Below are 82638 nucleotides of genomic sequence, written 5' to 3'. Positions count from 1 at the left end.
CTGTGTAACGTTTAAAACCAGCATCACTTTGTTTAAGTAGCTTGTCTATGTTTGGCATGGTCCTAACCAATTGTGATTGTATGAGTTATTATAAAATTCTCTGCTACTTTTGCAAGAGGTCTATTGTAAGTGGTGGAATTGATGAAGCTACTAAATTTATAGCTGCAATAAATGATAGTCATTATTATTCAAACAGTCTGTTTATAGTTTTTTTAGATTCAGATTTTAAATTAAACCTAAATAAAGAGGCAGAAGATGATGACAGAGTATTTTATTTAAAAAAATATAGTATTGAAAACTTTTTTATAACGGATGGATTTTTTTGTAATATATTAGAAAGTTTGACTAAATTAGAGAAAAAAAGAAAGCCTGCAAATGGAGAAATAGATAGAGATTCAGATTTCATCAAAGTTAGAGACTACATTTTAACTGAAAGAGATAAATTAGTAATGCTTATAAGAGATTATATGGTTTGTTTGAAGGCAATAGTAACTGGTGATTCAGAGGTGGAGTTTAATCAATTCAAAGATGTGCTACCCAAGTTGATTGCAAATAGTAATTTGGTTCATGATAATAATATGCTAAATATATCCAATTTCAAAAACGTATTTGAATTAGACGTGTTTAGTGAAGCTGAACTAAACCTTGTGGAAAATCAGATCTTAGACTCTAAGACATATTTTAGCAGAACCGATCCTTTAGATTCGTATAGAGGTAAGGAATTAATTTTTATAGCTTATAAAGTGTTAGCTTTGACTAAAAGTGAGTTTCATAAAAATAGTGGTAAAATAACTACAAGGCTAAAATTTAGTAAGCAGATTAAAGAGGAAGATTTCATTAGTGACTTTTCGGCTTACACCGAAGAGCCTGAAGGTTTAAGACTATTTATTGATGAGTTAAAAACTAATTATACATGCTCTTAAGATAGATTATTTTAGAAAATATGTGCTGTTCGTTAGCGATGGTGGCGTACGTGACACTCGTGGTATAAGTAGAATTATGACTGACGCTGCAAAGTTACCGATATTCTGGCAGTTTGTTGGTTTGGGTGGTAGTAGCTACGGCATTCTAAAAAAATTAGATGATATGACCGGACGACTTGTTGATAATTGCAGCTTTTTTGAGCTAGATGACTTGGATGATATCAGCGAAGAAGCTTTATACGAGAACATGCTAGAGGAGTTTCCAAGCTGGCTAAAAGCAGCCACTGAGCTAGGATTAATAGCGAAATAATATAACATTTACAACCCTAATATCAATATTTAAAACCGCTCTAGCCTAGACTGTGAGCGGTTTTTTTACGGTAAAAAATAAATCTCAGTTATAGACCACTCACTAAAGCAACTAGCAGCATAGGTAGCCATGCCTGAGGTGCTTAGTAGGGCACACTTTTTTACAAATCAAAGTAATGGTACTGATAGTATGAGTAGGTAAACAGTAACTTTTACAAGGGCTGAGGCTCTACTATCACTAAGCATTATATTGAATTTTATTGATACAGAAAATATTTTTAAATCGAGTTTCCACGGATTTAGGGGTAATGACTATCATAAATATACATGTATTCTTCTGGGTCGGTCTGACATTCTTCGTCTTCCTCATTACCGCTAGTAATGTCAAAGGTCATAAATTAATCATGACTGGAGACTCTGTCCCCAAAGCCCTTAGTAGTGACAAACTTAATATTGAACACAGTTTTTATAAAGCTGATGCCACCCTCCACGACGTTATATTTTTTCATGCTTCGGCGTCAGGTGTAGCAGTTGTTCTATTAGTCTTGATCATCAAAGGTGAAGTTCTATTTCCTGGCACAGTGATATTTTTTGGTGCAGCGTCTTCTTTGGCCATATTTGCTATTAGGACCGTGCTGCTGTTATTAGCATTTTACTTTTATACTATCTCTATTTTAAAGCTTGGCGATACTTTAGCTAGACTGAAGATCGATGGTAAAGACGTCAACACCTTGTATGCACTGTTAGCAGTCTTTGGTTATTTTCTAATATTTCCGATAATGGCATTGATACTAGTTTAGAACCTCTCTATTAACACTGCTTTATATAGTAAGCAAAAACCGCTCCTAGCTTAGACTGTGAGCGGTTTTTTATCGGCTATAACTGGTTAAATAGTCAATATCTGCTTAGCTAACAGAGACTATAGTAAGCATATAAAAGTTTAATAGTTTTCTATAGGGCATAGTGCTTATTGACAGCTCCGCTGAAGCTATAGTCATCAGCCAGCAACTGTTATAGCCACTGAATTTCAATGACAGGTATTAATCACAGGTTTTAATGACAAATTTTAATAATGGCTCGGCCGCTATAGTGCAGTATTCTGCGCGCTATAACAATATACTAAAGGGGGTTCTTAGCTGGCTTAAGTTGCTACCGAGCTAAGGGATTAGTAGCGAAATAACTGGAGAGTAACTATTATGAAAATAATGCCGATGCTATCAACTGCCAAATTAACCGCCCTAAGCGCCTTAATAATAAGCCTAGCAGCTTGCGTTACTGCGCCTACTAACGAAGACACTATGACTGATGCTGATCTCATTCAAGCGGCAGAGCAAAAAGAGTCTGCACCAACACAAGGGGCGCAGCAATGGGTTATAGGTTACCATCATGGCACTGAAGTTATGAAATCCTTCCAGTGCTCAGATCTGTGTCCTCAGAACACTTTGCGAGTTATCTACTATAACGTTGCTGATAAAGCAGCGTGCGACAGCATTGGTGGAGTGACTAAATCAATATTAGTACCAATCGCTATAACAGTAATGCCAAAAGACTATTGCTTCCCAAAAGCCATTGCCAAATATTGGGGGGAGTGAGGCTTAGTGACAAAATCACTCAGTAATAAGCCCTACCTATTATCTTTGTGATAACAGGCAGGGCTTATATTTGACCTGACTTAGTCGAACTTAACTGTGAGCCAATAGAGTATCTAAAGGTTTCGGCCTACTCATAATTATCGATATATTCTTTTACTTCATAATAGCGCTCGCCTATTAGTTCAGTAATGCATTCTGTACGCACATATTCTTGCCAAGCAGGATCTGCCTCTCGAGCACGATTAACACAAATCTCATCACGCTCTGCAACCCACTCTCTTTGTCCTTCTGCTAATGACTCTTTTACTTCATCTGATGCTGAATTCCACAGCTTATTGAGCTCACTACGTTTGTAATCCATAGTGGCTTTGGATTTGGCTTGTTCAGCAGACACTTCAGCCAGTTCACCTGCCGCTTCACGACGTGCTAAAACCGTTGCTTCTACCACCAATGCCCTCTCATCTTCCTGCGCCTTGCTTTGCGCCAGCTTAGTGGCTACCTTAGCTTTTTGTTGCTGAGACTTTAAGGATTGCACAGAATTTTTTTGCATAGAATTAACGATAGCAGTCCCTATGAAATCAAACAGCTCAGTGCCATTTTGTAGTTGACCGTAGATGTTGGTTCCATCATCAGTAGGTTGTATTGCATACTCTAAGGAATAACTTATAGTGTTGTTGTCCATCTCAATATCTTGTTCAAATGCCAGCTCACTAAGGTTAACTTGCTCATAGTAATCAGTGACAAAGTTAGCCCGATTCACTAGCTCTGAATTCAGAGTAGTAGATAGCGCTGCAACACAAAACACTTTAGTACTATTAGGATCAGTCTTTGAAGTACGAACATCTGCCAAAGTAAAATCAATTTGGCTAGCACTAGCTCTCAACGCCGCACTGTCAGTCGTTACACCCTCATTGGATGCGATGTTTTTTACATAAGATTGAGTATTGTCTTTTAATAGGGTTTTAATGAGCTGTAGCGAGTTCTCGTCACCGCACTTCACGGCATTACCGGAGATAGTGCTAATGCCTTTATCACAGCCAACTAGCCCTATTAAAATAGGAAAGGACAGGACCAGCGCAAATTGTAGTTTCATAGCCTACCTCGTACATACCGTGGCTTATATATTTACGGTTTTGATGATTTATATTAGGGAGCTGTTTTATTAATACAAAAAATAAACTGGCTATAAATAATATAGCAACATAAGCAGTATGGCTCATTAGCGTCCAAGTTTCTATCACTTTAAATGTAATCAATTCACTATTTATATAGTTATCTAGAAACTATCTTGCCGTCAAAAAACCACATAAAGCTGCAAAACTAATCTTGTGTGAATTTGGGGCTTATTGCATGCTAAGTTGAGTTTTGTAGAGTAGCTTTTTAAAGTAGCTTTCTTTTTTAAAGTAGCTTTCTTTTATAACAAGCTGTCACCTCTTATCGTTATCTTTGCTTACTTAATAGGGTTGTAGTTAATAAACTTATGATTGAGAAGAAAAAAGCTTTTTATTATCGTCCCAAGACCAACCAGTCCGCTAACCCTACGGTTCGTTGGACTTTTCTTATTACCGGTTGGATATTTTTTGTACTGGGTATTATTGGGGTAGTGCTGCCAGTGATGCCGACTGCACCTTTTATATTACTAGCTGCTGGATGCTGGGCACGTAGCTCACGACGCTTTCATTTTTGGCTAATTAATCATCGATTCTTTGGTAAGTTCGTGCGTGACTGGGAAAATAATCATGCCGTACCACGCTATGCCAAATTTTTGGCAACCCTGATGATGGCCATATCAACCACTATGCTTTTTTATAAATTGCCAGCCGATATGTTATGGATGGCTTGGGTCGTAGCCACCGTCTGTACTGGGGTCGCCATCTACCTGTTTCGGTTACCTGATGCTTAACTTGACTGTCAACGCTCATTGCATTGATGGGGCTACACAACGAATAAAAGGGGACAAGGCTAATTATTTTTTAGGCTGTTACACAAAAGGTTTAGATAATACTTGCCATAATTCTGGAAGCCCCCTATAATACGCTCAAGCTTAAGAGCAGTTCTGCACCAAATCATTACCACGTAGTATTAGTTATAATCCTTCGTTTTAATATTTACCGTCAGTAGCTATTTGCAAGCATTATCGGTCATTTGACCATCAATAGATTAAAATTAGGATTAGAATTATGTCAGATACTATGAAAGGTACAGTTAAATGGTTCAACGAAGCTAAAGGCTTTGGTTTTATCGCTCCAGAAAGCGGCGCAGACGTTTTTGCTCATTACAGCGAAATCACTGGTTCAGGCTTCAAAACTTTAGCTGAAGGCCAAGAAGTTGAGTTCACTGTAACTCAAGGTCAAAAAGGTCCACAAGCTCATAACATCGTTGCTATCTAATTTTTAATTAGAGAATAATGTGTTAAAAAAGCGAACCTCCGGGTTCGTTTTTTTTGCTGCGTGATTTGCCGGTTTAGGATAAGGGTAACTTAGCTAATGCTTTAAGGGTAACTTAGTTAACGCTTATTGAAACCGCCTGAGCGCAAAAAGCCTAAGTTATGGTAACCATAACTTAGGCTTTTATACTTTTAACAGCTAGATTGGCAGTAGCAAGGGTTAGCAATAATAAAGGTTAGTAGTAATAAAGGTTAGCAGCAATAAAGGCTAATGCTTACAGACTGTTTAGATAAAGCTAATACCAATGTTGATCAGGCCACCGCCAATGATCAGCCAAGCAAACATTATCGCTCCTAAGATTAGCGGTTTAGCGCCAGCTTGTTTGATAGCGCTTAGATGGGTAGTTAAGCCTAAGGCGAACATAGCCATAGCTAACAATATATCATCGAATTTGACCATAATAGCTTCAAAGCCTGCGCTCATAGTCAGCCAAGTATGCAGCACTACGATTAAGATAAAGATAAAAGCGAACCAAGGCACTTTTACTTGTTTGACCCGGCTCATGACAGATAGTTTTTCACCATTAGCGCCACCGCTTTTGGTTAAGGCAAATGACAATATCAATAAAAAAGGCGCAAGCATCATCACTCGAATCATCTTAGTGACTACCGCTGTATCACCGACTTCAGGACTAACGGTATTACCAGCGACGACTACTTGTGCCACTTCGTGAATAGTTGAGCCAGTGTAGATACCGTAGCCTTGCGCAGTTAACCAAGGCTGTAGCCAACCCAAATGATATAAAAACGGATAGAGCAGCATAGCGATAGTACCGAAGACTACCACCGTTGCAACGGCGATAGTGACTTTATGCGCTTCGGCTTTGACTACTGGCTCGGCTGCAATCACTGCTGCCGCTCCGCAAATACTAGCCCCAGCACCAATTAGCAAGGTGGTCTGCTTATCCACTTTTAGCCACTTAGTGCCCAACCAATAAGTTATTAAAAACGTTGAAGTCAGCACTAAAGCATCACTCATCACGGCTGGCATACCGACGCTAGCGACTTCTGTTAAAGTCAGTTTAAAGCCATAAAACATAATGGCTAAGCGTAAAACTTGCCCTTTAGCAAAGCCAACCCCTTCAGATAAGCTTGGCGCAAACTTAGGATAAATGGTATTACCTAAGATCATACCGAGCAAAATAGCTAGAGTTAAGGATGATAGACCAATGATGCGTCCATTGCTCCATACATCCAAGCTAGTATTGAGCCATAAACAAAATAAGCTGCCGATTAATACTAGGATAAGTCCTAATAAATGGCGGGTCCGGGGAATATAACTGCTAACGGCTTGGGTAAAAGCGTTCATGAGTTTCCTATTGACGCGTTTGTTATTTTAATAATGCTAGTTATAGCGTTAAGCTGATAAGTAGACATTATAAACAAAGCTTATCTATAATAAAAACAGATTAATAAGATACGGACTATCGATTTTTTGGGTAGGTTGATATACCTTAGACCCATACAAGTAAACTTGATAAAGTCGCGTAGGCTGTGGCTTTAGCCCAGCAAACAGTAATGTAATATCGCAATAGGGAAAAATAACACCACGATTAACGGAATATAAAATAGTAAATGAGCTGTTTATTGCTAGAAGATATAAATAAAAATGCTGGGCTAAAAGCAGCAGCCTACGGAATAGCTAGCTTAGCTAAGAAAGTCGTGTAGGTTTACGAAACGCACCTCATTATTTGTTAACGTTAATTTTTTTATTTGTGAGAGAATAATTCAGCACTTTTTTATGATAAACAAACGAAAAATAAAAACGAGACACTGATGCAAACTATAGCGCAAACCTTACCGAAAATTACGCTAAAACAGCTAGCAGTATTTGTCAGTATTTATCAAACCGGTAGCACTAGTCGTGCCAGTGAGCAGCTGCATTTATCGCAGTCGGCGGTTAGTAGCGCTTTGAGCGAACTTGAATCTCGCATGCAAATGCCCTTGTTTGAGCGAGTAGGGCGCCGCTTGAATCAACACCCTAATGCGCATGCCGTTTATGTGCAAGCTCAAGCTATATTGGGTCAAGCCGTGACCCTTGAGCACTATCATAAACACCAAGCTGGGCAGATTCATATTGGAGCAAGTACCACTATCGGTAATTATGTATTGCCACCGCTACTAGCTAAGCTGTATCAAGTATTACCTAATGCCAATGTCAACATGTACATAGCCAATACTCAAGAGGTGGTCAGCGAAATTGAGCAACTCAATATAGATATTGCCTTAGTCGAAGGCATGCCGCGCCCTATAGACAGTAAAGTCATTGAGAAGCGTGCTTGGCGAACCGATACGCTCATATTATTTGCTAAGCGTGATAGCAAATGGTTGGCTGATCTGACAGCTTATGATCAGGGCGAGAACTGCTATCGGCTGACTATTGAGCAATTAGCCCGGCTGCCATTGTTAGTTCGAGAGCCGGGTTCAGGGACTCGGCAAATTATAGATGAGCAGCTATTACAACACCTGCCCAACGCTGAAGTAATCATGGCGATTCAGCAGTCAGAAGCCATCAAGCATATGGTCAGCGCTGATATTGGTTTGGGCTGTCTATCGCAACACGTCATCGAGACCGAGTTAGCTTGCGGTAAGTTAGTACCAGTCAAAGTAGCTGGCATAGATTTGGCGCGCAGTTGGTGGTTAGTCTGGCATAAAGCTCGTCACCAAAGCGCTATTTGGCAGACCTTTATTGATATCATTCAGGCTAATTAAACTTAGAAATAGCTCAAACACAGCCATCAAAAAAGCGCCGCATAGATAAGATTCTATAGGGCGCTTTTTTAGGGCTTTGATACTGGGCTTAGCTATTTTTTCGTTACTTGTTTATTAAGTCTGACTACTAAGCTGTCACAAGGTACGTTGGGTAAGATATTATCCGCTGTAGCGCCACTGATCCAAGCGGCTATACCATGACGCTCATGGCGACCGATGACTAATAAGTCTACGTCGTTTTTTTCGCAATAAGTGACGATGCCTTCACTGTTGGAGATGGCAGTAGTGACTTCTGAGTTTACCGCATTTAGTTCATTACGCTCTAAGAACTGTGCCAGCTTTGCTCGCGCTTCTTGACAGCGTTCATCATCAATCTCATCGTATAGACTAGAGGCGGGCACTAGCTCATAGCCAAAGCCGACCATAGTATCTTTGACAATATGCAATACTGACAGCTTAGAACCTGGACGATTAACCACGATATGCTTAGCTTTTTGAGCTACGATATCAGCATCAGGTAATAAGTCGGTGACTAGTAATATATGTTGATAACTCATGAGTGTACTCCTCTTAGCAAGTAACCTTAACTATAACACTAGTAATGGCTGCTGTTAAGTAGCTACAGCAGCTTTGCTAGTGCTGGGATCAATTGTATCTATTGATAAAGTTATTAATAATCTATAAGTAGTTAAATAGGTTTTGTGTATCCTATAGCGTCGTACCTTGTAGCTTAGTGCCTTGACTTCTAACTAAGCTAACCCCATCTAACAGTGTTAGGCAATTTCTATTTTTACTTTAGCCAATCGATATAAGCCTTAGAATATAGGCTTGCCAGCATAAGCCGAAAATATCTCCACTGACAGTTATCCATAATATTTTTATAAAATTATTTTCATTTATTTGCCGCTATTGAACGGCACGCCAAAAGGACTATTATGACTGATACCGCATTTAGCGCTGACTTAACCTTGCACCCTGCATTTGAGCTGCTTGAGCACCGCCATATTGAGGCACTATCGATGGATGTGCTGATCAGTCAGCATGTGCAGACTGGGGCAATGCACTATCATCTGGCCCATCCTAGTGATGAGAATGCGTTTTTAGTTGGCTTTCGTACTCAGCCAATGGACTCCAAAGGCGAAGCTCATGTATTGGAGCACGTGGCTTTATGTGGCTCTGAAAAATTCCCAGTACGTGATCCGTTCTTTTCGATGATCAAGCGCTCGCTCAATACTTTTATGAATGCGATGACGGCTGCTGATTGGACCGCATATCCGTATGCCACTCAGAATAAAAACGACTACTTTAACTTATTAGCTGTCTATCTTGATGCTTCGTTTTTCCCTAATATTCATCCGTTAGATTTTGCCCAAGAAGGCATTCGCGTGGAGTTAGATAGCGATGACAAGCCACAGTTCAAAGGTATTGTCTTCAATGAGATGAAAGGCGCAATGAGTGATGAGGTTGATCAGCTTTATCATGCGGTTGCCCATCATTTATTCCCGACTACCACTTATCATTATAATTCAGGCGGTGATCCTGCTGATATTCCAGACTTAACTCATAACGAGTTGGTTGAGTTTCATCAGAGCCATTATCATCCTTCTAACAGTGTGATAATGAGCTTTGGTAATATTCCAGTAGCGCAAACGCAAGCAAAAATGCATGAAGATGCGTTGATTGAGTTTGAGACTGGCAAGAAGCATGTGTCACGTCCAGAGCAGCGCTTCACTACGCCTGTCATTGCTACTGATACTTATACCGCTGATGAAGCTGGTCCTGATCAGACGCATCATGTTATCGCTTGGCTATTACCTTCGATTACAGATCCCAAACAGCGTTTAGCACTGCGCTTATTAGAAGGGGTATTGATTGAGCATGCTGGTTCGCCATTACGTGCGTACCTCGACAGCCATCCATTAGGTAAAGCACCAAGTCCATTATTAGGTCTTGATGATAGCCATTTCGAGATGGTGTTTTATACCGGTCTGCGTGGCTCTGAAGCTGAACATGCTGAAGCGGTCGAGCAAGGTATTATTGACTTACTAACTGAAGTGGCCAGTAAGCCTGTCGATGATGAAACAATCGAAACTATATTGCATCAAATCGAGATTGACCAGCGCCATATCGGCGGCGATAGTATGCCTTATGGACTGAACTTATTGCTTGAGGGCTTTAGTACTGCCATTCATGATGGTAATCCTCTCGATGTTTGGGAAGTGGATGAACACTTATTGTGGCTGCGTGAGCAAGTCAAAGATGAGCAGTGGTTGCCTAACTTAATCAAGACTCATCTACTCGATAATAAGCATCGGGTACGAGTAACCATGACTCCTGATAGTGAAAAAACGGCTCGTCTTGCTGCTGCTGAACAAGTGCGACTAGATACTATCGCTATGGATATGACGGCTAATGATATCGAAATTCTACGCCAACAAGCGCTAGATTTAGCTCAGCGTCAAGCGGCACCAGATGATCTAAGCTTATTACCTAAAGTCGGTCTAGAAGACGTACCTACGGATATTAGCTTTAAGCAAGGCCGTCAAAAACAAATCATGTTAAGCGGTCAACAAAGCACCCTATTTGAATATGAAGCGGGTACTAACGGTCTTTACTATTATCAAGTCATCGTACCTTTAACTGACCCTATTAATGCTGAAAATGCGGACGAGCTCCCAGCTAATGACGTGATTAATCATCCGCTGCTGCCTATTTATTTGAGCTTGTTATCAGAATTAGGCACTGACTCACTGGATGCTTATCAGTTGCAAGCTAAGCAAGCCGCACACTCCTCAGGGGTGACTGCACGAGTGAGCCAACGTACTACTATTGATGATAGCCGTGCTATTAGCAGCTACTTTGTCATGGCTACCCGAGCATTGAATCGTAAGCCTGAAGCAATCGATTTGCTCAAAGAAGTGATGGAGCATAGTGTCTTTACTGAGCATGACCGTATCAAAGAGATATTACAGTCACGTCAGGCCTCTTGGCAGTCGCGTTTATCTAGTGCCGGACACGCTTATGCGTTACAAACAGCTAGCCGTGGTATGAGTCGCCAAGCCCAGTTAGAATATGTGCGTAGCGGTCTACCTGCTCTCAATGCGCTAAAAGACTTTTTGACGCATGCTAGTAGCGATGATCAGCTTTGGGATCAATTAGCGACTAGTTTGATGGCCTTACATCAACGCTTAATCAGCTTACCTAAGCACGCCGTTATTATCTGTGAATGTGATCAAACTGAGCGCTTAAGCAACTTAGTAGTGGAGAGCTGGAAGGAAAGTAAAGCCAGTAATCAACAAGATACAACAGCTACAAATATTGAGGCTAATATTCCAGCTGAGTTCGCCGATTTGGTTTTAGATACCGCTTTAGATGGTGAGCAAGACCCAGTCAGAGCTATTGAAAGTGGGGCAATAGTTGATGTCGAAGATCTCGCTTGGTTAGTGGCTACTAACGTTTATCATAATGCTAGTGCTTATACGGTACCTGCTGCCAACCATCCTGATACCGCAGCGTTAATGGTGCTAGCGCCTTATCTACGTAATGGCTACTTGCACAGTGCTATCCGTGAACGTGGTGGCGCTTATGGTGGGGGTGCAGGCTACGATGCCAATGCTTGCGCCTTTAAGTTCTTTAGCTATCGTGACCCGCATTGTGCGGAGACTTTTGATCATTTTGATGCCAGTATTGAATGGTTACTAAATGAGCCACAAAGCGATGAGCAGTTAGAAGAGGCTATCTTAGGTATCATCTCAGGTATGGATAAGCCTGGCTCTCCAGCTGGCGAAGCAATTAAAGCCTGTTTTGCTAATCTGCATAATCGTGGTGAGGCTTGGCAACGTAAGATGCGTGCTGCGATACTAGCAGTAACTATCGCTGACTTACAGCGTGTGGCTAAGCAGTACTTGCAAGGTCAGAAGCATGTGCGCTCGGTCCTAGCACCATACGACAAAGAGCAGCAAGTAAGCGCTTTAGGCTTTAAAGTGTGTAAAATTAAAAGCTAATATCAGCCGTTAAAGCATAGCCTTTAAGCATAGCCTTTAAGAATAAAAAGCAGATAATAGTTAACTATTATCTGCTTTTGTTTGTGCTATCGATAACTTAAGCTATAGTTGTCAATGCTTTCATTAAACCAGTAAGCTATTAATAGCGATAACCCAGATTGCAGTTAACAAAGCAGACAGACTAATAGTGATACGCTGTACAAGGCAGGCAAGTTGACTACACAGGAGTAGCAAGCAACGTGGCAAACCATCATCCTATGCTGATCTCTGAGCATACTCAGTCTTTTAAAAGCTTATCGGCTTATGCTATACCTTATGGCATTGGTTATATGGTGCTGCCTTGTTTTTTAAGCTACTCAGGCTTTATGCTAGGTGGTTTTGTATTAACTATTTTTATAGTCATTGTACTCAATATTGCTGTCATTATCCTATTTCGCCAGCGCCAGCATAGGGGGCTTGAGAAGATAGAGTGTAGCCGTATTGCCTTAATATCGATGCTGTTGACCCTTATAATATCTATGGCTGCATTTTATTTTAATATTATGGAGGTTCCTTGGCTACAACTAGGCGATAAAGGTATCTATCGACTCATTAGCATAGTTGGGCTAATGGCCTTTGTTATCAATTATGCAGTGATTTTTTATAGCTTATGGCTGATGCAGAGGTTTTGGCGACGCTCATAAATAATGGCGTTGTTAGACCAGTACTTTTATAATCAGCAGCTAGTAATAAACCATAAAAGCCAGCGCTGTTAGATAAGACGCTGGCTTTTATAGTTACTTCAGTTAGTTTAGTGCTAGAAACAGTTGGCAGTGCAGCTTAGTAGCGCTTAATGCTCTGATCCTTGGCGATTTGATCTTGATGAATCGGGAACTGTTCACGACTATCATACTTTTTACGATCAGCAAAATAGCTAGTCAAAGTTCGACGTACGGCTTCAAAAGCGATAGTGTCCCAAGGAATATCTTCTTCACTAAACAAGGCACAGTCTAGGCTTTCAGAGCCAATACCATAAGCGCCATCTTTTAGATCCGTCAAGTAGATAATATAAATTTGGCCGATATCTGGAATGTCATAGATACTGTATAGTTGCGGATTAGTGACTACCGCATCTGCCTCTTCAAAGCTCTCGCGTGCCGCACCTTCAGCGATAGTCTCACCGTTTTCCATAAACCCTGCTGGGATAGTCCACAAACCATACTGTGGTTCAATCGCCCGACGACATAACAATACTCTATGCTTATGCACTACCAAAGAGCCACAAATAACTTTAGGATTTTCGTAGTGAATATAGTTGCAATTGGGACATACCAAACGCGGTATATTATCAGTTGCGGGGATTTTGCGTTCAGCTTCGTGGCCGCATTCGAGACAATAGCGCATATTAACTGCCTTGTTTTGATAGAGGTAAGGGATAAGATTTTATTATTGAATGTTAACAGGCGTGCAGGTTGTTTTTAGTTAATACTATTTAGCTTAAGATAGCACAGATTTGCTAAGCATTGAGCGCTGATAAAGCTATAAACCAATTTTTGCTGCTATTATTATGCCTTATTTAGGCAAAAATAAGCGTTTATTGCTAGGCTTAGTTTTAGGGTATAGATCCTAAATAAGTAGAAGGTTTATATTTCTATCATAAGCGTATTATAGGCAAAATGTAGCTACTCTATGCAGCACTACTGAGTTTGTAACTGATGACTGTGCAGGTTAACCGCTAGTCTAAGCATAAGGTTTAGACTATCATATAAATAGTCATAAAAACCTAGGGCAGCTCTATACAGGCCGCTTCACTCTAAGATGAGTGCTCTCTAGCAAAGACTTATCCGCTAAAATCCAGTACCGAAAAACAGAAGGTGATTCTAATGACAATCTCGCAGTATTCTGCAGATTATAATGAATTGGCAGTGGCTCTGCCAGCCTATATTCAGCAGCCAAGGCTAAGACAGCTGGCTGAGAGAATGCAGCTTGAGCTATTGGCAGCAACCGCAACAACCGCAGCATCGATGTCGCCGCAAGCTACTGACATAGCGCAAAGCGCACGTATTTTGAATACCTTATATCAGACTCCGATTGCCGATGCCTCTATCCTAGTGGCTATCACTCATGAGCTGCGCCCAAAAATACTTTTGACTCGCCGCGCTGTACATATGAATAGCCATGCTGGTGAGGTCTCCTGCGCTGGTGGTAGATACGAGATTGGGGATGGTAACAATGTGGTTACTGCTCTACGTGAAGCTTGTGAGGAGACAGCGCTACCGCCTAGTAAAGTACAGATAATCGGTCAATTACCGATACAAACTTCCAAAAGTGGGATGAGTGTGCGTCCTATCGTCGCCTTGATTGAGCCGGATTTAGTGTTGGTTCCGGAGCTTGGTGAGATATCGCGTATTTTTTGGGCAGACTTTGAGCGGCTTATTACTCAGCCGACAGTAGAATATACGGTGCAATATCGTACTCAAGATCAGCTATCAGAACAGATGGCTACGCTATTGACACCCAGCTGGCAAGTTGATGGGGAAACGGTTTGGGGGTTGACTGGGCGCGTGCTGGCCAGCTTGTTAGAGACTGGGTTTGATCGTCAGCTTGAATGGTATTATCGTATAAAAAACTAACAGTCAGTGCAGGCTACTAACTGCTGTCAAAGCTTATGGCTGTGATCGCTGTATTTATCTAGTAAGTACTTTGTATCTCTATACTTTATTTATCTTTGTTAGCTTGAATAGGTTTTTACCAGCTAAAATGAGCTATAACAACAGCGTCTCAAGATCATTTATAATACTCATCATTTTTCTTTAGCCACCAATTCATATTATCCTGACGCTTAGCGCGAAATTGTTCTAACTTTTGTGCAACAGTACTATTATATTGTCTGGCGGTGTCAAGAGTGAATAGAATAGGCACTGAGGACAATACCCCGTAGCGTATTTTTGATTTAGGTAAATCAAGACCGTCACCGATATCATCACCGACTAAAGTGCGCGTAACGCTAGCATTAACCATCTCTACAAAACGACCACGACGGTTGTCCTCACCCATCAGCTGGCGTGGCAAGTCATGCAAGGCTTTAGCTAGTGGCTGACCCATCTTAAAATCAAGCTGCTGAATCGACAGGTAAGTATATAACCACTCCCAACAGGCCGCCTCATTTTGTGGCAAGCGCTGCAGATCAACGCCCATCCAATAGCTGGCTAGATTCCATAAGTGCAGGATACCTTGCGCTTCCTCAGGGCTAATACGTGCCCCCAAGATACGCAGACCACGCATAATCAGTAGTGAAAACTGTAGGTGAGTGGCAATCATATCACTCTGATTAATAGGGAGACCCCAATACTCAGTGTTCCAACTGCCATCAGCGTTATGATGTTGATAGCTATCAGAGATAACGCCATCAGCCCCAGTCAGCCTACCTTTAAGCAAGTTCTGGCGTACTAAAGTATGGATTTGACGAACTTTAATAGACTGACGCCAGCCCTCAGAACCTATAGCTAATACTTGGCCAATAGAATCTTGCTCAGCGCTGGTTGTTGCCTGTGGATGTTCAGATACTGCCAAGATATAAGCATAAGTACGCATCAATCGTGGCAGGGCATCATGCATCAGCGCACCGGTTTGGATAAGCGGTAAGGAGAGGGCAGGAATACTATAGCCGGCCATCAACGCTACGTTGCGCAATAACCAAATTAGCATCAGTGGATAGCGGCGATAAGCAATAGCGCCAATCTCAGCAAGCTTAGGATCGTACCAGTCGGGGTGTCGACTGAACTGTTCGGCTAGTGCCATAAACGAGGGGTTAGCATTGAGATCATCAGTAAAGCTACTAACAAAACGGCCATTACTCGCCGCTTGCTGTAAGGGCTTGGCAAAGCGCACGTCATCGCTAGCCAGTTGATCAGCAATAGGGTCACCGATATCATAACCCGCTACTATCTCTGCCAATAAATCAGCTGAAATAGTAAAATCCTTAGGAAGTAGATGACGTTTTATGCGCCGCAATACTTGCAGATCACTATGATCATCAATAGCAGTAGTGCGCCCATGACGCTGGTAACAAGAAGCGGGCTGATGATAGGTTTGGTCGTTGCAGACCTTGGCTGTGCGTTTGTTATTTATACTCATCAAGTATTCTTATCATCAAGTTTAAGTCGTTAAGCCCTAGCTGTAGTTTTTATTGATTAGCCCTAATAATTTGCGCTAATGATTGGCAATAATAATGACAACTGTCTTTCATTAATGTGAGGCTACTAAGCAGGCATAACTTCAATAAAAGCATGCTCATAGCCATCTATTACTGTAATGCAAATTCTGCAAAAACAATGTAAATATTAATGACGAGTTAAATCTACTGAGGTGTTACTGATGTCATCTTTTAGGGTCACTTTGAGCATGATATAACCTGCAATACCAGAAACGATTGAACCCATGATAATGCCTAAACGCTCATCGAACACATAGTCGCCACCTTCGAATGCTAAGCCACCAATGAATAAGCTCATAGTGAAGCCAACACCGCATAATAAAGCGGCACCGTAGATTTGCTTAAAGTTCATACCGTTAGGCATTTTGGACACGCCCAGTTTGAATATAATCCAACAGGCGATCATAACTCCCATCTGCTTACCAATGAATAAGCCTGCGGCAATACCTAAGGGTACTGAATGGAATAAATCAGCAAAGCCGGCACCTTGTAATGAGATACCGGAGTTAGCAAAAGCGAATAAGGGCAAAATTCCATAAGAAACTGTGTTCTGTAGGTCATGCTCTAGCTCTTCTAAGGGTGAGTGCTCAGGATCAGTACGATCAAACATCGGGATAAATAGCGCTAATACCACCCCAGCTAAAGTGGCATGGATACCGGATTTGAGTACCGCAATCCACATGATAATACCGATAAGTATATAAGGAGTAATGCTAGTGACGTTACGGCGATTGAGTATGTACAAGAATGGTAGACATAAGCCAGCTACCGCTAATGAGCCTAAAGATAAGTCACTAGTATAAAATAAGGCAATGATTAAAATAGCGCCAATATCATCAAAAATAGCAATGGATACTAAGAACACTTTTAAAGAGTTAGGCACACGATTGCCTAACAAGCTTAGAATGCCGATAGCAAAGGCGATATCAGTAGCTGCTGGAATGGCCCAACCTTTCCAATATTCAGGATGATTATAGTTAAAGAGGATATAAACAATAGCTGGAAAGATCATCCCCCCTAAGGCGGCGCCTGCAGGTAAGATAATTTGCTTAACATTAGATAGCTCGCCTATGAGCACTTCACGTTTTAGCTCAAGACCCACTAAAAAAAAGAAAATCGCCATCAGACCATCATTAATCCAATGGTGAGCGTCTTTTGCGATCTCAAAAGCACCTATTTTTATAGCAACTGGGGCGTGAATAAAAGCCTCGTACCAAACATTGAGAGGGGTATTGGCAATAATCATGGCAGCAACGGCAGCCATAGCTAGAACAATGCCGCCCGCTGCTTCATATTCAAAAAATGCCTTGAACCTTCGTAGTGCCATATTATCCTCAGTTGCTAAGTATTCAATGAACCTAAGCCAACGTTTCAGCATAGGCTGATGCTTAGATCTATTGGTTTAAGTTGTGCGTAACTCTATCAATTTAAGCTGGAAAATAAGCCAAACCATAGCTATCAAGCGACCCTGTAGTAAAGACAGTAATAATGCGGCACTGATATTAGAGTATCGCTAATGATGACTCCTGGTAGGCTATCCTTATTATGAACTGGTATAAAATATTTTTCTTAAAATTTTATAGTAGCCAGCTAGCACTTTATCATGCTTTTGCTGCTATTAACGCAGCAATCTATTGCCGCTCAAATAGCGTAACATACAAAATTGCTAACCCCTAACCTCATAGAATATAAAGCGGTGCTACGATTATGTCTAGTGATAGCGCAAATATAATTAAGATAAATCTAGGCGACTTTGTCAGCTTTTTGGATTTTTTTGCCTTTTTAACTCTATAATAGAACGTTTTTATTACCTATCCTTTTTTGCCTATTTTTTATCGGCTGTTTTGTCGCGCAGATACCTAGGCCATTCATAACCAATATGCTATTGCTAGCATATGTTTCCTCACAAGGCCATTTCTATGGACTTATCGCTTTCTTTAGAAGTTATTTTAATGCTAACGGCAGTAGCTGCCCTAGCTGGTTTTATTGATGCGATTGCTGGTGGCGGCGGGCTGCTGACTATTCCGGCGATGCTGTTGGCTAATATTCCGCCAGTATTAACTTTAGGCACTAATAAGCTACAAGCCGCCTCTGGGGCATTAGCGGCCTCTATTACTATGATTAAAAAAGGCGTGGTTAAGCCGCAGCGTATCAAAGTAGCCATTATTGCCGCTTTTATCGGCTCAATTATTGGTTCAATCGCAGTTCAGCTATCGCCTCCTGATTTGCTCGAAAAGCTAATACCTTTTTTGATTGCTGCTATTGGTATATATACCTTATTTGCGCCAAAGTTAGGTGAGGCAGAAACTACCCCGCGTATCTCAGAGGGCAAATGGCAAAAAGTTGTTGCGCCACTGATTGGTTTTTATGATGGTTATATGGGACCTGGAACCGGAATGTTCTTTGCGCTAGGTAATGTAGCTTTGCGTGGTCGCCAAATTATTGAGGCCACTGGGGCCGCGAAAGTATTGAACTTATCTACTAACATCGGCTCGCTAATATTCTTCATCTTAGGCGGTAATGTACTGTGGAAAGTGGGGCTAGCGATGATGGTTGGACAAACTATCGGTGCCTATTTTGGCTCGCATATGGTGGTGAAAGGCGGTAGCAAGCTGATTCGACCCATGATTGTAGTCGTGTGTTTAGCCATGATCACTAAATATGTGTTTGGTTAACTCTTTAAAATATCTCAATAACTAAACCCATTATTTATCTACAAAATAAAACCCCCAAGCCATCATAGTTTGGGGGTTTTAAAATTACTGAAATCGTTTTAGCCAATGATTAGAACGGTATTTTAGTAAATATCTGTAATACCGTAGCATTGATAATATCAACGAAGAAAGCGCCAACCATAGGTACAATTAAGAACGCCTTTGGCGAAGGTAAGTAGCGATCGGTGACAGCCTGCATGTTCGCAATAGCGGTCGGTGTTGCACCCATACCAAAGCCACAATGACCCGCTGCCAATACAGCAGCATCGTAATCCTTGCCCATTATTCTAGAAGTTACAAAGTAAGCATATAAGATCATAACAATGGTTTGTACTAGTAATATAATTAATACCGGACCTGCTAAATCAGTTAATTGCCATAGTTTTAGAGATAATAATGCCATCGCAAGGAATAGACTTAAAGACGCATTACCAATAACGTCAATCGCTCGGTCAAACATATCGAAGTTAAACACGATAGTAAGTGAGTTACGAATAATCACCCCAGCAGCTAGTGCCCAAACGAACGTTGGTAGCTGAAACCAAGTGCCTTCTGCAACGATGGTCATGATGTCGGCAATAGCCAAAGCGGCAGCGAATAGCGCTAAAGTCTCAATAGTAGAGGAGGCAGTGATAAGACGAATGTTATCGGGCTTTTCAAACATCTCTTCTTCGCGATGATCTCCATCTTCATCATGCTTAGTGCTGTATATGGACTGCGCGCCAGCGACTTTTTCAGCTTTAGTCGGATTTGGATTAGCTGGTGTTGGTTGTAAACCAAGGTTTTTGATTAATCGGCGGGCAACAGGACCACCAACAATACCGCCAGCTACCAAACCATAGGTAGCAACTGCGATACCTAGTGTGGTTGCGCCAACAACTCCGTACTCTTCTTCTAATACTACGCCCCATGCACCTGCAGTACCATGGCCACCAGTTAGGGAAATAGAACCCGTCACTAAGCCGAGTAAAGGATCAAGTCCAAGTGCGCTTGCCATACCGACACCGACCACATCCTGTAAAACAATAAATACGGATACTACAGCGAGAAAAATTAATAATGGGGTGCCACCGGCTTTAAGCCTACCAAAATCAGCACTAAGTCCGATAGAGGCGAAGAACATCAGCATCGTCGCAGTCTGTAGACCTTGGTGAAAGTTGAAGGTATACCCCCAAAAAATATTGAGGGAATAAACAATAATTGCTGCAACTAGACCACCTACTACAGGCTCTGGTATATTAAAGTCTTCGAGTACCTTAATATTTTTAATCATAAAGCGGCCGAGTAACAGCACTAGCGTTGCAAATATCAGGGTGTAATAGCCGTTTAAGGTGATTTCCATAACTTTTTCCTCTCTATATACACCTATCAAGCTAAATTTAGAATAATCCTAGTCTTGTCCTAAATTTAGCTTGATTGTAAGTGGTTTAATAAGCTTCTCAGAAGCTAATCAATAGTTGTGTGTGAATTACGCAATAGTTATTAGCTGGCATGACGTTCAGTACTAAAAGCAAAGATTTGCACTTGGCGCATTTTAGCAGACAATATGAAATAATGGTTAGGAGCACTGCAAGATTTTTTTATCAATGTCATTTATTGATTAAAAACAGCAGAGTATGTGCTGATATATAAAAAAAGCAAGATTGTCGATAGCCGACAATCTTGCTTTTTACTGCTCTTTAATGGTTTTGCCATTTTTAACCGTTATCTAGCCATGGCTGTTAACTGTACCTAAGCTTGGTGATCTTCCTCGCGGCGCAAACCATCATGCCATTTTTCATTGGTTGCAGCGTCGGTGTTGCTATTATTGCTCGGTATTTGAGCAGAGGTAGGGTGTTCACTGTGGTTATAACTCATGCGCTCGCTCAGTATTGATTCTGCATCACGAGTACGATGATGAAACGCTTCATTTTTAGGCTGATTAGTGCTGAAATCAGCTTGCTGAGTCACTTCTTTAACCGTACTTTGCTCGCCGACCATTTTTACATCGCCATCAGTCTCATAGCCATGATCTGGATTGGCGTCACCTGTCTGCTGTTGTATAGGCGCAGCCGCATTATTAGTAGAGCTGCCTGCGGTAGTCGTTGGCTGCGCTTGACCAGCTAGCGTAGTATTTTGCACAGCGGCATTAGTTTTTGGATGAACATTGTTTTTAAGTTGAGTTCTGTTCTTAAGTTCAGCGTAGTCAGTAAGCCTATCTACAGCGTTCTCTAAGCTATGTGGATTAAAGCGTTCTAATACTTGATCTAAATGTTCATCGAACACGTCAGTTAATAGCGAATCAAAGCGTAAAGCGTTATAACTAATGAGCTGCTCAGCCTCAGTTTCAGTGATCTCGCCACTTTGGCTGGCATGTACTACATGATCTTCAAAAGTTAAGCCCTCAAAGCTGCCTTTATGTTCAGATTTTTTGAACTTCTGCCATAAAGGTTCCATTGCCAACAGAGTCTGATAAGCGTGCTCCATGCGTCCGGTAACATCATCAGGCTCAGTATTGTAATAGACCATAGTTTTTAGGTAATCACGGAATGGATTTTCTGCAAAGTCATCCATAAAAGTATCGCCAAGCTGACATTTTAGCTCATCACTGGCTGGGGTAAAGATACGACCACTAGGAAAAGTGACAAAGCTGACTAGGGTAGCTGCTATGCGATTAGGGAAGTTAGCAAACAAAGCCATAAAAGCTTCTTGAATAGTATATAAGCTGTGCTGTAGGGCGACCTCAGCATGTAAACGTTCGGCTTTAGACTTACTGCCATGCTGATAGAACTGCAAAATAGCGGTGGCAATAAATAAATGTCCATGAATATCCGCTAAACGACCAGAGAGCATCTCTTTACGCTTAAGATCCCCTGCCAATAAACCTAAGGCCATATCAGCAGTTAGTGCAAAGCTAGCACTTAAGCGGTTGATATGCTTATAGTAGGGGCGAGTAAAGCCGTCGGCAAAGCTAGGATAATCATTGCTGCCTCCGACATAACCAGCAATAAAGGCTCTAGCGCCACGATTAAAAGTGTAGCCTAAATGTTTAAAGAATAAAGTATCGAATTCTTTTACCGCGCTGCTCTTATCTTCGCTTTGCAGCAGTTGCAGCTCGTCAAATAGATAAGGATGACAGCGCATAGCACCTTGACCAAATATCATCAATGAGCGCGTAAGAATATTGGCGCCTTCAACGGTAATAGATACGGGAATTGCTTGATAAGGAACTGCTAAGAAATTGCGTGGCCCCATCTGAATAGCGCGACCACCGACTACATCCATACCATCATTGACCAAATCACGCATAGTCTCAGTAGCATAGTATTTGGCCATAGCAGTCATCACTGAAGGGGTGCCGCCTTGGTTCAATCCACAAGTAACTAAGTGGCGAAAAGCTTCTAGCATATAAGTCTGACTGGCAATGCGACTAGTAGCATCTTGCACCCCTTCAAACTTACCTACTGAAATCTTAAACTGCTCACGAACTTTGGCAAAGGCCCCGACTGATAGATAAGTCATTTCGCTCGCTGAAGTGGATAGAGCGGGTAGAGAGATACCACGACCGACACCAAGACACTCCATCAGCATCCGCCAACCGCGACCGGCGTTCTCAACACCACCGATGATATAATCTAGTGGTATAAATACATCTGTACCATCGACTATACCATTCATAAAAGGTGAGCCACTAGGGCTATGGCGTGGTCCAGTGATTACCCCTTCGTGGTTAGCTGGGACTAGAGCACAAGTAATACCATAATCAGTTTTATTGATATCTCCTAACAGCGCTTCAGGGTCATACATCTTAAAGGCAAGACCGACTACAGTAGCGATAGGCGCTAAGGTGATCCAGCGTTTCGAAAAATTCATCCGTAGTCCGAGTACTTCCTCACCTTCGTGCATCCCATAACAGACCACACCAGTATCAGGAATGGCACCAGCGTCAGATCCGGCTTCTGGTCCTGTAAGACCAAAACAAGGGACTTCATCACCTATCGCTAATCCCGGTAACCAGCGCTGCTTTTGCGCCTCAGTACCATAGTGCATCAACAGCTCGCCAGGCCCTAAAGAGTTGGGAACCATACAAGTGACGGCAGCAGTTGGCGAGCGTGAGGCAATCTTACTCATCACTCGGCTCTGGGCATAAGAAGTAAAGGCTAGACCACCATATTCTTTAGGAATAATCAAACCTAAGAAGCCGTTGGCTTTTATAAACTGCCAAGCTTCTTGCGATAGCTCTTTATCTTGGTGTTGGATTTGCCACTCATCGAGCATAGTGCATAAAGTTTCCACTTCATTATCGAGGAAGCTTTGCTCTTCTTCTGAGAGTTGCGGGTAAGGATACGCAGCAAAAGTATTCCAGTCGGGCGCACCCATAAATAGCTCTTTTTCCCACCAGCTAGTACCCGCATCGAGGGCTTCGCGTTCAGTATCACTCATACTCGGCATCGCATTGCCTAAGGCCTTGTATACTGGCTTAGTGAGCAAAGATTGGCGCAGAGGTGTGATCAATAGAACTATACACAATAGCGCAATAGGGATCCCTAATATTAGCGACCATGGACTAATAATGGCGGCGATTACTACTGTGACTAGCGCTACGATACTGCCAGTGACTCTGGATAGTGACAGCAAAAAGATGGCCAAAACGACGGCTAACTGGATGATTACTGCCAAAATAAATAAGCCAATCGCCATGACGATCTCCTTAGCAAAACTTAGTTAGTTATGAATGTTAAATGAGTTATTTATAGTGGTTTATTTATAATGATTTATTAGCTTATAAAGCCCGCTAATAGCTATTGGCTGATCAATAGCTGACTATAGACTAATGGCTATCAAAATAATACTTTACTAAGACAAAATACTGATAAATATGTCTACTACTATGAAACTAGTTGAGCTAACTAGCAATAGTGAAAATGCTACCCTGTGTCGAAAATGTGTATCAACTCTACTAGCTATATTATAACTACAATACCTATCTGACTTTATTATTTGTCTTCATCAGCAGTTGCTCATTATTAGTAGTCAATACAGCTGGGTCAATGCATATTAATCAAAAGGTGGCAAGCTGCTCTCGGCATAAGATAAAGTATTATTACGTCCAACAATAATATGGTCAATCAATGATAAATCGATTAGATCACAAGCTTTTTTCAATTCGTGAGTTAATAAGTTGTCAGCAATGGAGGGCTGAGCATTAGTATGAGGGTGATTATGAGCGATAATCAGCTGACTGGCAGCATGATTCAGAGCATGGCGCAATACATGTTTGATACAGACTGAGCAGGAGGATAGGCCGCCAGTAAATAGAATCTCAAAGTTCAGTAAATTCAAGGTATTATCTAAACATAATACTGCAAATACTTCACGAGACTCACTACGCAATTGAGTGCTAATATAGTCTTTGACTGCTGATGAACGTCCAAGGGCTTGACCGGTCTTGAGCTGACTATCGAGATAACGAGTACCCATCTCAAGCGAAGCTAACATTTGCGCATATTTAGCAGGACCAATGCCATGACAGGCGAGCACACTTTCTTTGGGCGCTGCTAATAGCTCAGCTAAAGTGCCAAACTGTTGGATCAAATGGCGGGCTAATTCGATAGCGGATTGCGCTTGAGTGCCAGTACGCAAAAATATAGCTAGTATTTCCGCATCAGTAAGATGAGGCGCCCCAAATTTTAATAGCTTTTCACGTGGTCGATCATCCTCATGCCAGTCTTTGATGGCCATTATCATCCCTTAGTTATAGAAAAAATGCACCGTCTTAGTAGATAAATGCGTAAAACCTTACCTAACTTATCTCATAATTGTTACTATAAGCGCAATTTTATCTTTCCCTCTTTTTTCTATTACTCTTCTATTAATTATAGTTATGTCACGCTTATGAAAAACATTGTGCTCGCTATCACAGGCGGTATTGCCGCTTATAAATCTGCTATCTTTGCTCGCCTTTTGATTAAGGCCGGGTTTGAGGTGCGCGTCATTATGACTACTGGTGCGCAGGCTTTTATCACCCCGCTAACTTTGCAAGCTTTGACTGGCAACGAAGTCCACACTTCTTTGTTGGACGAGCAAGCGGAAGCAGGTATGGGACATATCGAACTGGCTAAGTGGGCAGACTTAATTATCATAGCGCCAGCTTCGGCCAACACTTTAGCGCGTTTAGCGATGGGCATGGCAGATGATTTGCTAACCACCGTCTGTCTAGCGACCACCGCCCCAGTGATTATTGCTCCAGCGATGAACCAGCAGATGTGGGCGCATCCAGCGGTTAATCTAAACGTGCAGACGCTACGTGATATGAACTATTACCTTATCGATCCGGCTAGTGGTGAGCAGGCGTGTGGTGACGTAGGAGCAGGGCGCTTACCTGAGCCTGAACAGCTACTGGACGCAGTACGTTTGTTTTGCGCGCAGCAAACCACCGCCCAGTTACTGGCAGACAAAACAGTAGTGATTACCGCAGGGCCTACTGTCGAAGCTATCGATCCAGTGCGCTATTTATCTAATCATTCTTCTGGAAAGATGGGCTTTGCATTAGCCCGTGCTTGTGTTGAGGCAGGAGCACAAGTGATCTTAATTGTTGGTGGTAAAGTGGCTCTACCGACCCCGCTGGGCGTTACGCGTATCGATGTATTGTCCGCCGAAGATATGCTTATTGCTGCGCAGCAATGTGTCGATGGCAGCCATGTGTCTATGCAGGCTATGGATACTATCAGCTCTCATAATAGTGATAGCCATGAGCATTCTCACCAACATGACCATTTTCACCAAGACGGTAGCTGCGATTGCCATCATGAGCATGAGTACGAGCAGTCAGATACCCATACTCCAGTAGCCACTGAACTGCAAAGCTTAGCTGCTGATATTTTTATCTCCACAGCAGCTGTTGCTGATTACCGTACTGAAGAAGCCGCCCCGCAAAAAATCAAAAAGACCCAACAGTCTATGAGTCTAAATTTGGTCAAAAACCCTGATATTTTAGCGACTATCTCTTTGGCACATCCACAACTATTTGTAGTGGGCTTTGCCGCTGAAACGCAAGATGTTGAGCGTTATGCTCGTGGTAAGTTGGTGGCTAAAGATTTGGATCTAATCGCTTGTAATGATGTGTCGCGCAAAGATATTGGTTTTGCTAGTGATGACAATGCTATGCAAGTATTTTTTGCTAAGCGCTATGAGCATGAGGCAGTAACCCTTGAAAAAGCTAGCAAAGATAAAATAGCGCAGCAATTGGCTACTATTATTGGCGAGACCCTACATCAACGTTAAATCAATTAAGCGGCTAATAATAGGGCTGACAGTGCTAACACTGAAAAGGCATTATTGATGTTTATATTTGCATTTTCCTGTTTATCACGGGGTATTAGCGAGCTGGCAGGGAATAACAGCGTTGTTATAGTAAGAGGATACTTATGATGCCATGCAAGCGTTGTTTAGCTTGCATGGCATTGTTGAAATCTTAGCCAGTAGTGGCATGGCAATTAGTAATCACCGTATAGAGTGGACTCTACGGCTAGTAATTTACCGTTTAAACAAATTTAACAGTATGCTGGCAACTATACTTATCACTATCATAGTGACGATTGGGAAATAAACCCTAGTATTGCCTGATTTGTATTTAATATCTCCTGGCATATTGCCTAACCACGAAAATGCGCTGGGAAATACTAGCCAAATGCAGCCTATAACTAACAATAAAACACCTAGGGCAATCAATATTTTTGCCATATAGAAACCCTCTCATTAAGTTATAAAACTATTAATATTTCGAGACGCCCTAATCGGCAGCCTCACCAAAATAAAGGCGCTGGGCAATACGAAAAGTATTGCAATGCGCTTCAACCACATCTTCAATATTCTCTGAATAGCCGCCACCCATGACGATAGCTACTGGAATATTAGCGGCTTTTGCTTGGCGTAACACATACTCATCACGTGCCATACAGCCTTGTTGGGTTAATCCTAGCTTACCCAATTTATCAGTAGCTAACACATCGACCGCAGACTGATAAAAAATAATATCCGGTGCGACGTCTTTTATCAAGCGTGGCAAAGTCTCTGCTAAAATTTCCAAATATTCTTCATCACCAGTATCATTTTCCAGCTCAATATCTAGATCAGATATCTGCTTACGAAATGGATAATTTTTGGCACCATGAATACTAAAGATGAACACCCGCGGCTCGTTGGCCATAATACTGGCATTGCCGTTACCTTGATGGACATCCAAATCTACTACTAGTATTTTTTGTGCCTGCCCGCGATTCAATAATAAATTGCTGGCGATACAGACATCGTTGAACACACAAAATCCTTCACCATGATCAGCAAAAGCATGATGAGTACCGCCTGCGACATTCATGGCTACCCCATATTGTTGGGCATATAAGGCACATTCATAAGTTGCATGAGCAATATATCGTCCACGATCTACTAAGCTGGGGGTCATCTCAAAGCCAATCGGTCGCGCTTCTTTTGTACTCAAGGTTTGGGTTTTTAGTTTGTACCAATATTCAGCAGTATGAGTCGTTAAAATCTCCTCTTCGGACAAGCGTTTGGGGGCGAAGAAGTTAGCGCTAGTGATGGTTCCTTCCGCTAGCAGCCGCTCTGGAATCATAGTGTACTTTTGCATCGGAAAACGATGCTTTTCAGGTACTGCATAACGAAAAACGTCAGAGTAGGCAATTTTTAACATAATTTTGGTCTGTCATTTTAAGAGCGCTGGCTAATAATGGGCTCTAGGAAGAAATTTATTTTAATACCAGTTCACTAGCCAGATAAAGTAACTAGCAAGCTAAAGCGCCCTTATCCGGCGCTTATTGTTTTTTAGTATAACTAAAAAAATATTTGCGCCTAAGCTTGTTTACTACCGCTCAAATGCTCTGGGGCGATACTGAGTATAATGGCATGGCTTACGGCGAAAATAGCTTTTTAGCTAATCGATAAAGCTTTAACCGTAGTGTCAGCTGTAAAAACTAAAACTGTCTTTAATGGTCGGTTGATTATAAAAGGCTTGTAGCATTTCTCTAATATGGGCACTGACCCAAGGACTATTGATAGCGTCTTGTGCTAACGGAAGCAGGGCAGTGCTCAATTGTGTCACTGCTAGCTCATCGACATTTAAACTATTCGCTAAGCTGGCAAAAGTATCAGCTTGATGGTTGCCATACCAAGTCGCGACTCCAGCACTGATTAGACTACGCAAATAAGGTGAGACTCTTAAGCGCTCATAGCTCTGCTGGACACTAGCTTCAATATGATGAATGCTTCCAGTGTCAGGATCGGCGTTCAAATATGTCTGAATATGGCTGACTGGTTGATCCTTGATACGCGCCCATCCGCTAGTCAACAGACGAGCTACCTCTTGATTGGACAGATGTTGTTGAGCGTTGACTTCTGCACGGCGAGCTAAATCTTTGATATTACGATTGAGATAAGTTTGCAGCTTTTCATCCAAACTACGATTGGTGGCTTTTTCAAAAGAGCTGCGGCCCATTTTCATCAATTTACCAACGCCACCCGCTTTTTCCAAAGTACTTTCCATAAAGTCATTGATAGCATGATAGAGCGTTTGGGTCAGTAAATCAGCAAAGGTATCGTTCCCTATCAAGGTATGGATGAGCATAGTGCGCTGCTGTTCATGACTACCAATATAATTAGCCAAGGTATCGATTTGGCTATCTTCAATCAGCTCAGACAACGGCACAGTATCATTAGCTGGATGATAAATAACTTGCTGCAAAATATCACGAATATCAGCACGCATAACTACACTCATTGATTGGCCCAATAGCCAGTCGTTGATTAAGTGTTGTATATCCTCGCAATGCAGATAATGACTGATTGGTTGCTCACCAAGCCACTGCCAAGCTTGTAGTGCTAAAGGCTGAGCTTGTTGATGTAACCAGTGCTGCATAAAGGCTACTTGCGCTTCAATGAGCTGATCGGTATTTAAGGGCTTTACAGAAGCAGCCGTCATAGAGTCTTGGCTGTCTTTTAGGGTCAGGTCTTGAGTATCTTTTAAGGTCATAGTCATCGACAATTTGTTATACTGTATGTGATAGTGAGCATAGCCTATTATGCCATCAAGATAGTATCTTTTTATGGTGAATATTTATTGCTCGCTCAAGTAAAATATAAGAGGTTTAGATAACTGTAATGTCTCTATCTGCAATGGTCATTAGTGCGCCATCCATACTACAGTTTGAGCAGTTGACCGTTCAGCGTGGGGAAATCCCTTTGTGTGAGCAAGTCAAATTATGCTTAACGACTGGTAATATCTGTCATTTAATCGGTGCAAATGGTACGGGTAAAACGACCTTGCTGATGCAGCTGGCAGGCCTATTGCCAGTATTAATAGGCAAGGTCAGTTATCTAGGATTAGCAGGACTACCAGTGCAGCCTTTATACGTTTCGCACCAGTTGGGTATCAACTCAAGCTTGACCGTGGCACAAAACTTGACGTTCTTGCTGAATTTATATGGTATCAGCCCTAGCAATGCTGATATTGACGAGGCTCTAGCTTGGGTCGGGCTACAAGGCTTTGAAACTATTAGTTCAAGCCATTTGTCAGCCGGTCAAACCCGGCGCATTACTCTAGCTCGATTGTATCTATTGACTCCAGCAATCACCCCCTTATGGTTGCTCGATGAACCTTTTACGGCGCTTGATGTCGATATGGTGATCCGAATGGAGTCTCGGCTACGTGAGTTTGCCGATGCAGGCGGAGCGATACTGATGACTAGCCATCAACCTGTAGGCGTGGCAAACCAAGTACTTGATTTGACAGAGTACATGGCATGATTAGGGTGAACAGTAGCAGTCCCAAGGATAAACTATGATAGATAGCCGACTAGCAGAGAGCTCAACTGCTGATAATAGAATAACTGTGCTCAATATCGATAATATGACTGAGCTAAAAGCGGTGCAGGGTATTGAGCCGCGTAGCATTAGCTTTATGCAGCTTTGGCGTCGCGAATGGCAAGTCAAGCAGCAAGGTGCAGTGCAGTGGCTTTATCCTTTAGTACTGTTTTTGGTCATTGTTACTTTGTTTCCATTAGCAGTAGGTAGTGAGCCTGAACTACTGAAACGTCTAGCAGTGTCAGCGGTGTGGATTGCCGCCCTACTATCATTGGTGATGGGCGTTGATGGTTTGTTTAAGCCGGCGCTCGATAACGGTACTTTGGCGCAGTTAGTAGTAGCTAAAGCATCGCTGCCATTGTGGGTACTCATTCGTCTAACTATTCATTGGCTATTTAGTAGCGGTATTGTGGCGTTACTGAGCTTGCTGGCAGTGCCATTGTTTCAGCTGAGTTGGTTTGAAGCGGGTATTTTGATGCTGTCTATTATAGCGGGTAGCCCTATGCTGTTGATGCTCTCAGCAGTAGCCAGTAGCTTGACCTTATCGCTAAAAAATGGGGCAGTACTAGTGCCCTTGATCGCCTTACCCATGCAGCTACCAGTACTGATTTTCGCTACTGGGGCAGTAGATTTATTTGCCACTGGTCTTAATGGATTGCCTATTTTAGCTTTGCTATTAGCCGGTAGTATTATCTCAGTATTAGTAATGCCTTGGGTTATAGCGCTGACCCTAAAAATGTCATGGCTTAATTAAGGCCTGTGTATTTGTTTAACACCCTGTCACTTAGCGGAAGCATTAACATCATGGTGCAAAGCGCCAAGTTTGTTATAATGAGTGGTTAGATCATTAGGTATATATTCTGTCAGTATTTAACGCCGGCAGGTTAAGTCGATATTAGTATTAGCCGCTTAGATGGCAACTTACGATATCCTTTTTAATCACACGCTGTGCAATAGGTCCATCCTCATGCCCAACCTGAATAATAGCTCAACCCCCAGCCTATGGCAGCGCATTTGGCAAGGTTTCTTGACCACTGTAGGTACTAAGCAATTTTTCCATATGTTCGCTCCTTGGGTCAAATGGCTCGCTATTTTAGCGGCTATCTGCCTAACTATTGGTAGCATTTGGGGTTTGGCTTTTGCGCCACCTGATTATTTGCAGGGTAATAGCTATCGGATTATTTTTATCCATGTGCCAGCGGCTAGCATCGCCATCTCTATCTATTTTGCCCTAGCAGTACTAGGAGTCATCTATTTAGTTTGGAAGATAAAGACTGCTAACTTAGTAGCGCAAGCATTAGCGCCTATTGGCTTTTTACTATGCGTCATTAGTCTGTTTACGGGTTCTATTTGGGCTAAGCCAACTTGGGGTACCTATTGGGTTTGGGATGCTCGTCTGACTTCTATGCTGATTTTGGCATTTTTATATGCTGGAGTGATGGCGCTGTTTGCCGCCTTTGAGCATACCGCTAACCGTGGTAAAGCGGCGGCTATACTGTCCATCGTCGGAGCGGTGAATCTACCTATTATCAAATACTCGGTTGAGTGGTGGAACACTCTACACCAAGGCGCGACTTTTACTTTGACCGAAGCGCCAAAGATGTCTGCAGATATGTGGATGCCGTTATTGTTGATGATTATTGGTAGCTATTTGCTAGTAGCGACTTTAGTAATTTATCGGACTAATACTTTGATTCTCTATCGCGATCAAGGTAAAGCTTGGGTAAAAGAGTATATCCGTAAGCAGAATAAATAAGCTTCTATAGCATCATTGCCAGGGTTATTATCGCCTAGCGTCTAAAAGAATAAAGTTTTAGGAGTATAATATGCAACCCTATTTTTATAGCTTATCTGAGTTTTTTGCTATGGGTAAGCATGGTGTTTTTGTTTGGTCATGTTGGGCGATCACCTTTGGCATGATGTTTATTTTCATCATCTATAGTCGTCGACAAAGACAAGCACTTATCAAGCAGCTTACGATTCAGCAAGCAAGGCAAGCGCAGCGTAGCACTACTACTACTACTAAGCCCTCAAATTATTGATTTTATTGTTGATTAAGAGTTTTTTAGTAGAGTAGTAGTATTTGTAAGAGGTTGTTGATTTATAGCAAAAAAGTTACCATATAGCTATCATAAAGGCGTGCTTAGCACTATAACGACTAGTAACGCCTAAGATATTTTCTGTGCAGTAGTCACGCATTAATGAGGTAGTAGTATGAACGCAGTTCGACGCAAAAAACTCATGTGGGTTTTCTTTACACTGGCTGGTGCAGCCGTGGTAGTAGTACTCGTATTGTATGCTATTGGACAGCAAACTGATTACTATTTTGATCCTACAGCTATTGCCCAAGGTGACGCACCACAAGATAAGCGTATTCGTGCTGGTGGTATGGTAGTAGCAGGTAGTGTGCAGCGTGCCGCAGATAATCCACTTAATGTAGAGTTTGCTATTACCGACTTTAAATCAACAGTGCCCGTTACTTATCAAGGTATTTTACCGGATTTATTTGCTGAAAATTCTGGAGTAGTGGCTACAGGTAAAATGCAAGGTGATACTTTTGTGGCAGGTGAAGTGTTGGCTAAGCATGATGAGAACTATATGCCACCAGAAGTCGCCAAATCATTAAAAGAGAATAATCGCCAAACCACTATTGCTGCCTCTGAGCAGTACAATCCTGCCGAGCCAGTTCATGAGAGTAAGACGCTAGTACAATAATGCTTAGTGGCTCAATAGTTAAGCTATTTAAACCACTTAAGCTAAGTTAGCTGTTAGTCTAAGCCGCAAAAAAGCCACTAATAATATTATCAGTGGCTTTTTTATCAGCTAAATTTTATCAAAATATTTACAGTACTAAACTTTGACAGCAGCAGGCTGTTACGATCAATCATCCCATTCAGGAGTATAGTCTGGGTGCTCAATCTTGCGCCCATCACTACGCGCAAGGCTATCGATTTGCTGCAATTCATCTGCACTAAGCTGTACCTTGATGGCGTCTAAATTGCCTTGTAGATGCTCAGGATTAGCGGTCTTTGGAATAGCTACTCGGTGTTTATCTGACAAGATCCAAGCCAAAGATATCTGTGCTGGAGTAACATTATGAGTATCAGCAATACTTTTTATCACTTCATTATCAAAAACATCACCACGTGCCAACGGCGAATAGGCTTCTAACAAAATGTGATGATTGGCTAAAAAGGTCTGCAGAGTATGTTGTTTAATAAACGGATGAAATTCGACTTGGTTGACCACAATTGGCACATCAGCGTATTTTTGAGCTTCGAGTAAATGAGCAATGTTAAAGTTGGAAACCCCAATATTACGAGTTAATCCTTGTTTTTGTAACTCGCACAACATTGGAATAGTTTCAGACAAAGGCACTCGATCATCAGGCCAATGCAACAGTAATAAATCCAGATAATCAGTATCGAGATTCTCTAATGAGCGTTTAGCTGCTGCTAATAACTTCTCTGGCTGAAACTTTAAATCATCAGGAAATATTTTAGTAGTCAAAAAGAATTTATCACGGCCAACGCCTGATTGCTTGATACCTTGACCAACTTCTTTCTCATTACCATAAGCTTGAGCTGTATCGATATGCTCATAGCCCATTTGCAAGGCTTTACTCACCACTTCAATGCAGTCAGCTCCTGTTGATTGCCAAGTGCCTAGGCCTAATACTGGAATTTTTGCTTGACCTGCGGTGCGCATGTTATAGGTTTTAGAGCTCATTTTATTATCCTTATGATTTTGTAAAGCTAACCTTGTTATAAAGCCGGCGCTGGATCGAAATAGTTGCAGCTGCGAATTCACGACTAGCTTTAATTTAGGCTATGGTTAGGCGGAGCATTCTTTATAATAAAAATGCGACTGACCTACTATAAGAAAAATTGCTATAAAACTAAAGAGCTAGTGATACTTCCCTACAAAGGTCAAACAAGGCGTTAACGTCATTTGCCAATAATAGATAGGGTTTAGCAAAGGATTGCACTAGTATTAAGCACAGCACAAAAAAACGCCCACTAGCAATAGGTAGTGGGCGTTTTAGTAACGGTTAGCTGTAAGGATACTGTTATAAAGATACTTTTTATAAAAGCAATTGTTATAAAAGCATTTACTATAAAAATATTGACTTCATTACTCAAATTACAGCTGCTAAAAGCTCAGGCATTATAATGTAAGGTTGTTTTACTTAGCTGCTGCAGCGGCAACTTCACCAGTAGCAGGGGCCTTGGCAGCAGTAGGCGCAACTGCAGTCTCGTTACCCATCCAGATTTTAGGGTATTTGTAGCCTGGGAAAGTATCATGAGCATACTTTTTAAAGCTATCAGAGTTATAAGCTTCTGTGACATCTTTAACCCATTTTTTCGAAACATCTGCTGTTTTGATTGCTGACCAGTTCACATAGGCGAAGCTTGGCTCTTGATATAAAGCTTCAGTCAATTTGATGCCAGAGTCAGTAGCATAGTTACCATTAATAATAGCAAAATCAACTTCATCACGAGCACGTGGTAGCTGAGCGGCTTCTAACTCAACGATTTTGATTTCGTACTTGCTGTTATCAGCAATGTCAGACTTTGCCGCTTTTAAAGGATCGATATTATCCTTTAGAGTGATCCAGCCTAGCTCATTCATCATCACTAAGGCACGTGCAAAGTTACTTGGGTCATTAGGTGCAGAGACACTCATGCCTTTGTAGACTTCTTCGATTTTGGTTTTTTTACCAGAATAGACGCCAAGAGGAGCAGTAGGGACTTGGAATAACTCTATCAAATCAAGCTTGTTCTCAGCTTTAAAAGTATCTAAATAAGGCTTGTGTTGGAAAATGTTGATATCTAAATCGCCATCAGCCAAAGCTAAGTTAGGACGCACATAATCAGTAAAAGTAATCAGTTCGACTTCATAGCCTTTTGCTTCGAGTGAGCCTTTGACTTGGTTACGAACCATATCAGCAAAATCACCTTCAGTAGTACCGATAATTATTTTTTTGTGGTCAGGATCTACGTCGCTAGTAGCGGCTACTGTAGTTTCACTTTCAGTAACGGGTGCTTTAGTAGTTTCTGGTGCTGATGAGTTATTACAACCAACAAGTACTAAACCTGATACGCCAACAGTTGCTAGAGCAGTGGCCACCTGACGGCTAATATCTATTAATTTCATGGGTGTTCCTTAATAAGAAAATAGAGTAAATATAACAAAGTTTTGATCAAGACTAATAATGCATAAACAGGCCTTACTTAAAATACATATAAGTTAGCCATTAAAAAAGCAACATTATGACCATAATCATGAGCCATAATGCCGCTATATAACAAAATATTTGAAGAATAACAAAGTTATGCCTAGTCTGCCATAAATTAAGGCTTTTTGCTTAGTATTAATCGGCAATAGCTGTTAAGGATTATGCATTAGTAGCGAAACACTAGCGCAAGTTAACGTTTATCCAAACGAGTGGCTAGCCAATTACCGAAGGCTTGAATAGAGATGACCATCACCGACAACATGATGACGATAAATACCATCACCTCAGTCTGATAACGGTAATAGCCATAGCGAATAGCTAAGTCACCAAGACCGCCACCACCGATCATGCCTGCCGCTGCTGAGTAAGACAGCAGACTAATACACAGAATAGTGACCGACAGCACTAGTCCTGAGCGTGCCTCATTGAGGAGTACTTTGATAATAGTGAAGGGGCGTGCACCCATCGACTCTGTGGCTTCGATAATACCACGCGGGACTTCACGTAAATTCTGCTCAACCAAACGTGCAAAGTAGAATGAGCCCGCAATAGCTAGTACTAAGGAGGCGGCAAAAGGACCAATACCTGTACCGACGATGACCTTAGTAAAAGGACTCATAGCAATCATCAAAATCACGAACGGAAAAGCACGCATAAAGTTGGTAATGCCGCCCAGTATTCCGTATAGCGCTTTATTCTGTAAAAACTGCTTATCGCTAGATAAGAATAAGAATATGCCAAATAAACCACCGATAATGATCGCAGCAGTAGTGGAGATACCCAGCATAATAAAAGTATCAAGGGTTGCTTGCCAAATCTCTTTGCGCAAGGTCAACAGTTTCTCTATCGAGGCGGATAGTTCAGCGCCAGTTAACATCGTTATTTCTCCTGGCTCATTAGTCCTCAACGACTAGGGCTTTTCCGATTGGGGTAGTGGCTTGAATTAGGCCATCGTGAATAGGGGCAACTTCCAGTAACTGTCCTTGATGAAGCAAAGCTGCACGATGACACAAGCGCCGAATAACGCTCATCTCATGAGTGACGATAACTATAGTGACGCCCAACTGCTCATTGATATCACGCAAGCAAGTGAGCAAACTACGAGTAGTCGCTGGATCAAGAGCACTAGTAGGCTCATCAGCTAGCAATACTTTGGGACTCGGAGCGATAGCGCGAGCAATACCAACACGCTGCATTTGACCACCCGACAATTGAGCTGGGAAGTGACCGGCCCGATCGATTAGATCAACAATCTCTAAGCACTGCATCACTCGTTTATTGATATCTCGACTAGGATAGCCTGAGACCGTGAGATTAAAAGCCACGTTATCATATACCGTACGATTGGACATCAAGTTGAACTGCTGAAAGATCATGCCTATATTATGCCGAGCAATACGCAAATCACTAGCAGACAATTGAGTCAAGTCGACACCGTCGATAATCACTTCACCACTGTCAGGACGCTCAAGCATATTTATTAAACGCAATAAGGTTGACTTACCAGCACCTGAATAACCCATCAAGCCAAAAATTTCACCTTGCTTTATAGCTAGCGACGTAGGTTCAACAGCAGTAAACCAATGCGCTTTGCCATCGGCACCCTTTATGGAGCGATCACTCATAAAGCTTTTAGTCACATCATTTAGGACGATCATGTCACTCATTTCAGGCTCAAAATTCAGTAGATTTTTGGACAGTTATTGATCGTGCAGTGAACCTAAGCTAAGTTTCAGCTAACCGCTCACCAGCCACGCTCAATAACGAGATAATAGGGGGCAATAATATAGCATATTATGTAGGGTTTTGGATATGATGATTGTTGACTGGCAGTAGGGATAGATTAGCCTGTTAGGTTATGGCTATCATGGTCGTTATAATTGTAATCAGGATCATGGTGCACCGGTAATACTACCAAAAACCGTGTGTAGCCATTGATAGTGTCAGTCGTAATGCGGCCTTGATGGGCGGTGACGATTTGTGAGACTAATGACAATCCCAGTCCCGACCCTTTTTTCTTTTGTTGTAATCGTACAAAAGGGCTAAAGATTTCTTCGCGTTTAGCTTCAGGAATTCCTTGACCTTCGTCAATTACTGCCAGCACTACATATTTAGGCAATGGGCGCATAGGCTCAGCTTTGGATTTTTTTAAGTGCTTTTTAAACAAGCTTTCTTTACGAGGAGCGTTAGCAGTGTCTTCTGATGCTTTGCTAGTTTCAGCTTTATCTGCTTTCACTAGCGCCTTATCATTATTTTGATTAGGCTTATTACTGTCATTTGAGCTGGTATTTTTGATGATAGGTTCATCGTCATAGATCACAGTGTCTGTCAATGTTGACGGCGACCCTGTTGATCGAGATGTTAAAGCTGCTTGCGTACTAGCATCAGTACTATAGTCAAGAGCATCAGAGTGATCGCTGTTGTCAATAATATCAATACCGTCTATCAAGGTCTCGCCATTGCAATAAATAATAGGTGCCGGTAGTGTATCTATGCCTGTAGTAGACTCGAGGGATTCAGCTTTAAGCTTATCACGGTTATCTTTAGCTTTTTGATTATTGCTACGAGACCCATCAGTAGCAACATTATTAGCTTGTTCATATTGACTAGGTTTTGACGACTCAGCCTCAGTGAATGAGTCATCATAATGGCTATAAGCTGAATTATTATAATCAAGCAAACTGTTAGACAATAAAGACTGCATCAAGTAATCAGGGACAGTATCGGCTTTATCGATACTTTGTACCCCATATAATAAGACAGTGACTGGTGGCTCGCCATGCAGCATAGCATTAGTCAATAAGTTACGAATGAGGTGAGTCAGCATAGCCGGTTGACCATCAATGACGATATGCTCACCAATCAAAGTACTCTCAGAGAAATGTTGGCGCTCTTGATTGACTAAGTCATATAAGTCTAAGGTCTCTATTTGTTGCATCACATGACCCGCATCTAAACGGCTGACCAGCAAGATACTCTCGACCAAATCGTTTAGACCCGACAAGTCACGATTGATGGCTTGAGCGCGTTTATCAAACTTTGCTTTATTATCGCTGGGTAGCGGCTCAGTAAGCATATCCATCATTTCGATTTGCAAGCGGATACGAGTAATAGGGGTACGCAGCTCGTGTGAGGCATGGGCTAATAATAAGTTATTAGCATTGATTAGATGCTCAATCTTTTGCGCTGCTTGGTTAAAGCCACGTGCTAGTAGGGCAATCTCATCATTACCACGAGCATTCACTCTGACGCTAAAGTCGCCATCACCCAACTGTCCCATTTGCTGACTCATCTGGTTGATACGCCAAGTCATCGAGCGGGCAATCCACCACAGCGCACCCGACATGATCAATAGCAGTAATAAGGTGCCAGTGAATAAATTTAGTGCAGCAGACAACACAGGCTTTTTGGGCGGCAAGCGCGATTCGTATAGCAAAGTGTAGCCAGTACTACTATAAACCTGAGCTTGTTGGGTCGGCGGAGTATCTACAATAGAAGGGAATACGCGAGATAATAAAGAGGGCGTTGCTGGCAGCTCTAATGGCAAATCGCTATTATCAGTCTGCATCAACAACTTACCTTGATTGTCATACAAGCCCATTTTGGCTTGTAGCGACTCATCAAAGATATCGAAGCTTTTTTTTACTACTGCCAACATAAAGCGTGCTTGCAGTCTATTTTCTTTACTAACTGAGACATTGAGCTCTTGTAAAAAAGGGTCTATTTGTCCCAAAATTTGAGTCGCTAATACTTCAGAGCGAATACTAGCATCTTTGTCATGTACCAATTGAGTTAGCAATACCATTGCTACGGCAAATAAGATAAGTGCCAGCATGACGCTGGCAAATAGTCTGGCAAAAACAGAGTAAAACCCTAATTGCTGCATTAAATAGTCTCTATTATCATAAGCTCAGATCAATTTTTAGTACTTAATAACCCTCATTATAGCGGTTATTAAGCGCCAGTTTAATATTTATTAAACTTGATCAGTAGCGAATTGATAACCAACACCACGTACAGTAATAATGCGTTTTGGCTGGCGTGGATTATCTTCAATCAGCGCACGCAGGCGTGAGATGTGTACATCAATAGCGCGATCTATATTGTCTGAGCTATCATCATTAGGCATCGCTTGCCATAACTGTTCACGATTAAGTACTTTGCCAGAATGCGTGGCAAAATAATGTAACAACTGAAACTGATGGGTAGTTAGGCGTACTGGCTGCTCATCGATAGTGACTTCATGACTATCAGGATAGACACTCAAACGACCAAAAGTTAAGCTGTCTGACTGGCTTTCTGCTTGATTAGGCTGCTCGTGACGGCGGATAACAGCACGAATACGGGCTAGCAGTTCACGTGGCTCAAAAGGCTTAGAAATATAGTCATCAGCACCCATCTCTAGCCCTAGGACGCGATCGGTAGTATCGCCTTTGGCCGTTAGCATGATGATAGGTACTTTATTAGTCATATTGTTCTTATTGCCACGAACCTTCTGACAAACTTGCATACCATCCATATCTGGTAACATCAAATCTAAAACCACTAGATCTATATCACGCTCTTTGGTATCCAAGATATCTAAACCTTCTTGACCAAGACCAGCATGATGAACGTCATAGTAATTCATAGTTAAGTAATCGCTGATCAATTCAGCTAAATCTGGATCATCTTCGATCAATAATATCTGCTTGCTCATAAGGGGTCCTCTAATGTAGTGAGTAATAGTATAAGTATTAACGGTATCGTCTATAAAAATAATTAATGAGTCAACTGGCTATGGTTATATTTTTTGCTTTTTTAACGTAGCTTTTTTGTCTATCTGGCTGTTGATACAGCCGTAGGCTTTGATCCCACAGTCAGAGTTACTGCTATCTTGCCGAATTAACACCTCAGCAAACAAGACTTGGTTTGTTACTAATTCTACGCCATGTTACAGCTGCTGCTATTAAGCACTATAGCTTGAGGATTAATAGTGCTACTTTTATTGGTAATAATAGACTGAGCGTTAAGAAATAATGACTTTTTTACCAGCAGATTTCAGCGGTAGTTCTGCTAAGCAGATCAGGCTATCGTTATTAATACCAGCGATCAGATAGCGATCAGCAATAGGGTCATATTCGATAACTTCTACTGGTTGACGAGTGAGGCGTTGGTCTTGTTGAATAATCCAAACGTTGGCTGTCAAAGGCATAATAGGTCGATAAGGGGCGACTTTTAGCACTGACAAATCGACATCATGAATAGCGCTTTCAGGAACGATAGTCCCAACCTCTATCTGTCCATAGTCTACCCGACCATTCACTGCCACATTAGGTTTGAGCTTGCCACGGCTGGCTTCATTATCGATGATATGCACATAAACTTTCAGTTTATCAGGGCTATCACTGGCTAGCAGTTCACTGACTTGTCCAGTGAATTTATCATTCATACCTTTTCTGGTGAAATTGACGTTTTGACCTACAGAGAGTTGCGACTGCGCTTGCATAGGCACGGTTGCGATGAACTGTAGATTATTGTCATCCCCTAAACGCAGCAACGGGGTATTAGCCGCTATTTGCTGCGCTGCTGCTATATTGAGTCGATCTACCCGACCAGTAATAGGCGCTTTGACAGTTATCAGCTCTATGGTAGTCGCTTTAGAGGAAGGGGGCTGACCGACTTTTATTCTATCAGTCCCTTCATTAGTACTTGCATCAGTACTTGCATAAGTACCTTCATCGGTAACCTCATCATTTTGAGCCGATTGTTTAAGTGCTTGGCGCTGTACTACGAATAGGGGCGTTCCCGCTTCCACCCATTGACCTTCAGTCACTAATACTTGTTGCACTATTAGCGCTTGGGCTGACTTAAGACGAGCTTGTCTTATAGGTTCGATATCGCCTTGCAAGCCTAAACTTGGTTGATAGCGTGAAGGTTTGATACTTAAAATATGATTTTGACTCATAGTCACCGTCTCAGCATCAGCGACGATAGGCGAGTTTTCACTGTTAGGAGCAGGAGCAGAAACTTCATCAGTAGCTGGCTGACAGCCGACAATAAATAGCGTGCTTAATAGCAGCAGGCTATTTTTGCGATACGGTGATGTTTTTTTACTAGCTAGCATACTAACTCTCATCTTCACTACTACTGTTGTCATAAAGGTTATTTAATTATATAGACAAAGCGCAAGGGGGGAAACCAAACTGTCTACTTCAACTTGCAATTAAATATTATTAGTTGATGTCAGCACTGCCCAAAGTAGCAATAATCTGTCACTAGCAATCGCCACTTCCAGTAAGCCGACTGGTCAAATATTAAGGGGCTAATTTTATAAACAATTTGAATATTAAGATAATGTGAATGATCAGTTTAGAATTTCTCTTAAAATTATAGATCAATTAAGTGTTATAGTTGTTTTTTAATTAGCAGACTATAGTCTATTAATAATATAGTAATCGATAATGATGTTAGTAATAATAACGGCTCTAAATAGGCTTCGATAGTAGAAAAATAGTATTATTAACCAAATGAAGCCATTTTTATAGCCAATAAAGATACTATTAAAAACCAGCTATTGTTCATAGGATAAAGATAATGGAAAATAATTTTGAAGGTTTAAAGGTGATGGTTATTGACGATTCAAAAACCATCCGCCGTACTGCTGAAACCTTGCTACAAAAAGCGGGCTGTGAAGTGGTGACGGCTGTTGATGGTTTTGATGCCTTAGCAAAGATTGTAGATAATAATCCAGACATTATTTTTATCGACATCATGATGCCACGTCTTGATGGCTACCAAACTTGCGCCGTTATTAAGAACAACCCTGATTACGCCAGCAAGCCAGTCATTATGCTGTCTTCTAAAGATGGCTTATTCGATAAAGCTCGTGGACGTATTGTTGGTTCTGATGAGTATTTAACTAAACCTTTTAGTAGAGATGAGCTGTTTGAGGCGATCAATCATTACTGTTAATAGTTAACGGTTCGCTTCTTCTAGCATCAAGGTTACCAGCTTCAATACCCCGTTAATATTGACAGCTACTAAATACCTTGGGCGGTTCAATTATATATCTTCAAGGATATTATCGACAATTAAGGAATTCCCATGACAACAGTTCTAGTCATCGACGACTCGCCATCTGAAATAGCAAAATTTCGTGACATGCTTGGCAAAAACAGCTATCAAGTCTTGGAGGCAGTTAATGGTGAGCAAGGTTACCAAATGGCTACTGAGCATTTGCCCGACGTTATCTTGATGGATGTGGTGATGCCAGAGATGAATGGCTTCCAAGCTACTCGTAAAATCACCCATGACAAAACCACAGCCCATATTCCGGTGGTGATGATCAGTACCAAAAATCAAGAGACTGACCAAGTTTGGGGTAAACGTCAAGGCGCAAAAGAGTATTTGACTAAGCCTATCGATGAATCTGAATTGATGCGGATTATGCGTATGGTAATGGAGTAAAGGGTGGCTTCTAGAGGGTTCATTGAACTACTGCGTCTAGCAGATTTAGCTCAAGCACGTCTTAGTGGCCGTCAAAGCGGACAAGATTATGACTGGCGAGGGGTGGTATTTGAGCTTGGTGGTCAGCGCTTAGTTGCCCCTATAGGAGAGGTGTCGGAGGTGCTTACAATGCCTGAGTACACTCGTATGCCGCTCGCGCAACCTTGGTTATTAGGTGTTGCTAATGTTCGTGGACGCTTGTTGCCACTGACTGACTTATGCAAATTATTATCAGTGCCCAGTCAGTTGCCAAAAATGAACCAACGTAAAGTGATCGTCATCGATCATCATAGCTTATTCTCCGGATTGATCGTCGATCGAGTGTTGGGTATTGAGCAGTTTACTCGTCAACAGTACTGTGCTGAGCCTATAGATATTCATTCGCCATTTGCTCTTTATAATCATGGCAAGTTTCTAAAAGACCAACAGGATTGGTTTATTTTTATGCCAAGTTTATTAGCACAAGACCCACGCTATAGTGATGCGGCAATATAAAGGAATAACCACAATGAATGATATGACGAAAAGCGCTGTACTTAGGGTTAATAAACCTGTGCTTGCTACTGAAGAAAACGATAATAAATGGAAATTTTTATTAGGGTTTTTTGCCTTAGTGAGTGGGGCTTGCTTACTATGGATGATCCATTCTCTAAATTCAGTAAGCCAGTATTTAAGTAATTTTAATCAAGCAGTCTTACTACCGTCAGTAGTGTTTTTATTAGGCTTGCTGTGCGCGGTATATGCTTTAGCTCAACTATTCAAACAGCGGGGTAGTAGTGAGCGGGATTTGATTGAAAAAGAAACCTTACGTCGTCGTCAAGAGGCCGAAATAGAGTCGGAACGCGCCCGCCAAATCCAACAGGAAAATGAGCGTAACCAGATGGCTATTTTGCGCCTACTAGATGAATTGGGGGATTTAGCAGAAGGGGATTTGACGGTTAACGCTACTGTATCAGAAGATTTTACTGGTGCTATTGCTGACTCAGTTAACTTCGCTATCGATCAGTTGCGTCAGCTGGTATTAGTTATTAATAGTACCGCTGACCAAGTTTCTCAATCCTCGGAGCAAACCCAGCTCAAAGCGGGTGAACTGGTAGCAGCTTCCGCGCTACAAGCGCAAGAGATTACTGGGGTGTCAGCAGCCATTAGCGATATGGTGATATCGATTGACCAAGTATCGACTAACGCTACTGAATCGGCGACTGTCGCTGAGCGCTCTGTTGCTATTGCCTATAACGGAGCAGAAGTAGTCCAGCGTTCAATCGAAGGTATGAACGTTATTCGTAACCAGATTCAAGAGACCTCAAAGCGTATTAAACGCTTAGGTGAGTCCTCACAAGAGATTGGTGATATCGTCAACTTAATCAACGACATTGCCGATCAGACTAACGTTTTGGCACTCAATGCCGCTATTCAAGCATCGATGGCAGGGGAGGCTGGACGAGGATTTGCGGTAGTGGCTGACGAAGTACAGCGTCTGGCTGAGTGCTCAGCCAAAGCAACAAAGCAGATCGAGACTCTGGTTAAAACCATTCAAGCTGATACTAGTGAAGCAGTGATATCAATGGAGTCGACCACCTCAGAGGTTGTGCGTGGCGCACGTTTGGCAAAAGATGCAGGTGAAGCCCTAGAACAAGTACAAAACGTCTCTAACACTCTGTCCGATCTGATTCAAAACATCTCCAATGCTGCACAGCAGCAAGCGCAATCAGCTGGTCAAATCTCCAGCACCATGACCGTTATTCAAAACATCACTTCACAGACCTCTGCAGGCACTATGGCGACCGCCCGTTCGGTAGGTGAGCTAAGTGCAATGGCAGGAGCATTGCAACAGTCGGTTACAGGCTTTAAGTTATCGAATAATAGCTAGCGCTTTGATATAGAAAATAGAGCTTTGATAATAGAAAGTAGCTTCTCTATAACAGCGTATATATAGGCATTGAGCAGCCAAATATACCGAACGCTTACAGCTATTTGCTGAGTCATAACTAGTATTAAATTAACAGTATTGTTGGGTCATAAATATAGTCGCTAAAAGAAAAAACTGGCAACAATTGGTGTTTTAATAAGTTAGGATAGTCCTATGAAAATCCAGTCAAATGAAATTCTGAGGCTTGAATGGCTTTTGCCGCTACTCGATCAGCAACTAGCGCAAGTACTCGATGGCTGGCAACATAGTAGCGTTGCTGTTGACACTATGTCAGCGAACTATCAGCAAGTTGCTAGCACTTTAGTTATGGCCAATCTGCCAAGGTTGAGTCATTTAGCCAGTAAACTTAGCCAGCTGGCAGCAGTAGCTGAGCACACTTCGTTGATAGCACGCTTAAAAAGTCTAGGTTATTTTGCCCATCAGCTGCTCAGGAATGAATTAAATTATTATGTAAAGAATGGGTATTATCATCGGACGGTGATCGATAGTACTGTTGATGAGATCAGCCAAACGCTGTTGTCCATAGGACAGTTAGAAGCAGCAAGGTTGGCTGTGCCAGATAGTGCTGAAGTTAATTATGCCAGTAATACTCACTATATTAATAAGTCATTAATAAATCAAAGTGCTACTGATGTCTTGCGTTATGACGATAGTGGTGAGGTAGTAGCCAGCGGTCAGTTGCAGACAACTGCTACTGAGTCCGATACTGAGTCCGATACTGAGCAAGCAACAGTCCATAAAGCACCAGTAGAGGACACTAGTCGTCATAGCTTTATGGCTCAAGCTACAGAAATCACTAGTAACTTGCAGAGTTTTTTCCTAATTTGGGCAGAAGAGCCAGAAGATACAACTGCATTGACTGAAGTTAGAAGAAACTTCTATACGCTACAACAGTCTGCGCAGAGTGTCGATGCTGATAATATCAGCCATTTGGCAGGCCAGCTTGCTGAGCGGTTAGCGCAAGTATTGGCGGGTACTGTAATTATCAGTGATGACTTAATGATGAGTGCGCGACAATTAATACAGCAGCTGCCAAGCTTAATCACTGATTTTTTAGCGTCACAAACGTCACCTGTAGATGGGACTAACCTAATACAACAAAGTGATAACTTAATATTGGAATTGCCAATAGCTACTAGTATCAATAATGATCAGGTAGATGGCTTCGACGATATAAAGGCAACTCTTGAAGTGTGCAGTCACTATAAGCATCAGTCTTTAGAGTCAGACAGTAGTGATAAGCAAGCACTAACAGCTACGACGCCCCACAGCGTTAATATTCCAGATTCGCAAGCGCAAATGCCCACTGAGCTTTTATATTTTATAGAGCAAGTAGCGCCCATGCCTGCAGATACTAACGTTATAGATCCTGATATCAAAGAGATATTTATTGAGGAAGCCAAAGAAGTATTGGCTGAGATCCAGCCGTTATTCACGCTATGGCGCCAAGACCCTAATGAACTTAAAGAACTAGTAGATATTCGTCGTGGCTTTCACACCTTAAAAGGGTCAGGACGCCTAGTTGGTGCTAATTTTAGTGCCGAGCTGGCAGGGTCAATTGAACATCTGCTTAATCAGTTATTAGCACAGAGTATTAGCGTTTCTAGAGATGTTGAGCAGTTAATTATGGATGTGTTGAGCTGTTATCCACAGCTGCTTACTACTTTTGCTGAAAATAGAGAAGACTATCCAGCTGACGCATTGCTATGGGTGGCTTGTGCTAATGCTTATAGCCAAAGTAAAGCGCAAGAATTTAGCTACTATGCTTGGGGTAAGCAGAGGCTAATAGCTAGGGCGCAATTGGTCAGTGATATGGATATTATCACCGTCAATGAGCAGACTGATAGCCATGCTAATGCTAGTCTACAAACGATTTATTCTGTTAATGAGATTATGGCGGAAGCGGTTGTAGTAGTCACCCCGCAAAGTAAGGCAGAGCAGGCCTTTTACCAAGTATTTAGCGAAGAGGCTCATAGTTTATTACAACAGATCACTGATTTTGTGCAGGCTAATGAGCAGCAGAGCCAGGTTGAAGTCAGTGATAAAATTGTCCGCGCCTTTCATACTTTGCGTGCGGCCTCTGGCTCTAGCGCTTTGCTGGCTATTAGTGAAGTCAGCGCTACTATTGAGCAAAGTTTAGAGCAGCTACAACAGTGTGATATACCTATGACTTCGCAGCATTTGCAGGCCCTTACCCAATCGGTGGCATTGATAACCAGCTATTTGAGTCGCTACGATAAAAACATACAACAGCAAGCCAATACTGTTAGTGATGATCCACAAGGCTATCAAGATTTGGCCTCTCTACAAGCTATGCTCGATGACTATGAGGAGGAGGCGCTAGTCAATGACCGTCTATTAAACATTACTCACTTATTAGACGGTGATATTGATGCTTTATTAGATGCTGAGTGGCAGTTAGATGCTGCACTAACTACGCAATCAGAGCCAACAGCAAATGCGCTAAGTACTACCGACGATTTACAGCGAATCCATAGTTACATTAGCCAGATGCGCCAGCAGATTGTGCAACTAACCGCAAAGACCGGACAGTCACCGAAGTTCACCATTTTGCTCGCAGCTTTAGATAATGCGTACGCTTATCTTGATAACCAGCCAATGAGAGCGACTGATGCGCAAGTGCGTAACGCCCTGTTAAATGGTCATGCGCAGCTGGTCGGTTTATTCGATGCCTTAGCAGGCAGTATGTCGCTAAAGATTGATACGCAAGTAGTTGAGAGCTTATATGATATTAGTAGGCAAGTCGGGCAAGCTACTAGGGAACAGCCAGCAGAAGTAAACCTTATAGTGCCAAAAAGCCAGCGCTCTATTGAGCCACTAGTGGTAAATAATAAGGATAGGCAAGGGCTAGACACGCTAAAACATGCTACCAGTATCAAGCAGCTGATTGCTGACTCATGGCCGAATGGACAGCCCGACCCCGATATCCTAGAGGTTTATTTAGAAGAAGCTGATGAGTTAGTCAGTAGTAGTAATAACTATCTACAGCAGTTTTTGCTACAGCAGTTTTTGACTGATGATCAAGACACTGAGGCTCTACAATCACTACAGCGTAATTTGCATACTGTTAAAGGCGGCGCTCGTATGGTAGCGGCCAATGGTATTGCGGATTTGGCGCACGAGATGGAGACAGTGTACGAAAAGCTGGCCAAGCAGCGCCGGCCAATTACCAAGATGCTGTCCGAGCTCCTTACTGCTTGCTATGACTGGATAATTGACGCTATTTTTATTCTTAGGCAACGAGTTAATCCGTATAGGCCAACAGCATTGATTGAAGCATTAAAACAATTTAGTGCCGATCCTGAGGGATTAAAGCAAATCCCTAATCACTCATTGCAGGCGCAGCGTGACGCTATTATAGCTGCTAAAGCTGAGCGCAAGCCCCAACAGTCAGCTACTAATATTGATCAGATGCCAGCAATGACGGGTAGCTTTGCTGAGCAAGGTGACAAGAATAGTAGTACAGAGATGATTAGTATCTCAAGTAGTTTGGTCGAGCAGATGATTAATCTATCTGGTGAATCAGCGATCAACCGTGCTCGTATTGAGATGGGTATGAGCAGCTTGACTACTAGTATCGAGGAGATGGGTACTACCGTTCAGCGTTTGGCCGATCAGCTGCGCCGTATGGAAGGTGAGCTTGAAGTGCAGATACTGGCACAGATCGATGAAGAGCTGCTTGATAATAAAGACTTTGACCCTTTAGAATTGGATCAATATTCATCGTTGAATCAATTGTCTAAATCTTTAAGCGAATCGGCTTCGGATTTAGTCGATATTAATAGTACTTTATTAGAAAAGACTCGTGATAGTGAAAGCTTATTATTACAGTTATCGCGCACCCAGACTGAGCTGCAAGATGGCTTGATGAAGTCGCAAATAGTACCTTTTACTCGTCTTACCCCTCGTCTTGAACGTATAGTGCGTCAAACTGCCAACGAACTCAATAAATCTGTCGAACTAACTATCATCAATGCTGATGATGAAATGGATAGAAATATTCTTGAGCGTATAACTTCACCGCTTGAGCACATGCTCAGAAATGCAGTTGATCACGGTATCGAAGACACGCAAACGCGCTTGCAAGCGGGCAAAGAGCGTAACGGTCATATTACTTTAGAGGTACTGCGCGAAGGTAGTGAAGTGATCATTCATCTCACTGATGATGGTTGCGGTATCGACGTTGAGGCAGTACGTAAAAAAGCCATCGCCAAAGGCTTGATTGATAGTAATGACGATACGCTTAGTGACTTAGATGTGATGCAGTATATTTTTAATGCTGGGCTTAGCACTACTGACAAACTGACCCAAATATCTGGTCGTGGTATGGGTATGGATGTAGTCATTAGTGAGATTCGTCAATTAGGCGGTATAGTATCTGTATCGTCTGAGCCTGGACAGGGCTCGCAGTTCACTATGCGAATACCTCTGTCGGTGGCCATCTGCGATGCTTTAGTAGTGCGAGTAGCTGATCATTATTATGCTATTCCACTAGTACAGATCGAGCGGATAGTAAGAGTCAAGCCAGAGCAGCTTTATGACTACTATCAGTCAGGAGCCGCGAAGCTAGCTATCGAAGACCGTGACTATCGTATTCGTTATTTGAACGAGATACTCTCTGGTAATAAGTTTAATGAGCTGCTGGTTACTACTAATACTAGCTTACCTTTGATTATAATTAAAAGTCGCACTGGACAGAATCTTGCCCTACAAGTGGATCAGATTGCAGGCTCGCGTATCGAAATAGTAGTTAAGCCGTTAGGCCGTCAGCTATCACCCATAGCTGGTATATCTGCGGCTACTATTATGGGTGATGGCTCAGTGATGTTCATCTTAGACTTGATAGCGCTAATGAGAAACGCACCGTCGCAACCAGTGATAAATCCAGTGCTTACTACTGATCAGCTTAGCATGACAGTACAACCTACCATATTAGTAGTTGATGACTCAGTGACGGTACGCAAAGTTACTTCACGCTTCCTTGAGCGTCAAGGTATCAAAGTACTTATCGCTAAAGACGGAATCGAGGCTATAGAGACTTTACAACAGACTACTCCAGACTTGATATTGCTAGATATTGAGATGCCACGGATGGACGGTTTTGAAGTGGCCACCCAAATAAAACATAGCAAGCACTTGCAGCATATTCCTATTATTATGATCACTTCACGCACGGGCGAAAAGCATCGTCAGCGTGCGTTTAAGATTGGCGTCGATGACTATATAGGCAAACCTTTCCAAGAAAAACAACTGCTAAAAAAGATAAAGTCATTGCTAGCTCATAAAGTAAGCTTAGATTAGCAAGCATAGCTTTATTACTGTTGGTTACCTTCTTAGCCATTGAAACCTTTGAATTCATCGTGAGTAGCTTATGGACCAGATCATAAAACATTCATTTGAAGCCGTCAGCCTATTGACCACTGCTAGAGGCAGGCTAGACGTTACCATGATTCCTGCTTACAATCAGCCCGACTGGCTTATACCCAGTAGTCTTATTCTTGCTATTGATAGTTGTCAGCAATGGACTGATCATTATTTATGGCAACAGCAACAACTGCCAGTCTTTCACCTGCAAGCGCCTGAGCAAGCGGTAGATAAAATAATTATTATAGAAGGTAACACTGCCAAGCAGCGCATGGCTTTACAGACTGCAGGAGAGTTGCGCCAAATACAGTTGTGTATCTCTGAAGTTCGAGATATAGTCTTACCAAAACATTATCAGCAAACGTCTACTGCCGATAGTATTGCGGATAGTACTATTGAGACTAGCTATCAAAGCTACACAAGCTCAGGGCCTACTATTGAGCGCAATGCGCTAGATAATAACGCTGGTGACTATCAACAATTGACAGAAGAGAATATAATCAGTTATTTATTGCAAACGGTAATGATTGATGAACAGCCTTATCTAATAGCTGATTTGGATAAAATTGCTCATCAATTGCTTGCAGCAGTTGATTAATTACCATGCCTAAGCCAAATAGTCGCAAGGCTGTTGGCTAATTCCTCTAAGTAAAAACCTGCTCAATATTCCTTTATCCAATACAAGCCCAGTTAATAAAAAGGTATTTTATGAACAATGCCAGTATACAGCCGAGTAAGTGGCCGGTTAGCAGTCGAATATTTCATTGGATAAGCGCTCTATTATTGCTAGTGACTTGGTTGCTAATGGTAGTATACCAGTACACTGAAACTAAGCTATATATAGGGCTGCACAAGGCTTTTGGTATTAGCGTATTGTGTTGGATGATAGCGCGAGTTCTCAATCGGATATTGACCAAAGCACCAGCCCCTGTACCTATGCCTAAATGGCAAATGCTAGTATCGCAGTTAAATCACTTTGTTCTCTATGCGTTATTGATTGCCATGCCCATAGCTGGCTTATTGATGTCGGTTTATGGTGGTCGCCCAGTGGATATTTTTGGACTGTTTCAAATCCCCGTCTTCGTCACTCCCGATCGCAGTGCCGCACGATTATTTGATGATATTCATACTAATATTATTTGGCCGATGATTATAGCTTTTACCGTATTGCATATAGGCGCTGCGCTATATCATCAGTTCTTTATGAAAGACAAGCTTATCAACCGCATGAAATAATGAGCTTTGCGTACCTAGCACTAGATTGTAGTTAGGGCTGAAAACTACAGCTAAAAAATCTCTACAAAAAAAGCCCTACACATAACGAGTAGGGCTTTTGTTATAAAGACGGTCTGCTAGCCTGTTACTTTTTGTGTTCAGGCAAGCTGATATTCATCTCTAATACATCTAAGCTGTCTTCAGAGCGGTGATTAATATTAACATCATCAATCTGTACGCCATTGACATACTTATTAACCACTTCTAATATCTCACGTTTCATCTTTTCGATACGATCAGCCGTTAAGCGATTGTTTAGACGATTTTCGCTAGCGACAATAACCTTTAGACGTTCAGTGGCCATATTAGCGCTACCGGAGCTAGTGTCATCTGCACCGAATAGATTACTCCAAAATCCCTTTTTCTTACTCATTACTAACCTCCAAACCAGCGCTGAAATAGACTCTTTTTCTTAACATCAATATGACGCAATGGTCTCTCTTCTCCTAGGAAACGAGCGACAATATCGTCATAACATTGTCCAGCTACTGAGTCAGTATAATGAATGACTGGTTCACCATGGTTTGAGGCCTCAAGTACAGCGTGACTCTCAGGAACGACACCTAATAAAGGTACTTTTAGAATGTCATTAGAGATAGTATCGATGTCCATCATCTCATTAGCCGCCGCACGTTCAGCATTATATCGAGTAATGATAAGATGCTCACGGATAGTTCCTTGACCTTCTTCGACCTTTTTAGTACGGCTTTGTAAGATACCTATTATGCGATCAGAGTCACGTACTGATGAGATCTCAGGGTTAGTAACAATGATAGCTTCATCAGCATGGTACATAGCTAATTGTGCACCGCGTTCGATACCAGCTGGTGAGTCACAAATGATATAGTCAAATTGTTTTGACAGCTCAGCCATGACTTCTGACACCCCTTCGTCAGTTAGGGCATCTTTATCACGGGTTTGGCTAGCAGGTAGAATAAATAAGTTTTCTAATTGCTTGTCTTTGACTAACGCTTGCGATAAACGGGCATTACCGTTAATGACGTCAACGAAGTCATAAACGATACGATTTTCACAACCCATAATCAAGTCTAGATTACGGAGGCCAACATCAAAATCGATAACCACTGTTTTATAGCCACGTAGTGCTAAACCAGCGGCAAAAGAAGCGCTAGTGGTGGTTTTGCCCACACCGCCCTTACCTGAAGTGATTACAACAATCTTCGCCACGATGGCACACTCCTATTAATCAATGGGATGTCTATTAAATAAGACAATATAATAATCGGTAAAACAGTTAAATATAAACATCAGCTTTCTATAAGAATAGCCCTCTAAAAGACAGCCATTCACTATAGCTAAGTGCTAGATAATCTAAAGACAGTATAGATGTTTTCTAAAAGCGTAAGCCTAGCATAAATAAACAAAAATTTATAGCTAGTCACTACCCAACATAAGTAATTTTAATCGATAACGGCATAAAATAATTAGCATAAAGTAATATTTTTATTGTACTACCTTTTTGCAAGTATCAGCTATCTGTATAACTAAGGTTTGCATTAAAAGTTTAGGGTAGCGCCTAGTAGCACCTGGTGCTCAAATAAACTTGATTCATCATCAAGTAAAAGCTTGTGCTACCTTGACTAAGCAACTAAGCAACTAAGCAACTAAGCAAGGGTAGCACTAATAACTATAAGCTATATATCTTCCATAACTTTAAAGACTAAACCTTCTCCTTCAACGAAGCGTACTTGTACTGACTTATCGATAACATGTGCTGGTAAATTGTCTCGTAAGCAATAAGTGCCTGCCACAGAGACTAACGAAGGGTTGAATGCTTGACAGAATATACGAGCATCCTTATCACCAGTAGCGCCTGCTACTAAGCGTCCTTGAGCACGGCCATAGACATGCAGGCTATTATCAGTGATAGCTTCAGCACCGCTATTGATACTATTAGTTAGGATCAAATCACCACCGACATGGTTCAGGCTTTGGCCTGAGCGCAACATTTGATCATAGATAAGACTAGTGATCTGCTCTGCGCTTATCAGAGTTTCTGGGGTCATAACCGCCGCATTTAGCGTATTTGTATTAGTCTCTGCAAACCTCTCAGCGCCTTCAGTAGCTGTACTGCTATCGGCAGGCTGAGCCACTGGCGTCTGTAGAGCCGTTTTTTTACTAGGTAAAATACGTTCGATGCGTTTGCCATCAGCAGGGAATATAGCCAAACGTTGGCTACGGGCCTGTTGCTCTAATAGTCCTTTTACTACACCAATAGGTTGTAGCCCCCAAGACCACAAGAGGTCTACTAAAGCAGGCAAGTCCTGTTCGACATCGCTATCAATGAGGACAGGGATATTACTGGTTTTGTTGCTAAGCATAGCGCCCAATTGGGCATCAATAATGCTCAAATCGCTAGTAGTTATTTGCAGACGAGAAAAAGTAAGCATTTTGCCATAAAAAGTCACAGCAGGAGTAGCTTGCTCGGCGTTATCCAAAATCGTCATAAAGTCAGTCCTTAAAAATACTGGTAGCGCTTTAATAACGAACCAGCTTGGCCAATTTAGCCAGTTCAGTTAGGTTATTAACGCTATATCAGGCCGATCATTTGTTAAAGTTGTTTTCGCTAGTATGTTAAATCAATTGACGGCTAAAACAATAGCCGATAACTAAAATTTCAGCACATCTTGGTATTTCCATTGCTGTACTTTTATTTGTGCCTCAAACTCGGTCAAACTATCAGTGACAATACTGGCTATCAAAGTATCGAGTGCCGTATTATTGATATCAATATGAGCAATGCTGTGTGCAATGCTAACTATCAGGCTATCAACAAGCTCAGGATCCAGCAAGCGTTCATTTAGCGAGTAGACCACGTTTTCACCAACACTATGACCGATACTCTGTAGTTGTGATTCAATCAAGCTACCAGCAATAGGGATCAGGCGTAATAACCGATGTAACTCAGGAGTATTAGCGATACCATCTTCAATCGCATTACCGACCTCACTGGCAAGTTTATTACCAGCTGGTGATTTACCTGAGAGCTTCTGTAGCTCTGGGACTAGTTGCGTGCGTAACAATGATAACAAAACGGCTTCCATGTCATCGCGATTACTATCAACTAAATTTCCTATCAGCGACTTTTGCATAGCGGAGTCAGTAAGCTGCTGTCGATAGTTATGAATAGTAGTCAAGATGACGCGGTCAGACAGCTCTTCTAATAATAAGTTGATATAGAATTTTATACGATCGATCCAAGGCTGTGGCAACACTTGATAGCCTAATTGGTATAGACGTCGACCAATAATGACCACCCGAAATAAACGCAATGCACGCAGCTGTGGAAAACAACCAAGCAGTTCATACCAATGGATAAAGGGAAAGAAAAACCAACGATAATAGACTTGTTGCTTAATAGCAATAGCCCAACGTATTAGCAGCTCAAAAATCAAAAATATAGTAAAAAATCCACCGGCAGTACGTAAAGGTATGTGCAACGCATTCTGATACCAATTGAGTCCATCACTAAGCATTAGCCAACTGGCAACCTTGATACTGAAGTTACTCATCAAAATCGCATCCAAGCTGATCAATAACAGATCAATACTGATAGCGATAATCATCGTAATATCATAGCTCAGTTTAAGGTAATTCGGTTTAGGATCTAGAGGAGGCTTAGCATTGTCGCTGGATTTGACGGGATTATTAGTTAGCGGATCGCTTGCTGGCTTGGGTAGCGTCTTAGAGTCAATAATCGAGTGGGCAGAAGAGGCGGGCACAGTCAGACCTTAAGTTGAGTGAATGTTACTATTGCAGTGCTATGACTACATGAAGGGCTATGGCTACAATAGTAACGCTACAAAACTAGATATGCCAGTGCTTATAAACCAATAGGGCAGTATTGATAAGTTTGCATATTAAAAACAATACTCTGTAGAGAGTCGCTAGTACAGTCTCCGGCTTGAAGCGACTGGATTGTGCCTACTAGCCACTGTTAGTATTATTCCTAGTAGCATGGATTGTTAAGCGGCTTACGGAGAAGTAATAACCCTGTGAGCATTCAGCATTGCTAGCACTAATCCTGCGCACAAAACAGCAGGGTGAATAGCGCTAATCGTAGGCCTATTTAGCTGTAGAGTCCTCTGCGAACTCAGCAAGCATCTTGCTAATCAACTTATCTTTTTGTTGCCAAGCATCGTCCAACCAGTCAAACAGCTGAGCTTTGATAGCTTCGTCTTCCTCATAGCTGCCTGATTCAACTTTATCAAACAGGTCTTTTGGCATTTTAATGTGGCGAACATCAACCCCCAAACGCTTGATATTACCTTTCCACAAGTCGCTATAAGTGGGCACTCCATCAGGATAAACGATGGTCATGTCTAAGATACCATCTATATTTTCCCCTAAGGCGTTAATAGCTAGCGCTAGGCCGCCAGCGCGAGGTTTTAATAGGTGCTGATAAGGAGACTGCTGCTTGTCATGCTTAGCTGCGGTAAAGCGCGTACCTTCTAAATAATTAAGTAAAGTAAAAGGCTTATTTTTCAGTAAGGCACAAGCGCGTTTGGCCTCGATGATATCTTTACCTTTTAGAGCGGGGTTCTTAGCTACCGCTTCTTTAGAGTGCCGGCGCATCATCGGAAAGTCTAAAAAGTAAAAGGCTTGTCCAACTACAGGGATATAAATTAGTTCAAATTTGGTGAAAAACCGCGTCAAAGGTAAGCGTTTCGCACTAATATACTGCACAATGCTAGTATCAACCCAAGACTGATGATTGCTAATTAGCAGATACTTACCTTCAGGATGGACGTCGTCAGGTAAACTAATGCGCCAATCTCTATCCGGCAACATAGTATCTATCATGTCGTTATTGCTACCGATCCAGCGATTAGTGATTTTGATAACTTGATCATCGGCAGTTTGCGAACCGGTGATGACCTTAGTTGCACCCATAACCCATAAAGGCACACTTGCTCGAAAGCTGCTTCTAGTGATGACTCCTGCAGCAGTGACTAATGACACGGCTTGGCCAAGCTTCGGTGAGCGTTTATGCAAGTTTCGAACAGAAGAGGCGATGCTCATATAAAATCCTTTTTTTTACAATAGCGGTCTAAATAGCTGTTTAATAGTTATTTGTTATCAAAATAGATTAGCTGATTTTAGCAGAAACGAACCATAGAATATCTGCTTAAAGATGACTTGTAGTAGCAAATATGAACGATGATTTAATCTGCTTTAAGGCTAAAGGCAACTGGCACTGTTATTAGCTACTCCGATCTCGCTATAATTGTCTACAACCGCCTTAATAACACGTTAGCTGTAAGATTTCATGCACTTTATATACATAGATGTGACAAAATATTACACACAGATAGATTGAGATTGCGATAATAATGACGGATATGAAAGAACCTTCATAAATAAAGAACAAGCATCAAGCAAAACTTATTATAAAGCTAACTTTGCACTTAAGAGGAAAAATTATGCGTAACCAAATTATGATTTTAGCAGTAGCATCAGGTCTAGCTCTTAGTGGTTGTACTACTGATCCTAGTACTGGACAACAGCGTCTAAACAAAACTGCTATCGGTACTTTAGCAGGCGCAGCAGGCGGCGCAGTTATTTCTAAAGCAACAGGTGGTAACAAAACTGGTCGTGATGCCGCTATTGGTGCAGCATTAGGAACGGGCGTTGGCTATTACATGGAACGTCAAGCTAAGCAGCTTGCACAGCAAATGGCCGGTACTGGTGTAACTGTTACGCCAAACGCTAACGGTAACATCGATTTAGTTATGCCTGGTAGCATCACTTTCTCATTCGATGACGCTACTCTAAACTCATCGTTCAAGCCAACGCTTAATAAGCTTGCTTCTACTATGAAAGAGTATAACCAAAATACTATCACTATCGCAGGCCACACTGATAGTAAAGGTGCTGCTGCTTATAACCAAGGTCTATCACGTGACCGTGCTTATGCCGTTGCTAACTACTTAACTGCTAATGGTGTACCAAGCAGCCGTATTAATGTAGTAGCTTATGGTGAGTCACGTCCAGTTGCTGATAACAACACTGAAAATGGTCGTCAACAAAACCGTCGTGTTGAGTTAACTATTAACTCTCCACAGAGCGTTAATTAATCTAGCTTTATATATAGTAATGTCATAAATAGACAACTATAGAATAACAGCAATTAAAAAAAGGTCAGCATAGCGCTGGCCTTTTTTTTGTCTTTTTTTTTACTTTTTCTAAACAATCCTTTGGTTTTACTAGGGTTTAGTACGGTTTGATCCTGCATAAATATCCCTAGCTACAGTCGACTAATTAACGCCATCCAAAGCCAAGTTACAGATTTTTAATATATAGTTGATAATCGTTATCAATATCATTATAATTTGGATGATTAACATCAATGATCATGAGCTGAATGTTAAATTATTCTCTATAATTCTTCAAGGATATGTATGACTATCACTACCACGACTAACCGTAAGATTTTGCCGACAACTTTAGCTGCGGCGCTTGCCGGTATCTTGCTGTTGTCAGGCTGTACTAAGCAGGCTGATGATACGGTCGCGACTGATAATCAAACGCAGACTCAAAAGGTAGCAGATAGTGCAACTACACCTAATGCTCAGCAAGCTAATATTGATAGATTACTGATCAGCTATGCTGATATGGCCCACGCCGCCTATAAAGACTCTCTTGATACGGCAAAGCTCTTACAGACCGCAATAAATACATATGTGGATACGCCTACTGAGGCTAATCTTGAAGCAGCAAAAGTCGCCTATAAAGCAGCACGTCTACCTTATTCACAAACAGAGGTTTTTCGTTTTGATGAGGGGTTTGTGACTGCTAATGATAAGCGTAAGATAGCCAATATCGATGGCTGGGAAGGGCAAGTAAATGCGTGGCCACTTGATGAAGCGTTAATTGATTATGTGAGCGACAGCTATGAGGGTGAATATAATAGCCCAGATAATATTATCAATAGTGACAGTATTAGTGTCGGCAGCCTAAAGCAAGACACTAGCACTATTACTCCTGAACTATTAGTCGAGATGAATGAGATTGGTGGCAGCGAAGCTAACGTGACTACTGGTTATCATGCGATTGAGTTCCTGTTATGGGGCCAAGATACTAATGGTGTTGGTGAAGGGGCAGGTACGCGTCCATTCACTGATTATATTACCACTGATGGTCAGTGCACTAGCGGTGAGACTACTAATACAGACGCCAGTGTTTGTACCCGCCGTGGTCAGTACTTGAAGGCGGCAACTCAACTATTAGTCGATGATTTAAGCGCCATGGAAGCTCAGTGGCAGGCTGAAAGCGAAAATACTTTACGTAGCGATATGATAGAGCGTAAAAATGGTAATGCGGTACGTCAGGTTATGTATCAAATGGGTAGTTTAGCTCTTGGTGAATTGGCTTCTCAGCGTATGCAAGTTGCCTTTGTCACTGGTTCGACTGAAGATGAACATGACTGCTTTAGTGATTTGACTCATCTGAGCTACGCTAATAATGCCCGTGGTATTCAAAATATCTTTAATGGTAACTATAAGACAGTTGCTGGCAAGTCGATTGGTGGCTATGGTATCAAGCAGTATCTTATAGATACTGAGCACAAAGATGCGGCTGATAAACTGACGGCAGACTTCAAAAACGTAGAAGATGCCTTTAATGTAATCGTTGAAAAAGCTGAAAAAGACGGTATCAAAGTTGATCAAATGATCGCTACAGTTGGTCAGGCCAGCAAACACAATATCTCAAGCGAGGAGCAAAATAAGCGTCGTGGCTGGATTGAGAATGGTATTAGTAGTTTGCAGCAGCTGACTGCAGGCATTGAAAATGCGGCTAGTGCTATCGGTATCGATAACTTAGATGCTGATGCAGGCTCACCATTATAAACTCACCATTATAAACTCAGTATTATTGGCCTAGATTTGCTCATTCGTGATCTTAATTTTCTATCTTATTTATGGTTAATAAATGCCTGATAAGTCGCTATTAGTTAATGAGAATTATTTTGATGACCATCTGATTTAGGTATAATAAGCACGTTGCTAATATTAGTTGGTAGCGTGCTTTTACCCTTTTGACAGTTCTACAGTAAAGCTAAAGTAATCTTTATGAGCTCTATAAAGGCGCTACATCCAGCTTTTAGTTTTTTATCTACTCAGGCTGATAAGCACTCCTTTAGCTCTTATCCTAAGCTAGTATTTATAGCGCCCAGTTACATGATGAAGACCACCCTAATGTCAAAAAAACTATCAACTCATAACTATACTAAGCTGTCGTTAGCGCTAGGGTGTGTGCTAGCTATTAGTGCTTGTCAGCCAACTGATAGCGCGTCCAAGCAAGAGTCTGTAGCGAGCGCTGATAAAAGCTCGTCTGCAGCCTTATCTGTTGAGCGTAGCCAAACTATTGAAGGGCTGGCTGGTGTACCCTTACAGCAACTAGCTACTTTTGATCCGCAAGAAATTAAACAAGGTGGTGATACTGGTATTACTATCACTAGCTCTGAGAGTTATTCAAAACCTTCGTCGAACCTATCGGCTTCACGTAAAGGCAACTTTTTTATTGGTAATGCGTTCTTTAAGCAGCCTTGGGTGATCGCGCCTGCTAGTACTGACAGTCGTGATGGCATTGGAGCATTATTCAACGTTGCTGCTTGCCAATCCTGCCATGTAAAAGATGGTCGCGGCCATGCGCCAATGACTAGCGAGGATGATGCTGATAGCTTATTGATTCGTTTGGCTATGCCGGCTACTACTGACGAGCAACGTCAGCAGTTACAGCAGTCGATGATCGAAAAAGTAGCGCATCCTATGTATGGCGGTCAGTTGCAAGACCGTGCTATCCAAGGTGTTCCTGCTGAAGCTCGTATTGCTGTGCAATGGACAGACAAACCAGTTACTTTTGCTGACGGCCATATTGAAACTCTGCGACAGCCTACCTTTAAGCTAACCAATCCTGGCTACGGGGCTTTTGATGACGAGCTGATGGTTTCGCCACGTATTGCTTTACCAATGATAGGTCTTGGGCTATTAGATCAGATTCCTGAGGCTGCTATCAAACAACAAGCTGTCAGTGCTGATAAGAGTAGCAATAACATTAGTGGCAAATTCAACTGGGTAATGGATCCACAAACCGGCCAAAAAGCCTTGGGACGTTTTGGTTGGAAAGCTGGACAAACCAAACTTATTACCCAAAATCAAAGCGCCTTTAATGAAGATATGGGCTTGACCTCTAATATTCGACCGATAGAATCTTGTACGCCTTTGCAGACCGCTTGTCTAAAAGCCACTACTGGCGCTGATGAACAAGGTAACGGCAAGCCCGCCGTTGAAGTCAGTGATGAAGTGGTGAAGTTCGTTGAGTTTTATACTCGTAATCTTGCGGTTCCACACCGCCGCGATGCCGACAATCAATTAGTATTAGCTGGCAAAAAGCGTTTTTATGATATGGGTTGTCAGAGCTGCCATACTCCTAGATATCAGTTGCCAAAAACTGACGATGATCACCTTGAGCAACACGGACAAGTAATCTACCCTTATACCGATTTATTGCTGCATGACATGGGTGACGGCTTAGCGGATCGGACTATCGCTGGTAAATTACCGGCGAAAGACTTACAGGTTGAGTTCTTAGCCAACTCTTATGAGTGGCGCACGCCAGCATTATGGGGCATCGGTCTGGCGCAAACGGTGGATCCGCAAGCGACATTCTTACATGATGGTCGCGCGCGCACGCTAATGGAGGCAGTGCTTTGGCATAGCGGTGAAGCAGCAAGCCAACAACAAAAAGTTTTGCAGTTAGATAAGCAAGGTCGTGATGAGTTACAGGCCTTTTTGAAATCGTTATAAAGCGCTTAAGTGCTAAGTAATAAGTAACCAAGTAACAAGTAACCAAGTAATAAATGACCAGCAATTCTATAAATGATTATGCTCATGGAGCTAGAGTTATCCGCTTTAGCTATCAATCAATAGAACCACTAGGCCACTACCGAGAACACTATGAAAAAGAACCACGCCTTAATGATGGCTCTATCCGCGCTCAGCGCTGGATTATTAATCAGCTGTGTTAAGCCGACTGATGACAATCAAAAAGCTGATGTTAATAGTCAAGAAGTAGCCAAGCAAAGTGCCGCTGCTACAGCTGCAAATGACCCAGCAAGCAGTGAGCAGAGCGTCAATATCAAGGCAGTCGCTATTAGTGCTGAAAGCCAAAAAGCTTACCTGACTCACGTCGCTAATAATATCGTTATCCCAGCATATGCTGATGCCGCTAAACAAAGCACAGTGCTGCATGATTTGGCTCAGCAGCACTGTAAACAGTCTCCTGTCAGCGGTGATAAGCTACAAGCTCTGCGTGATCAGTGGTTAGTGTTAGCTCAAGCTTGGGCTAGTGCTGAGATGGTTAACTTTGGTCCCGCAACTGATAGTATGAGCAATCTATATATCAATTATTATCCTGATGAGCGTGGGCTAGTACATAGTGGCGTTGCTGATCTTATTAGCGCCAATCCAACTTTGACGGCTAAGCAGTTGATGAATGAAAGTGCTATCGTACAAGGTGTACCAGGTTTAGAAGAAGTGCTGTATGCTAACGACAGCTTAGATGCTGGCCAATGCGCTTATGTGATAAGTGCCAGCCAAGCGTTAAGTACCCGTTTACAAAGTATTGAAAAAGACTGGCAGAACAGTGCCACACAGTTATTAGCTATTGATAAAACGGCTACTAGTAACCAAGGTCTTAATCAATGGTTTAACTCCTTACTCTCATTGCTAGAAGTTATGAAAACTAACGCTATCGATCAGCCTTTAGGTTTAACCGGAAAGGCTAAAGGTCATCTGCCAGCAGCTACTGCTGGCCAAAGTCGAGCCATTATCAATGCCAAACTAGCAACGCTTAATAAGGTGCTAACCGATCCGGTATTGACTGCCATCTTGAACAGTAATAATGACAGTAAAGTCGGTAATGAGCTGGCAACAGCATTGGCTGACACTACAACTTTATTGGCCCAAATGCCAGAGGATTTAGCGACTGCGGATAAAAAAACACAGCAGCAATTATTCGACAGTTTGACTAAAGTGACTCGTTTGATTAAACGTCAGTTGATTCCGACTCTTGGTATTCGGGTTGGTTTTAATAGTAATGATGGTGATTAGATACTAGCCATCACCTAACAATTAAATGATAGTTTTAGCGATGATAACTAGATGATAACTGAAGGCGTTAAAACGATGGATAAGCATGGACGTTCTAAGAGCAGATCAGCATTAGAAGCTAACGTTGTAAAGACTTCTTTAAGTACAGCATTCGGCACAGTGCTGGGTACTGTAGCTCTAGTTGGCATTCATCATCGTTATCGTAAACAACGTTCGCCAGACGCGCGCTTGCAGGATTATTTGACGGGGCTTAATGTTCAGCGCTTAACTTTAGCACCGTCTTTGTCACTAATATCGCCAGCCGCCTATCTGGCGCAGCTTAAGCGTTTGCAATATACCTATCAACAGGCGACGTCTGCTTATCACCATTATGATGGCCTTAGCCTAAGTCGCCCAAGTAAAGACAGTATGGATCTAACCACAATCCATACTACTATGCTCGCGCGGCCAGTTAGCTGGGTGAGTGGCGTATCGTCTATGCCAAAAACTAACTCGCTTACTAGTGAAAGATGCTGCGGGGTAGTAGGTATTGATGCTGATCGGCAAATCGTCTGGCAGACGACTATGCCTGAACGCGTACATGATATCGTAGTACAACCTGCTGTTAATAGTATTAACAAAGCTAACGCTACTAACTTAAGTCGAGATGTAGTAGTAATGGGGCGGCGTCCAAGCGAAAGTTTTTGGGTGTTGGACACTGCTACTGGACAAGTGCTACAGGCCATAAAAGCAGGAGCTGATCGGCATTTTTATGGTCATGCTTGTTATAGTCTAGATGGTGGGCAGCTGTATGTGACTGAGAACGACACACTCACTTTAAACGGTAAGATTGGGGTGTATGACGCTAACAATCATTATCAAAAAATAGCCGAGTTTGACTCTTATGGTATCGGTCCCCATGAGCTGATTATCCATCCTGATAGCCAAACTCTTATTATCGCTAACGGTGGTATAAAAACTGAGCAAGCCTCGCGTGAAGAACTCAATTTAGACACTATGCATCCCTCATTGGTTTATTTGAATCGCCATAATGGAGTGCTTTTAGAGCAAATCGTTCCTGAGCACAAGCAGATGAGCATTCGTCATTTAGCTATACATGCTGATGGTACAGTAATGATAGGTATCCAGTTCCAAGGCGAAAAGCACATAAATGTACCACTAGTGCTCACTCATCAGCGTGGTGATAGGGAGTTTAAGCCGTTAATTATGCCTAACAATCAATGGCAACGCTTTCACCAATATATCGCTAGCGTCGCTGTTGATAGCAAAAACAATCTATTGTGCGTCACCACTCCGATAGGGGGCTGTGCTGCTATCTACGACTTAACCACTCGTGAGCTGATTGATGATGTGCGCTTGTTGGATTGTGCAGGAGCGTCATTGCTATCAGATTCAGAGTTATCTGGCAGTACTATGATTAGCGATACTGAACTAGCCTGTCAAATCAGTGCCAATGATGACACTTATGCCAGTGCGGGGCGTCCAGGTTTTATCGTTAGTGATGGGCAAGGGCAGCTAACCACTCTGTCAGTCAATATTAGGTGCGCAAATGGTGCGGTAAATGCTCAGCCAGTAGGAGCAATTATAATAGACAGCCAATTACATAAAATGGCTTTCGATAATCATTTACAAGCGCTGTAAATAGGCGCGCTTTATGCTGATTATTTGACAGTAATTGCTTTTTACTAATTGCTTCTTATTAATTACTTACTACTAGCTATTTTTTAGTCATCGTTGGTTTCTAATTATTCTTTATTAAGGGCTCGAGGTAGACATCATGACAACAGCGTTGAGCGAGTCCTTATTAACGGCTCTCATTGAGCGTTTAGCAGCAGCAGATATTGAGTTAAAAGTAAGTCAAAAACCAGTTAGGAATATTAATTTTTCTCTAAAACCTTATCAGTTAGCGGTTTCCGTACCAGTAGCAATTAGCGCTAAGCAAGTTGCGCAAGCTATAGACAGGCGGGTGGATTGGGCGTTAGATCATCATAAACAACTGCTTATACGCCAACAGCAACTCTTCTCCATGACTCCAACAGTTGCCCACCCTATTTTACTATGGGGCAAAGCACAGTCGATAAATCTTAATGAGCAGGAAAAATTAGTTTACTATCGACAGCAACTGGCTGAAGTTATGCCAGAATTATTTGATAAATGGCAACCTATCGTTGGGGCTCAAGCTAAAGAGACTCGCATCAAAAAAATGCATACTCGTTGGGGCAGCTGCAATACTCGTGCGCAGCGTATTTGGCTGTCGGTCTATCTACCAGCTTTTCCTATCGAATGCACTGAGTATGTAATCGTTCATGAGTTATGCCATCTACATCATGCTAATCATAGCCGTGCGTTTTGGCAAACCGTTGAGACTGCGATGCCAGAGTATAAGCAGTGGCATAAGATGCTGGCCGGTAAGGCTGGCAAGCTAGATTAACCCTACTTTGATTGGACAATACGCTTTACTGCTATTAGTAATTATTTTAGCTGCTGATAATAGCTTAGGTTGCGCAATTCTGAAGATGTCATCACTCCACACTAGATGTCATCATTGTCAACTATTTGGTAGGGAGCTATTTTTAATTACTCTGTCGTAAATCATTCATTAAACGGCAGCAAAAAACGCAAGTTCACGGCTAATGTTTTGCCGAGCTTGCTGCTCTAAGCGCTGATAGTAATCAGTCAAATATAATCTGGGATGGGTTAATAATCCTGCTAATACTGAAGTACGACCGCTACGATAATCAGCGTTTGTAACGTGAGCGTATTCTCGTCGTATCGCTTGCGCATACTGCTCGTACTGTAGCCAATCGGACGCCAAAATACTTAGATCCATATCCAATAAATAAGCGGCATCAGTATCTGTCTGATCGGTAAGCTCATGGCTGGCAGTCATTATAATCAGTTGATATATACGCGCTATCAAGCCACTAGGCAACAGCTTTGCATAGGCCTGCTCTAAGAAAACCGCGCTTTTTAGCTCATTGTCTTGTCGGCTTGGATCATAAATAATATCGTGATAAAACAGTGCCAAAGCCACAATACTTGGCTGTCTTAGCTTATTTTTTACTTGTGCAAATTGCTCGAATAACTGTTGAAGATGAGTCAGATTATGATAAGCACGAATCGGTTCACTATAATAGCCAACGATGCTCTGCCATAGGGTTTCAGTAATGGCAGGGGTAATACAGGGATCGATAATCGCTAAGTGCTGAACAAAGTGCTTATATAAATCGCTAACCATTTGTCTGTCTATGTGTCTATTTCTTTGACTCTCTATGTGACTCTCTAAGCCAACAGTATTCAGCGATGTTAGCGATGGATGGTTATCAGTCATTCTGACGGCTCTATTGAGGATGAGCGCTGTCGTATAGCGCTTGCTTAAAGACTTCGCCTAATAGATTGACATCATCAACACGGGCATAGTTTAGGCGAGTAACAAAGGCAATATGGCGATGAGGACCTTTCTCGGCAAGCGGAATAGCTACAGCATTTTGATTCTGCAAGTGTAATTGTTCGAGAGCCATTTGCGGTGCCAAAGTAGTACCCATATTCGCCAAAGCCATTTGAATAAGCGTGTTTAAGCTAGCATCAGAAAAACTAGACTTCATTTGTTCGCGATCAAAATGACAAACGGATAAGGTCTGATCAGTCAAACAATGCCCTTCACCGAGTAACATTAAGTTAGCAGCAGCCAGTTGGTCAGAATCGATAGTTTCAAGTTTGGCATGGTCATCGTCTTTTGGAAATACCGCAAAGAAATCCTCGCTCCAAAACTCAAAGCTATGTAGCCCATCAATAGCATAAGGTAACGCAATGATAGCAGTATCGATATGACCGTAGCGTACTTGCTCAAGCAAGCGTTCAGTCTGCTGTTCAATAATAGACATACGAAATTCTGGATAATGTTGGCGTAAGGCAGGCAACACTTTAGGCAGTAAGTAAGGCGCGATCGTTGGAATAATACCTACAGTCATAGGATAAGCCAGTGGCGTCTGATGACTGTGAGCACGAGTGGTCAAATCGTTGACCTCAGAAAATACCCGCTGCGCTCGAGTCAAGATGTCTTGTCCGATAGGGGTGATCAGTACTTGCTTATTATTGCGCTCAAAAATTTGGGTATCTAGCTGTTTTTCAAGCTCTGCTATGCCTAAACTAAGTGCCGATTGAGAGATATTACAATCTTCAGCAGCGCGTTTGAAGTGACGGTGTTTGGCGACTGCTAAAGCAAATTCAAGCTGACGTAAGGTGATCATATAAATCCTTTAATAAAGGGCTTTTGATAAAGATAATAAGTGTAAGACTTAACAAAAGTTAAAATGTGACACACAGGGCTAATAATACTATGATTTTTACTTACTTTTTTTAGCGGTTATATATTCTCTCTATTCTATAGTGAACAAAGCGGTAGGCATAGGTGGTTTACGTATAATTAGATAATGAGCAATAGGCTTTAACAACATTAATAAAACCAAACATCAAAATAGAAACTTTTAAATAGAGTAATCATAGAATTAGCGTATAGTCTGTTTGGTAAGCCTAGTTAGGCCAACCGCTAACTGAGATAAATATTAGCCAGTCTACTAGACAAGTGGTAATCAATTAACTTAATAATAAAGGATCTACTCATGGCAGCTATTATCAATCAAGAAATCCCAGAATTTTCAACCCAAGCATTTGTAAATGGTGAATTCAAAACTATCACTTCAGAAGACGTAAAAGGTAGCTGGGCAATCTTTATGTTCTACCCACATGACTTTACTTTTGTATGTCCTACTGAATTAGAAGACATGGCTAATCATTACGAAGAGCTAAAAAGCTTAGGCGTAGAAGTCTATGCAGTATCTACAGATACTCATTTTGTTCATAAAGCATGGCATGATTCTTCAGACGCTATCGGTAAAGTAACTTACCCAATGCTTGGTGACGGCACTGGTAAAATCACTCGCGGTTTCAACATCATGATCGAAGAAGACAACGCAGCATTGCGCGGTACTTTCTTAGTGGATCCAGATGGTCTTATCAAAGTTGCAGAGATTCATGACTTAGGTATCGGCCGTAGTGCAAAAGATATGCTACGTAAAGTTAAAGCGGCACAATATGTGCGTGATAATGATGGTGAAGTATGTCCAGCAGCATGGGAAGCGGGTCAAGCAACCCTAAAACCAAGCCTAGACTTAGTTGGTAAAATCTAAGCCAGTTATAGCGTGTTTAAGTACATTTTACGCTGTAAAGTTTAGCTATTAAAAAATGCCCCATTAGCTTAAGTTGATGGGGCATTTTTATGCTCTAAATGAATTGAGATTATAGTTTGTTTTTATCTATTATTTTATAAATCTCATCTTTGAGCTTTAATTTGCGGCGTTTCATTTGTTCAATTTCATCATCACGGCTGGCATTTTTAACCCTATCTTTCTCAAGCTGATTAATTTGCTGATCAAGTAGAGTATGCTCATCAAACAGCACCGCGAAGTGGCTGTCTTTTTGCTTGAGTTCGGCAATGATATCTTTGTTGTCTTGAAAAGTATCAGTTTTTCTCATGAGGTCATCCTTGTTTTATGTGGCGCTAGTATGAGAACTAGCACTTTATGATGAAGCTGGAGTTTTCTTAGCTACTTCAACAATAAACCGGTGGAGCTAGCTTATCTTTTTAATAAGTAGCTACCCTTGATTGTAGCGAAATAATCACCTTGATACTATCTCTAACCGTCTACAGCAAGCTATTACAACACTGTCATAACAGCTCTGTATCTATTTAAAATACAAAATACTTATCATTATACGATTGGTTTTACTAAAGTTAATATTCGGATTTCTCAGCTTGCCCAAAATAATGAAACCCCTGATAATAGAGTTATCAAAAGTTAGTAGATAGCTGGTAACAGCTTGCCTATATTGAGCAACGGCTAATACTTAGTAACTACTGACTTGCTACTTTTTAAAATTTTAACGACATTTACTCTATAATAAAATAGGAATCACCATGATAGACCAAAGCTTATTAGATGCAGTCAAGAGCTATAGTGAAAAGATGTCCCGTCCTATTACCTTTGTATTGGGTAGAGGCGAACACGCTAAACGTGCCGAATTGATAGAATTTTTGACTAGTATCGCTAGTACTACTGACAAGATTAATTTTAATCCTGAAGCCAATGACAGCAGTTTGCCAAGCCCTATTAGTTTTGCGGTGCGTAGCCATATTGATGATACTTTAGTTGATAATGGTATTGTGTTTAGTGGTATCCCTGGTGGCCATGAGTTCACGTCATTGATCTTAGCTATTTTGCAAGCGGGTGGTCATACCTTAAAGCTGGATGAAGGTATCCAAAAGTTAGTGAAGCGTTTTAACAAGCCGCTCCAGTTTCAGACTTACGTATCTCTGTCATGCCACAGTTGCCCAGAAGTAGTACAAGCACTCAATCAGTTTGCCTTATTGAATGAAGGTATTAGCAATGAGATGATTGATGGGGCCTTGTTTCAAGAGCAAGTAGACGCTAATAAGATCCAAGGCGTGCCTGCGGTATTCTTAAACGGTAAGCCCTTTGCTAACGGTTTGATTGACACTGCCAAACTAATCGCAAAACTACAAGAGCAGTATCCAGACTTGTTAAATGAAGCGAGCGCAGAAGATACTGAGCAACTTGAGCAGCAAGATGTCACTATCATTGGTGCCGGACCAGCTGGCGTTGCAGCGGCAATCTATACGGCTCGTAAAGGCCTAAAAGTCACTATGGTCGCTGACCGTATTGGCGGACAAGTTAAAGATACTCAAGATATCGAAAACTTGATTTCAGTCCCTTTGACTAATGGTACCGATTTATCGAATAATTTGATCAAGCATTTGGGTGAATACAACATCACCATAAAGCAACACGTCAATGTTAAGTCGCTTGATCAAACTGAAGACGAAAACTACAGCATTCATCTGAATACTGGTGAGACTTTTGAGAGTCGTAGTATTATTCTAGCGACTGGTGCTCAATGGCGTAAGCTTAACATTCCAGGCGAAGAAGAAAACACGGGTAAAGGCGTAGCTTATTGCGCTCATTGCGATGGCCCTTTCTTTAAAGGTAAAGATGTTTCAGTGATTGGCGGTGGTAACTCCGGTATCGAAGCAGCACTAGATTTAGCTGGTATCGTCAACCATGTTACAGTCTTTGAATATGCTGATGAGCTAAAAGCTGATCAGGTGTTAATCAATAAAGCCCGTGAAAAAAACAACATCGAAATCATCACTAGTGCGGCGACCAAAGAAATCAAAGCCACAGATGGTAAAGTTAGCTCTATCGTCTATGAAGACCGCAAAACTAGCGAGATTAAAGAAGTTGATTTAGCTGGGGTATTTGTGCAGATTGGACTGATACCTAATACTGACTTTATCAAAGGTTTCGTCGATATGAATCGCTTTGGTGAGATTGAGATTGATGAGCGCTGCCGTACCGATCGCAAAGGTATCTTTGCTTGTGGCGATGTCACTACTGTACCGTTTAAGCAGATTAATATTGCTATGGGTGAGGGTAGTAAAGCTGCATTAAGTGCTTTTGAATATCTAGTAATGCAGTAAGATTAATACTTCTCAATAGAGTGAACTTATTTTAAAAAACCATCTCGATATCGAGGTGGTTTTTTTTGTAGCTAATCTTGCTTTGCGCTCCTATCTTGCTCACCCACTGGAGCGGTGACTAGAGTCTGATGGCGTCTCGATAACTCCCCCAGCCAAGTCCCCGCAATCGAGTGTTTAAGCAAGGATAACCACTGCAATCAAGACTAAACCGCTTTTTGCGGCAACGCTCATAAAAAACACCCATCATTATTTATGATAGGCGTAGTTAGAGACAGTAGGCACAGACTATTTAGTTTAGTCTTTAGGTAGATCAGTCGTCTAACAAATCCATCTGCTTGGCCGCTTCATAGATACCTGTTGAGCGCGCACCCGTACGACAAAATATCAAGATTGGCTGTTCGGCTTGATTAAAAAAATCGGCGAACTCTTCAACATGAGGCTGAGTAAGTCCAGTTCCTGCAAAAGAAATCTCTTTGTAAGCAATACCGGCCTTTTCGGCAGCAGCAGCAATATCAGCGCTAGTAGGCTGATTACTCTCTTCGCCGTCAGGACGATTATTAATAATGGTTTTGAAGCCATTTTCAGCCAGCATAGCAACTTGTTCAGGAGTGACTTGTCCTTGGATACTAATATTATGCGCCATAAAAATTCCTCGGTTTGGATTATTGAGTTAAAACGGTGATAGGTTTAGCTATCTAGAGCAGACCTTGCATTAATGCACTTTGATAAAGCAATTTAGCGCGAGCGCCAGTACCACAAAACATCAAGATAGGCTTAGGAAAAGCATGATAATAAGTGGCAAACTGCTCGACCGTGAGTAAGCTTAAGCGTTCATCGTCAAAAGGTAGATGATGGTAGGCTAAGTTTGCTTGCTTAGTAGCAGTGGCTAGCTCTTGGCTACTTGGCTGAGTGATATGCTCATCATCAGGACGAATATTAATCACTGAACGATAGCCTAGCTCAGCAATCTTAGCGCATTGCGTAGGATAGATTTGTTTATAAATAGTGAGATTATCAGTCATAAGTAATGTCAGTTGCTTGTGTTGAGTAGCGGTTACTTGAGTAGCGATTACTTGAGTATTAGCCTCTAAACAGAATTTTAAATGGTAGCCTTACAGTATAACTGAGCTTAAGCGTGGTGAATATAGTTCAATTAATAACTTGGTTATAGGCTAGGCTGCTTTTATAGGGAATATTTGATGCCGACTATCTTCTAATTAGTGCCTTCTGCTCAGTTATTTAGGTTAAATGTCTTACACCCATTACGTTGTGCTAAGTCGTTTACCTTGCTGAGCAATGAGCAATGAGCAATGAGCAATGAGCAATTTAGGGTTCGCTCGTTATCGCTCAACAAAATGCTATTTTATAGCATACAAGCAATACTCATCAGCGGTGCAAAATAGCTTAAGTATCTTTTAGAGCAGTAACAGCATCCATATTGCTCAAATAGACTTGCCCAGATAGTTCAGAGATCAATGGCGTATGTTCAATAATATCCATGACTGGCCCCTTAATAAAGCTAAAATGTAGACGCTTGTTCTGCGCAGCAAGCTCTTGATTAAGGGTGATTAGCATCTCTTGAGCGGTGAGGTCAATATGATTGACAGCAGCCATAATTAAGATGATTTCCTTGGCCTCAGGATACTTTTTTGTCGCTTGTATAACGTGGCGATGTACCGATTCGCTATTACCAAAAAACAAACTCTCATCAACGCGTAGCATCACTAAGTTATGATAAGTGATGACGTCATGACGATTAATATTGCGAAAGTGTCCAGTACCTGCCAGCTGCCCGACGACAGCTACATGCGGCTGGCTGGACTGCAAAATCAAGCTAGCAAAAGACACCATCAAGCCGATAACTAAGCCAGTATTTAAGCCAAATATCAGCACCCCAATAAAAGCAGCTATAAAGCTTGCAGCATCTAAACGATCACGCTGCCAAGCCGATTTAAAAGTAGCAATATCAATCAGGCCAATAATCGAGGCCATAATAGTTGCGCCTAGTATCGCATAAGGCAGGGGAGCCAGGGCTGTGCCAAAGGCGATCAAAGCAGCAATCATCACGATTACAGTCACTAAACTGGCCAGTGGGGTTTTAGCCCCTGAGTCAGCGTTAATAGCGGTACGCGAAAATCCACCAGCAACCGCAAAGCTCTGAAAAAATCCACCAGCTAGGTTAGCCAGCCCTAAGCCGGTCAGTTCACGATTAGCGTCAAAGGTTTCCCCGCGTAAGCGCGCATAGTTACTAGCAACTGAACTACTGGAGACAAAGACAATCAATGCCATTAGACCTGCTGTTGGCAATAGGTTCAGCGCCTCACGTAAGTCTGGAATATAAGGCAAAGTAAAACTAGGTAATCCCTGCGGAATAGCGCCAATAGTGGCTACTCCAGCAGAAGACCAGTGCAGTATTGAGCTCAGTAACAGCGCGCTGATGAGTAGGATAAGAGGAAACAAGCGCTCAGCCCATTTGGCGTAGCTGACCGAGAGCCACGAGCGCCAGACCCACTGGCTGGCATAGCGATTAGCGACTAACAAGCTAAAGGCCGCCACCCCAATCAATAGCGTTAATGGGTGCAGTTGCTGAGCATACTTCACCATACTCGACACATAGCCAACTAAGCTGTTGCCAGCGACTGGAATATCCGTTAAATATTTGAGCTGGCTGACGAAGATCAGTACGGCAGCACCGCTAATAAAGCCAGCTGATACCCCGCGACTAATGAACTGCATAATCCAGCCAAGTTTCAGCCAACCTGCTATCCATAACAGTGCTCCGACCATTAACGCTAATAGACTGGCCATTAATACGTACTGCTCAGCCCCTTGATCCGCGTAAGCGTGTAGAGCACTAGCGGTCATAATGGCGGTGATGGCAACAGGGCCCACTGCCTGTACGTTACTAGAGCCAATCCAAGCATAAACCATAACTGGCACTATAGCGGCATACAGCCCATAAACAGGCGGCAGACCTGCTAACACCGCATAGCCTAAGCTTTGTGGAATGACTAACACCCCTACCACTAATCCGGCGACTAAGTCAGTCAATAGGGCAGAGAGTGGGTATTGGCGCAACCAAATCGGTATCAGACGCTGAGCAGCATTAGTCATAAGAAAGTACCATCGTCTTGAACAGTTATCAGGTTAAGCTTAGCATACAAAACAGCGGTCAAATCACAGCGCTAGCTGTCAATTTTACTTTGAACAAAAGCGCTCATAGAGAAGCTGCAACACCGCTAAAGCATCATCACTGGCGATACTATAATAAATTTGTTTGCCTTCGCGACGAGTAGCTACTAGCTTGTCTTTACGTAGAATGCCAAGCTGTTGTGATAAGCTTGGCTGTCCAACACCAACTGAACTCTCAAGCTCGCTAACACAATATTCACCTTGGGTTAGCTGACATAGCAATAGCAAACGATCAGGGTGTGATAATGACTTCAGAAGTTTGCTTGCTTGCTGTGAAGCTTGTTGCATTTGCTTAGCAAGATCTAGCGGGACAAAGTCAGCCATATTTACTGATTCTAAGCCATCGCTTTTATCAGTATCAGTCGGTATCAACGGGGTCGTTAATGAAGTAGTAGTTGTCAGAGCGGACTCCTTAAGTAGTCACAGTAATGTCATTATTTTATACTAATTATTATGTTATTTAGGGCGTTTTGGACATTTACAAGTCGATTACTGCTGTAGCTGACTGTCCAATATTATCTAATCTGAGCGAGCTGAAGGTTAATTATATAGTATACCCAATATAATTATCAAAATTTACATTATATAAATTGATAAAGTGTTTAGGGGTTGTTATATTGACCATGAGTTCGACTATTAACTAAAGCTGCCAAACTCTATTACATCTTGGCAGACCATCAATATAATTAGAAGCTAGCGATAGTAGCTTAAGACTAAACCCTGAATACTAGGTTTCGATTACAGCGAGGACAGCATGCAAGTACATTCTTTCTTACATCAAGACACAGAGACTTTTACCCACGTATTAGCAGATACCTCAAAGCAGCTATGCGCCGTTATTGATCCTGTACTGGATTTTGATCCTAAGTCAGGAAGTACTGGCAGCACCGGAATCGATGAGGTTATTGAGTTCGTGCGTAGCCAGGAGTGGCAGCTGGTGTATATTATTGAAACGCATGCGCATGCTGATCATTTATCTGCGGCTATCCACTTGCAACAAACCTTAGGTGGCGAATTAGTGATGGGTAAATATATCACCCAAGTACAGAAAATATTTAAGCAAATTTTTAATTTTGATACTAGTTTCCGTACTGATGCCAGTCAGTTCGATATTTTAACGGCAGAAGGTGATACTTTGGTGTTAGGTGATATTACTATCACTGCTATGCATGTGCCCGGACACACGCCTGCTGACATGGCCTATATCGCTACTGATGACAGTAAAACAGCAGTCTTTGTGGGTGACACGCTATTCGCCCCTGATGTGGGCACTGCACGTTGCGACTTCCCAGGCGGCGATGCCCGAACTTTGTATCAGTCTATCCAAAAAATATTAGCTCTAGCTGATGATACGGTCATTTATCTATGCCATGACTATCCTAGCCAAGGTCGTAAGCACTGTGCGACTACGACAGTTGCGGCGCAGAAATTGGCTAATATTCATGTCAAAGAAGGTATCAACGAAGCCGAGTTTGTAGAAATGCGTGAGCGCCGCGATGCGACTTTAGAGATGCCACGCTTAATAATCCCTTCAGTCCAAGTGAATATCGATGCTGGTAAATTGCCTGAGCCTGAATCGAATGGAACTCGTTATCTAAAAGTACCTATTAATGTACTTGGGCAATGATTCTACAGCCTAAATCAGTATGATATAAATAGTCTTTTTACTATGGCTAGTCCAGATATGTCTAGCTTATTATTTAAAGTTTCTGAGCGCATCAGCAACTGCAATAAAGGAGTTAATTATGCAGATTAATATTGGCAACAACGAGAGAGTACTACGCATTATTGTCGGAGTAATTATCATCGGCCTTGGGGTTTATTTTCAGAGCTTGTGGGGTATTATCGGGTTAGTGCCTTTATTGACTGGTATATTCCGTTTTTGTCCGTTATATACTATGCTGGGTATGAATACCTGCAAACGTTAAGCTAATGCCATAGCAAAGCCGCTGCTCTGTTGTCAAAGGTCAATAATACTTAGTGTTATTGACCTTACTAAATGCAGTAAATAGCGAAAATAAACTATTAGCTACTGCGGCAAATGGAGAACGCAATGAACCCTTACAAACGCTATGTACTGCCAAAAATAATTGATATAGCTTGTAGCACTGATGCTGTGATGAGTGCCCGCGCCAAAATCGTTCCGCAAGCACTAGGCGAAGTATTAGAGATTGGCATCGGTAGCGGTCTTAACTTAGAGTTTTATGATCGGCAAAAGGTGGCAACTATAGTTGCAGTTGACCCAGCTGCACAGATGCAGACTGTGGCACGTCGGCGTGCCGATGCTATTGGTATCCCCGTTGAGATAATGGCTGTTGATGTGCAGGGCATTCATGCGGCAACCGATCGATTCGATACTATTGTTATGACTTTTACACTATGTAGTATCAATGAGCCAATACCAGCGCTGCAAGAAATGATGCGAGTGCTGAAACCAGCAGGGCGATTGCTATTTTGTGAGCATGGCTTAGCACCGGATGCCCCAGTTGCGCGTTGGCAACAGCGATTGACGCCTTGGTGGAAGCCGCTAGCAGGTGGCTGTCATCTCAATCGTGATATTCCAGCACTTATTGAAGCAGCTGGGTTTAGCATTGAGGAGCTAAGGGCAGAGTATTTATCAGCGCCACGGGCGCTAACCTATATCTATAGCGGCTCAGCCCGACCATCATGCCAAAATTAGCAATTAGCAATTAGCAATTGTTGCTGTGCAGAACATTCAATCAACACTGTAAATAAACTAGGCAGTACCTTGCTAAGTAAGTCTCTGCAACAAAGCGTAAGCCCATATAGTATTAAGTCCGCCAAACGTAAGCATAGAGCCATAAACTCAATAAAAGTGTTAACCTAGTTAGTAATAAGCACCTCTTTTTAAGTTAAAGCCAGTTTTTTAGCTATCCGCGCTTTAAGCTAACAATCATGGATCATGATAACCAGCAAATAATAATTAAAATAGGAGTTACCGAATGAGTGAACAAAGCTTGCATATCGTTTGTAATAATTGCCAAGCGACTAACCGGTTACCAGCGGAGCGTCTAGCGGCTAATCCTAACTGCGGTAAATGCGGCGAGGCATTGTTGACAGCTAGCGTGCATGAGCTAACGACGCAATCGACCAATAAAGTTATTCAAAAGAATGATGTCCTAACTATTGTGGACTTTTGGGCGAGCTGGTGTCAGCCCTGCTTAATGATGGCACCACATTTTAAGACGGCTGCTAGTCAATTACCGCAAGTAGTGCTGGCTAAGCTGCAAACCGATAAATACGAGCAAGCCGCCGCCCCTTATAATATTCGTAGCCTACCGACGATGGTGGCTTTTCGAGGCGGTAAAGAAATAGCACGGCAGTCAGGTGCTTTGTCTAGTGGTCAGATCGTACAGTGGATACAAAGCTTGCCATCATAAATAGCTTTTGATGCTAATTGCCTGCATTTAAGCGACAAAAAAGCCAATACTTTACTAAGGTATTGGCTTTTTTATGTTGAACATTTGAGATTAACTATTGTTTAACTTTATTCACCATAAATCTTAATACCATTGGCAAAGCTACAGCGCTTAATACGGGCAGATTGAATGATGGCATCACGCTCACCATAAAGCCGTGATAACTTAACATCGCGAGCGTTGGTGTCGTTGCTTTTGCCCACCCCAAAACTGATATTGGGAGAGATACCCCAGCGTCCTGCAGAGATACCTACGCCGACCCCAGAGGATGATAAAGTTGAGCGCTCGTTACGTGTAGCCTCAACATAGCTATTGACTCGATTATACTCTTGAGTGAGTGCTTGGCAGTCGTAGCTTTGATAAGTGCTGGGCGGTACATATTGTGGGGTTAGATTGCCAGTTGTTGCACAGCCTGAGAGACCAAATATACCAGCTGCGCTCAAAAGCGTTGCTGCTGTGAGTTTTTTCATAGTGGCTCCGTAAGGCTAAGGTATTGTATTTGCATGGAATATATTAATAATATAATACAAGTGCTTAAGATAGCAAAATTAAAGCGCTGGTGATACTAAAAACATAGCATTTGAAGTCTAAATCGATGCTAAAAAACCAGAGCATTAATTATAGAGTGATTTAGACCCAAAACTTAGAACTTAAAAAAAGTTAGCCGGCTTGGTACAAGCTAATACTACTATGCCTATATAAGCTATGGTGGCGATAGCAACCCCCACTTTAGTTTGTGACGGCAGGGCATTGGGACTAAAGGCTTTGATACTGGCGCTAATAGCAGCAATGAGTAAAACAATTTTGGCCAATACCCATTGAATAGGAGCATTAACGCTTAGTAGCTGCATGAGCATCCAGCCGCCTGAAACAATAATCAAGGCGTAAAGAATATGGTTAGCAATTTTGATTACTCGTGGCGGCCGTTTCTGCGCGCTCAATACTAAGTAGCTCTGATATATAAATAGGCCTATCACCAACAGTGCCAACAGAGTGTGCAAATGTTTCATTAAGTGTTAATCCTTTAGTATGAAAGTTCACGAACGAGAGCGATGATGCACAAATTCATATGAAGTCTGCTGGAAATATACTTTTATATAATGATAAAAGTATATTAGTAAAATAGCTGTTATTTATAAGCGATAATTCTATAGGCACTAAGGTTAGCTAGCAGCTACTATAAGAGTAAAGATACTATTATTTTGTCATATCTATTATGAGTTTTGACCTGCACATAGCGGGCTAGTAGGGCTTTGAGTTTGCTGCTGCCACTCCGCAGGCGTATAAGCATGAATAGCAAGCGCATGAACATTACCTCCTTTTGAAGTTAATAATTCTGCGACTGAAGCATAAACCAGCTGATGACGTGCCACTAGACGTTTATTATCAAAAACTGCGCTGACGATAGTGAGCTTAAAATGGCTCTCCTTACCTTCAAAATAGCCAGCATGATTCATGGACTCATTAATCAGTTCAAGGTGTTGAGGATGTAATTCCTGTAGCCCTAAGTCAAGAGCAGCAGCAGTAGGCGTATTCATAGTTATACCTCAATGATCTAAACGCTAAACAGTTATAAAATTAAGCGTTTAGTATAACAGATAGTAAAACCTTAATAATATAGAGCTAAAGTAGGGTAGCAGTACGCTAGGAATGGTTGTACCTTACGTATAGCTGATTGATATACCTCAGTATATAAAACACTCAAGCAAAAAATAGAGCATGAACAGTCATTCATACTCTATTAATAGTTGTGGTTTCTCAAATGCTAGACTTACTTAATTTACTGTATTAATCATCAATAGTTAGCAACTAGCGACGTGATTTTTGATACAGCGGCGTGACCTTAGGCATCAAAGCTTGCAACTGGGTAATACGATTGCTACTCGATGGGTGAGTGCTTAAGAACTGCGGTGGCTCACCTTGGCTGGCACGTTGCATTTTTTGCCATAAGCTAATAGCTGCTTGTGGGTTATAACCGGCACGTGCCATTAGCTCTAGACCGATTTGATCTGCTTCACTCTCTTGCGTACGACTATGAGGACGACTTAAACCAAAGTCACCAGCTAAGTTTGCCAGCTGTGCTTGACCTTGTGAGAGACCGAATACACTAGCAGCTACACCAATACCAGTTTGCGTTGCATACTCACGCGATAAGCGTTCACGTGAATGCTCACGTAAAGCATGCGACATCTCATGACCCATAATGGCAGCAATTTCGTCGTCGGTTAAATTTAATTTATCAATAATACCAGAATAGAACATGATCTTACCACCAGGCATAACAAAAGCGTTTAGCTGATCAGACTTGATGGTGTGAACTTCCCAATTCCATTTGGCTGCATCTGGACGATAAACGCCTACTTGACCTACCAAGCGATTAGCGATGCCTTTTAAACGATTAAGTTGAGCTTTATTAGTATCCAGTACGCCTTTAGCCCGTGCTTCTTGAATATTTTTGTTATAGCTTTGCGCTGAAAGCTGTAATACTTGCTCGCTAGATACTAGCAATAGTTGCTGACGATCGACACCGATAGCACCACCGTTAGTAGTAGTACTACAACCTGTTAAGCTTAGTACTGATAGTGATGCTGCCATAACTGTAGTAGTTACTAGCTTTTTCATAATATACGTCCTCGTAAGAGATAAAGTTGTACAAATAATAAAGATGAAAAATAATTCGCTTTATTATAATAAGCATTACTGTGCAAATCCAACACTGCAATAGTAACAATACAGCGTAGCATTGTAAGTAATACGATTTACTAGCATGTAATTCATAAGTTATGTAATGATAGGTAACTAAAACACAGATATTGCTTGATACTAAAGCTGGGAAAAGGCGGTAGCGATAGAAATAGTAGTCTATAAAAGATCCTAAACTCTAGCCGTTGCATCTAATTTTATCAGACATTGTTATAAGAGCTGATTATTAGATTACCTTTTTTAAAATTTTAATTAAAATAAAAAATATTTATACTGAAGAAATATAGTTTTAAATCAATTGTTTGAAATCGAATCTAGTATTATTATAGGTCTAAAGAGTCTATGGTAGGTGTTATTGAAGAAAATAAAGATTGACACTTTCGTAGAAGTTGCTAGAATAGCCAGCCTATCCAGAGGTAGTCGTGAATAACGCTACATTTTGATATATGCGGGAATAGCTCAGTGGTAGAGCATAACCTTGCCAAGGTTGGGGTCGAGAGTTCGAATCTCTTTTCCCGCTCCAAATATGGCTTGAAAAAGCAGGAAGCCTCACTATGTAATGTAGTGAGGCTTTTTTTATGCCTGCAATTCGGTGCTTAAGTCGATAAATCAGCCGCCTTCTATATCTTAATTAAAGCTGATACAGAATTGATTTGATCCTTAGCATAGTGGTGGTCACTGTAATTGAGCTTATATTAGTGTATTTTTCATATTCTCTGCATCACCTATTACTCCAAGCCAATTTCGCTATATCATTTTTACCATCAATTAGCTACACAGTATACGGGCCTTTATTGAATATCAATTAAGCGGGTAGCTGATTTTAGCTACAGAGCTTCAAAACTATTCATTGCCCCATGATTCTTGCTAATTGAAAGGTCTAATACACCGCTCTAATACACCGCTCTAATAAATATTAAATCATATCTGACCATTCGCTATCAAAAAATAGTAATTTATACTTCTATCATATTAATAGAAGTAGCAGACAGTCTATATAAACGTTTTATATGACAATTGTTAGCACTGAATATCAAAATCCCAGCTTAATAGCTGGGATTTTTTTTTGCTAAATAATGATCGCCTATTATTACCAAACGTTTTGCAATTCCAGCTTAAGTAAATTCCTGTCACTACTCACGTGTTCTGTAGTCCGTTTTCTAAAGCTTATCAGCAGCATAGTTATTTTTTGCTACTAGCTTCAGTATTCATTACTAGTAAGCACAGTAATCCCTCTAATGAGTATGTGATGAATAAGAAATGAATGGTCATTACTGGTAAGCAATTTATCTTTTTCAGGCTCTTCTAAATAATTTCAGGCTTTACCTCATGTCATTAAATTTGATTTTTTGCTGTGAACCTTAATCAACTGTGATATATTCATTAAAACGAATATTTATATCCGTTTATTCGAATATAATTAATTTTAACTCTAACTATCATATTTTCTCTGAGTTTACTGCGTTTAGGTCGGAATATTGAAACGATGAAAATAGATGGTTTTACAATAAATTAATAATGTTAATAGAAAGCATTAACAGCTACTGGGATAGCTGCTAATGCGTTTGTTGTATTAACAAACTAAATTCAATGAGAGAAATAAGGCTTTTTCTGCTGTTTTTGTAGGATGGGTAGAGGCTCAGTAGAACAAATACCAATAGGCTTCATTTTTCGCTTACTTAGAGGTAATGACATGAATAGCAAAATATTATTATCGCCAGTACTAGTAATAGCAATGAGTCTAATTGGTTGTCAAATGATGGCTGGCAATCAGCTATCCAATGCTGATATTGCAATCAATAAAATCAAGTGGAAAAAGAGTGGAGTTGTTTTTGAGCAGCCCAGTGACAACATGCTAAAAGCTAACGAAAGCCGAATTGTTTTTATACGTCAAAGTGAGACTGCTACTGAAACAAACCCTATCGTAGTGGGGATTGGTTCTGATGATCTTGTTGGCGCTAATTTAGACAACCTGTTTCAAGTTAGCTTAACTAATAATCATTATTCAGATGTTGTTATCTGTAATGGCTCACAGATAATTACTGTTCAAAATATGAATAGCATAAGCGCACAAGTACTAGCTCAGTCAAAGCGGTTTGACTTTATACCGCAAACCACGACTTATTTAAAAATAAGCCTGTCTGCAGCAGGCGCACCTACGATTGAAAAACTGCCTACTACACAAGCATTGTCGCTGTTGAGTCAAAGCATGCGTCAAACGCATCAAATTAGTCGTGTTTTCATAGACTGTAGCAGCCCTCAACCAGCAGTAATTCCTCAACCTATTGTTGTAATGCCCTTAACAGTAGAATCTCCAGCATCAAATCAACCGATAAGAAATGAAAAACAGTTCACAGTCTTGTTTGACTTTGACAGCACTAAAATTACAACCAATACCACAGCTGAGTTAGGTGCAATGGCTGACTTTATCAAAACCCGTCGTACGATTAATAAAATTATTTTAGAAGGTCACACTGACAACAAAGGCTCTGATAACTACAACTTAGAGCTTTCTCAGGCACGCGCTAATAAAGCTAAAAGTATTTTAGTAAATATATATGGCGTCGACAGTATGAAGCTGACTCCTATGGGATATGGCGAATATAAACCTGTAGATACTAATACTACTAGACAAGGACGTCGAAATAATCGTCGAGTTGTCGCTACTGTCATATCGGAAGAATAGATCTCTCAATAATTTTATTTCGATAATAATTTCCCTCAAAATCAATAGTCCAAGGATGAACTTATGAATAACATTATGGTTAAAGTCAACGGTAAAGACAGTGTCATTGCTGAAAAAATCATTGTTACAAAAGATAGCTTACCTACAGTTATCCAAGCCAGAAATAAAGTGAACTATGAGCTTATTGAGCAAGTTACTGGAAAGGCACCAGATCATATAATAACTAAGCGGGTAGGCAAGCATTTAGAAATCTCATTTGAAGAGGACAGTAATACACCTGATCTTATCATTGAAGGCTTCTATGACAGCACCGATAGCGCTCTTATAGGTTTAGGCGAAGATGGTAGCTACTATTACTACGTGCCAGATACAGGAAAAGTAGGGGATTACGTTACTGAGTTACAAGCTGGTGAAATTGAAGGCCAAGCGATTGGCGGTCAGTCACAGGCTTCCCCTTGGTGGGTTGGTGCTACGGAAGGCTTTAATGCTCTTCCTTGGCTAGTTGGACTAGCTGGTGTTGGTTTAGCAGCAGCTATTTTCGGTCATGATGATGATGACAGCGACGCTGACGCTGATGCCGATGCCGATGCTGATGCCGATGCCGATGCCGATGCCGATGCTGACGCCGATGCTGATGCTGATGCTGATGCTGATGCTGATGCTGATGCTGATGCCGATGCTGATGCTGATGCTGATGCTGACGCCGATGCTGACGCCGATGCCGATGCCGATGCCGATGCCGATGCCGATGCCGATGCTGATGCTGATGCTGATGCTGATGCTGATGCTGATGCTGATGCTGATGCTGATGCCGATGCCGATGCCGATGCCGATGCTGATGCTGATGCTGATGCCGAT

71 protein-coding genes, 1 tRNA gene and 2 pseudogenes are annotated in these 82638 nt (G+C 41.7%); 39 read left to right on the top strand and 35 right to left on the bottom strand.

The annotated features are described in order from the left end of the window. Nucleotides 1–80 precede the first annotated feature (80 nt). From JMY09_RS10820 to JMY09_RS10805, 4 genes and pseudogenes are all read left to right on the top strand, one after another. The gene (locus tag JMY09_RS10820) at nt 81–923 is read left to right on the top strand and encodes a DUF4435 domain-containing protein (RefSeq protein ID WP_201623599.1); all 843 of its coding nucleotides are present in this window, start codon (nt 81–83) and stop codon (nt 921–923) included. A gap of 1 nt (nt 924) precedes the next feature. Then, nucleotides 925–1233 (top strand): annotated as a pseudogene (locus tag JMY09_RS10815) (VWA domain-containing protein); the annotation flags it as partial. Nucleotides 1234–1540: 307 nt separating this feature from the next. Beyond that, nucleotides 1541–2032 carry a hypothetical protein gene (locus JMY09_RS10810; RefSeq protein ID WP_201623598.1) on the top strand — a complete coding sequence of 164 codons (492 nt, stop codon included), beginning with the start codon at nt 1541–1543 and terminating at the stop codon, nt 2030–2032. A 396-nt stretch (nt 2033–2428) separates the two neighbouring features. Next, nucleotides 2429–2824 carry a hypothetical protein gene (locus tag JMY09_RS10805; protein ID WP_227677290.1) on the top strand — a complete coding sequence of 132 codons (396 nt, stop codon included), beginning with the start codon at nt 2429–2431 and terminating at the stop codon, nt 2822–2824. 127 nt (nt 2825–2951) lie between these two features. Here JMY09_RS10805 and JMY09_RS10800 read toward each other — a convergent pair whose 3' ends face one another. After that, a complete protein-coding gene (locus tag JMY09_RS10800) occupies nt 2952–3917 on the bottom strand; it encodes a lysozyme inhibitor LprI family protein (protein WP_201623597.1) in 966 nt (321 codons plus the stop codon). A 387-nt stretch (nt 3918–4304) separates the two neighbouring features. Between JMY09_RS10800 and JMY09_RS10795 the strand changes: the two genes are divergently transcribed. Then, nucleotides 4305–4727 carry a YbaN family protein gene (locus tag JMY09_RS10795; RefSeq protein WP_201623596.1) on the top strand — a complete coding sequence of 141 codons (423 nt, stop codon included), beginning with the start codon at nt 4305–4307 and terminating at the stop codon, nt 4725–4727. 277 nt (nt 4728–5004) lie between these two features. Beyond that, nucleotides 5005–5214: a cold-shock protein gene (locus JMY09_RS10790; protein ID WP_062533834.1), complete on the top strand. Its 210-nt coding sequence runs from the start codon at nt 5005–5007 to the stop codon at nt 5212–5214. Nucleotides 5215–5496: 282 nt separating this feature from the next. Here the strand turns inward: JMY09_RS10790 and JMY09_RS10785 are convergent, their stop codons facing one another. Next, the gene (locus tag JMY09_RS10785; RefSeq protein WP_201623595.1) at nt 5497–6579 is read right to left on the bottom strand and encodes a YeiH family protein; all 1083 of its coding nucleotides are present in this window, start codon (nt 6577–6579) and stop codon (nt 5497–5499) included. 467 nt (nt 6580–7046) lie between these two features. On the opposite strand from JMY09_RS10785, the gene JMY09_RS10780 reads away from it, so the two are divergent. Continuing rightward, nucleotides 7047–7982 (top strand): LysR substrate-binding domain-containing protein, encoded by a 936-nt coding sequence (locus JMY09_RS10780; protein WP_201623594.1) that lies wholly within the window; start codon nt 7047–7049, stop codon nt 7980–7982. 92 nt (nt 7983–8074) lie between these two features. Here JMY09_RS10780 and JMY09_RS10775 read toward each other — a convergent pair whose 3' ends face one another. Then, entirely contained in the window at nt 8075–8539 is a 465-nt protein-coding gene (locus tag JMY09_RS10775; protein WP_201623593.1) for a universal stress protein, read from the bottom strand. Between the two features lie 378 nt (nt 8540–8917). Between JMY09_RS10775 and JMY09_RS10770 the strand changes: the two genes are divergently transcribed. After that, complete coding sequence (locus JMY09_RS10770; protein WP_201623592.1) at nt 8918–11986, top strand: insulinase family protein; 3069 nt, start codon at nt 8918–8920, stop codon at nt 11984–11986. Nucleotides 11987–12225: 239 nt separating this feature from the next. Next, on the top strand, nt 12226–12669 hold the full coding sequence (locus JMY09_RS10765) for a hypothetical protein (protein WP_201623591.1): 444 nt from the start codon (nt 12226–12228) through the stop codon (nt 12667–12669). A 136-nt stretch (nt 12670–12805) separates the two neighbouring features. Here JMY09_RS10765 and JMY09_RS10760 read toward each other — a convergent pair whose 3' ends face one another. Continuing rightward, nucleotides 12806–13369: an NUDIX hydrolase gene (locus JMY09_RS10760; protein ID WP_201623590.1), complete on the bottom strand. Its 564-nt coding sequence runs from the start codon at nt 13367–13369 to the stop codon at nt 12806–12808. Nucleotides 13370–13848: 479 nt separating this feature from the next. On the opposite strand from JMY09_RS10760, the gene JMY09_RS10755 reads away from it, so the two are divergent. Then, a complete protein-coding gene (locus tag JMY09_RS10755; protein ID WP_201623589.1) occupies nt 13849–14598 on the top strand; it encodes an NUDIX hydrolase in 750 nt (249 codons plus the stop codon). A 154-nt stretch (nt 14599–14752) separates the two neighbouring features. On the opposite strand, the gene JMY09_RS10750 is transcribed toward JMY09_RS10755, so the two are convergent. Together JMY09_RS10750 and nhaA are read right to left on the bottom strand one after the other, a co-directional pair. Then, the gene (locus tag JMY09_RS10750) at nt 14753–16102 is read right to left on the bottom strand and encodes an oxygenase MpaB family protein (RefSeq protein ID WP_201623588.1); all 1350 of its coding nucleotides are present in this window, start codon (nt 16100–16102) and stop codon (nt 14753–14755) included. Nucleotides 16103–16308: 206 nt separating this feature from the next. Beyond that, complete coding sequence (gene nhaA, locus JMY09_RS10745; protein WP_201623607.1) at nt 16309–17508, bottom strand: Na+/H+ antiporter NhaA; 1200 nt, start codon at nt 17506–17508, stop codon at nt 16309–16311. Between the two features lie 592 nt (nt 17509–18100). Between nhaA and JMY09_RS10740 the strand changes: the two genes are divergently transcribed. Further along, on the top strand, nt 18101–18856 hold the full coding sequence (locus tag JMY09_RS10740) for a TSUP family transporter (RefSeq protein ID WP_201623587.1): 756 nt from the start codon (nt 18101–18103) through the stop codon (nt 18854–18856). A gap of 109 nt (nt 18857–18965) precedes the next feature. Here JMY09_RS10740 and gltS read toward each other — a convergent pair whose 3' ends face one another. From gltS to radC, 3 genes are all read right to left on the bottom strand, one after another. Further along, nucleotides 18966–20237 carry a sodium/glutamate symporter gene (gltS, locus tag JMY09_RS10735; RefSeq protein ID WP_201623586.1) on the bottom strand — a complete coding sequence of 424 codons (1272 nt, stop codon included), beginning with the start codon at nt 20235–20237 and terminating at the stop codon, nt 18966–18968. A 389-nt stretch (nt 20238–20626) separates the two neighbouring features. Next, nucleotides 20627–23575: an acyl-CoA dehydrogenase gene (locus JMY09_RS10730; protein ID WP_201623585.1), complete on the bottom strand. Its 2949-nt coding sequence runs from the start codon at nt 23573–23575 to the stop codon at nt 20627–20629. 357 nt (nt 23576–23932) lie between these two features. Further along, on the bottom strand, nt 23933–24616 hold the full coding sequence (radC, locus tag JMY09_RS10725; protein WP_201623584.1) for a RadC family protein: 684 nt from the start codon (nt 24614–24616) through the stop codon (nt 23933–23935). A 153-nt stretch (nt 24617–24769) separates the two neighbouring features. Here radC and coaBC point away from each other — a divergent pair, with 153 nt between their 5' ends. Continuing rightward, nucleotides 24770–26158, top strand: a complete 1389-nt coding sequence (gene coaBC / locus JMY09_RS10720) for a bifunctional phosphopantothenoylcysteine decarboxylase/phosphopantothenate--cysteine ligase CoaBC (RefSeq protein ID WP_201623583.1) — start codon at nt 24770–24772, stop codon at nt 26156–26158. A 252-nt stretch (nt 26159–26410) separates the two neighbouring features. Here the strand turns inward: coaBC and JMY09_RS10715 are convergent, their stop codons facing one another. The 3 genes from JMY09_RS10715 to JMY09_RS10705 form a co-directional block, all read right to left on the bottom strand. Next, nucleotides 26411–26617 (bottom strand): DUF2905 domain-containing protein, encoded by a 207-nt coding sequence (locus JMY09_RS10715; protein WP_201623582.1) that lies wholly within the window; start codon nt 26615–26617, stop codon nt 26411–26413. Nucleotides 26618–26666: 49 nt separating this feature from the next. After that, nucleotides 26667–27584: a histone deacetylase family protein gene (locus JMY09_RS10710; RefSeq protein WP_201623581.1), complete on the bottom strand. Its 918-nt coding sequence runs from the start codon at nt 27582–27584 to the stop codon at nt 26667–26669. Nucleotides 27585–27851: 267 nt separating this feature from the next. Then, a complete protein-coding gene (locus JMY09_RS10705; RefSeq protein WP_227677289.1) occupies nt 27852–28925 on the bottom strand; it encodes a hypothetical protein in 1074 nt (357 codons plus the stop codon). A 122-nt stretch (nt 28926–29047) separates the two neighbouring features. Between JMY09_RS10705 and ccmA the strand changes: the two genes are divergently transcribed. From ccmA to ccmE, 5 genes are all read left to right on the top strand, one after another. Further along, nucleotides 29048–29692 carry a heme ABC exporter ATP-binding protein CcmA gene (gene ccmA / locus JMY09_RS10700; protein ID WP_227677288.1) on the top strand — a complete coding sequence of 215 codons (645 nt, stop codon included), beginning with the start codon at nt 29048–29050 and terminating at the stop codon, nt 29690–29692. Nucleotides 29693–29846: 154 nt separating this feature from the next. Then, complete coding sequence (locus JMY09_RS10695; RefSeq protein ID WP_201623604.1) at nt 29847–30503, top strand: heme exporter protein CcmB; 657 nt, start codon at nt 29847–29849, stop codon at nt 30501–30503. A 213-nt stretch (nt 30504–30716) separates the two neighbouring features. Then, a complete protein-coding gene (locus JMY09_RS10690) occupies nt 30717–31505 on the top strand; it encodes a heme ABC transporter permease (protein ID WP_201623580.1) in 789 nt (262 codons plus the stop codon). Between the two features lie 70 nt (nt 31506–31575). Further along, a complete protein-coding gene (gene ccmD / locus JMY09_RS10685) occupies nt 31576–31791 on the top strand; it encodes a heme exporter protein CcmD (RefSeq protein WP_201623579.1) in 216 nt (71 codons plus the stop codon). A gap of 172 nt (nt 31792–31963) precedes the next feature. Next, the gene (gene ccmE / locus JMY09_RS10680; protein ID WP_201623578.1) at nt 31964–32464 is read left to right on the top strand and encodes a cytochrome c maturation protein CcmE; all 501 of its coding nucleotides are present in this window, start codon (nt 31964–31966) and stop codon (nt 32462–32464) included. A 165-nt stretch (nt 32465–32629) separates the two neighbouring features. On the opposite strand, the gene JMY09_RS10675 is transcribed toward ccmE, so the two are convergent. From JMY09_RS10675 to JMY09_RS10645, 7 genes are all read right to left on the bottom strand, one after another. Next, a complete protein-coding gene (locus JMY09_RS10675) occupies nt 32630–33478 on the bottom strand; it encodes an aldo/keto reductase (protein WP_201623577.1) in 849 nt (282 codons plus the stop codon). Between the two features lie 456 nt (nt 33479–33934). After that, nucleotides 33935–34906: a MetQ/NlpA family ABC transporter substrate-binding protein gene (locus tag JMY09_RS10670; RefSeq protein WP_201623576.1), complete on the bottom strand. Its 972-nt coding sequence runs from the start codon at nt 34904–34906 to the stop codon at nt 33935–33937. 272 nt (nt 34907–35178) lie between these two features. Further along, entirely contained in the window at nt 35179–35865 is a 687-nt protein-coding gene (locus tag JMY09_RS10665; protein WP_201623575.1) for a methionine ABC transporter permease, read from the bottom strand. Nucleotides 35866–35884: 19 nt separating this feature from the next. Next, nucleotides 35885–36655, bottom strand: coding sequence for a methionine ABC transporter ATP-binding protein (locus JMY09_RS10660; RefSeq protein WP_201623574.1), 771 nt, complete (start codon nt 36653–36655; stop codon nt 35885–35887). Between the two features lie 176 nt (nt 36656–36831). Beyond that, nucleotides 36832–38874, bottom strand: a complete 2043-nt coding sequence (locus JMY09_RS10655) for a sensor histidine kinase (RefSeq protein WP_201623573.1) — start codon at nt 38872–38874, stop codon at nt 36832–36834. 90 nt (nt 38875–38964) lie between these two features. Next, the gene (locus tag JMY09_RS10650; protein WP_201623572.1) at nt 38965–39687 is read right to left on the bottom strand and encodes a response regulator transcription factor; all 723 of its coding nucleotides are present in this window, start codon (nt 39685–39687) and stop codon (nt 38965–38967) included. 309 nt (nt 39688–39996) lie between these two features. Next, nucleotides 39997–41094 (bottom strand): efflux RND transporter periplasmic adaptor subunit, encoded by a 1098-nt coding sequence (locus JMY09_RS10645; RefSeq protein ID WP_227677287.1) that lies wholly within the window; start codon nt 41092–41094, stop codon nt 39997–39999. A 470-nt stretch (nt 41095–41564) separates the two neighbouring features. Here JMY09_RS10645 and pilG point away from each other — a divergent pair, with 470 nt between their 5' ends. The 7 genes and pseudogenes from pilG (at nt 41565) to JMY09_RS10610 (ending at nt 51027) form a co-directional block, all read left to right on the top strand. Continuing rightward, nucleotides 41565–41942, top strand: a complete 378-nt coding sequence (gene pilG, locus JMY09_RS10640; RefSeq protein ID WP_201623570.1) for a twitching motility response regulator PilG — start codon at nt 41565–41567, stop codon at nt 41940–41942. A gap of 132 nt (nt 41943–42074) precedes the next feature. Continuing rightward, nucleotides 42075–42437 (top strand): response regulator, encoded by a 363-nt coding sequence (locus JMY09_RS10635; RefSeq protein WP_201623569.1) that lies wholly within the window; start codon nt 42075–42077, stop codon nt 42435–42437. Between the two features lie 3 nt (nt 42438–42440). After that, the gene (locus JMY09_RS10630) at nt 42441–42971 is read left to right on the top strand and encodes a chemotaxis protein CheW (protein ID WP_201623568.1); all 531 of its coding nucleotides are present in this window, start codon (nt 42441–42443) and stop codon (nt 42969–42971) included. 367 nt (nt 42972–43338) lie between these two features. Continuing rightward, a pseudogene (locus tag JMY09_RS10625) lies at nt 43339–44346 on the top strand (methyl-accepting chemotaxis protein); the annotation flags it as partial. A gap of 213 nt (nt 44347–44559) precedes the next feature. Continuing rightward, nucleotides 44560–49728 carry an Hpt domain-containing protein gene (locus JMY09_RS10620; protein ID WP_201623566.1) on the top strand — a complete coding sequence of 1723 codons (5169 nt, stop codon included), beginning with the start codon at nt 44560–44562 and terminating at the stop codon, nt 49726–49728. A 70-nt stretch (nt 49729–49798) separates the two neighbouring features. Next, a complete protein-coding gene (locus JMY09_RS10615; protein ID WP_201623565.1) occupies nt 49799–50389 on the top strand; it encodes a hypothetical protein in 591 nt (196 codons plus the stop codon). A gap of 110 nt (nt 50390–50499) precedes the next feature. After that, the gene (locus JMY09_RS10610; RefSeq protein WP_201623564.1) at nt 50500–51027 is read left to right on the top strand and encodes a cytochrome b; all 528 of its coding nucleotides are present in this window, start codon (nt 50500–50502) and stop codon (nt 51025–51027) included. A gap of 124 nt (nt 51028–51151) precedes the next feature. Here the strand turns inward: JMY09_RS10610 and minE are convergent, their stop codons facing one another. From minE to JMY09_RS10585, 5 genes are all read right to left on the bottom strand, one after another. Then, nucleotides 51152–51439 (bottom strand): cell division topological specificity factor MinE, encoded by a 288-nt coding sequence (gene minE, locus JMY09_RS10605; protein ID WP_201623563.1) that lies wholly within the window; start codon nt 51437–51439, stop codon nt 51152–51154. A gap of 2 nt (nt 51440–51441) precedes the next feature. Continuing rightward, the gene (gene minD / locus JMY09_RS10600; protein ID WP_201623562.1) at nt 51442–52254 is read right to left on the bottom strand and encodes a septum site-determining protein MinD; all 813 of its coding nucleotides are present in this window, start codon (nt 52252–52254) and stop codon (nt 51442–51444) included. A 467-nt stretch (nt 52255–52721) separates the two neighbouring features. After that, on the bottom strand, nt 52722–53534 hold the full coding sequence (gene minC / locus JMY09_RS10595) for a septum site-determining protein MinC (RefSeq protein WP_201623561.1): 813 nt from the start codon (nt 53532–53534) through the stop codon (nt 52722–52724). A gap of 162 nt (nt 53535–53696) precedes the next feature. Beyond that, entirely contained in the window at nt 53697–54809 is a 1113-nt protein-coding gene (locus JMY09_RS10590) for a hypothetical protein (RefSeq protein ID WP_227677286.1), read from the bottom strand. Between the two features lie 343 nt (nt 54810–55152). After that, a complete protein-coding gene (locus JMY09_RS10585; protein WP_201623560.1) occupies nt 55153–56109 on the bottom strand; it encodes an acyltransferase in 957 nt (318 codons plus the stop codon). Nucleotides 56110–56510: 401 nt separating this feature from the next. On the opposite strand from JMY09_RS10585, the gene JMY09_RS10580 reads away from it, so the two are divergent. From JMY09_RS10580 to JMY09_RS10555, 6 genes are all read left to right on the top strand, one after another. Continuing rightward, nucleotides 56511–57164 (top strand): OmpA family protein, encoded by a 654-nt coding sequence (locus JMY09_RS10580; protein ID WP_201623559.1) that lies wholly within the window; start codon nt 56511–56513, stop codon nt 57162–57164. Nucleotides 57165–57488: 324 nt separating this feature from the next. Continuing rightward, nucleotides 57489–58937 (top strand): imelysin family protein, encoded by a 1449-nt coding sequence (locus JMY09_RS10575; protein WP_201623558.1) that lies wholly within the window; start codon nt 57489–57491, stop codon nt 58935–58937. A 330-nt stretch (nt 58938–59267) separates the two neighbouring features. Next, the gene (locus JMY09_RS10570) at nt 59268–60896 is read left to right on the top strand and encodes a di-heme oxidoreductase family protein (protein ID WP_201623603.1); all 1629 of its coding nucleotides are present in this window, start codon (nt 59268–59270) and stop codon (nt 60894–60896) included. Nucleotides 60897–61046: 150 nt separating this feature from the next. Then, nucleotides 61047–62201 carry an imelysin family protein gene (locus JMY09_RS10565; RefSeq protein WP_201623557.1) on the top strand — a complete coding sequence of 385 codons (1155 nt, stop codon included), beginning with the start codon at nt 61047–61049 and terminating at the stop codon, nt 62199–62201. A gap of 75 nt (nt 62202–62276) precedes the next feature. Further along, nucleotides 62277–63842, top strand: coding sequence for a DUF1513 domain-containing protein (locus tag JMY09_RS10560; RefSeq protein ID WP_227677285.1), 1566 nt, complete (start codon nt 62277–62279; stop codon nt 63840–63842). Between the two features lie 136 nt (nt 63843–63978). Continuing rightward, the gene (locus JMY09_RS10555; protein WP_201623555.1) at nt 63979–64632 is read left to right on the top strand and encodes a M48 family metallopeptidase; all 654 of its coding nucleotides are present in this window, start codon (nt 63979–63981) and stop codon (nt 64630–64632) included. Between the two features lie 168 nt (nt 64633–64800). Here JMY09_RS10555 and JMY09_RS10550 read toward each other — a convergent pair whose 3' ends face one another. Continuing rightward, nucleotides 64801–65532 carry an HD domain-containing protein gene (locus JMY09_RS10550; protein ID WP_227677284.1) on the bottom strand — a complete coding sequence of 244 codons (732 nt, stop codon included), beginning with the start codon at nt 65530–65532 and terminating at the stop codon, nt 64801–64803. 10 nt (nt 65533–65542) lie between these two features. Next, nucleotides 65543–66451, bottom strand: a complete 909-nt coding sequence (locus JMY09_RS10545; protein WP_201623554.1) for a hydrogen peroxide-inducible genes activator — start codon at nt 66449–66451, stop codon at nt 65543–65545. Nucleotides 66452–66823: 372 nt separating this feature from the next. Between JMY09_RS10545 and ahpC the strand changes: the two genes are divergently transcribed. Next, nucleotides 66824–67390, top strand: a complete 567-nt coding sequence (gene ahpC / locus JMY09_RS10540; RefSeq protein ID WP_201623553.1) for an alkyl hydroperoxide reductase subunit C — start codon at nt 66824–66826, stop codon at nt 67388–67390. A 109-nt stretch (nt 67391–67499) separates the two neighbouring features. On the opposite strand, the gene JMY09_RS10535 is transcribed toward ahpC, so the two are convergent. Further along, nucleotides 67500–67736: a YdcH family protein gene (locus tag JMY09_RS10535; RefSeq protein ID WP_201623552.1), complete on the bottom strand. Its 237-nt coding sequence runs from the start codon at nt 67734–67736 to the stop codon at nt 67500–67502. A 442-nt stretch (nt 67737–68178) separates the two neighbouring features. On the opposite strand from JMY09_RS10535, the gene ahpF reads away from it, so the two are divergent. After that, entirely contained in the window at nt 68179–69759 is a 1581-nt protein-coding gene (gene ahpF, locus JMY09_RS10530) for an alkyl hydroperoxide reductase subunit F (RefSeq protein WP_201623551.1), read from the top strand. 310 nt (nt 69760–70069) lie between these two features. Here the strand turns inward: ahpF and JMY09_RS10525 are convergent, their stop codons facing one another. The 4 genes from JMY09_RS10525 to JMY09_RS10510 form a co-directional block, all read right to left on the bottom strand. Continuing rightward, entirely contained in the window at nt 70070–70402 is a 333-nt protein-coding gene (locus JMY09_RS10525) for a TIGR01244 family sulfur transferase (protein ID WP_201623550.1), read from the bottom strand. 52 nt (nt 70403–70454) lie between these two features. Next, entirely contained in the window at nt 70455–70781 is a 327-nt protein-coding gene (locus JMY09_RS10520) for a beta-lactamase hydrolase domain-containing protein (protein ID WP_201623549.1), read from the bottom strand. Nucleotides 70782–71163: 382 nt separating this feature from the next. Next, nucleotides 71164–72873 (bottom strand): SulP family inorganic anion transporter, encoded by a 1710-nt coding sequence (locus JMY09_RS10515; RefSeq protein ID WP_201623548.1) that lies wholly within the window; start codon nt 72871–72873, stop codon nt 71164–71166. An 84-nt stretch (nt 72874–72957) separates the two neighbouring features. Next, nucleotides 72958–73275, bottom strand: coding sequence for an ArsR/SmtB family transcription factor (locus JMY09_RS10510; RefSeq protein ID WP_265088016.1), 318 nt, complete (start codon nt 73273–73275; stop codon nt 72958–72960). 430 nt (nt 73276–73705) lie between these two features. On the opposite strand from JMY09_RS10510, the gene JMY09_RS10505 reads away from it, so the two are divergent. The 4 genes from JMY09_RS10505 to JMY09_RS10490 all read left to right on the top strand — a co-directional run bounded on the left by JMY09_RS10505 (nt 73706) and on the right by JMY09_RS10490 (nt 76352). Further along, a complete protein-coding gene (locus JMY09_RS10505) occupies nt 73706–74578 on the top strand; it encodes an MBL fold metallo-hydrolase (RefSeq protein WP_201623547.1) in 873 nt (290 codons plus the stop codon). A gap of 118 nt (nt 74579–74696) precedes the next feature. Next, nucleotides 74697–74879, top strand: a complete 183-nt coding sequence (locus JMY09_RS10500) for a YgaP family membrane protein (protein WP_201623546.1) — start codon at nt 74697–74699, stop codon at nt 74877–74879. 125 nt (nt 74880–75004) lie between these two features. Continuing rightward, a complete protein-coding gene (locus JMY09_RS10495; protein WP_201623545.1) occupies nt 75005–75631 on the top strand; it encodes a class I SAM-dependent methyltransferase in 627 nt (208 codons plus the stop codon). A gap of 283 nt (nt 75632–75914) precedes the next feature. Then, on the top strand, nt 75915–76352 hold the full coding sequence (locus JMY09_RS10490; RefSeq protein ID WP_201623544.1) for a thioredoxin family protein: 438 nt from the start codon (nt 75915–75917) through the stop codon (nt 76350–76352). A 107-nt stretch (nt 76353–76459) separates the two neighbouring features. Here JMY09_RS10490 and JMY09_RS10485 read toward each other — a convergent pair whose 3' ends face one another. From JMY09_RS10485 to JMY09_RS10470, 4 genes are all read right to left on the bottom strand, one after another. Then, on the bottom strand, nt 76460–76861 hold the full coding sequence (locus tag JMY09_RS10485) for a hypothetical protein (RefSeq protein WP_201623543.1): 402 nt from the start codon (nt 76859–76861) through the stop codon (nt 76460–76462). Between the two features lie 180 nt (nt 76862–77041). Continuing rightward, nucleotides 77042–77401, bottom strand: coding sequence for a SirB2 family protein (locus tag JMY09_RS10480; RefSeq protein ID WP_201623542.1), 360 nt, complete (start codon nt 77399–77401; stop codon nt 77042–77044). Between the two features lie 204 nt (nt 77402–77605). Continuing rightward, nucleotides 77606–77929, bottom strand: a complete 324-nt coding sequence (locus JMY09_RS10475) for a BolA family protein (protein ID WP_201623541.1) — start codon at nt 77927–77929, stop codon at nt 77606–77608. Nucleotides 77930–78200: 271 nt separating this feature from the next. Continuing rightward, a complete protein-coding gene (locus JMY09_RS10470) occupies nt 78201–79013 on the bottom strand; it encodes a M48 family metallopeptidase (RefSeq protein ID WP_201623540.1) in 813 nt (270 codons plus the stop codon). 529 nt (nt 79014–79542) lie between these two features. Here JMY09_RS10470 and JMY09_RS10465 point away from each other — a divergent pair. The 3 genes from JMY09_RS10465 to JMY09_RS10455 form a co-directional block, all read left to right on the top strand. Then, nucleotides 79543–79617: transfer RNA gene (locus JMY09_RS10465), tRNA-Gly, on the top strand. A gap of 1170 nt (nt 79618–80787) precedes the next feature. Beyond that, on the top strand, nt 80788–81780 hold the full coding sequence (locus JMY09_RS10460) for an OmpA family protein (protein WP_227677283.1): 993 nt from the start codon (nt 80788–80790) through the stop codon (nt 81778–81780). A 63-nt stretch (nt 81781–81843) separates the two neighbouring features. Continuing rightward, nucleotides 81844–82638, top strand: a 795-nt coding sequence (locus JMY09_RS10455) for a hypothetical protein (protein ID WP_201623539.1), incomplete at its 3' end; no start/stop codon positions are given.

The sequence above is a fragment of the Psychrobacter urativorans genome (assembly GCF_904846695.1).
Lineage (GTDB): Bacteria > Pseudomonadota > Gammaproteobacteria > Pseudomonadales > Moraxellaceae > Psychrobacter > Psychrobacter urativorans.
Note: the sequence above shows the minus strand (reverse complement) of the source record. Positions and strands in the feature narration are given on the sequence as shown.

Excerpts from the sequence above, each read along its gene's own strand:
- JMY09_RS10520 (WP_201623549.1), bottom strand. The coding sequence starts at position 70,781 with ATGACTGATAATCTCACTATTTATAAACAAATCTATCCTACGCAATGC.
- JMY09_RS10800 (WP_201623597.1), bottom strand. The coding sequence starts at position 3,917 with ATGAAACTACAATTTGCGCTGGTCCTGTCCTTTCCTATTTTAATAGGG.
- JMY09_RS10790 (WP_062533834.1), top strand. The coding sequence starts at position 5,005 with ATGTCAGATACTATGAAAGGTACAGTTAAATGGTTCAACGAAGCTAAA.
- ccmD (WP_201623579.1), top strand. The coding sequence starts at position 31,576 with ATGCAACCCTATTTTTATAGCTTATCTGAGTTTTTTGCTATGGGTAAG.
- JMY09_RS10505 (WP_201623547.1), top strand. The coding sequence starts at position 73,706 with ATGCAAGTACATTCTTTCTTACATCAAGACACAGAGACTTTTACCCAC.
- JMY09_RS10460 (WP_227677283.1), top strand. The coding sequence starts at position 80,788 with ATGAATAGCAAAATATTATTATCGCCAGTACTAGTAATAGCAATGAGT.
- ahpF (WP_201623551.1), top strand. The coding sequence starts at position 68,179 with ATGATAGACCAAAGCTTATTAGATGCAGTCAAGAGCTATAGTGAAAAG.
- ahpC (WP_201623553.1), top strand. The coding sequence starts at position 66,824 with ATGGCAGCTATTATCAATCAAGAAATCCCAGAATTTTCAACCCAAGCA.
- JMY09_RS10650 (WP_201623572.1), bottom strand. The coding sequence starts at position 39,687 with ATGAGCAAGCAGATATTATTGATCGAAGATGATCCAGATTTAGCTGAA.
- JMY09_RS10480 (WP_201623542.1), bottom strand. The coding sequence starts at position 77,401 with ATGAAACATTTGCACACTCTGTTGGCACTGTTGGTGATAGGCCTATTT.
- JMY09_RS10670 (WP_201623576.1), bottom strand. The coding sequence starts at position 34,906 with ATGAAATTAATAGATATTAGCCGTCAGGTGGCCACTGCTCTAGCAACT.
- JMY09_RS10635 (WP_201623569.1), top strand. The coding sequence starts at position 42,075 with ATGACAACAGTTCTAGTCATCGACGACTCGCCATCTGAAATAGCAAAA.
- JMY09_RS10740 (WP_201623587.1), top strand. The coding sequence starts at position 18,101 with ATGGACTTATCGCTTTCTTTAGAAGTTATTTTAATGCTAACGGCAGTA.
- JMY09_RS10615 (WP_201623565.1), top strand. The coding sequence starts at position 49,799 with ATGGACCAGATCATAAAACATTCATTTGAAGCCGTCAGCCTATTGACC.
- minE (WP_201623563.1), bottom strand. The coding sequence starts at position 51,439 with ATGAGTAAGAAAAAGGGATTTTGGAGTAATCTATTCGGTGCAGATGAC.
- JMY09_RS10495 (WP_201623545.1), top strand. The coding sequence starts at position 75,005 with ATGAACCCTTACAAACGCTATGTACTGCCAAAAATAATTGATATAGCT.
- ccmA (WP_227677288.1), top strand. The coding sequence starts at position 29,048 with ATGTCTCTATCTGCAATGGTCATTAGTGCGCCATCCATACTACAGTTT.
- JMY09_RS10820 (WP_201623599.1), top strand. The coding sequence starts at position 81 with ATGAGTTATTATAAAATTCTCTGCTACTTTTGCAAGAGGTCTATTGTA.
- JMY09_RS10485 (WP_201623543.1), bottom strand. The coding sequence starts at position 76,861 with ATGAAAAAACTCACAGCAGCAACGCTTTTGAGCGCAGCTGGTATATTT.
- JMY09_RS10475 (WP_201623541.1), bottom strand. The coding sequence starts at position 77,929 with ATGAATACGCCTACTGCTGCTGCTCTTGACTTAGGGCTACAGGAATTA.
- JMY09_RS10750 (WP_201623588.1), bottom strand. The coding sequence starts at position 16,102 with ATGAGTATAAATAACAAACGCACAGCCAAGGTCTGCAACGACCAAACC.
- JMY09_RS10710 (WP_201623581.1), bottom strand. The coding sequence starts at position 27,584 with ATGTTAAAAATTGCCTACTCTGACGTTTTTCGTTATGCAGTACCTGAA.
- JMY09_RS10570 (WP_201623603.1), top strand. The coding sequence starts at position 59,268 with ATGATGAAGACCACCCTAATGTCAAAAAAACTATCAACTCATAACTAT.
- JMY09_RS10500 (WP_201623546.1), top strand. The coding sequence starts at position 74,697 with ATGCAGATTAATATTGGCAACAACGAGAGAGTACTACGCATTATTGTC.
- JMY09_RS10535 (WP_201623552.1), bottom strand. The coding sequence starts at position 67,736 with ATGAGAAAAACTGATACTTTTCAAGACAACAAAGATATCATTGCCGAA.
- JMY09_RS10655 (WP_201623573.1), bottom strand. The coding sequence starts at position 38,874 with ATGCAGCAATTAGGGTTTTACTCTGTTTTTGCCAGACTATTTGCCAGC.
- minC (WP_201623561.1), bottom strand. The coding sequence starts at position 53,534 with ATGACGATTTTGGATAACGCCGAGCAAGCTACTCCTGCTGTGACTTTT.
- JMY09_RS10620 (WP_201623566.1), top strand. The coding sequence starts at position 44,560 with ATGAAAATCCAGTCAAATGAAATTCTGAGGCTTGAATGGCTTTTGCCG.
- pilG (WP_201623570.1), top strand. The coding sequence starts at position 41,565 with ATGGAAAATAATTTTGAAGGTTTAAAGGTGATGGTTATTGACGATTCA.
- JMY09_RS10785 (WP_201623595.1), bottom strand. The coding sequence starts at position 6,579 with ATGAACGCTTTTACCCAAGCCGTTAGCAGTTATATTCCCCGGACCCGC.
- JMY09_RS10770 (WP_201623592.1), top strand. The coding sequence starts at position 8,918 with ATGACTGATACCGCATTTAGCGCTGACTTAACCTTGCACCCTGCATTT.
- JMY09_RS10690 (WP_201623580.1), top strand. The coding sequence starts at position 30,717 with ATGCCCAACCTGAATAATAGCTCAACCCCCAGCCTATGGCAGCGCATT.
- JMY09_RS10555 (WP_201623555.1), top strand. The coding sequence starts at position 63,979 with ATGACAACAGCGTTGAGCGAGTCCTTATTAACGGCTCTCATTGAGCGT.
- ccmE (WP_201623578.1), top strand. The coding sequence starts at position 31,964 with ATGAACGCAGTTCGACGCAAAAAACTCATGTGGGTTTTCTTTACACTG.
- JMY09_RS10645 (WP_227677287.1), bottom strand. The coding sequence starts at position 41,094 with ATGCTAGCTAGTAAAAAAACATCACCGTATCGCAAAAATAGCCTGCTG.
- JMY09_RS10580 (WP_201623559.1), top strand. The coding sequence starts at position 56,511 with ATGCGTAACCAAATTATGATTTTAGCAGTAGCATCAGGTCTAGCTCTT.
- JMY09_RS10805 (WP_227677290.1), top strand. The coding sequence starts at position 2,429 with ATGAAAATAATGCCGATGCTATCAACTGCCAAATTAACCGCCCTAAGC.
- JMY09_RS10565 (WP_201623557.1), top strand. The coding sequence starts at position 61,047 with ATGAAAAAGAACCACGCCTTAATGATGGCTCTATCCGCGCTCAGCGCT.
- JMY09_RS10470 (WP_201623540.1), bottom strand. The coding sequence starts at position 79,013 with ATGAAAAAGCTAGTAACTACTACAGTTATGGCAGCATCACTATCAGTA.
- JMY09_RS10575 (WP_201623558.1), top strand. The coding sequence starts at position 57,489 with ATGACTATCACTACCACGACTAACCGTAAGATTTTGCCGACAACTTTA.
- JMY09_RS10775 (WP_201623593.1), bottom strand. The coding sequence starts at position 8,539 with ATGAGTTATCAACATATATTACTAGTCACCGACTTATTACCTGATGCT.
- JMY09_RS10515 (WP_201623548.1), bottom strand. The coding sequence starts at position 72,873 with ATGACTAATGCTGCTCAGCGTCTGATACCGATTTGGTTGCGCCAATAC.
- JMY09_RS10705 (WP_227677289.1), bottom strand. The coding sequence starts at position 28,925 with ATGACTATGACCTTAAAAGATACTCAAGACCTGACCCTAAAAGACAGC.
- JMY09_RS10760 (WP_201623590.1), bottom strand. The coding sequence starts at position 13,369 with ATGCGCTATTGTCTCGAATGCGGCCACGAAGCTGAACGCAAAATCCCC.
- JMY09_RS10665 (WP_201623575.1), bottom strand. The coding sequence starts at position 35,865 with ATGTTAACTGGCGCTGAACTATCCGCCTCGATAGAGAAACTGTTGACC.
- JMY09_RS10510 (WP_265088016.1), bottom strand. The coding sequence starts at position 73,275 with ATGGCTGACTTTGTCCCGCTAGATCTTGCTAAGCAAATGCAACAAGCT.
- JMY09_RS10560 (WP_227677285.1), top strand. The coding sequence starts at position 62,277 with ATGGATAAGCATGGACGTTCTAAGAGCAGATCAGCATTAGAAGCTAAC.
- nhaA (WP_201623607.1), bottom strand. The coding sequence starts at position 17,508 with ATGGCACTACGAAGGTTCAAGGCATTTTTTGAATATGAAGCAGCGGGC.
- radC (WP_201623584.1), bottom strand. The coding sequence starts at position 24,616 with ATGGCCATCAAAGACTGGCATGAGGATGATCGACCACGTGAAAAGCTA.
- JMY09_RS10490 (WP_201623544.1), top strand. The coding sequence starts at position 75,915 with ATGAGTGAACAAAGCTTGCATATCGTTTGTAATAATTGCCAAGCGACT.
- JMY09_RS10585 (WP_201623560.1), bottom strand. The coding sequence starts at position 56,109 with ATGAGCATCGCCTCTTCTGTTCGAAACTTGCATAAACGCTCACCGAAG.
- JMY09_RS10715 (WP_201623582.1), bottom strand. The coding sequence starts at position 26,617 with ATGGCAAAAATATTGATTGCCCTAGGTGTTTTATTGTTAGTTATAGGC.
- JMY09_RS10610 (WP_201623564.1), top strand. The coding sequence starts at position 50,500 with ATGAACAATGCCAGTATACAGCCGAGTAAGTGGCCGGTTAGCAGTCGA.
- JMY09_RS10810 (WP_201623598.1), top strand. The coding sequence starts at position 1,541 with ATGACTATCATAAATATACATGTATTCTTCTGGGTCGGTCTGACATTC.
- gltS (WP_201623586.1), bottom strand. The coding sequence starts at position 20,237 with ATGGAAATCACCTTAAACGGCTATTACACCCTGATATTTGCAACGCTA.
- JMY09_RS10730 (WP_201623585.1), bottom strand. The coding sequence starts at position 23,575 with ATGGCGATTGGCTTATTTATTTTGGCAGTAATCATCCAGTTAGCCGTC.
- JMY09_RS10780 (WP_201623594.1), top strand. The coding sequence starts at position 7,047 with ATGCAAACTATAGCGCAAACCTTACCGAAAATTACGCTAAAACAGCTA.
- JMY09_RS10545 (WP_201623554.1), bottom strand. The coding sequence starts at position 66,451 with ATGATCACCTTACGTCAGCTTGAATTTGCTTTAGCAGTCGCCAAACAC.
- JMY09_RS10550 (WP_227677284.1), bottom strand. The coding sequence starts at position 65,532 with ATGACTGATAACCATCCATCGCTAACATCGCTGAATACTGTTGGCTTA.
- coaBC (WP_201623583.1), top strand. The coding sequence starts at position 24,770 with ATGAAAAACATTGTGCTCGCTATCACAGGCGGTATTGCCGCTTATAAA.
- JMY09_RS10695 (WP_201623604.1), top strand. The coding sequence starts at position 29,847 with ATGCAGCTTTGGCGTCGCGAATGGCAAGTCAAGCAGCAAGGTGCAGTG.
- JMY09_RS10755 (WP_201623589.1), top strand. The coding sequence starts at position 13,849 with ATGACAATCTCGCAGTATTCTGCAGATTATAATGAATTGGCAGTGGCT.
- JMY09_RS10525 (WP_201623550.1), bottom strand. The coding sequence starts at position 70,402 with ATGGCGCATAATATTAGTATCCAAGGACAAGTCACTCCTGAACAAGTT.
- JMY09_RS10660 (WP_201623574.1), bottom strand. The coding sequence starts at position 36,655 with ATGAGTGACATGATCGTCCTAAATGATGTGACTAAAAGCTTTATGAGT.
- JMY09_RS10675 (WP_201623577.1), bottom strand. The coding sequence starts at position 33,478 with ATGAGCTCTAAAACCTATAACATGCGCACCGCAGGTCAAGCAAAAATT.
- JMY09_RS10795 (WP_201623596.1), top strand. The coding sequence starts at position 4,305 with ATGATTGAGAAGAAAAAAGCTTTTTATTATCGTCCCAAGACCAACCAG.